93 protein-coding genes are annotated in these 102,184 nt (G+C 70.9%); 54 read left to right on the top strand and 39 right to left on the bottom strand.

Annotated features, from left to right (window positions below; genetic code table 11):
* Positions 1-528: 528 nt before the first annotated feature.
* The 3 genes from ABFJ78_RS48470 to ABFJ78_RS48460 all read left to right on the top strand — a co-directional run bounded on the left by ABFJ78_RS48470 (position 529) and on the right by ABFJ78_RS48460 (position 4,215).
* Positions 529-1,293 carry a hypothetical protein gene (locus ABFJ78_RS48470; protein ID WP_436394390.1) on the top strand — a complete coding sequence of 255 codons (765 nt, stop codon included), beginning with the start codon at positions 529-531 and terminating at the stop codon, positions 1,291-1,293.
* Positions 1,290-2,546: a DUF6923 family protein gene (locus ABFJ78_RS48465; RefSeq protein WP_436394388.1), complete on the top strand. Its 1,257-nt coding sequence runs from the start codon at positions 1,290-1,292 to the stop codon at positions 2,544-2,546. Before ABFJ78_RS48470 ends, ABFJ78_RS48465 begins: the two co-directional genes overlap by 4 nt.
* A gap of 106 nt (positions 2,547-2,652) precedes the next feature.
* Positions 2,653-4,215: an esterase-like activity of phytase family protein gene (locus tag ABFJ78_RS48460; RefSeq protein WP_436394386.1), complete on the top strand. Its 1,563-nt coding sequence runs from the start codon at positions 2,653-2,655 to the stop codon at positions 4,213-4,215.
* Here ABFJ78_RS48460 and ABFJ78_RS48455 read toward each other — a convergent pair.
* Complete coding sequence (locus ABFJ78_RS48455) at positions 4,212-5,234, bottom strand: autoinducer 2 ABC transporter substrate-binding protein (protein WP_436394396.1); 1,023 nt, start codon at positions 5,232-5,234, stop codon at positions 4,212-4,214. The two genes, ABFJ78_RS48460 and ABFJ78_RS48455, sit on opposite strands and share 4 nt — an antisense overlap.
* Positions 5,235-5,842: 608 nt before the next feature.
* Between ABFJ78_RS48455 and ABFJ78_RS48450 the strand changes: the two genes are divergently transcribed.
* A complete protein-coding gene (locus ABFJ78_RS48450; RefSeq protein ID WP_436394385.1) occupies positions 5,843-6,295 on the top strand; it encodes a DUF4396 domain-containing protein in 453 nt (150 codons plus the stop codon).
* Between the two features lie 26 nt (positions 6,296-6,321).
* Here the strand turns inward: ABFJ78_RS48450 and ABFJ78_RS48445 are convergent, their stop codons facing one another.
* Both ABFJ78_RS48445 and ABFJ78_RS48440 read right to left on the bottom strand, forming a co-directional pair.
* Positions 6,322-7,557 carry a glycoside hydrolase family 88 protein gene (locus ABFJ78_RS48445; protein WP_436394383.1) on the bottom strand — a complete coding sequence of 412 codons (1,236 nt, stop codon included), beginning with the start codon at positions 7,555-7,557 and terminating at the stop codon, positions 6,322-6,324.
* Positions 7,558-7,661: 104 nt separating this feature from the next.
* Entirely contained in the window at positions 7,662-7,784 is a 123-nt protein-coding gene (locus tag ABFJ78_RS48440; RefSeq protein WP_436394381.1) for a BBE domain-containing protein, read from the bottom strand.
* A gap of 107 nt (positions 7,785-7,891) precedes the next feature.
* Here ABFJ78_RS48440 and ABFJ78_RS48435 point away from each other — a divergent pair, with 107 nt between their 5' ends.
* Positions 7,892-8,344: a hypothetical protein gene (locus ABFJ78_RS48435; protein WP_436394379.1), complete on the top strand. Its 453-nt coding sequence runs from the start codon at positions 7,892-7,894 to the stop codon at positions 8,342-8,344.
* Between the two features lie 45 nt (positions 8,345-8,389).
* Here ABFJ78_RS48435 and ABFJ78_RS48430 read toward each other — a convergent pair whose 3' ends face one another.
* Complete coding sequence (locus ABFJ78_RS48430; RefSeq protein WP_436394377.1) at positions 8,390-9,604, bottom strand: hypothetical protein; 1,215 nt, start codon at positions 9,602-9,604, stop codon at positions 8,390-8,392.
* An 87-nt stretch (positions 9,605-9,691) separates the two neighbouring features.
* Positions 9,692-12,625 carry a BTAD domain-containing putative transcriptional regulator gene (locus ABFJ78_RS48425; RefSeq protein WP_436394375.1) on the bottom strand — a complete coding sequence of 978 codons (2,934 nt, stop codon included), beginning with the start codon at positions 12,623-12,625 and terminating at the stop codon, positions 9,692-9,694.
* Positions 12,626-12,737: 112 nt separating this feature from the next.
* Here ABFJ78_RS48425 and ABFJ78_RS48420 point away from each other — a divergent pair, with 112 nt between their 5' ends.
* From ABFJ78_RS48420 to ABFJ78_RS48405, 4 genes are all read left to right on the top strand, one after another.
* Entirely contained in the window at positions 12,738-13,394 is a 657-nt protein-coding gene (locus ABFJ78_RS48420) for an SH3 domain-containing protein (protein ID WP_436394373.1), read from the top strand.
* A gap of 32 nt (positions 13,395-13,426) precedes the next feature.
* Positions 13,427-14,998: an alkaline phosphatase D family protein gene (locus ABFJ78_RS48415; protein WP_436394371.1), complete on the top strand. Its 1,572-nt coding sequence runs from the start codon at positions 13,427-13,429 to the stop codon at positions 14,996-14,998.
* 24 nt (positions 14,999-15,022) lie between these two features.
* Entirely contained in the window at positions 15,023-15,892 is an 870-nt protein-coding gene (locus tag ABFJ78_RS48410; protein WP_436394369.1) for a TetR family transcriptional regulator, read from the top strand.
* A gap of 225 nt (positions 15,893-16,117) precedes the next feature.
* A complete protein-coding gene (locus ABFJ78_RS48405; RefSeq protein ID WP_436394367.1) occupies positions 16,118-17,599 on the top strand; it encodes a glycoside hydrolase family 28 protein in 1,482 nt (493 codons plus the stop codon).
* Positions 17,600-17,654: 55 nt separating this feature from the next.
* Here ABFJ78_RS48405 and ABFJ78_RS48400 read toward each other — a convergent pair whose 3' ends face one another.
* Positions 17,655-18,842: a glycoside hydrolase family 88/105 protein gene (locus tag ABFJ78_RS48400; protein WP_436394365.1), complete on the bottom strand. Its 1,188-nt coding sequence runs from the start codon at positions 18,840-18,842 to the stop codon at positions 17,655-17,657.
* Positions 18,843-19,239: 397 nt separating this feature from the next.
* Here ABFJ78_RS48400 and ABFJ78_RS48395 point away from each other — a divergent pair, with 397 nt between their 5' ends.
* Complete coding sequence (locus ABFJ78_RS48395; RefSeq protein WP_436394363.1) at positions 19,240-21,012, top strand: discoidin domain-containing protein; 1,773 nt, start codon at positions 19,240-19,242, stop codon at positions 21,010-21,012.
* Here the strand turns inward: ABFJ78_RS48395 and ABFJ78_RS48390 are convergent.
* Positions 20,991-22,223: an MGH1-like glycoside hydrolase domain-containing protein gene (locus ABFJ78_RS48390; protein WP_436394361.1), complete on the bottom strand. Its 1,233-nt coding sequence runs from the start codon at positions 22,221-22,223 to the stop codon at positions 20,991-20,993. The two genes, ABFJ78_RS48395 and ABFJ78_RS48390, sit on opposite strands and share 22 nt — an antisense overlap.
* Positions 22,224-22,282: 59 nt before the next feature.
* Here ABFJ78_RS48390 and ABFJ78_RS48385 point away from each other — a divergent pair, with 59 nt between their 5' ends.
* Together ABFJ78_RS48385 and ABFJ78_RS48380 are read left to right on the top strand one after the other, a co-directional pair.
* Positions 22,283-23,704: an ROK family protein gene (locus tag ABFJ78_RS48385; RefSeq protein WP_436394359.1), complete on the top strand. Its 1,422-nt coding sequence runs from the start codon at positions 22,283-22,285 to the stop codon at positions 23,702-23,704.
* A 302-nt stretch (positions 23,705-24,006) separates the two neighbouring features.
* Positions 24,007-25,938, top strand: coding sequence for a S53 family peptidase (locus tag ABFJ78_RS48380; RefSeq protein WP_436394357.1), 1,932 nt, complete (start codon positions 24,007-24,009; stop codon positions 25,936-25,938).
* 53 nt (positions 25,939-25,991) lie between these two features.
* On the opposite strand, the gene ABFJ78_RS48375 is transcribed toward ABFJ78_RS48380, so the two are convergent.
* Positions 25,992-27,542, bottom strand: a complete 1,551-nt coding sequence (locus tag ABFJ78_RS48375; RefSeq protein ID WP_436394395.1) for a sensor histidine kinase — start codon at positions 27,540-27,542, stop codon at positions 25,992-25,994.
* A gap of 148 nt (positions 27,543-27,690) precedes the next feature.
* Here ABFJ78_RS48375 and ABFJ78_RS48370 point away from each other — a divergent pair, with 148 nt between their 5' ends.
* The 3 genes from ABFJ78_RS48370 to ABFJ78_RS48360 are packed head-to-tail and all read left to right on the top strand — an operon-like array spanning position 27,691 to position 30,763.
* Entirely contained in the window at positions 27,691-29,052 is a 1,362-nt protein-coding gene (locus ABFJ78_RS48370; RefSeq protein ID WP_436394355.1) for a purine-cytosine permease family protein, read from the top strand.
* Positions 29,053-29,096: 44 nt separating this feature from the next.
* On the top strand, positions 29,097-29,768 hold the full coding sequence (locus ABFJ78_RS48365) for an SDR family NAD(P)-dependent oxidoreductase (RefSeq protein WP_436394353.1): 672 nt from the start codon (positions 29,097-29,099) through the stop codon (positions 29,766-29,768).
* Entirely contained in the window at positions 29,765-30,763 is a 999-nt protein-coding gene (locus ABFJ78_RS48360) for an S-adenosylmethionine:tRNA ribosyltransferase-isomerase (RefSeq protein ID WP_436394351.1), read from the top strand. The genes ABFJ78_RS48365 and ABFJ78_RS48360 overlap by 4 nt, the downstream gene beginning before the upstream one ends.
* Positions 30,764-30,943: 180 nt before the next feature.
* Here ABFJ78_RS48360 and ABFJ78_RS48355 read toward each other — a convergent pair whose 3' ends face one another.
* Complete coding sequence (locus tag ABFJ78_RS48355; RefSeq protein ID WP_436394349.1) at positions 30,944-31,327, bottom strand: hypothetical protein; 384 nt, start codon at positions 31,325-31,327, stop codon at positions 30,944-30,946.
* Positions 31,328-31,356: 29 nt separating this feature from the next.
* Positions 31,357-31,764 carry a hypothetical protein gene (locus ABFJ78_RS48350; RefSeq protein ID WP_436394347.1) on the bottom strand — a complete coding sequence of 136 codons (408 nt, stop codon included), beginning with the start codon at positions 31,762-31,764 and terminating at the stop codon, positions 31,357-31,359.
* 183 nt (positions 31,765-31,947) lie between these two features.
* Between ABFJ78_RS48350 and ABFJ78_RS48345 the strand changes: the two genes are divergently transcribed.
* The 5 genes from ABFJ78_RS48345 to ABFJ78_RS48325 all read left to right on the top strand — a co-directional run bounded on the left by ABFJ78_RS48345 (position 31,948) and on the right by ABFJ78_RS48325 (position 36,814).
* A complete protein-coding gene (locus tag ABFJ78_RS48345; protein ID WP_436394345.1) occupies positions 31,948-33,009 on the top strand; it encodes an ABC transporter substrate-binding protein in 1,062 nt (353 codons plus the stop codon).
* A gap of 19 nt (positions 33,010-33,028) precedes the next feature.
* On the top strand, positions 33,029-33,820 hold the full coding sequence (locus tag ABFJ78_RS48340) for an ABC transporter ATP-binding protein (RefSeq protein ID WP_436394343.1): 792 nt from the start codon (positions 33,029-33,031) through the stop codon (positions 33,818-33,820).
* Complete coding sequence (locus ABFJ78_RS48335) at positions 33,807-34,691, top strand: ABC transporter permease (protein ID WP_436394341.1); 885 nt, start codon at positions 33,807-33,809, stop codon at positions 34,689-34,691. Before ABFJ78_RS48340 ends, ABFJ78_RS48335 begins: the two co-directional genes overlap by 14 nt.
* Positions 34,692-34,806: 115 nt before the next feature.
* Positions 34,807-35,667, top strand: a complete 861-nt coding sequence (locus ABFJ78_RS48330) for an SDR family NAD(P)-dependent oxidoreductase (protein WP_436394339.1) — start codon at positions 34,807-34,809, stop codon at positions 35,665-35,667.
* 205 nt (positions 35,668-35,872) lie between these two features.
* The gene (locus ABFJ78_RS48325) at positions 35,873-36,814 is read left to right on the top strand and encodes an acyl-ACP desaturase (protein WP_436394337.1); all 942 of its coding nucleotides are present in this window, start codon (positions 35,873-35,875) and stop codon (positions 36,812-36,814) included.
* Between the two features lie 88 nt (positions 36,815-36,902).
* Here the strand turns inward: ABFJ78_RS48325 and ABFJ78_RS48320 are convergent, their stop codons facing one another.
* On the bottom strand, positions 36,903-38,465 hold the full coding sequence (locus tag ABFJ78_RS48320) for a DEAD/DEAH box helicase (protein ID WP_436394335.1): 1,563 nt from the start codon (positions 38,463-38,465) through the stop codon (positions 36,903-36,905).
* A gap of 234 nt (positions 38,466-38,699) precedes the next feature.
* Here ABFJ78_RS48320 and ABFJ78_RS48315 point away from each other — a divergent pair, with 234 nt between their 5' ends.
* The 5 genes from ABFJ78_RS48315 (at position 38,700) to ABFJ78_RS48295 (ending at position 43,022) form a co-directional block, all read left to right on the top strand.
* Positions 38,700-40,406 (top strand): acyl-CoA dehydrogenase, encoded by a 1,707-nt coding sequence (locus ABFJ78_RS48315; protein WP_436394333.1) that lies wholly within the window; start codon positions 38,700-38,702, stop codon positions 40,404-40,406.
* A gap of 41 nt (positions 40,407-40,447) precedes the next feature.
* Positions 40,448-41,218: a 2-keto-4-pentenoate hydratase gene (locus ABFJ78_RS48310; protein WP_436394331.1), complete on the top strand. Its 771-nt coding sequence runs from the start codon at positions 40,448-40,450 to the stop codon at positions 41,216-41,218.
* A 124-nt stretch (positions 41,219-41,342) separates the two neighbouring features.
* Positions 41,343-41,705 carry a VOC family protein gene (locus ABFJ78_RS48305; RefSeq protein ID WP_436394329.1) on the top strand — a complete coding sequence of 121 codons (363 nt, stop codon included), beginning with the start codon at positions 41,343-41,345 and terminating at the stop codon, positions 41,703-41,705.
* Between the two features lie 4 nt (positions 41,706-41,709).
* Entirely contained in the window at positions 41,710-42,123 is a 414-nt protein-coding gene (locus ABFJ78_RS48300) for a hypothetical protein (RefSeq protein WP_436394327.1), read from the top strand.
* 32 nt (positions 42,124-42,155) lie between these two features.
* Positions 42,156-43,022, top strand: coding sequence for a YwqG family protein (locus ABFJ78_RS48295; protein ID WP_436394325.1), 867 nt, complete (start codon positions 42,156-42,158; stop codon positions 43,020-43,022).
* Between the two features lie 103 nt (positions 43,023-43,125).
* Here the strand turns inward: ABFJ78_RS48295 and ABFJ78_RS48290 are convergent, their stop codons facing one another.
* On the bottom strand, positions 43,126-45,507 hold the full coding sequence (locus tag ABFJ78_RS48290; RefSeq protein WP_436394323.1) for a Tex family protein: 2,382 nt from the start codon (positions 45,505-45,507) through the stop codon (positions 43,126-43,128).
* Between the two features lie 145 nt (positions 45,508-45,652).
* Between ABFJ78_RS48290 and ABFJ78_RS48285 the strand changes: the two genes are divergently transcribed.
* Positions 45,653-47,119: a chitinase gene (locus tag ABFJ78_RS48285; protein WP_436394321.1), complete on the top strand. Its 1,467-nt coding sequence runs from the start codon at positions 45,653-45,655 to the stop codon at positions 47,117-47,119.
* Between the two features lie 325 nt (positions 47,120-47,444).
* Here the strand turns inward: ABFJ78_RS48285 and ABFJ78_RS48280 are convergent, their stop codons facing one another.
* The 3 genes from ABFJ78_RS48280 to ABFJ78_RS48270 all read right to left on the bottom strand — a co-directional run bounded on the left by ABFJ78_RS48280 (position 47,445) and on the right by ABFJ78_RS48270 (position 51,733).
* Entirely contained in the window at positions 47,445-49,103 is a 1,659-nt protein-coding gene (locus ABFJ78_RS48280; protein ID WP_436394319.1) for a GMC oxidoreductase, read from the bottom strand.
* Entirely contained in the window at positions 49,103-50,563 is a 1,461-nt protein-coding gene (locus ABFJ78_RS48275; RefSeq protein ID WP_436394317.1) for a flavin-containing monooxygenase, read from the bottom strand. The genes ABFJ78_RS48280 and ABFJ78_RS48275 overlap by 1 nt, the downstream gene beginning before the upstream one ends.
* Before the next feature lie 75 nt (positions 50,564-50,638).
* Complete coding sequence (locus ABFJ78_RS48270) at positions 50,639-51,733, bottom strand: winged helix DNA-binding domain-containing protein (protein WP_436394315.1); 1,095 nt, start codon at positions 51,731-51,733, stop codon at positions 50,639-50,641.
* Between the two features lie 79 nt (positions 51,734-51,812).
* On the opposite strand from ABFJ78_RS48270, the gene ABFJ78_RS48265 reads away from it, so the two are divergent.
* Positions 51,813-52,868 (top strand): AraC family transcriptional regulator, encoded by a 1,056-nt coding sequence (locus tag ABFJ78_RS48265; RefSeq protein WP_436394313.1) that lies wholly within the window; start codon positions 51,813-51,815, stop codon positions 52,866-52,868.
* Here the strand turns inward: ABFJ78_RS48265 and ABFJ78_RS48260 are convergent.
* Positions 52,789-53,460: a TetR/AcrR family transcriptional regulator gene (locus tag ABFJ78_RS48260; RefSeq protein WP_436394311.1), complete on the bottom strand. Its 672-nt coding sequence runs from the start codon at positions 53,458-53,460 to the stop codon at positions 52,789-52,791. The genes ABFJ78_RS48265 and ABFJ78_RS48260 overlap by 80 nt on opposite strands.
* 170 nt (positions 53,461-53,630) lie before the next feature.
* Between ABFJ78_RS48260 and ABFJ78_RS48255 the strand changes: the two genes are divergently transcribed.
* Complete coding sequence (locus tag ABFJ78_RS48255; protein ID WP_436394309.1) at positions 53,631-53,942, top strand: hypothetical protein; 312 nt, start codon at positions 53,631-53,633, stop codon at positions 53,940-53,942.
* A gap of 31 nt (positions 53,943-53,973) precedes the next feature.
* Here the strand turns inward: ABFJ78_RS48255 and ABFJ78_RS48250 are convergent, their stop codons facing one another.
* From ABFJ78_RS48250 to paaI, 3 genes are read right to left on the bottom strand one after another with little or no spacing between them, the layout of a single operon-like run.
* Positions 53,974-54,567, bottom strand: coding sequence for a TetR/AcrR family transcriptional regulator (locus ABFJ78_RS48250; protein ID WP_436394307.1), 594 nt, complete (start codon positions 54,565-54,567; stop codon positions 53,974-53,976).
* On the bottom strand, positions 54,564-55,841 hold the full coding sequence (gene paaK / locus ABFJ78_RS48245) for a phenylacetate--CoA ligase PaaK (protein ID WP_436394306.1): 1,278 nt from the start codon (positions 55,839-55,841) through the stop codon (positions 54,564-54,566). The genes ABFJ78_RS48250 and paaK overlap by 4 nt, the downstream gene beginning before the upstream one ends.
* Positions 55,842-55,843: 2 nt before the next feature.
* Entirely contained in the window at positions 55,844-56,254 is a 411-nt protein-coding gene (gene paaI, locus ABFJ78_RS48240) for a hydroxyphenylacetyl-CoA thioesterase PaaI (protein WP_436394304.1), read from the bottom strand.
* 219 nt (positions 56,255-56,473) lie between these two features.
* Here paaI and paaZ point away from each other — a divergent pair, with 219 nt between their 5' ends.
* The 6 genes from paaZ to paaE are packed head-to-tail and all read left to right on the top strand — an operon-like array spanning position 56,474 to position 62,176.
* Positions 56,474-58,504 carry a phenylacetic acid degradation bifunctional protein PaaZ gene (paaZ, locus tag ABFJ78_RS48235; RefSeq protein ID WP_436394302.1) on the top strand — a complete coding sequence of 677 codons (2,031 nt, stop codon included), beginning with the start codon at positions 56,474-56,476 and terminating at the stop codon, positions 58,502-58,504.
* A complete protein-coding gene (gene paaA, locus ABFJ78_RS48230; protein ID WP_436394300.1) occupies positions 58,501-59,436 on the top strand; it encodes a 1,2-phenylacetyl-CoA epoxidase subunit PaaA in 936 nt (311 codons plus the stop codon). The genes paaZ and paaA overlap by 4 nt, the downstream gene beginning before the upstream one ends.
* Positions 59,437-59,474: 38 nt before the next feature.
* On the top strand, positions 59,475-59,789 hold the full coding sequence (gene paaB / locus ABFJ78_RS48225) for a 1,2-phenylacetyl-CoA epoxidase subunit PaaB (RefSeq protein WP_286003483.1): 315 nt from the start codon (positions 59,475-59,477) through the stop codon (positions 59,787-59,789).
* Positions 59,786-60,643: a 1,2-phenylacetyl-CoA epoxidase subunit PaaC gene (paaC, locus tag ABFJ78_RS48220; protein WP_436394298.1), complete on the top strand. Its 858-nt coding sequence runs from the start codon at positions 59,786-59,788 to the stop codon at positions 60,641-60,643. Before paaB ends, paaC begins: the two co-directional genes overlap by 4 nt.
* Positions 60,637-61,125 (top strand): 1,2-phenylacetyl-CoA epoxidase subunit PaaD, encoded by a 489-nt coding sequence (gene paaD, locus ABFJ78_RS48215; protein ID WP_436394296.1) that lies wholly within the window; start codon positions 60,637-60,639, stop codon positions 61,123-61,125. Before paaC ends, paaD begins: the two co-directional genes overlap by 7 nt.
* Before the next feature lies 1 nt (position 61,126).
* Positions 61,127-62,176 (top strand): 1,2-phenylacetyl-CoA epoxidase subunit PaaE, encoded by a 1,050-nt coding sequence (gene paaE, locus ABFJ78_RS48210; protein WP_436394295.1) that lies wholly within the window; start codon positions 61,127-61,129, stop codon positions 62,174-62,176.
* Here the strand turns inward: paaE and ABFJ78_RS48205 are convergent, their stop codons facing one another.
* From ABFJ78_RS48205 to ccrA, 5 genes are all read right to left on the bottom strand, one after another.
* On the bottom strand, positions 62,177-62,353 hold the full coding sequence (locus tag ABFJ78_RS48205; RefSeq protein ID WP_436394294.1) for a hypothetical protein: 177 nt from the start codon (positions 62,351-62,353) through the stop codon (positions 62,177-62,179).
* A 485-nt stretch (positions 62,354-62,838) separates the two neighbouring features.
* The gene (locus ABFJ78_RS48200; RefSeq protein ID WP_436394292.1) at positions 62,839-63,975 is read right to left on the bottom strand and encodes an adenylate/guanylate cyclase domain-containing protein; all 1,137 of its coding nucleotides are present in this window, start codon (positions 63,973-63,975) and stop codon (positions 62,839-62,841) included.
* 4 nt (positions 63,976-63,979) lie between these two features.
* Positions 63,980-64,432 carry a universal stress protein gene (locus ABFJ78_RS48195; protein WP_034284441.1) on the bottom strand — a complete coding sequence of 151 codons (453 nt, stop codon included), beginning with the start codon at positions 64,430-64,432 and terminating at the stop codon, positions 63,980-63,982.
* Positions 64,433-64,525: 93 nt separating this feature from the next.
* Positions 64,526-65,701: a chromosome segregation protein gene (locus ABFJ78_RS48190; protein ID WP_436394393.1), complete on the bottom strand. Its 1,176-nt coding sequence runs from the start codon at positions 65,699-65,701 to the stop codon at positions 64,526-64,528.
* Between the two features lie 175 nt (positions 65,702-65,876).
* A complete protein-coding gene (gene ccrA, locus ABFJ78_RS48185) occupies positions 65,877-67,217 on the bottom strand; it encodes a crotonyl-CoA carboxylase/reductase (protein ID WP_436394290.1) in 1,341 nt (446 codons plus the stop codon).
* Positions 67,218-67,422: 205 nt separating this feature from the next.
* Here ccrA and ABFJ78_RS48180 point away from each other — a divergent pair, with 205 nt between their 5' ends.
* Positions 67,423-67,791 (top strand): SPW repeat domain-containing protein, encoded by a 369-nt coding sequence (locus tag ABFJ78_RS48180; protein ID WP_285454977.1) that lies wholly within the window; start codon positions 67,423-67,425, stop codon positions 67,789-67,791.
* A gap of 17 nt (positions 67,792-67,808) precedes the next feature.
* Complete coding sequence (locus ABFJ78_RS48175) at positions 67,809-68,381, top strand: TetR/AcrR family transcriptional regulator (RefSeq protein ID WP_436394287.1); 573 nt, start codon at positions 67,809-67,811, stop codon at positions 68,379-68,381.
* Between the two features lie 72 nt (positions 68,382-68,453).
* Here the strand turns inward: ABFJ78_RS48175 and mce are convergent, their stop codons facing one another.
* Positions 68,454-68,909: a methylmalonyl-CoA epimerase gene (mce, locus tag ABFJ78_RS48170; RefSeq protein WP_436394286.1), complete on the bottom strand. Its 456-nt coding sequence runs from the start codon at positions 68,907-68,909 to the stop codon at positions 68,454-68,456.
* 137 nt (positions 68,910-69,046) lie between these two features.
* Between mce and ABFJ78_RS48165 the strand changes: the two genes are divergently transcribed.
* The 3 genes from ABFJ78_RS48165 (at position 69,047) to ABFJ78_RS48155 (ending at position 72,502) form a co-directional block, all read left to right on the top strand.
* Complete coding sequence (locus ABFJ78_RS48165; protein ID WP_436394284.1) at positions 69,047-70,234, top strand: acetyl-CoA C-acetyltransferase; 1,188 nt, start codon at positions 69,047-69,049, stop codon at positions 70,232-70,234.
* Positions 70,235-71,200, top strand: a complete 966-nt coding sequence (meaB, locus tag ABFJ78_RS48160; RefSeq protein WP_436394282.1) for a methylmalonyl Co-A mutase-associated GTPase MeaB — start codon at positions 70,235-70,237, stop codon at positions 71,198-71,200.
* Between the two features lie 576 nt (positions 71,201-71,776).
* Positions 71,777-72,502, top strand: coding sequence for a peptidylprolyl isomerase (locus ABFJ78_RS48155; RefSeq protein WP_436394280.1), 726 nt, complete (start codon positions 71,777-71,779; stop codon positions 72,500-72,502).
* Between the two features lie 582 nt (positions 72,503-73,084).
* On the opposite strand, the gene ABFJ78_RS48150 is transcribed toward ABFJ78_RS48155, so the two are convergent.
* Positions 73,085-74,455, bottom strand: a complete 1,371-nt coding sequence (locus ABFJ78_RS48150; protein ID WP_436394278.1) for a PLP-dependent aminotransferase family protein — start codon at positions 74,453-74,455, stop codon at positions 73,085-73,087.
* Positions 74,456-74,501: 46 nt separating this feature from the next.
* On the opposite strand from ABFJ78_RS48150, the gene ABFJ78_RS48145 reads away from it, so the two are divergent.
* Positions 74,502-74,963 (top strand): carboxymuconolactone decarboxylase family protein, encoded by a 462-nt coding sequence (locus ABFJ78_RS48145; RefSeq protein ID WP_436394276.1) that lies wholly within the window; start codon positions 74,502-74,504, stop codon positions 74,961-74,963.
* The gene (locus tag ABFJ78_RS48140; protein WP_436394275.1) at positions 74,960-75,697 is read left to right on the top strand and encodes an isocitrate lyase/PEP mutase family protein; all 738 of its coding nucleotides are present in this window, start codon (positions 74,960-74,962) and stop codon (positions 75,695-75,697) included. Before ABFJ78_RS48145 ends, ABFJ78_RS48140 begins: the two co-directional genes overlap by 4 nt.
* A 63-nt stretch (positions 75,698-75,760) precedes the next feature.
* Here ABFJ78_RS48140 and ABFJ78_RS48135 read toward each other — a convergent pair whose 3' ends face one another.
* The 12 genes from ABFJ78_RS48135 to ABFJ78_RS48080 all read right to left on the bottom strand — a co-directional run bounded on the left by ABFJ78_RS48135 (position 75,761) and on the right by ABFJ78_RS48080 (position 87,767).
* Positions 75,761-77,539 (bottom strand): solute symporter family protein, encoded by a 1,779-nt coding sequence (locus ABFJ78_RS48135; RefSeq protein WP_436394273.1) that lies wholly within the window; start codon positions 77,537-77,539, stop codon positions 75,761-75,763.
* Positions 77,536-77,898, bottom strand: coding sequence for a DUF485 domain-containing protein (locus ABFJ78_RS48130; protein WP_436394272.1), 363 nt, complete (start codon positions 77,896-77,898; stop codon positions 77,536-77,538). The genes ABFJ78_RS48135 and ABFJ78_RS48130 overlap by 4 nt, the downstream gene beginning before the upstream one ends.
* Before the next feature lie 70 nt (positions 77,899-77,968).
* The gene (locus ABFJ78_RS48125; protein WP_436394270.1) at positions 77,969-79,693 is read right to left on the bottom strand and encodes a cation acetate symporter; all 1,725 of its coding nucleotides are present in this window, start codon (positions 79,691-79,693) and stop codon (positions 77,969-77,971) included.
* Between the two features lie 109 nt (positions 79,694-79,802).
* Complete coding sequence (locus tag ABFJ78_RS48120; RefSeq protein WP_436394268.1) at positions 79,803-80,153, bottom strand: hypothetical protein; 351 nt, start codon at positions 80,151-80,153, stop codon at positions 79,803-79,805.
* Entirely contained in the window at positions 80,150-80,905 is a 756-nt protein-coding gene (locus tag ABFJ78_RS48115; RefSeq protein ID WP_436394267.1) for a LytR/AlgR family response regulator transcription factor, read from the bottom strand. Before ABFJ78_RS48115 ends, ABFJ78_RS48120 begins: the two co-directional genes overlap by 4 nt.
* Entirely contained in the window at positions 80,902-81,948 is a 1,047-nt protein-coding gene (locus tag ABFJ78_RS48110) for a sensor histidine kinase (protein ID WP_436394392.1), read from the bottom strand. Before ABFJ78_RS48110 ends, ABFJ78_RS48115 begins: the two co-directional genes overlap by 4 nt.
* A 51-nt stretch (positions 81,949-81,999) precedes the next feature.
* Positions 82,000-82,695 (bottom strand): hypothetical protein, encoded by a 696-nt coding sequence (locus tag ABFJ78_RS48105; RefSeq protein WP_436394265.1) that lies wholly within the window; start codon positions 82,693-82,695, stop codon positions 82,000-82,002.
* Positions 82,696-82,894: 199 nt separating this feature from the next.
* Positions 82,895-83,890, bottom strand: a complete 996-nt coding sequence (locus tag ABFJ78_RS48100) for an ABC transporter substrate-binding protein (RefSeq protein ID WP_436394264.1) — start codon at positions 83,888-83,890, stop codon at positions 82,895-82,897.
* A 40-nt stretch (positions 83,891-83,930) separates the two neighbouring features.
* A complete protein-coding gene (locus ABFJ78_RS48095; protein WP_436394262.1) occupies positions 83,931-84,983 on the bottom strand; it encodes an ABC transporter permease in 1,053 nt (350 codons plus the stop codon).
* Entirely contained in the window at positions 84,980-85,744 is a 765-nt protein-coding gene (locus ABFJ78_RS48090) for an ATP-binding cassette domain-containing protein (RefSeq protein WP_436394260.1), read from the bottom strand. Before ABFJ78_RS48090 ends, ABFJ78_RS48095 begins: the two co-directional genes overlap by 4 nt.
* Positions 85,741-86,787, bottom strand: coding sequence for a class I mannose-6-phosphate isomerase (locus tag ABFJ78_RS48085; RefSeq protein WP_436394258.1), 1,047 nt, complete (start codon positions 86,785-86,787; stop codon positions 85,741-85,743). Before ABFJ78_RS48085 ends, ABFJ78_RS48090 begins: the two co-directional genes overlap by 4 nt.
* A complete protein-coding gene (locus ABFJ78_RS48080) occupies positions 86,784-87,767 on the bottom strand; it encodes a LacI family DNA-binding transcriptional regulator (protein ID WP_086673103.1) in 984 nt (327 codons plus the stop codon). Before ABFJ78_RS48080 ends, ABFJ78_RS48085 begins: the two co-directional genes overlap by 4 nt.
* Before the next feature lie 308 nt (positions 87,768-88,075).
* Between ABFJ78_RS48080 and ABFJ78_RS48075 the strand changes: the two genes are divergently transcribed.
* From ABFJ78_RS48075 to ABFJ78_RS48020, 12 genes are all read left to right on the top strand, one after another.
* Positions 88,076-91,306 (top strand): GH92 family glycosyl hydrolase, encoded by a 3,231-nt coding sequence (locus tag ABFJ78_RS48075; protein WP_436394256.1) that lies wholly within the window; start codon positions 88,076-88,078, stop codon positions 91,304-91,306.
* Between the two features lie 150 nt (positions 91,307-91,456).
* On the top strand, positions 91,457-91,879 hold the full coding sequence (locus ABFJ78_RS48070; protein ID WP_436394254.1) for a hypothetical protein: 423 nt from the start codon (positions 91,457-91,459) through the stop codon (positions 91,877-91,879).
* Positions 91,880-91,911: 32 nt separating this feature from the next.
* Entirely contained in the window at positions 91,912-92,484 is a 573-nt protein-coding gene (locus ABFJ78_RS48065) for a phage tail protein (protein ID WP_436394253.1), read from the top strand.
* 16 nt (positions 92,485-92,500) lie between these two features.
* Positions 92,501-92,809: a hypothetical protein gene (locus tag ABFJ78_RS48060; RefSeq protein ID WP_360468459.1), complete on the top strand. Its 309-nt coding sequence runs from the start codon at positions 92,501-92,503 to the stop codon at positions 92,807-92,809.
* A 98-nt stretch (positions 92,810-92,907) separates the two neighbouring features.
* Entirely contained in the window at positions 92,908-93,186 is a 279-nt protein-coding gene (locus ABFJ78_RS48055; RefSeq protein ID WP_436394252.1) for a hypothetical protein, read from the top strand.
* Positions 93,186-94,718, top strand: a complete 1,533-nt coding sequence (locus ABFJ78_RS48050) for a phage tail protein (protein ID WP_436394250.1) — start codon at positions 93,186-93,188, stop codon at positions 94,716-94,718. The genes ABFJ78_RS48055 and ABFJ78_RS48050 overlap by 1 nt, the downstream gene beginning before the upstream one ends.
* Positions 94,700-95,557 (top strand): phage distal tail protein, encoded by an 858-nt coding sequence (locus ABFJ78_RS48045; RefSeq protein ID WP_436394248.1) that lies wholly within the window; start codon positions 94,700-94,702, stop codon positions 95,555-95,557. The genes ABFJ78_RS48050 and ABFJ78_RS48045 overlap by 19 nt, the downstream gene beginning before the upstream one ends.
* A gap of 16 nt (positions 95,558-95,573) precedes the next feature.
* The gene (locus ABFJ78_RS48040; RefSeq protein ID WP_436394247.1) at positions 95,574-96,578 is read left to right on the top strand and encodes a hypothetical protein; all 1,005 of its coding nucleotides are present in this window, start codon (positions 95,574-95,576) and stop codon (positions 96,576-96,578) included.
* 9 nt (positions 96,579-96,587) lie between these two features.
* Positions 96,588-97,685: a hypothetical protein gene (locus ABFJ78_RS48035; protein ID WP_436394245.1), complete on the top strand. Its 1,098-nt coding sequence runs from the start codon at positions 96,588-96,590 to the stop codon at positions 97,683-97,685.
* Positions 97,682-98,104: a hypothetical protein gene (locus ABFJ78_RS48030; RefSeq protein WP_436394244.1), complete on the top strand. Its 423-nt coding sequence runs from the start codon at positions 97,682-97,684 to the stop codon at positions 98,102-98,104. The genes ABFJ78_RS48035 and ABFJ78_RS48030 overlap by 4 nt, the downstream gene beginning before the upstream one ends.
* Before the next feature lie 76 nt (positions 98,105-98,180).
* Positions 98,181-100,595: a GH92 family glycosyl hydrolase gene (locus ABFJ78_RS48025; protein ID WP_436394242.1), complete on the top strand. Its 2,415-nt coding sequence runs from the start codon at positions 98,181-98,183 to the stop codon at positions 100,593-100,595.
* Between the two features lie 211 nt (positions 100,596-100,806).
* On the top strand, positions 100,807-101,172 hold the full coding sequence (locus ABFJ78_RS48020) for a DUF3817 domain-containing protein (protein ID WP_436394240.1): 366 nt from the start codon (positions 100,807-100,809) through the stop codon (positions 101,170-101,172).
* Between the two features lie 49 nt (positions 101,173-101,221).
* Here ABFJ78_RS48020 and ABFJ78_RS48015 read toward each other — a convergent pair whose 3' ends face one another.
* The gene (locus ABFJ78_RS48015) at positions 101,222-101,722 is read right to left on the bottom strand and encodes a MarR family winged helix-turn-helix transcriptional regulator (protein WP_436394238.1); all 501 of its coding nucleotides are present in this window, start codon (positions 101,720-101,722) and stop codon (positions 101,222-101,224) included.
* A gap of 78 nt (positions 101,723-101,800) precedes the next feature.
* Here ABFJ78_RS48015 and ABFJ78_RS48010 point away from each other — a divergent pair, with 78 nt between their 5' ends.
* A complete protein-coding gene (locus ABFJ78_RS48010) occupies positions 101,801-102,103 on the top strand; it encodes a thiamine-binding protein (protein ID WP_436394237.1) in 303 nt (100 codons plus the stop codon).
* The last annotated feature ends 81 nt before the right edge of the window (positions 102,104-102,184 follow it).

The raw sequence follows: 102,184 nt of genomic DNA, 5'->3' as shown, positions 1-102,184 counted from the left end.
CAGGATTTTGAGCAGCCAGCGGGAGGAGATGCCCTGCATCTGGGGGACCGACTTGGTCGTGGTCGCCAGGGTGCGGGCGGCGGCCCGGCCGAGGCTCAGTGGTGCCTGGTCGGTGTCCACCGGGTCGGTGACGGTCACAGCGAAAACCACCCCATCATTCGGAAAACCGGGTTGCGACGAAGAATCAACATAGCAACGGCGCCCGCCCGCACAATGACACGATCGGGTCCCCCGGGAGAACCACCTGTTCGACCTTCGACGATTTCGGAGACCGCGTTCGCCTTGATCGTCACCCGCCGTCCGCGGGCGTCACCCGGTCGAGAAGATGCCCAGTTCATAAGGGGATCGACGGTCGCTGCGGGGAGCGAGCGGGCCGCCGGATCACCGGTGAACTGCGCCGAACCGGCGATAACCGCGGCCCGGGTGAGGCCACTCGGATGAATCGAACAATACCCGGTTGTCCGTCCGGAAATGGGTGCACTAACTTGACCATCCTGGCGTGAATGCGCCGGTGCGGAAAGGACGTGGATGAACATCTTCGTGGCCGGCGGGCTCTGGGTGGCCGGCGCGGCCCTCGTCGGGGGCGTGATCGCGTACCTGGTCCGCCGGTTCGGCTGGGACGAGGGGCGGCCCGACAACAACGACGCGGCGGGTCAGGTGTTCACCATCGTCGGCGGGCTGCACGCCGTGCTCGTCGCATTCGTGCTCATTTCGCTGTTCGACTCGGTCGGCTCGGCGAGCCAGGACGCGCAGACCGAAGCGGACAGCCTGGTCGCGGCGACCTGGGCGGCCGACGCGCTGCCGGCCGAGACGAAGGACCGCGTGCACCAGCTCGCCGTCGCCTACGCGCGGACGGTCGAGGAGCAGGAGTGGCCGCGGCTGGCCGACGGCGGCGAGGTCGCCGCCACGGGCTGGACGCAGCTGGACCAGATGCGCCAGGCCGTCGCGGCCGCCGACGTCGACGGCGACTGGGCGATCGACCGCAAGACCGAGGCGAGCAACCAGCTCTGGTCGGTCTACCAGGCCCGCACGCAGCGGCTGAACAACGCGGGCGGCGGCGGGGTCGGCGCGGTCGTCTGGTTCGCCCTGATCCTCGGCAGCCTGATCACCGCGATCCTGCTGCCCAACCTGTTCGGCGGTACGCGGCTGGCGGCGCACGTCATCATCGTCTCGACGCTGGCCGGCACGATCACGTTACTGCTGTTCGCGATCTACCAGCTGCAGAACCCGTTCAGCGGGGGCGCGAAGATCCCGGCGGAGGCGTTCACCGGCGCGCTGGACCGGCTGGCTTGACCGGCACGCGGGCCCGCTGGGCGGCGATGCTCGGCGTGGCGGCGGCGGTTTCGGCGGTGCTGGCCGCGACGGGCTGGCTCGCGCCGGCGTCGTCCTCGAAGCGCCCGGCGGCGCAGGACCCGGACACCTGCACGATCCTGCAGGCGGAGAACGAACGCGACGGCGCGCCGACGACGTTGCGGCTGCTGTCCCTGCCCGACGGGACCACGAAACGCCTGACCCAGGCCCCGTACTGGATCAACGCGATGGGGTACTCGGCCGCGCAGGACGTGGTGTACGGCGTCGCGGACGGAACGCGCCGAGGCCGCTACGACCACGGCGCGCACGCGGTGCGGATCGACGCGTCGGGGGCGGTGACGGACCTCGGGGTGGTCGGCCGGGCGGGCGCCCAGCGTCCGGTGTGGAGCCAGGTCACCGGCGCTACCGCGGGCGCGATCGCCGGAAACCGCTGGTACGTGAGGCAGGACAGCGACCTGTACACAGTGGACGTCGACCCGGCGTCGCCGGACTACGTGCGGGTGGTCCACCGGACCCCGCTGCGGCCGGTGTCGCTCGCGGTGGGTGTCGACGACTTCGCGTACGACTCGGCTTCCGGCTTGCTGTACGGGGTGTCGACGACTTCGCGCGGCGACAGCTCGGTGGTGACGTTGGACCCGGCGACGGGGAAGGTCGTGGTGGTGCCGGATCTGCGCTTCCCGCGCGGGGGAGCGTACGGGTCGGTGGTGCTGGCGCCGGACGCGATCTACGCGACGGCCAACCGGGCGGGCCGCCGGAGCGTGACCTACCGGCTGCCCCGGGACGGCTCGGGTGCGGCGGTCGAGGTGTCGACGGGGCCGGCGTTGGTGAGCGGGGACGCCGCGGGGTGCTTCGCCGAGGCGGCTCCTCCGCCACCTCCGCCTCCTCCTACCAGTTCGGAGTCGCCGACTCCTTCGTCTCCACCACCGACTTCCTCGACCCCGCCGGAGCCGCCACCGCCGTCGCAGCCGCCGCCGGTGGAGCAACCGGCGGCGGTGACCCCGACTCCGACGCCCGCCCCGACCCCGGTGGCCACTACGGCGCCGAAGGCCGTGGAGCCGCCGCCTCCGCCTCCGCCACCGCCGTCGAAGCGGCACGCGCAGCCGAAGGAGGAACCGGAGCCGGTGGTCCAGGACACGGGAGTGCGGACGCAGGAGAAGCGCCGCTGGGGTTTGACGGCCCTGATCCTGGTCCTGGGCGGCGGCGCGGCAGTGGCCCACGGCCGCCGGCACCGCTGAGCCAGACTCGTTAACGTCCTGGACTTCTCGAAGCCGGCCACCGTCCACTTCGGGCACGGAGACTCCTCCTCCGGCGCGGTCCACGCGCCGGAAGAGGAGAAACGGGATGAAGCGGGTAACGATCGCCCTGGTTGCCGGGGTACTGGCCCTGCCGTTGGCCGCCGGGCCGGCCGAAGCGCGGGACCACGGTCCCCGGGCGAAGGACGACCACCTCAGGACCCACGCCGGGCGGACCCTGACCGCGGACCTGCTCCGCAACGACCGCGGCACCGCTGTCGTCCGGCACGCCGGCGCCGCGCACGGGACCGTCGACCTCAACGCCGACGGCACCCTCCGCTACACCCCTGCCCCGGGGTTCACCGGCCGGGATTCCTTCACCTACACCGTTTCCGACGCCGTGAAGCTCTACCCGACCGACCTGAAGCCGCTCGCCACCATCGGCGGTGTGCCGATCAAGGGCGGCGCGTACGGCTCCGCGCTCACCCCGGTCCCCGGCGAGGAGGACGAGTTCTACGGCCTCACCGACCGCGGCCCCAACGTCGACGCGCCCGACGGCGGCAAAATCGAACCCCTGCCCGCCTTCACCCCGGCCATCGGGAAGTTCCGGTTCCGCGGCGGGAAAGCCGTGCTGGAAAAGACCATCCCGCTGCGCGCCGCGGACGGCACCCCCTACAACGGCCAGGTCAGCCCGCTCGCCGACACCGGTGAGAAGATCGTCGACCTGAACGGGAACGTCCTGCCGAAGTCCGCGAACGGCTACGACTCCGAAGGCCTGGTCGCGCAGAAAGACGGCAGCTTCTGGGTTTCCGACGAGTACGGCCCCTTCATCACCCACTTCGGCCGTGACGGCCGCGCGATCGAGCGGCTCTCGCCGTTCGACGGCTCGCTGCCGGCCGAGCTCAGGTACCGCGTGCCGAACAAGGGCATGGAAGGCCTCGCGCTGACCCCGGACGGCCGGACGCTCGTCGGCGTCCTGCAGTCCGCGCTGCAGCAGCCGGACCTGACGAAGAAGCCGGGGAACGTCACCACGCTGCGGATCGTCACCGTCGACCTGCGCACGCGCGCCACCCACGAGTACCTCTACCTGCTCGACGACCCGGACACCACGGGCACCGCGGTCAGCGAGATCACCGCGCTCTCGGCGACGCGCTTCCTCGTCGACGAACGCGACGGCAAGGTGGAACCGGGCGCGTACAAGAAGCTGTTCGAGATCGACCTGACCGGCGCCACCGACGTCGGCCCGCGGGCCGCGGGCTACGACGCCGTCAAGGGTGGCGTGCTGATCGGCGGCAAGAGCATCGACGCCTACGTCGGCAAGGACACCACCGCCGAGGCGACGAAGGACCTCGCCGCCGCCGGGATCACGCCGGTGCGCAAGAAGCTGTACCTGGACCTCGGCGCCCTGGTCACCGGCCTGGACCCGAGCGGCGGCTTCTTCGGCCACGACAAGGTCGAGGGCGTCGCGACGACCGACGGCGGCCGCACGCTCGTCATCGGCAACGACAACGACTTCGGCATCGACGGCGTCACGAACGCGGCCCCGCCGTACGCGCTGCACCCGAAGACGCTGCCGGACGGCCGCCAGGACGACGGCGAATACCTGGCCGTCGACACGACCAGGCTCCCGGCGGCGACGAGCACCGCGACGGTGACGATCGACGTGCGCTAGTACTTGAACTGGTCGACGTTGTCGGCGGTGATGAGCAGCGGATCGCCCAGCAGGACGGTCTTCGACGTGGCGTCGTACTTCACCGCCGGCAACTCCAGGCTCACCTTGTTGACCGGCTGGAGCGGCTTGCCGTCGGCGACCTGCTTCGCCGTCCACGCGGTCAGGTAGCCCAGCGACTCGACGTTCCACAGCACCGACTGCGAGCACGAGCCGTCGAGCAGGTACGGCTTGATCGCCTGCGGCGTCCCGACGCCGACGGTGAACACCTGCCCGATCTTCTGCTGCTCGCGCACGGCCTTCGCGACGCCGGGCGCGGACGTCGTGCACTCGCCGACCAGGCCGGTGAGGGCCGGGTGGCGGACCATCAGTTCCTTGGCGAGTTCCGTCGCGGTGTCCTGGTCCTCGCCCGCGTACAGCGTCTCGACGAGCTGCGCCTTCGGGTAGTGCTCGGCCGCGTACTCCTTCTGGACCGAGATCCAGGTGTTGAGGTTCGCCGCGGCCGGCCCGCACGAGACGATCGCGTACTCGCCGGTGCCGCCGGTCCGCTTCATCAGCGCGTCCGTGAGCGCGGTGCCGATGCCCTGGGCGCTGGCCTGGTTGACGAACACCTCACGCTGCGTGCCCGGCGCGTCGGTGTCCGAGGTGAGCACGTGGATGCCCTTCGTCCGGGCCTCGGCGATCACCGGCGCGAGCGCGGCCGGGTCGTTCGGCGCGACGACGATGACGTCGACCTTCTTGGCGATCAGGTCGCGCACGATGCTCACCTGGGCGTCGGGGTCGACGGTCTTCGGGCCGACCGAGGACCACTCCACGCCCAGTTGCTTCGCCGCTTCGAGGCCGCCGGTGTTCATGGCCTGGAAGTACGGGATGCCGTCGACCTTCGGCACGAACGCGATCCGCGTCGGCGCCGACCCGGGCGCGCTGCCCAGCTGTTCCGAGCAGCCCCCGAGCGCGAGCGCCGCACCCAGCAGCAGCGTCGCGACCAGCCGGAACGTCTTCGTCGGCCTCCGCATCCCCACCCATTCCTCAGGACTTTCGATCGGTCTGCGCACGGTGGAGACCAAGGGGGAAGGTAGGGCCCCGCGTAACGCTGGTCAACGGGATGTGCGCAAAGGGTTACGGAAGTGAGTTCTACCTTGTGGATTTCTGGCGGCGGTTCGCCGGTCCGGCGGTATCGGCTACCGTGGGCGACGATGGCGCCCGGACCGTGTGCGCGGCCGCGCTCCCCGGCGCGAATGCCTGGCCGTGCCGGCGGCGGTTGTAGTCCTCCTGCCGGTCCGGCAAGCCGTCGAAATGGCGGCGCTCGTCCCGCGACGCACCCGGATCGCGCAGGCCATCGCCCTCGCCGACGGCATCGCAAAGGGTCGGCGGCCGGCTCACGGCGTGGCTCGGGATCCGGGGTGTACCGGCGACGGCAGGCCGCTACTCGAAGTCCGGCACGGTCGACCCCGATGCCGGCGCCAAGGCGATGGCCGGCGGATCAGCGATACCCGGCAGGCCGAGGCCGACCGGATGACCGCCTCCTCGCCACCCGATCCCGGCGCGGCCCCTGGCAGCAATCGCCAGGGGCCGCGCTGTGGCGCGCGAGACACTGGCGCAGATACCCCCAAGGGGTATAATCACCGGTATGAACGAACAGCGCGGAGCTTCGTGGGCGACAGCGATCCAGGCGACCCTGCACTGCCTGACCGGCTGTGCGATCGGTGAAGTGCTCGGCATGGTGCTCGGCACGGCGTTCGGCCTGCACAACGCGGCGACCGTCGTCCTGTCGATCGTGCTCGCGTTCGTCTTCGGCTACGGCCTGACCATGCGGGGCGTGCTGAAGTCGGGGCTGTCCGCGGCGGCCGCGTTCAAGGTCGCGCTGGCCGCGGACACCGTGTCGATCGCCGTCATGGAACTGATCGACAACACGGTCGTCGTGGCGATCCCGGGGGCGATGGACGCCGGCCTCGCCAGTTTCCTCTTCTGGCTGGCGCTGGCGCTTTCCCTGGCGGTCGCGTTCGTCGTCACCGTGCCGGTGAACAAGTGGATGATCGGGCGCGGCCTCGGCCACGCGAAGGTGCACGCGCACCACCACTAGGGGAGGTGGCGGCCTCCCCCAGTGGGTCAGACGCTCGACAGGTCGACGGCCCGGTCGACCTTCGGCCGGTCGAGCACCCGCAGGACGCCTTCCAGCAGGTAGTAGTCGGCGTAGGGGAGCGACACCTCGATGCCGTCCTCGGCCGGCCGGTTGCGGGTGCAGCGCGCGACGCTCGCTTCGGCCCGCGCCGACTTGGTCGTCAGGCACGTCTGCGAGATCGCCGACAGGATCCGCAGCGCGGCGTCGCGGTACTGCGCGCGGTGCGTGATCTCCGCGAGGTCGAGCAGGCCGCACGCCATGATCACCCCGGCGGACGCGTCCTTGATGTCGTTCGGGGCCTGCGGCGCGAGGTAGTCCCACACCGGCACGTGGTCCGGCGTCAGGTGCGACAACGCGAAGTCCGCCAGGCGCCGGGCCGTGGTCAGGAAATCCTTGTCCCCGGTGCGGCGGTGGATGGTCGTGAAGCCGTAGATCCCCCACGCCTGCCCGCGCGACCAGCACGACGCGGGGCTGTAGCCCTGCACCGTGTTCGGCCCGATCGGCGCGCCGGTGACCGGGTCGAAGTCGAAGACGTGCGGGGTCGAGCCGTCCGGCCGCAGGAAGTTGCGCTGCGCGGTCTTCGCGTGTGCGACCGCGATCTCGAGGTACTGCGGATCCCCGGTCTGCTTGCTCGCGAACGCCAGCAGATCGAGGTTCATCATCGTGTCCATGATGACGCGGCCCGCGTTGTTCGGGTCGGTCAGCGCGCCCCAGGCGCGGATGAACTTCCCGGCCGGGTTGTACCGCTTGATCAGCGACGACGCGGCCTGCACCGCGCCCGCTCGCCACTTTTCGTCGCCGGTGAGCCGGTACGCGGTCACCCACGACGGGTAGAAGAGGAAACCGAGGTCGTGCGTGCTCGTGTCGTTCTGGCGCGGCGCGAGTTTCTCCGCGGACGCCAGCGCGAGGGTCTTGAATTGTTCGTCACCGCTGTGCAGCCAGGCCAGCCACAACTGGCCGGGCCAGAATCCGCCGACCCAGTCGCCATTCTGCGAATAGGTCCATTTCTCGAACTTCGTGCCGACCGGAAACGCGGTGACGCCGGGCGCCACCGCGCGGAGCTTGGCGACCGCGTAATCGGCCGCTTGGCGGAGCGTCCGGGCGACCGATGCCTGGTCGGAGGCATCGAGGGAGGCCGCCGCGGCGACCGTCGGGGTGCTGGCGCTCGCCGCCACCGCGGCACCGGCCGCGGTGGTCAGCAGGGTTCTCCGGGTAACGCTCACAGGTGACCGCCATTCCGTGTGGGGAAATGCTCCGGGTTCCCGGAAGTTTTCCACAACGGACTGGCGCTTGTACACCCGGCGGATAGTCGTTCAAGGTTGTGAATTCATGTCCCGATGGACGGGATATTCGCATTGTGGTGGAACACGTTTCCGGGGTCGTACGCGGTCTTGATCCGCCGCAGCCGCGCGTACTTCCCCGCGCCGTACGACGTCCGGACGCGGTCCACGCCCGGTCCGCGGCGTGCAGCTCCGCGGTCGGCGCGACCGCCGCGGAGAACGCGCCTCGGACCGGGAACACCGGCACCAGCGACAGCGGCGACGACTTCCCGGGCAGGTGCGCGGCGACGACGTCGAGCACGTCGTCGGAGAGTTCGGTGAGGTACAAGGACTTCTCGTAGGCGAAGAGCCCGCGTGGCGCACCGCCGTCGAGCATCTTCTGCAGCTCGGTGTACGGGATCGGCGTGACCAGCTCGAAGAGCGCGGGCAGCCCGTCCCGGATCCGCGCGACGAGCTCGGCGTGCCGCTCCGGGCCGTCGAACCCGGCGACGATCAGCGCCACCCCGGGCGCGCCGTGGTGCGCCATCGGCACGAAGGGCACCGGCGGAGCGTTCAGGCCGGCGAGCATCGCCCCGGTGCCGTCGGGCAGCGAGGCCAGGACGTCGCGCGCGAACCGCAGAGTGTCACCGAGTGCGGCGGCCGCCGGCGCGGCCTTCGGGGCGGCACCGGCCGCGCGAAAAGGGCGAAGGCCCGGCGGGGGACACCGGGCCTTCGCGTCATCGCGGGTTGAGGGCAGTCAGCCACGCGACGTTCGGGGGCTCGCTCGAGCCGCGGTTCAGCAGTGCGGCGCGACCGGTGCGTCGGAGCCGGTCAGCAGGTAGGTGTCCGACACGTAGTGGCCGGGGCCGATCCGGTCCCAGATGGTGCTGGTGCCGAACGTGCCGGTGACACTGTCACCCTCGACGTAGCACTCGATGGTCACCTTGGCGTAGTTCGCCGCGAGCCCCTTGATGGTGGCCGAAGTGCTCGCGCTCGCCCGGACGTTCATCGGGTCGCCGGCGGTCTTCACCGTGCCGGTCGGGCCGGTGCCGGTCCACAGGTAGGTGACGTTCACGTAGCCGTTGTCGGACATGCCGAGGCCGTCCCAGAACACGCCGTCGGCGAGGTCGATGCCCGCCGGGTTCTGCACCGTGCGGCCGGAGTCGTCCTTCTTGTTGTTGTAGCCCTGCAGGTACGCGGCCTGCGCTTCGGGCGTGCCCTGCGGCAGGTCCTTGAACTCCGAGCGGACCGACGCCGGGTTCCAGTAGTCGTCCCGCTCGTTCCACGGGCCGATTTCCCAGACCGGCGCGTACTCGCAGCGGCTGCCGTCGGTGCGGCAGACGCGGGCGGTGTAGTTGCCGGTTCCCTTGGGGGACACCGACTTCCCGGAGGGGAAGGAGACGAAGTGGTCGTGGCTGGTGATGACGTGGCCGTTGGCCGTGGTGCCGCCGACGAGGCCTTCGCGGGTCCCGTAGACCTTGTAGGTCAACGCGGCGGTGGCGGCGAGCGCGTTCACCTGCGGGGTGCTGGCAGCGCTCAGCGAGACACCGCTGACGGACGGGCGGACGCCGTCGGTGTCGCTGTGCAGGCCGACGCGCACCTGCACGGAGCTGACGCTGGTCTTGAACGCCGTCCCGGCGGGTGTCCACTCGGTCCAGTCGTCGGCGCCGGTGCGGCCGCGGACGTCGACCTCGACCGAGGTGCCCTTCGGCGTGTCGGCGGTCAGCTGCGCGTCGACGCGGTTGGCGGGCGTGCCGAGCGCGTGCTCGGCGGTGATGAGGCTGCCTTCGCTGCCCGCGAAGACCCGCGCGGTTCTGTGCCACGCGGCGTCGGCCAGGGTCAGCGTCCCGCCCGCGCCGGTGACGTTGACATCGTCGCTGTCCACAGTGGACAGGTTGGCGGTCCAGCTGGTGCTGGTCGCGGCCTGGGCGGGGGCTCCGGCCAGCGCCGTCACCGCCCCGGCGGCCAGAACCGCCGCGGTCACGCGGCCGGCCTTCTTGATCCGGATCATCCCCGGTTCTCCTCTCGCACTCGTTCACTCGAACGTGGCGAAAGGTTGCCGGGGCGGCGTACATGATCCGTACAAGCAGGTTGTGCGTCAGGCCGAAACTATGTGCGGCGGCTCCTCGGCCGAGCCCACGGCCTCCGGCGGCCGCGACGAAAGTTCCCGCCAAATGGCCAACGCCCGCTCCGAGTAGTCCCGAGACCGCTCCGGCTGCGAAAGCGCCCGGTGCAGCTCACCGAGCAACTGGGAAACCTCGGCCTCCGACCGCCGGTCGCCGTTGCGCCGGTGCACCGACAGCGAGTTCACCAGCAACAGCTGCGCGTGCGCGAAGTCGCCGCTGTGCAGGCACAGCTCGCCGAGGTTTTGGTTGGCGTACCCCACGCAGTGGTCGTCGCCCAGTTCGGTGAAGATCGCGATCGCCTGGTCGACGTGCTCGCGGGCCGCCGCCAGGTTGCCCTGGTGCTGGAACAGCAACCCCAGCCGCTTGTACGCGTGGGCCTCGCGGTGGCGGTCGCCGATCGCCGCCGACAGCTCCAGCGCGTCGGTGAACCAGCGCTTCGCCGCCGCGTAGCAGCCTCGCGACATCCAGACCGCGCCCGCGCCCAGCCGCGCCACCGCTTCGCCGTTCGGGTCGCCTTCCTCCGCGAACAGCTTCAACGCCTCGTGGCAGTGATCGAGCGCCAGGCCGTCCTCGCCGTCGATGCGCAGGATCGTGGCCAGCCCGGTCAGCGCGATCGCCACGCCCTGCGCGTCGCCGACCCGCTCGAACAGCGCCTTCGACTCCTCGAACGCCACTCGCGATTCGGCGTATTCGTCCTGGTAGAGCAGGTACTGCCCGAGGTTGCGCTGCACGATCGCCTCCGCGCGCGACGACCCCGTCCGGCGGGCCGCCGCCAAAGCGATCGTGTGCGTGCTGTGCCAGTCGTCCTGGTGACCACGGAGATCGAAGTACGGCGTCAACGCCGACGCCAGCTGCCACGCCAGGTCGTCGAAGCCGTGCGAAGCGGCCAGCGAAACCGCCTGGACGCTCGTGTGCCGCTCGGCCGCGAACCACGCCGCCGGGTCGTCCGGCAGCACGTCCGCGGGCACCTCCGGCCGCGGGAGTTCCTCGTCGCGGTACATGCCGAAGAAGTGCAACGGCATTCGCCGAGCGGCTTCCAAAGCCAGTGCGAGGTACCCCTCCAGAACCCGCCGAAGCCCGGCACGCGTCTTCGCCGCGTCACTCTGCTCCGCCAGCTCCACCGCGTACACGCGCAACAAGTCGTGAAGGCGATAGCGCGGCTGCCCGGCCGAATCCGAGCCGACGAGCTCGACGAGGTGGCCGTCGACCAAGACGTCCAGGACGTCTTCCGCGTCCCGGCGGCCCAGCACCGCCGCGACCGCCCACGCCGGGAACTGGACCGGCCCGAGCAAACCGAGCCCGCGGAACGCCGTCGCCGCCGACATCGGCAGCAGGTCGTACGAAAGCGTCACGCTCGCGCGGACGGCGAGGTCGCCGACGCGGAGCTCGTCGAGCCGCCGGTGCTCGTCGCGCAGGCGGTCGGCCAGCAGCCGCAGCGTCCAGCCCGGCCGGTGCGTCAGCTTCGCGCCCGCCACCCGGATCGCCAGCGGCAGGTGCCCGCACTGGCGCAGGATCGCCGCCGCGCTCTCCGGTTCGGCGGCCACCCGCTCGGCGCCGACGATGCCCTGCAGCAGGCGCGCGCCTTCCGCCTCGGGCAGCAGGTCGACGTCGACCGGCTTCGCCCCGGCCAGCCCGGGCAGCCGGATCCGGCTCGTCACCAGCACCGCGCACGCTCCGGCGCCCGGCAGCAGCGGACGCACCTGGGCGGCGCTGCCCGCGTCGTCGAGCACGACGCACATCCGCCGCCCGGCCAGCCGCGACCGCAGCAGCGCCGAGCGTTCCGCCGGTTCGCGCGGCAGGCCGGCGTCCGGGATGCCCAGCGCGCGCAGCAGCTCGCCGAGCACGCCCATCGGCGCGCGCGGCGACGACGACGTGCCGGCCAGGTCGACGTGCAGCTGCCCGTCGGGGAAGTCGTCGCGGACCGCGTGCGCGACCCGCACGGCGAGCGCCGACTTGCCGACGCCGGGCGCGCCGGAGAGCACGACGACGGCCGGCGTGCCCGAGTCCGCGCGTTCGCGCAGCAGGCCGACGACCTCGCGGAGCACGTCGTCGCGGCCGGTGAAGTCGGGCAGGTCCAGCGGCAGCTGGCAGACCGGGACGAACTCCGCCGCGCGCACGGCGGGAGCGGTTTCGGAGACGAGCGTCGCGCGCAGTTCGCGCAGCCGCGCGCCGGGTTCGGCGGCGAGCTCTTCGCGCAGGACGCGCTCGGCGGATTCGTACGCTTCGATGGCGTCCGAGGTCCGCCCGGCCGCGCGCAACGCGACGATCAGCTGAGCCCACAGCTCTTCGCGCAGCGGGTGCTCGGTGACCAGCCCGCGCAGCTCGGCGACGGCCTCGCCGCAGCGGCCGAGGTCGATCCGCGCGCGCAGGCGCTGTTCCTGGACGGACAGGCGGAGTTCGGCGAGCCGGGCGACGGTCGCGCCCCAGCTGTGGTCGTGCGGCAGTCCTTCGAGGACTTCGCCGCGCCACAGCGCGTCGGCCCGGTCGAGGAGCTTGAGAGCGCTTTCGGCGTCGGCGCGGTCGAGCGCTTCCTGCGCTTCGCCCGCCAAGGTCGTGAAGGCGAGGTGGTCCAGTTCTTCCGGGGACGCGGTCAGCAGGTAGCCGGAGGCGCGGCTGCTGATCCGTTCGCCCAGGTCGGGGTCGATTTCGGCGAACCGTCTTCGGAGCGAATGGACGTACGTCCGGATGTTCGCCGCGGCCGACCGCGGGGCCGATTCCGGCCACAGCACCTCGACCAGCACGTCGGCGGACACGACGACGTTCGGCTGCAGCGCCAGCGCGGCGAGCAGCAGCCGGGGCTTCGGCCCGCCGAGCGGGATCACCCGCCCGGAAGCGGTGACCTCCAGCGGTCCGAGGACGCGGATGGTAAGCGAGGTGGCCTCAACCTGCCCGATGAGTTCCCCCATAACCGGATGCTATGGCCCGTTCGACCCCACGGGCTAGATCCATTCGGAGTGTCTGCGCAGGCCCGTGGGCGCTTTGTACGAGTCGTGTACGAGCCCCGGTCACGCTCCCGCCATGAAGCGTTCGAACCTCCGGCGTACGGCCGGCTTAGGGGTTGTGCTCGCGACGGTCGGCGCGCTCGCGGTGGGCGGCGCGCTCGAGGCGTCGGCGGCCGCGACCGGCACCGTCAAGACCGCGGGCGACCCCCTCAACGTCCGCCGGGCGCCCACCGCGAGCGCGACGGCCGTCAAGACCGTCGCGAACGGCGCGTCCGTGACCATCGACTGCCAGATCACCGGTACTTCGGTGACCGGGACCTACGGCACGAGCGCCTTGTGGGACTACGTGCCCGCGCTCGGCGGGTACATCTCGGACACCTACGTCTACACCGGCTCCGACCTGCGGATCGCGCCCGACTGCGGGGTCGGCTCGGGCAGCGGCCAGTGCGCCGACGCCTGCGCGGGGGAGGCGACGTACCGCTCGTCCGACTCGCACTTCGTCGTCTACGACAAGAACGCCGACGGCTACTCGGCCGTCGTCGCGTATTGGCTCAAGGGCGGCGCCGGGCCGTTCTACGTCTGGAACTCCGGCGGCGAGGGCTCCTCGGTGGACAAGGCCGTGAGCGTCCCGCACGGCGGCTGGGTCTTCTACAAGGTCTGCGTCGCCAACTACACGACCGCCAAACCCGCGCTGCTGTCCTGCAGCGACGGCATCACCGACTTCGCGGCCTGACCGCGGCTCCCCTCCCCGAAAGGCTTTCCGACATGGTTGACCTCAACCGGCGCAAGGTGCTGCTCGGCGGGCTCGCCGCGGTCACCGCCACCGCGGCGTCGGCCGCGCTGCCGTCCTGGGCGAACGCCCGCACCACCGCGGCCGCCCCCACCATCCACGACCCCTTCCAGCTCGGCGTCGCCTCGGGCGATCCGCTGCCCGACAGCGTGGTGCTGTGGACGAGACTCGCGCCGGCGCCGCTCAACCCGGACGGCTTCGGCGGCATGCCGGACGCGACCTACGCGGTCGACTGGGAGATCGCGAACGACGAGGCGTTCACCTCGATCGTGCAGAGCGGTTCGGCGGACGCGGTCCGCGCGGCCGGGCACAGCGTCCACATCGAACCCGTCGGCCTGCAGCCGGCGCGCGAGTACTTCTACCGCTTCAAGAGCGCGGGCTACATCTCGCCGGTCGGCCGGACGCGCACCGCGCCCGCCGCCGGGGCCGCGGTCAACCAGCTCAAGTACTGCTTCAGTTCCTGCCAGCACTGGGAGGAGGGCTACTACCACGCGTACAAGGGCATCGTCGCCGACGACCCGGACCTGGTGCTGTTCCTCGGCGACTACATCTACGAGAAGAAGTCGGGCCGCACCGCGCAGGAGCGCAACCCGCGCAGCCTGGCCTTCACCGAGGACGTGACGACGCTCGCGCAGTACCGCGCCCGGCACGCCCAGCACAAGACCGACGCCGACCTGCAGGCCGCGCACGCGATCGCGCCGTGGATCGTGGTGTTCGACGACCACGAAGTGATGAACAACTGGAACGGCACCACTTCACCGGCTTCGGCCGCGCGCAAGGCCGCCGGGTTCCAGGCCTTCTACGAGAACACCCCGATCCGCTCCACGGCCAAGCCGAACGGCTCGTCGATCCAGCTGTACCGCCAGTTCGTCTGGGGCAATCTGGCCCGCTTCCACATGCTCGACACTCGCCAGTACCGCAGCGCGCAAGTGACCGATCCGTCGGGTGACGCGGGCCCGGCCTGCACGGACATGCGCAGCACCTCGCGCAGCATCCTCGGCGGCACCGAGGAAGCCTGGCTGCTCAAGCAGTTCGAGTCGCACCCGACCACGTGGGACTTCCTCGGCCAGCAGGTCTTCTTCGCCACGCGGGACGGCGACGGCAACAAGGCCACCTGCGAAAGCCCGGATTCCTGGCAGGGCTACGAGGCCTCCCGGAACCGGATCCAGCAGGGCTGGGTCGACCGCAAGGTCGCCAACCCGGTCGTGCTCACCGGCGACGTCCACCGGCACTGGGCGGCCGACCTGCGGCTGGACTACTTCGACCACAGCGACCCGGTCATCGGCTCCGAGCTGGTCACGACGTCGGTCACTAGCAACAGCGACACCGCGTCCGCACCGAGCTCGACCTGGTACGCGAACAACCCGCACGTCAAGTACTGCAAGGGCGAGCGCGGGTACGTCCGCGTCACGACCACGCCGTCGCAGACGCGGGCGGACTTCATGACGACGTCCGACACCAGCGTGTACGACCCGGCGTCGGTCGTGATCAAAAACGACCGCAGCTACGTAGTGCAAGCGGGGAAGCCCGGACTCCAGCAGGTCTGAGCCCTGGGCGCTACGCTGCGTGACGTGACTGAAGAACTGGGCCTGCGGGAGCGCAAGAAGCTCCGCACGCGGGCGGCGATCTCGGCGGCGGCGATCGGGCTCTTCCTCGAGCGCGGGTTCGACGCCGTCGGGGTCGCCGAGGTGGCGCGGGTGGCCGAGGTGTCCAAGCGGACCCTATTCGCCTATTTCCCGTCGAAGGAGGACCTGGTGCTGCACCGGTTCGCCGACCACGAGACGGACGCGGCGGACGTCGTCCGCGCGCGCCGGCCCGGGCAGGGCGCGCTCTCGGCCCTGCGGGAGGCGTTCCTGCGCGGGCTCGAAGAGCGTTCGCCGGTCACCGGCCTGTGCGACGAGCCCGCGGTGCTCGCGGTGTTCCGGCTGGTCACCGGCACGCCGGCGCTGGTGGCCCGGCTGGCGGAGTTCGCGTCCGCCGGGGAGGCGGCGCTGGCCGCCGCGCTCGCCGAGGCCGGCGTCCCGCCGCTCGATTCCGCACTGGCCGCGGCGCAGATCGCGGCGGTCCGCCGGACCCTCGCCACGGCGAACATGGACGCGGTCGCGGCCGGCGTCCCGGCGGCGCGGCGGCACCCGGAGGCCGTCGCGGCGGCCGAACGGGCGTTCCACCTGCTGACGTCCGGGCNGCGTCCCGCCGCTCGATTCCGCACTGGCCGCGGCGCAGATCGCGGCGGTCCGCCGGACCCTCGCCACGGCGAACATGGACGCGGTCGCGGCCGGCGTCCCGGCGGCGCGGCGGCACCCGGAGGCCGTCGCGGCGGCCGAACGGGCGTTCCACCTGCTGACGTCCGGGCTAGGGTTCGCCTGAGCCACCCGGATCATGCCGAATTCATGGTCCGGACCATGACGAACGCACGGTTTCGCCGGGCCCGGCGAAGGTAGACTGCGAAAATCCTGAAAGGACACCGGAGCCGGCCCGGTGTCCCCACCGCTTTCCGGCCTCACGAACACCGGGGGGACCCGCGTCCGACTGGGGGTGGCGCGGGTCCCCCGGGCCTCACGTGATCGGTTTTCGGGTGATCTTGACACCCCGCTCGCGGCGCTCGTAGGCTGAGTGCTCCGCCGTCATGCCGAGTTTTTCCCGAATCCATGACAAGGCGGTTCCCCGTGAAAAGATTCCTGCTGATTTCGTGCGCGGTGGCGGGACTGGTGGTGGCCGGAGCCGGCGTCACCACCGCCGCGCCCGGCGGCGTTTACGACGTCAAGGACTACGGCGCCAAGGGAAACGGGTCGACGAACGATTCCGGTGCCATCGACAAGGCGATCACGGCCGCGAACGCGGCGGGCGGCGGCACGGTCCGGTTCACCTCCGGCACCTACAAGTCCGCCAACACCGTCCACCTGAAGAGCAACGTGACGATCCAGCTCGACGCCGGCGCGACGATCTCCGGGTCGAGCGCGGACAGTTACGACAAGCCCGAGTCCAACCCGAACGACGACTACCAGGACTACGGCCACAGCCACTTCCACAACGCGATGTTCTACGGCGACAAGCTGACGAACATCGGGTTCACCGGCGCCGGCACGATCGACGGCGGCGGCAACCTCATCACCGGCAACCCGAAGTCCGGCGAGGCCGACAAGATCATTTCGCTCACCCGCTGTGACGGGCTCACGCTGTCCGGGATCAAGCTGCGCCGCGGCGGGCACTTCGCGGCGCTGATCAACGGCTGCACGAACGTCGTCTCCGACCACCTGACGATCGACACGGCGAGCGACCGCGACGGCTGGAACATCATCAGCACGACGAACGTCACGATCACCAACGCGACCATCGCGGCGAACGACGACGCACTCGTGTTCAAGAGCGACTACGCGCTCGGCGCGAAACTGCCGAACGGGAACGTGACGGTGAACAACGCGAAACTGTCGGCCGTTTGCTGCAACGCGCTGATGTTCGGGTCCGAGACGTGCGGCGACTTCACCGGTTACCAGTTCTCGGACATCACGATCACCGGCGCGCACAAATCGGGCCTCGGCATCGTTTCGATGGACGGCGCGAAGATTTTCGACGTGCACTACCGCAACATCACGATGTCCGGCACGTACTCGCCGATCATGATGAAGATCGGCACGCGCAAGCGGTGCGGGAACAAGCCCGGCGTCGGCTCGATCAGCGGCATCACCTTCGACAACGTCACCGGCACGCACACGGGCACGAACTTCAGCCCGACGATCTGGGGCGCGGACGGTTCCCACCGCGTCTCCGACGTGACGTTCACCGGCGTCCACCTGAACGTCCCGGGTGGCAACGGCACCATGGGCACGGGCGTGCCGAGCAACGAGGCGACCGACTACAACCCGAAGAGCATCGGGACGCGGCCCTCGTACGGCTGGTACGTGCACTACGCGTCGGGCATCAGGTTCGTGGACAGCTCGGTCGAGTTCGCCAAGGACGACGGCCGCCCGGCGAGCATCGTGAACAACAGCTCCGACGTGATGTTCGACCACTTCACGGCGGAGAAGGGCAGCAAGAGCCCGTTCGACGTCGGCTTCCAGACAGTGACGGGGTACTGCCTCAAGGACTCGGCGACGACGTCGGGTTCGGCCCTGCGGGTGAACACCTCGGGCTCCAGCTCGAACTGCTGACACGAAGGGGCCCCGGCTCGAGAGCCGGGGCCCCTCCTGCGGCGCGCCTGCGTGGTCAGTGCGAGTACTGCTCGTTCATGATCAGGAACGCGCCCAGGCCGTGGAAGTCGTTCGTCTTGCGGGCCCGGGCGTAGTAGTAGGACAGGTCGCCGACGTTCGTGCCCTCGCAGATGTCGGTGATGTTCGTCAGCCCGTCCGAGCCGACGGACACCTTCTTCAGCACGCCGGCGTAGCCGCGGTCCGCCACCGCCTGGTACGACGACGGCAGGTAGCCGCGCTGGACGCCGCGAGCCATCGTGAACGTGTACATCGACGACGCCGACGTCTCCAGCCAGTTCTTCGAGTCGCCGCCGCGGTCGACGACCTGGTACCAGCGGCCGGTCGAGGCGTCCTGGTAGCGCTGGTAGCCCGCCGCCAGGAACTGGACGATCTCGATCAGCGCGGGCCGCCGCGGGTGGTTCGCCGGGAGCACTTCGAGGATGTCGATCGCCGCCATCCCGAACCAGCCGATCGCGCGGGCCCAGTGGTACTTCGAGTGGTGGCCGGCGCCGGACGCCCACGACTCGGAGCCGTCCTCGTCGTAGGCGTGGTACAGCAGGCCCTTCGCCGGTTCGCGCAGGTGGCTGAAGTAGGCGACGAGGTTCTTCGCCGCCTCCTCGAAGCAGTAGCCGCCGTCGCCGAACGCCGCGCCGTAGAGCGCGAGGAACGGCTGGGCCATGTAGACGCCGTCGCCCCACAGCTGGCCGACCTTGCTGGTGGCGTGGAACATGCCGCCGTCGGACGTGCGGGGGTAGGAGGGGAACCGCTTGCGCAGCTGGTCGGCCGCCGTCTTGTACTTCTTGCGGCCCGTTTCGGCGAACAGCAGCGGCAGCATCTGGCACGAGCGCATCGAGTCCAGGTTGCTGAAGCTGTTCGAGATCCCGCTGTCGGTGATGAAGCGGTCGTACCACACGACGATGTAGTCGAGGTACTTCTTCTCGCCGGTGCGCTTGTAGAAGAGGTACTGGCCGTAGAGGTACAGCCCGAGGGTGTAGCCCCAGCCGCCGATCTTGTCCGGCGTGTAGCGCTTCATCGTCGAGTCGATGACGGCGCGAGACCAGTCCGTCGGTGCATTCGCGCCGCCGATCGGGGGAAGCCGGTCCGCCGCGCGCGCGACGGGACCCGTCGCGGCCAGGGCGCCCAGCGCGCCCAGGGTGCCGGCCAGGACCGCGCGCCGGGTCGGGCGAAGGGGGTGCTCGGACATTCGACGTCCTTTCGTGCACGGGCCCCGGTGAGCGGGCAGTTCCCCGAGGGGGCACCTCCTCGAAGGTGCCCCCTCGTGAAGAAGGTGGCCGGGATGCCGATCCGCCGTCCGTCGGCATCCCGACCGGCTCTGGGGTGGGGGCGCGGCGTGCTGCCCTGGTCGCCGGAGCGGTGGGGGAGAGCGAAAGCGCTCTCTGGGGAAACATCTACTCGCCCCCGGGACGTCGAGTCAAGAGAGATCGGATCTCTCGTGTCATATATCAGATATTTAACCCGAACGGCCGTAGTCGCGATGTACCGGCCGCTGGGACTGCGTGAAAAGGTCGGATCTCAGTATTGACCGCGCCTTCGAACCAGGAGTACACCACCGAGTGGACCAGACCACTGGGAGGTCGTTCATGTCAGCCAAGTTCCTGCGCCGGGTCTTCGCCGCGTGCGCTTCGCTGCTGGTAGTGGCCGGGCTCGCCGCGGCGCCGGCGGCGGCCGACCTGCAGAAGCCGTCCCAGCAGTGGCTGCGCGACAGCCAGGCGGGCCTGTTCCTGCACTGGGGCATGCGCACGTCACCCGGCTACACCAGTTGCAGCGCCTGGGAAAAGGCGATCACCGACGGCGGGTGGAGTCCCGCCTACTGGGTCACCGAAGCCAAGAAGCTGCACGCGTCGTACCTCGTGCTGGCGTCGTTCCACAGCCGGCTCGGCTACTCGCGGGCCTGGCCGTCGAAGATCCCGGGCAGCTGCACCACCAAGCGGGACTTCCTCGGCGAGCTGATCGCGGCGGCGAAACCCCAGGGCCTGAAGGTCATCCTGTACATGACCAACGACGCCCAGTGGCACGACGAGGGCGGCCACGAGTGGCTCGACTCGGCCGGCTACTCGAAGTACAAGGGCAAGACCGTCAACCTCGACAGCCAGGACGGCTTCGGCCAGTTCAGCTACGACAACTTCTTCGAGGTGATGAAGAACTACCCCGACCTCGCCGGGTTCTGGATCGACAACGACAACGCGTACTGGGAGTCGCACGACCTCTACCGGCAGATCTACCAGCAGCGACCCGACTACCTGCTGAGCAACAACAACGAAGACACGCCGATCATGGACACGATCAGCAACGAGCAGAAGACCGGCATGTCGCCGGCGTACGACTACCCGCAGGCGACCTACACGGCGATGCCGCGGCTCACCGAGGCGTGCTTCAAGCTGCCCGACACCGGCTCGTGGTGGTACGGCGGTTCGAACTCGGCGGTGAACAAGGCGCTCAACATCGGCCGGCTGGTGACGAACTCGGGGTCGTCGATCAAGTCCCTGATGGCCGAGACGGCGATGGTGAACGGGAAGTTCCCGTCGAACCAGGAGGCGTTCAACAACTTCGCCGCCGGATTCCTCGACGGGATCTGGGAATCGCTCGGTGGCACCGAAGGTGCCGGGTACATGTACGGCGGCATGCAGCCGGGCTTCTGGAACGACGGCGCCCACGGCGTCATCACCATCAAGGGCGCGACGCAGTACGTGCACGTCCTGACCAAGCCGTCGGGCAGCACCCTGAAGATCCGCGACAACGGCTACCGCGTCTCGAAGGTGACGAACCTCCGCACCGGCGCGGCGATCTCCTTCGGCCAGGGCGGCGGCAGCCTGACCCTGACGGGACTGTCCGGATGGGACACCTACGACACGGTGTTCAAGGTCGAGACGGCCGGCCGCACGGGCACGTACGACCCGAAGACCGTGACGCTCAAGGCGAGCGCGTCCGCGAGCGGACACAGTGGACAGTCGGCGAGCGACGGCGACTACCTGACGTACTTCGACAACAACAAGACCCTGCCGGTGAACCTCGACTACGACCTCGGGTCGGCGAAGAAGGTCCAGTACCTCGGCGTCAACCAGCGCGAGGATTCGGTCAGCTACGCGCGGTCGGACAGCGAGCAGTCGGCGCGGATCAAGGCGTACAAGGTGTACGTGTCGGACGACGGCAAGAACTGGGGGAGCGCGGTGAAGTCCGGAACGCTCCCGAGCCACCGCGGCGTCCAGTTCGTCGACCTGACCGCGGTGACGGCGAGGTACGTCCGCCTGCAGGTGACGAGCACGTACGCGGCGTCGAGCGACAGCACGCGGTACAAGCGCCTGCGGATCGACGAGACCTGGCTGGGTTCGGACTACGCGACCGCGGCGGGCTGAGCCACCAGGTCCAGGGTCAGCGCGGCGGTCCAGCCGAACGACCGGGCCCCGTGCCCGGCGCCGGTCAACGGGTCCACGTACTCGGCGAAGTCCGTCCGCAGCGCGGTTTCGACGAGGTCGGCTCCCAGCCGCGAGGCCAAGGCGTGCTCGCCGTGGTGCAGCAGTCCCTGCCGGACCAGCCAGCCGACGTTCGCCCACGACGGGCCGCGCCAGTAGCGGCCCGGGTCGAACGTCGGCGCGGTCAGGTCGTGGCTCGGGACGCCGTGCACGCGCCCGAGCCGGAACCGCGGCCCGGTGGCCGTCGCCAGCAGTGCCGGGGCGACGGCCAGGTCGGGCAGCAGCAGCGGCAGCAGGCCCGCGCACGTGTATTCGGGCAGCCGCAGGCCGGTGCGGACGTCACGGGCGAAGAAGAAGTCGTTGTCCCACAGCGTTTCCTGCATGGCCTTCGCGACGCGCGCGGCGGACTCGCGGTGCGTGGCGGCGGCCGCGGGCAGGCCCAGCTCGCCGGCGATCTCGGCCAGCGCCAGCTCGGCGTCGGCCAGCAGCGCGTTGAAGCCCGGGTCTTCGACGACGAACTCGCCGAACCCTTCGTAGCCGTGGTCCCGGTAGTCCGCCGCGAGCCGGACGTACCGGCCGTAGTCCTCGTCGCTCGGGCGGTCGGCGGCGGCGCCGTGCTCCAGGTCGCGGCGGACGAACCCGGTCGACGGCGTGACGCGCGAGAGCGGGCCGTCCCAGGCCGGGCTGTTGTCCATCCCGGACTCCCACGGGTGCACGATCGCCGCCAGCCCGCGCCCGCCGGCGTCCCGGTGGGTTCGGAGGTACTCGTGCCAGGCCCGCAGCTTCGGGTACAGCGTGGCGAGGAACGTGCGGTCGGGCTCGGCCTGGTGCACCGCGAGCACGGCCCGCGCGTGCACCGGCGGCTGGACCAGCCCCGACGTCCGCCCGGCGCGCCAGAACGCCGGGCCGGGGAAGTACGCCTCGGCCGGGGTGTCCGGGTTGAAGAGGATGTGCGGGACGCGGCCGTCGCGCCACTGCGCGGAGAACAGCGTCAGCAGCTCGCGGCGGGCCCGCGCGGGTGCGGAGTGGCGCAGGCCGATGGCGATGAAGGCCGAGTCCCAGCTCCACTGGTGCGGGTAGAGCGAGCGCGAGGGCACGGTCGACGAGCCGAGCCAGTTGCCGTCCAGGACCGCCGCGGCTCGTGTTACATCCATATGTCCAATCTATCTCCGACTTGTGTATTGTCAATGGACAAAAGTTCGGGAGGGGCGTGATGTCGGCGAGTGCCGGGGAGCTGCTGCAACTGGTCCGGAGTGAGCGGGCGACGACCCGGAAAGCGCTCCTGACCAGCACAGGGCTGTCGCGCACGACGCTCACGGCCCGGCTGGACCAGCTCCTCGGCGCGGGCTTGCTGGCCGAGGGGGGCCACGAGGACTCGACCGGCGGCCGCCCGGCGCGGCAGCTGCGGTTCGACGACGAGCACGCGGTGGTCCTCGCGGCGAGCATCGACACGATGCACGCCGAAGCAGCGGTGACCGACCTGGCGGGACGGCGGCTGGCTCACCGTGAGGGCGAGTTGCGTGTCGCCGACGGGCCGGAGGCCGTGCTCGACCGGATCGCGGAGTGGTTCGAGTCGATGCTGGCGGAACTGGGATCGCTTCAGGGCGACCATCGCGGGCACCCGCCCGCCGGACCGCGGCCGCCGGGGCAGTCGCCCGGCCGGCCGGGTGGCGCGGCGGAGGCCGTACCGGGCTCAGTCGGCCAACCGCGCGACACTGCGGCAGCCAACCCCGGCCCGGCCGGCCGGCCGCGCGACACCGCGGCAGCCAACCCCGGCCCGGCGGCCCGGCCGGGCGGCGCAGCCGCGGCCGAACCCGGCTCAACCGGCAGGCTGCGCGGCACTGCGGCAGCCAAGCCCGGCCAGGCCGGCGGCCCTCCGGTGTGCGGCATCGGCATCTCCGTACCCGGCCCGGTCGAGCCAGGCCGCACCAGCGTCACCCAGCCGCCGATCATGCCCGGCTGGGACGGCTACCCCATCGACACCCACCTGGGCCCGCGGTTCGGCGCCCCGGTGCTGGTCGACAACGACGCCAACCTGATGGCCCTGGGCGAGCACCGCGCCCGCTACCCGGACTCCGAAGCCCTCGTGGTCGTCAAGGTGTCCACCGGCATCGGCGCGGGGCTGGTGATCGGCGGCGAGGTCTACCGCGGCATCGACGGCGGCGCCGGCGACATCGGGCACGTCCGCCTGCCGGGCCACCCGGACGCGCGCTGCCTGTGCGGCTCGACGGGCTGCCTCGCGGCGGTCGCCGGCGGCGGCGCGCTCGCCGCGCGGCTGACCGGACTCGGCCTGCCGACGACGTCGGGCTCGGGCGTCCGCGAGCGGATCCTGGCCGGCGAACCGGCCGCCGTGCGCCTGGCCGAAGAGGCCGGCCGACAGGTGGGCGAGGTCCTGGCGACGCTGGTCTGCGTGGTCAACCCGGGCGTCCTGGTGGTGGCGGGCGACCTCGCCGAGCCGCATTTCGTCGCCGGCGTCCGGGAAGTGCTCTACCGGCGGGCGCTGCCGCGCTCGACGCGGAACCTGCGCGTCGAAATCGGCGGGCGCGGCGAGGCGCTCGGCGGCGCGGTGGCGATGGTCGTCGAGTCGGTGTTTTCCCCGGCCGCGGTGGACCAACGGCTGGCAGCGCGCGCCTGACGGCCGAACTACCGCCGTCCCCGGACTGTCCGGTGTGGACGGAGCACCCTACTTTGGTAGGTGGCAGAGGGCGAACCCGCGTGTTCCGCGGTACGGCCACGAACCGGACGTACCTCGCATACAAACTCATTCCTCGCGTTTTCCGGCCGACAAATCGGATTTCCGTACCACGCGCCGAGGCGAGTGAATTCGCGACCAGATAACGGTTCCGCAAGCACTTCCCCGCGAGCGGAACACCGATCTAGTCTCGTCCGGTGTTCCAGGCCCATTTCTGGGGGCCGCTTTCGAAGAGGGAGATTTCTGTGCGAAGAAGCTCCACCCTGCTCCTTTCGCTCGCGGTGGTGGGTGGCCTGACCGGCGCCCTGCCGGCCACGGCGTCCGCGCAGGGGCGTCAGGACATTCCGCAGTCGCACCCGTTGTGGGCGAACGCGCAGGCGAAGGTCGCCGACACGGCGCCCGCGTCGAAGCTGAGCTTCCGGGTTTACCTGAACCAGCGCGACAACGCCGGTGCCGAAGCGCTGGCCCAGGCCGTGTCCGATCCGGACAGCAGGACCTACCGCCAGTACCTCAGCCCGGACCAGGTGCGCGACCGCTTCGCCGCCAGCGACGCGACGGTGAACGCCGTCAAGGCGTGGCTGACCGGCAGCGGGTTCAGCATCGGCGACATCCCGTCGAACCGCGCCTACGTCGAGGCCACCGGCACCGCCGACCAGACGCAGAAGGCGTTCGACGTCAAGCTGGCCAAGTACAAGGTCAAGGGCCAGACCCTCCGGGCCGCCGACAAGAACCTGTCGGTGCCGGCCAACCTGGCGAACGACGTCCTCGGCGTCGTCGGTGTCGACCAGGCGACCAACCTGTTCAAGCCGGACCACGCGACCGGTGCCGCGACGCCGGCCGACGTCCCGCCCGGCCCCGGCTTCCGCAACGCGCGGCCCTGCAGCGCCTACTACGGCGAGAAGATCGACACCACCGATCCCGCCTACAACGGCCAGCACCTGCCGTACGCGCCCTGCGGCTACACCCCCGCGCAGCTGCGGTCGGCCTACGGCGTCGACAAGGTCGGCGCGGACGGCAAGGGCACCACGATCGCCATTGTGGACGCGTTCGCCTCGCCGACCATCTATTCCGACGCCAGCACGTACGCCAAGAAGAACGACCCGGCGCACCCGCTGAAGGCGAGCCAGTTCAAGCAGCACGTCTTCCCGGCGAACCCGGTCCTCGAGCCGCCGGACCAGTGCGACGCGGCGGGCTGGTACGGCGAGGAGACCCTCGACGTCGAGGCCGCCCACGGTCTCGCGCCGGGCGCCGACATCCTGTACGTCGGCGGCGAGTCTTGTGAGGACAACGCCCTCGACGTGGCGCTGAACTACGTGATCGCCGGCCACAAGGCCGACATCGTGTCGAACTCCTACGGCGACACCGGCGAGGACATCCCGGCCGACGAGGTCAAGGTGTTCAACCAGATCTCGCTGCAGGCGGTGCTCGAGGGCATCGGCGTCTACTTCTCCTCGGGCGACAACGGTGACGAGGTCGCGCGTCTCGGCACGCCGTCGCCGGACTTCTCCGCCTCGGCGCCGTGGATCACCGCGGTCGGCGGTACGTCCATCGCGATCGGCAAGGACGGCAAGCGGATCTTCGAGACCGGCTGGGAGACCAGCAAGTCGACGCTGACCAACGGCGTCTACGGCCCCGCCGCCTACACCAGCGGTTCCGGCGGCGGCACCAGCCGCCTGTTCGAGCAGCCCTTCTACCAGAAGGGCGTCGTGCCGGACGCGCTGTCGACGAAGAACCAGGTCGGCCACAAGAAGGGCCGGGTCGTCCCGGACATCTCCGCGGTCGGCGACCCGAACACCGGCTTCCTGGTCGGCCAGACGCAGACCTTCCCGGACGGCGCCTACTACGACCAGTACCGGATCGGCGGCACGAGCCTCGCGTCGCCGGTGTTCGCCGGCATCATGGCCGTGGCCGACAGCTTCGACCACTTCCACCACGGCTTCATCAACCCCGTGATCTACAAGCTGACCTCCCGCACCGCGGCGATCAGCGACGTGAAGCACGTGGACGCCGCGGTGGAGCGCGTCGACTACGCGAACTCGGTCGACGCTTCGGACGGTCTGCTCACCTCGGTGCGCACGCTCGACTACCAGGGCCTGACCATCCACACCACCCCCGGCTACGACGACGTGACGGGTCTCGGCACGCCCAACGGGCTGCTGTTCCTGCTGCTCGTCTAGTTCGAAGTCCGTGAAGGCCTCCTTACCGGCGTTTTCGTCCGGTAAGGAGGCCTTCACGGCTTTTCGCCGACCAGGGGGATGACCGCGCTCACCGCGGTGCCGCCGTCGTCGCTGACCACGGAGAGTTCGCCGCCGAGCGCCTGGACGCGGTCCCGCAGGCCCGCCAGGCCCGTGCCGCCCTCGATGTCCGCGCCGCCGACGCCGATGTCGGTGACGGCCACCCGCAGTTCGTCGCCCTCGACCGCGATCCGCACGTTCACGTGGTCGGTCTGCGCGTGCTTCATCGCGTTCGTCAACGCCTCCGACGTCACGAAGTACGCCGTCGCCTCGACCGCCGAGTCCAGCCGGGGCACCGTGCCGACCGTCAGGGCCACCTCCATCGGGATGCGGTCGGCCAGCGACCGGACCGCCGCGACCAGCCCCGCCTCCGTCAGGATCGCCGGGCGGATGCCGCGGGCGAGCTCGCGCAGCTCGGTGATCGCCGTCTGCAGTTCGTCGACCGTGCCGGACAGCAGTGCCCGGACCTCGGCCGGCAGCGACGCGCCGTACCGGCGGCCGGCCATCCGCAGCAGCAGCACGACGCTCACGAGCCGCTGCTGGGCGCCGTCGTGCAGGTCGCGCTCCAGGCGGCGGCGCTCCTCGTCGCCGGCCGCGACGAGCCGCGCGCGCGACGCCCGCACCTCGGCCAGCCGCTGCTCCAGCTCGGCGGTGAGCCGCTGGTTGTCGAGCACGAGCCCGGCGGCCGCGTTGAGCGCGTCGATCGAGCGGCTGTCCTTCCACACCTCGTCGTCCTGCACCAGCGCCGCCAGCCCGGTGCCGTCGCGCTCCAGCAGCAGCCGGATCATCTCGGCGTTCCCGACGCGGGCGCGCAGCACACCGGCCAGGAAAGCCAGCGGCCACAGGCAGAACAGGACCCGGTAGACCTGCAACAGCGGGTCGGACAGCGGATGGCCGTCGCCGAGCGCGGTCCCGGCGCCGGACGCGAGCGCGCCGAACAACGCGATCGCGATCACCGGGGAGAGCAGCCGCCGCTGCGGCAGCTGCCCGGTCAGCCACCGGTAGAGGAGCACGACGATCACGCCGGCGCTGATGGCCGTGGCCGCGAGCTCCAGCACGCGGTCGGCGAACACGCCGCTCGCCGGGTCGGCCGAGACCGCCAGCAGGTCGCGCGGGTCGTCGCTGACCAGGAGCCCGAGCACGCCCAGCGCGAACACCACGAGGTAGGCCGACGCGACGAGCAGCCGTTCCCACCGCGACCGGAGCCTGCCGTGCGGGAACGCGAGCACGAGGTGCGCGATCACCGGGCTGGACGCGGCGCGCAGCGGCACGGCGATCGTGTACAGCACCGGACTGCGCGTGAACTGCAGGTCTTCGAGGAAGACCGCGACCCCGGCGAGCGCGATGAGCACGCCGATCGGGTTGGCCGGGCGCCGCACGTGCGCGACGGCGCCGGCGAGCAGGAACAGGAACCCGGTCGCGGTGCTGAGCGCCGTGTCGAGCGCGGAGTGGCTGCCTTCGCCCGCCTTCAGGGTCAACGCCGTGACGCCGAGCGCGAAACCGGCGGCCAGCAGGCCGGTCATCGCCAGTGTCCGCGGATGCTGCACCACGCAACCCTCCCGGTGTGCCTCGCCGGGCAATCCTGGCGGCTATGAGGAGCGGTCCGGCAGCGGCTAACCGTGATTCGCCCGTTCGGGCCGTCGCGTTACACCACGCGGGCGCGCTTTAGGGTGATCCGCGGACAGGAGGCAGCACATGAGCGGACTGGGTGCCGAGGTCTTCGGCGGGCGGATGCCCACCGGCGGCCGTGACCTGGCGATCGAAACCCACGGCATCAAACCGGTGCCGGAGGGCAACCGGTTCGGGCGGCCGTGGCGGCTGTTCAGCGTGTGGTTCGCGCCGAACCTGACGATGACGGCGGTGTTCACCGGCACGCTCGCCGCGTCGCTCGGCCTCGGGTTCTGGACCGGCCTGGCCGCGATGCTCGCCGGCACCGTGCTGGGGTCGCTGCCGGTGGCGTACCTGTCGACGTGGGGGCCGCGCACCGGCACCGGCCAGCTGCCCCTGGCCCGGCTGCCCTTCGGCGGCGGAGTCGTGCTGCCGGGACTCGTCCAGTGGCTCGGCTCGATCGCCTGGGACGCGCTGGTCGGCCTGTTCGGCGGCGAGGCGCTTTCCGAGCTGACCGGGCTGCCGTTCTGGGCCGCGGTGCTGATCGTGCTGGTGCTGCAGTGCGCCCTCGGCGTGTTCGGCTACGCGCTGATCCACCGCGTGCAGGCGGTGATGAGCGTGCTGCTGGTGCTCGCGTTCGCCGCGCTGGCCGTGAAAGTCCTTTCCGGACACCCGATCGCGTTGGCTGACACGGCTTCGGGCGCCGACCTGGCCGGCGGGGTCGTCCTGTTCACGACGATCACCCTGTCGCTGGCGATCTCCTGGGCGCCGTACGCGTCGGACTTCAGCCGGTACCTGCCGGTTTCGACGTCGTCGCGCAGCGTCTTTTGGGCGACGCTGCTCGGCCTGGTCGCTTCGTACGCGATCGGCGAGAGCCTCGGGCTGGCGCTGGGGTCGTCGCTGGGCGACCAGACGGCGGCCGGCGTCGCGCACCTGCTCGGCGGCGGGTTCCTGGGCGCGCTGGCGCTGGCGGTGATCGCGCTCGCGGCGGTGTCGTCGAACGCGATGAACGACTACAGCGGCTCGCTCGCCCTCCAGACGGTCGGCGTCCGGCTGCGGCGCCCGGTGTCGGCGGTGGTCGTCACGGTGCTGGCGTTCGGGCTGATCCTTTGGATGCACAGCGGCGACCTGTCGGCGAAGTTCGAGAACGTCCTGCTGTTCGTGAGCTACTGGATCCCGCCGTTCCTCGGCGTCGTCGTCCCGGACTGGCTGGCGCGCACCCGCGGCGGGCATCGGGTGGACGTCCTGGCGTCGACGTCCGCGCGGCCGTGGGCGGCGCTGGTGGCGTTCGTGGTGGGCTTCGGCGCGGCGGTGCCGTTCATGAACACGTCCCTCTACACGGGACCGGTCGCGGCGGCGCTGCACGGCGCGGACCTCGCGTACTACGTCGGGCTGGTCGTTTCGCTGGCAGCGTATTTCCTGCTCCGCCGCCGCGTTGACCTCAAGTAATGTAGAGGGTTGACGATGGTGTGGTACCCCTCGAAGGAGGAACCATGCCAACCGCACTCGTCACCGGAGCATCCGCGGGCCTGGGCCGCGCCCTCGCCGCCGCCCTGGTGAGTCGCAAGTGGACGGTCATCGGCGACGGCCGGGACGCGGCCGCGCTTTCGGCTGCCGCCGGGGAGATCGGCTTCACGGCCGTTCCCGGCGACGTCGCCGACCCGGCCCACCGCGCGTCGCTCGCCGCCGCTTGTCCGTCACTCGACCTGCTCGTCAACAACGCCAGTTCCCTGGGTGTCAGCCCGCTGCCGCCGCTTTCGCGCTATCCCTTGGCGGAACTGGAAAACGTCTACCGCGTCAACGTGTTCGCGCCGTTGGCGTTGGCGCAGTTGCTGCTGCCCGCATTGACGGCGGCGCGCGGCACGGTCATCGACATCAGCTCGGACGCGGCGGTCGAAGCGTACGAGGGCTGGGGAGGTTACGGCTCGGCGAAGGCGGCGCTCGACCAGCTGACGGCGGTGCTGGGCGTGGAGAACCCGGAGCTGGCGGTGTACGCGGTCGACCCGGGCGACCTGCGCACGGAGATGCACCAGCGAGCGTTCCCGGGCGAGGACATCTCGGACCGGCCGCTGCCGTCGACGGCGGTCCCGGCGTTCCTGCGGCTGCTGGACGAGCGCCCGCCGAGCGGCCGCTACCGCGCGGCGGACCTGCTGGTGCCGGCATGAACATCCGGTTCGACCTGCCCTCGGAGCTGTCGGCATCGGCGCCACCGGAGTCCCGCGGCCTCGCGCGCGACGGGGTCCGCTTGCTGGTGGCCTCGCCGGCGGGCGTCCACCATTCGGTGTTCTCGTCGTTGGGCTCGTTCTTGCGGCCGGGCGACTTGCTGGTGGTGAACACCTCGGGAACCCTCCCGGCGGCGGTGGACGCCGTCCGCGACGGACGTCCGATAGCGGTCCACTTCTCGACGTCGCTCGACGACGGTTCCTGGATCGTCGAGCTGCGCGCTCCGCATGGCCCGTTGCTGGACGGTCGCGCGGGAGAGCGGGTGTCGTTGCCCGGCGGCGCGTCGCTGACTTTGGTGGCCCCGTTCGCCCCGGATTCCCGGCGGCTGTGGCAGGCGACAGTGTCGGTGCCGGTCCCGGGCCTCCTGGCGGAGCTGGGCCGGCCGATCCGCTACGGGTACGTGCCGGGCGAGTGGCCGCTGTCGGATTACCAGACGGTGTTCGCCCGCGAGCCGGGAAGCGCGGAGATGCCCTCGGCGGCGCGGCCGTTCACGTCGTCGTTGGTGACGCGGCTGGTCACGGACGGGGTGCTGTTCGCGCCGCTGGTGCTGCACACGGGGGTGTCGTCACCGGAAGCGGGCGAGCCACCACAGGCGGAGAGGTACCGGGTGCCGGCTCCGACGTCGGCTTTGGTGTCCTGGGTCCGATCACAAGGGGGCCGGGTGATCGCGGTGGGAACGACGGCGGCGCGGGCGTTGGAGTCTTCGGTCCAGCTCGGTGCGGCTTCGGGGTGGACGAATCTGGTGCTGGGCCCGGACCGTCCGGCCAGGGTGGTGGACGGCATCGTGACGGGCCTGCACGCGCCGGACGCGTCGCATTTGCTGCTGCTGGAGGCGGTGGCGGGCCGCGAGCTGGTCCAGCGCGCGTACGACGCGGCGGTGCAGCGCCGGTACCTGTGGCACGAGTTCGGCGACGTGTCGTTGCTCCTGCGCCGCTGACCCGCCGCCCCCACAAGACCCACACAAGACCCCGCCCTCCCTGGGGGCCTGCCCGCTTCCAGCGTATCGGGGTGGTCCGACAGAAACAGGGCTGAAACCACAGCCCGGGCGGGCTCATCCACATCACGCCCGGGCTGTGGACAACTCGACAGCCAGCCAGCCAGCCAGCCAGCCAGCCAGCTAGTTCCGGGCCTCAGTACGCCGCCGCGAGCGCAGCAACCCCGCGACCGCCACGACAGCGATCCCGAACCCGACCCCGGTAACCACCGAAGCCACCAAACTCGCGCTGGCGGTGGCCAACCCGAAAGCCCCACCCAGGTAAACCGGGATACTCACCGCCACCGGCAGCCAGTTCCGCAATGCGAAAGCGCGGTCCGACGCCACCCAAAGCACCAGCGTCACCGCCGCCCCGGTCAGCACCGGGATCGCCCACACCACCAGGCTCGTCACCGCGTCCATGCCGAGTGACCCGAACCACTCGAACGTCGCCTGGCCCATCCCGATGAACAGCACGACCAGCGCCACGCGGACGCCGGTGGCTCCCTGGCCCCGTCGGCTCGTCATGTCCCCTCCCGAATCCGTCGTCACTCCTATCACGTTCGGGTGACAGGGGAGGTTGCCTCCGTGCGCCGGACGGTACGCCACCGCACCGCGGCGACCAGCAGGAAGATCGCCAGCGGAACTGCCATGAAGACGAGCACGAAAGTGTGACCCCGGGACGCCGACCCGGTGACCAGGCCGGACAGCCCGAGGACGGCGGCCGGGGCCGTCGCGCCGAGCAGCGGAACCTCCCGGCCGGCCGGGCGCTTCCCCGTGCGCCACCAGTACAGGACGCCGCCGGCCAGGCCGAGCAGGCCCAGGCCGGCGACCAGCACCACGGCCGGCCACTCGCCCACGCCGAGCGTGGTCAGCCAGTCGGCGCCGATCGGCCCGAGGGCGCAGCCCGCCCACACCGCGAGCGACACCATGACCGTGAGCCGGATGTCCGCGACCGTCTTCATCCATTCCCCCTGAGAGTCGTCGAGGGCATCACGCGCGAGCGGGCCGGATGGTTGCCCATAGGCGCACTCCGAGACCGATGTCAAGGAATCTCAGCCGATTTCCCGGGATGCGGATGGCTATGCGCCTTAGTGGGTGACCGTGCGAACCTCGCCCCGACACCGACCCCGAAAGGCGACGCCGACGTGCGCACCCACCGCAGAACCCCCCGCTTCCTGGCCTCGGCGCTGGCCGTCCTGACCGTCGTGGGCGTGCTCGCGGGCTGTTCCCGTGCCGACAGCACCACCGGCCCGGCCGCGAACCAGGGGACCGCCGCCGAAGTGCGGCTCGGCTTCTTCCCGAACGTCACGCACGCGCCCGCACTGATCGGCGTCAAGAAGGACTTCTTCAAGCAGGAGCTGGGCTCGACCAAGCTCACCACCCAGACCTTCAACGCCGGCCCCGAAGAGGTCAACGCGCTGCTCGGCGGCTCGCTCGACATCGCCTTCATCGGCTCCGGACCGGCGATCAACGCCTTCACCAAGTCCAAGGGCACCATCCAGCTGGTCTCGGGCGCCGTCTCGGGCGGCGCGCAGCTCGTCGTCAAGCCGGACATCACCAGCGTCGAGGGGCTCAAGGGCAAGACCATCGCGACGCCGCAGCTGGCCAACACCCAGGACGTCGCGCTCAAGAAGTTCCTCGCCGGCAAGCAGCTGACCGACCAGGTGAAGATCACCAACCTGGACAACTCGAAGACGCTCGACGCCTTCAAGAAGGGCGAGCTCGACGGCGGCTGGCTGCCGGAGCCGTGGTCGTCGCGGCTGGTGCTCGACGCCGGCGCGAAGGTCCTCGTCGACGAGAAGACCCTGTGGCCGGACGGCCGCTTCCCGACCACCGTCGTCATCGTGCGCAGCGAGTTCCTGCAGCAGCACCCGGACACCGTCAAGGCGGTCCTGCAGGGCCAGCTGGCCGCGATCGACTGGGCGAAGGCCAACCCCGCGGACGCGAAAACCGTGGTCAACGGCGCCCTCAAGGAGCTCGCCGGCAGTACGCTCAGCCCGGCGGTCCTGGACCGCGCGTTCTCCGGCATCGAGCTGACCACGGACCCCGTCGCGAACGAGTTCCCGCAGCTCGCGCAGGACTCGGTGACCGCCGGCGTGGTGAAGTCGGCCGTGGCGCTGAAGGGCTTCGCCGACTTCGGCCCGCTGAACGAGGTGCTCAAGGCCAAGAACCTGCCGGCCGTCGAAGCCCCCGAACTGACCAAGTGATCCGGAGAGGCAGCCAGCGATGACCACGACCCTCCCGACCGGCCGGAGCAGCTTCACCGGCGCGACCGCGGTCCGGCTCGACGGCGTCCGCAAGACGTTCGGCCCGGCCGGCCGGGCGGTCGTCGCGCTCGACGGCGTCGACCTCACCGTCGCGCCCGGCGAGTTCGTCTGCCTCCTCGGCGCGTCCGGCTGCGGCAAGAGCACGCTGCTGAACCTGGTCGCGGGGCTCGACGCGCCGTCGGCGGGGGAGATCACGCTGAACACGTCGCGGCCCGCGGTCATGTTCCAGGAGGCCGCGCTGATGCCGTGGCTGACGGCGGCCCGCAACGTCGAGCTGCCGCTGCGGCTGGCCGGTTTCGGGCGCGCCGAGCGCCGCGAAAAGGCCGCCGAGCTGCTGGACCTGGTCCGGTTGAACGGCGCGGGCGGCAAGCGGCCGCACGAGCTGTCCGGCGGGATGCGCCAGCGCGTCGCGCTGGCCCGCGCGCTGGCCGCGACCCTGCGCGTCGGCGGCGACCCGGAGCAGGCGCTGCTGCTGATGGACGAGCCGTTCGCCGCCCTCGACGCCATCACCCGCGACGTCCTGCAGGGCGAGCTGCTGCGCGTCTACCGCAGCACCGGCACGTCGGTGCTGTTCGTGACCCACGACGTGCGGGAGGCCGTGCGGCTCGGGCAGCGCGTCGTGCTCCTGTCGTCGCGGCCGGGCCGGGTCGTGCGCGAGTGGACGGACGTGCCGCTGGCCGACGCCGAGGAGCTCACCGAGGAAATCACCGGGCACCTGCGAGAGGTGATCAGCACCCATGCCGCAGCTTGACCAGTCCGCCGAAGACGACCTCGACGCGGTCGGCGCCGGACTGGACTCGCTCGACGCCCCGATCGGCGAGCGCCGTCCGAGCTTCTGGAAACGCTTCGCCTGGGGCTTCCTGCCGCCGCTCGCCGCCCTGGTCCTGTTGATCGTCGTCTGGCAGATCCTCTGGGCGGCGGCGTTCTGGTCGGAAGCACAGCTGCCCGCGCCGATCGCGGTGTGGAACGAGTTCTGGGGCATCGTCGTCGACGGCCAGGTGTTCGGGTTCGTCTGGACGTCGGTCCACCGCGCGGCGCTCGGCTTCGTCGCCGGGGTGCTGATCGGCACCCCGCTGGGCCTGATCGTGGCGAAGGTCCGCGTGGTGCGGGCGGCGATCGGGCCGCTGCTGACGGGGCTGCAGAGCCTGCCGTCGGTGGCGTGGGTGCCGGCGGCGATCCTGTGGTTCGGCATCAACGACGCGGCGATCTACTTCGTGGTGCTGCTGGGCTCGGTGCCGTCGATCGCGAACGGCCTGGTGTCCGGCATCGACCAGATCCCCCCGATCCTGCCGAGGGTGGGCCAGGTGATGGGCGCGAACCGCCTGTCCTCGGCCCGCCACATCCTGCTGCCGGCGGCGCTGCCGGGGTTCTTGGCGGGGTTGAAGCAGGGCTGGGCGTTCTCGTGGCGCTCGCTGATGGCGGCGGAGCTGATCGCGTTGTCGCCGCAGCTCGGGGTCGGGCTCGGCGCGTACCTGAACCAGGGGTCGTCGCTGAACAGCATCGAGACGGTGATCGCGGCGATCTTCTTGATTCTGCTGGTCGGGATCGGGATCGAGTTGCTGGTGTTCCGTCCGTTGGAGCGGGCGGTGCTGCGGGCTCGCGGGCTGACTTCGTCGCTCTAGCGGTCGCCCGGGACGTTGCGGCGGCGTGGCCGGCGTCACGTCCCGAGCTGTCACGGGTTCCCGGCCCCCGGTGTCTTGTGGTCGATCGGATGCCACGAGCAGAACGGGGAACAGCATGAGCAAGGTCTGGTTCGTCACGGGTTCGTCGCGCGGCTTGGGCCGCTGCTTCATCGAGGCCGCCCTCGGCCGCGGCGATCGGGTCGCCGCCACCGCTCGGTCCACCGAAAGCTTCGACGCGCTCGTCGCCACCTACGGCGACGCAATCCTGCCGCTGGTGCTGGACGTGACCGACAAGGCCGCCGTCTTCGAGACCGTGAAGCGGGCCGCCGAGCACTTCGGCCGCTTGGACGTCGTCGTGAACAACGCCGGCTACGCGCAGATCGGCGCCATCGAGGAGCTGACCGAGGCCGACCTGCGCGCCCAGCTGGAGACCAACGTGTTCGGCCCGGTGTGGGTCGTCCAGGCCGCCCTGCCTTTCCTGCGCGAGCAGCGCGCCGGCCACTTCATCCAGCTGTCTTCGGCCGCCGGGCTCATCGCGATGCCGCTCGGCGGGGCTTACCAGGCGTCCCGGTGGGCGATCGAAGCGCTGAGCGAAACCCTGGCCAAGGAGGTCGCCGGCTTCGGTGTCAAGGTCACGATCATCGAACCGGGCGGGTTCGCCACCCGAGACGGCAAGAACCCGGACCCGCTCGCCAACGGGCACGTCGCCGAGGCCAGCCCGGTCTACGACGGCCTGCGCCGCCGGCTCGCCGAAGTCGCGGGCAAGCAGCCCGCCGGCGACCCGGCCGCCGCGGCACAGGCGCTGCTCAAGATCGTCGACTCGGCCAACCCGCCCCTGCGAGTGCTCTTCGGGCAGGGCTTCCACTCGATGATCAAGCAGGCCTACGCGGACCGGCTCGCGACGTGGGACGAGTGGCAGGACCTGTCCGCCGAAGCCCAGGGCGCCTCCGCCGAAATCGTCGGTGCCTCTCGGTAGCGTGGAAGACGGGGGGGCGCCCCCGCGGCCGAGTGAGTTCAGGCCGCCGGGTCCGGGCGTGGCGCTGCCGGTCCGGGCCGGCCGGTTCCGTGCTGATGCGGCGGTGACGTCGCTCACGGAACGATGCCCGGGCGGTGTTCGTTGACGGTACCTACGGCACCGTAACTTACGGTCGCGTAACCCCGATCCCCGGAAGGACGTGCGCATGACCGTCTCCGAGAGCACCGCGCTGATGTACGAGCTCGAGGGGACGGTCGAGGAGAACCTCAACCGTCACCTCGCCGCCGCCCAGGAGTGGATGCCGCACGAGTACGTGCCGTGGAGCGAAGGCCGCAACTTCGCCGACCTGGGCGGTGAGGCCTGGGACCCGGAGCAGTCGCGGGTCTCGCCCATCGCGCGGACCGCGCTCGAGGTCAACCTGCTGACCGAGGACAACCTGCCGAGCTACCACCGGGAGATCGAGCGCGCCTTCGGCCGCGACGGCGCCTGGGGCACCTGGGTGCACCGCTGGACGGCGGAGGAGGGCCGGCACGGCATCTGCATCCGCGACTACCTGCTCGTGACGCGGGCGGTCGACCCGGTGGAGCTCGAGCGGATGCGCATGGAGACCATGCAGGCCGGCTACGAGACCGGTGACAAGCCGCTGCTGCGGGTCTGCGCGTACGTGTCGTTCCAGGAGCTCGCGACGCGGCTGTCGCACCGCAACACCGGCCGCTACACGCAGGACCCGCTGGCCGAGAAGCTGCTGACCCGCGTGTCCACGGACGAGAACCTGCACATGGTCTTCTACCGCAACCTGGTGAAGGCGGCGTTCGAGATCGCCCCGGACGCGACGATGCGCGCGATCACCGACGAGGTCCTCGACTTCGCGATGCCCGGCGCGGTCATCCCTAGCTTCGCCCGCAAGGCGGCGCTGATCGCCAAGGCCGGCATCTACGACCTGCGCATCCACCACGACGACGTCGTGCAGCCGCTGCTGCGGTACTGGAAGGTGTTCGACCGGACCGGCTTCGGCCAGGTCGGCGAGACGGCCCGCGAAGAGCTCGACGCGTTCCTCAAGACCCTGAACACCCAGGCCGCGCGCTTCGAGGAGCGCCGCGACGCCGCGGCCGCCCGCGCCGCCGCCCGGGGCCTCCCGGCGGTCTGAGGCCCGGCGCGACCGCCTGGCCGGACAGGCCCGGACACGGCGAAGGCCGCCCCGGAGAATCCGAGGCGGCCTTCGCGAACCCTCTGGCTCAGCGCCCGTTACGCCGCGACCCCGCCCGGGTGCCGGACGAGAACGCCGCCGCACCGCCGGAGCCGGAGCGCCGCGGCACCCCACCGGAAGCGGCCGGAGCACCCGAGCGGCGCGAGCCACCCGAAGCCTGACCACCGGAACGCCGTGCCCCGCCCGAAGCAGCCGGAGCACCGGAGCGACGCGCGCCACCCGAAGCGGCCGGAGCGCCGGAACGCTGCGAACCACCCGAAGCGCCGCCGGAACGGCCGGCACGCGGCTGGTCTTCGCGCCGCGTCCGGGCCTGCTGCCCGCCGCGGTTCTCCTTCGGCGCCGCGCCCCGGCGGCCGCGGCCCGCACCCGGCGCCGCGCCCGAAGCCGTCACCTTCTTCGGCCGGTTGTCCACCGCGGGCGCCTTGGAGAACGTCCGCTCGCCCGGCGCCAGCTCCGCCAGCAGCGGGTGCCCCGGGCCGAGCTGGGTGGTCGTCGGCTTGATGCCGGCCTTGCGCGTGAGGTCGCGCACGTCGCGGACCTGCGCGTCCGTCATCAGCGTCACCACCGTGCCCGACGCCCCCGCGCGCGCCGTGCGGCCCGAGCGGTGCAGGTACGCCTTGTGCTCCACCGGCGGGTCCGCGTGGATGACCAGCCGGACGTCGTCGACGTGGATGCCGCGTGCCGCGATGTCCGTCGCGACCAGCGTCTTCGCGGTGCCGGAAGAGAACGCCTCGAGGTTGCGCGTCCGCGCGTTCTGGCCCAGGTTGCCGTGCAGCTCGACCGCCGGCACGCCGGACGCCACGAGCTTGCGCGTCAGCGCCTTCGCGCGGCTCTTCGTCCGCGTGAACACGAGTGTGCGGCCCGGCGCCGCGGTCAGGTCGACCAGTACCGGCAACCGGTGGGTCTCCTCGAGGTGCAGGACGTGGTGCTCCATCGTCGACACCGGCGACTGCGCCGAGTCGACGCTGTGCGTGACCGGGTCGCTCATGAAGCGCTTGACCAGCACGTCGACGCCGTTGTCCAGCGTCGCCGAGAACAGCAGCCGCTGCCCGCGCGAGGGCGTCTGGTCCATGATCCGCCGCACCTCGGGCAGGAAGCCCAGGTCGGCCATGTGGTCGGCTTCGTCCAGCACGGTGATCTCGATCGCGTCGAGCTTCACGTGCCCGGAGCGCATGTGGTCGGCGAGCCGGCCGGGGCAGGCGACGACGATGTCGACGCCGTCACGCAGCTTCGTGATCTGCGGGTTCGCCGAGACGCCGCCGAAGATGGTCGTCGTGCGCAGGCCCAGCGGCTTGGCGAGCGGCAGGATCGACGCTTCGATCTGCGTCGCGAGTTCGCGGGTCGGCGCCAGGATCAGCGCGCGGGGGCGCCCGGGCTTGCGCCGCGTCGGGCCCGCGGCGAGGCGGGCCAGCACGGGCAGCACGAAACCGTACGTCTTGCCGGAGCCGGTGCGGCCGCGCCCCAGCACGTCGCGGCCGGCGAGGGTGTGCGGCAGGGTCGCCGCCTGGATCGGGAAGGGCTCGGTGACGCCCTGGGTGGCCAGCGCGGCCACGAGCGGGGTCGGCAGGCCGAGTTCAGCGAAAGTGCTCATAGGTGCTTGCGGGCACGCGGGTGCCCTGGTCTCCATAACCTGAGAAGGGTTGTCCTGCCCGGCGCAGACCGGTCAACGGCCGCGGCGCGTGGTAGTCGACAACAGCAGCGGGCCGAGGCAGAACTGAGCGGCCCGCAAGATCAGTGTACCGAACGGGGGTGACATGACCCCAGTGAGATTGCCCGCACCTAGGGGGCTTGCTAAGTTACCGGTCGGTAATCGAGGAGGACGACCATGCTGCTGAACCCGCGCGAATACGACCCGGCGCACTTCGACGCCGAGACTCGGCGCCTGCTGCGCGCCACCATCGACTGGTTCGAACAGCGCGGCAAGGCGAAGCTGACCGAGGACTACCACAACCGCGTCTTCTACGCGGACTTCCTCGAGTTCGCGGGCAAGGAAGGCCTGTTCTCGACGTTCCTGACCCCGGCCGCGAACGCGGGCGGCAACCCCGACAAGCGCTGGGACACCAGCCGCGTCGCCGCGCTGTCGGAAATCCTCGGGTTCTACGGCCTGAATTATTGGTACCCGTGGCAGGTCACGATCCTCGGCCTCGGCCCGGTGTGGCAGAGCGGCAACGACGTCGCCCGCAAGCGCGCGGCGGACGCCCTGGACGCCGGCGGCGTCGGCGCGTTCGGACTGTCCGAAAAGGACCACGGCGCCGACATCTACTCGTCCGACCTGGTGCTCACCAAGGACGGCGACGGCTACCGCGCCACCGGGTCGAAGTACTACATCGGCAACGGCAACTGCGCGCGCACGGTGTCCGTCTTCGGCCGGATCGACGGCGTCGAAGGCCCCGACCAGTACGTCTTCTTCTACGCCGACTCCGAGCACCCGAACTATCACGTCGTGAAGAACGTGGTGCCGTCGCAGATGTACGTCGCGGAGTTCCGGCTCGAGGACTACCCGGTGCGCGCCGAGGACATCCTGCACGTCGGCGCCGAAGCCTTCAGCGCCGCGCTGAACACCGTCAACATCGGCAAGTTCAACCTCTGCTTCGGCGGCATCGGCATGGCGACGCACTCGCTGTACGAAGCCGTCACGCACGCGCACAACCGCGTCCTGTACGGCAAGCCCGTCACGGATTTCCCGCACGTGCGCCGCGAGTTCGTCGAGGCCTACGCGCGGCTGACGGCGATGAAGCTGTTCTCCGACCGCGCCGTCGACTACTTCCGCAGCGCGAACCCGGACGACCGGCGCTACCTGCTGTTCAACCCGATCACCAAGATGAAGGTGACGACCGAGGCGCAGAAGGTGATCGGCCTGGTCGCCGACGTCGTGGCGGCGAAGGGCTTCGAGGCCGACACGTACCTCGCGATGTCCAAGAACGACATCGACGGCCTGCCGAAGCTCGAGGGCACCGTGGCGGTGAACCTCGCGCTGATCGCGAAGTTCATGCCCGCGTACCTGTTCGCGCCGCAGGAGTACCCGCCGGTCGGCACGCGCACCGACGCCGCGGACGACGAGTTCCTGTTCCGCCAGGGCCCGGCGCGCGGCCTGTCGAAGATCCGGTTCCACGACTGGAAGACCGCGTACGCGCAAGGACAGCACATCCCGAACGTCGCGCTGTTCACCGAGCAGGCAGGGTACCTGGTCAAGCTGCTCACCGAGGCGGCGCCGGACGAGACCCAGCAGGCCGACCTCGACTTCGGGCTGGCGCTGACCGAGCTGTTCACGCTCATCGTGTACGGCCAGCTGGTGCTGGAGCAGGCGCGGATCACCGGCCTGGACGACGAGGTCGTCGACCAGATCTTCGCGGTGCTGGTCCAGGACTTCAGCGCGGCGGCGGTGGACCTGAACGGCAAGGCGAGCTCGACCGACGCCCAGCAGGCGATCGCCCTGGCGGCGGTGCGCAAGCCGGTGGTGGACGCCGAGCGCTTCGAGAACGTCTGGGCGCGGGTCCGGGCGCTTTCCGGGGTCTACGCGATGAACCCGTAAGCCGATCGACACCCGGTCTTCCGGTTGGCAAGATCACGGGCGTGAACCGAGAGCGGGCGGCGGAGCTGATCTGGGACGCGTGGCAGACCGGGAAACGCCTCGACGGACTGCCCGAAGACGCCCGCCCGCGCGACGCCGCCGAGGGCATGGCCGCCCAGGCCGCGCTCGCCGAGCTGGCCGGGCCGGTGTCCGGCTGGAAGATCGCCGCGACCACCGCGTACGCGCGGCAGTACCTCGACGTCCCCGGTCCGCTGCCCGGCGTGATGTTCGAGCGGTTCCACCACGTCGAGGGCTCGCTCGTGCCGGCCGACACGATGACCATGGGCGTCGCCGAACCCGAGTTCGCCTTCCGGCTCAAGGCCGATCCGGGGTTGTCGCCGTCGCTGACCTCGGTGCTCGACGCCGTCGACACGATGTTCCTCGCGCTCGAAATGCCGGACAGCCGCTACACCGACCACCAGCACGCGGGCGGCCCGCAGCTGCTGGCCGACGTCGCGTGCGCGGGCCGGTTCGTCGAAGGGCGGCCGGTGCCGGGCTGGCGCGACCTCGACCTGCCGCGGCAGCCGGTCGTCCTGCACGCCGACGGCGAGGAGTTCTCGCGCGGCAGCGGCAGCCTGGTGCTCGGCGACCCGCGGCTGGCGCTGCACTGGCTGGCGATGGACCTGAGCCGCCACGGCCGGGCCCTGCGCCCGGGCGACGTCGTGACGACCGGGACGGCGACCCCGCCGTGCCCGATCCACGCCGGCGGCCACGTCGTCGCGGACTTCGGCGCCCTGGGCAGCGTCGAGGTGCGGTTCGCCGGGGGAGGGTAATCCGGCGGTCGCGGGGCTATCGTCGACGCGGTCCGCCACGGCCTGACCGGGCGCGCGGAGCTGCGCGCGTGGCGCGGCGCCCCGGCGGACAGCGCGCTCGGCCGGGCTTTTCGAGGAGGAATCGATGCTGGGACCGATCGGGCAGGTTTCGCGGACCGTCGCGGACCTGGACCGCGCGAAGGAGTTCTACGGCGAGGTCCTCGGCCTCCCGCACTTGTACACGTTCGGGGACTTGGCGTTCTTCGACTGCGACGGCGTCCGGTTGTTCCTGACGGCCGGCGAGCCGAAGGGCGCGGAGTCGGTGCTCTACTTCCGCGTCCCGGACATCGACGCGGCGTACGACGCGCTGCGCGCCCGGGGTGTCGAGTTCCTCGGCGCGCCGCACCTGATCTTCCGCCACGAGTCCGGGGTGGAGGAGTGGATGGCGTTCTTCACCGACCCCGACGGCCACGCCACCGCGATCATGAGCCAGGTCTCGCTAGGGTGATCGGGTGCTGACGTTCCGTGCCGGGTTCCTGGCGCTCGCCGTGATCGTCCTGCTGCTCGACGCGGGGTTCTGGTGGTTCGCCCACGCCCAGCACCGGACGACCGCGCGGATCGGCTTCCTGGTGGCGTTCGTGCTGCTGCTGGCCCTGCTCGCGGCGGCCGCGGGCGTGGTGCGGTGGGAGATAGCGGCCCCGCTCGCGGCAGCGTCGACGTCGGGCCTGTTCTTCGTCGGCGCGGCGGCGATCTTCAGCGTCGGCCTGGGGTTCCTGCTGACGGCGGTGGTGGAGGCGGCACTGGTGCGGCGGCTGGTGCTGGACGCGTCCCCGGTGGGCTGGCGCGGCGGAACGGGCGTGATCAGCTCGGCCGCGGCGGTTGTCCCGATGGCCTTGTTCGCCATCGGCCTCGTCGCGCTCCGCTGAATTTTGTCGGTGCTCCCTGCCACGATGTCGCCGTGACGTCTTGGAGAGATCGACTCAGCGCCCTCGCCCGCGAGCGGCTGCCCGCCGAGCTGGCTTCCGCGTGGGCGGCGTTGTTCCGGCCGGGCATCCGCCTGGTCTCCGCCGGCGAAGGGCCGCGCGTGGGCCGGCTCGGCGGGGCTCCGATGCTGCCCGCGGAAGCGGAGTGGCCCGAGTGGCCGGGGCGGGGTCCGCTCGACTTCCTGGCCGCGGTGGACTGCGCCGCGCTGCCGCGGGAGTTCTTGAGCATCCCGCTGCCGGAGGCGGGCACGCTGCTCTTCTTCTACTTCGACGGCGATCGCCGGGAGGCTGACGACACCCCGCTGCTCGAAGACGTCGAGGGCAGCCGGGTGGTCTTCGTGCCGGCGGGGGTCCCGGTCGCCGAACGGGCGGCCCCCGACGGCGTCGTCCCTTACCCCGGGCGGGATCTGTTCGGCGAGGTCGTGGCCACGGCTCCCGAGCGGGAGCACCTCCTGCTCGAGCAGACCGTGACCGCGAGCGGGGTTTCCTTGGCCGAAGCGGCGGAGGAGGCGGATCTCCCGCCCGACTACCCGGGCACCGACGTGTTCGGCGAACTCGTCTGGCAGCAGCACGGGAAGGGCCCGCACCACCAGGTCGGCGGGTTCGCCGCCCCCGTGCAGGGCGCGGTGGAGAAGGAGATCGCGGCGGCGGTGCTCGGGGGCTACCGGGACCCCCGGCTGGCCGAAGAAGCGGCCCGCTGGGTGTTGCTCGCCCAGATCGACAGCGACGACGAAGCCGGGATGATCTGGGGCGACGCCGGAATGCTGTACTGGGTCATCCGCACCGACGACCTCGATGCGGGCCGCTTCGACCGGGCGAGGTGCACGTTGCAGTGCGGGTGACTCGGCGCTGGTGGTGAAGCCTCGGCCCAGTTCGAATCCCGAACGCCGTGAAGGCCTCCTTACCGGCCGAAAGAGCCGGTAAGGAGGCCTCCACGGACACGTCCTACTTGCCGAACCCGGCCCGCCGCAAGGCCTCCGCCATGGACCCGCTCGCCGCGGAGTTGCCCCCACGGTCCCGGCCCCCACCGCCACGCCGGTCGCCGCCACCGGAGCCGCCGCGACGCTGACCGCCGCCGCCCTGACCGCCACCGCCCTGACCCCGGTCACGACCGCCACCGCCGCCGCGGTTGCCCGACGGGGCACCGGGCTCGTCGTCCAGGCGCAGAGTCAGCGAAATCCGCTTCCGCGGCACGTCGACATCGAGAACCTTCACCTTCACGATGTCCCCGGGCTTCACGACCTCCCGCGGATCCTTCACGAAGTTCTTCGACAGAGCCGAAACGTGCGCCAGCCCGTCCTGGTGCACGCCGACGTCGATGAACGCCCCGAACGCCGCCACGTTCGTCACGACACCCTCGAGCCGCATGCCCGGCTTCAGGTCGCCGATCTTGTCCACGCCCTCGGCGAACGTCGCCGTCTTGAAGGCCGGACGCGGGTCGCGGCCCGGCTTCTCCAGCTCGGCCAGGATGTCCGTGACAGTCGGGAGACCGAACGTCTCGTCGACGAACTCGGCCGGCTTCAAGGCCGACAACGTCCGCGTGTTGCCGATCAGCGAGCGGAGGTCCGTGCCCGTCTTCGAGAGGATCCGCCGGACCACCGGGTACGCCTCCGGGTGCACCGACGACGAGTCCAGCGGGTCGTCGCCGTCCGGGATGCGCAGGAAGCCCGCGCACTGCTCGAACGCCTTCGGGCCCAGGCGCGCGACCTCCTTGAGCGCCGTCCGGGATCGGAACGGCCCGTTCGTGTCGCGGTGCGCCACGATGTTCTCCGCCAGCCCCGTCGTGATGCCCGAAACCCGGGTCAGCAGGGGAGCGGACGCCGTGTTGACGTCCACGCCGACCGCGTTCACGCAGTCCTCGACCACCGCGTCCAGCGAGCGCGACAGCGACACCTCGGACAGGTCGTGCTGGTACTGCCCGACGCCGATCGACTTCGGGTCGATCTTCACCAGCTCGGCCAGCGGGTCCTGCAGCCGGCGCGCGATCGAGACCGCGCCGCGCAGGGAGACGTCCATGTTCGGCAGTTCCTGCGAAGCGAACGCTGACGCCGAGTACACCGAAGCGCCCGCCTCGGACACCACGGCCTTCGTCAGCTTCAGCTCGGGGTGCTTCTTGATCAGCTCCTGGGCGAGCTTGTCCGTCTCGCGCGACGCCGTCCCGTTGCCGATCGAGATCAGGTCCACCTTGTGCCGCGCGCACAGCGCCGCGAGCTCGGCGATCGACTGGTCCCACTTGTTCGCCGGCTGGTGCGGGTAGATGACGTGGGTGTCGACGACCTTGCCGGTCGCGTCCACGACGGCCACCTTCACGCCGGTGCGGAAGCCCGGGTCGAGGCCCATCGTCGCGCGGGTGCCGGCCGGCGCCGCGAGCAGCAGGTCGCGCAGGTTGGCCGCGAACACGCGCACGGCGTCGTCCTCGGCCGCCTGGCGCAGCCGCATCCGCAGGTCGATGCCCAGGTGCAGGAGGATCTTGGTGCGCCACGCCCAGCGCACGGTGTCGCCGAGCCACTTGTCGCCCGGGCGCCCCTGCTGGGCGATGCCGAACTTCGCGGCGATGCGCGCCTCGTAGTCGGTCGGGCCGACCTGCGGCTCGTCGGTGGGCTCGTCCGGCGACATCGTGAGGTCGAGGACCTCCTCCTTCTCACCGCGCAGCATCGCGAGGATCCGGTGCGAGGGGAGCTTGGTGTACGGCTCGGAGAAGTCGAAGTAGTCGGAGAACTTCGCGCCTTCCTCCTCCTTGCCCGCCCGGACCTTGGCGACCAGGTGGCCCTGGCCCCACATCTTCTCCCGCAGGTCACCGATGAGGTCGGCGTCCTCGGCGAAGCGCTCGACGAGGATCGCGCGGGCGCCGTCGAGCGCCGCCTGCGCGTCCGCGACGCCCTTGTCCGCGTCGACGAACACCGCCGCGGCGGCCTGCGGATCCGTGTTCGGGTCGTTCAGCAGGCCGTCGGCCAGCGGCTCGAGACCCGCTTCGCGCGCGATCATGGCCTTCGTGCGGCGCTTCGGCTTGTAGGGGAGGTAGATGTCCTCCAGCCGCGACTTCGTGTCCGCGGCGAGGATCGACGCCTCGAGGGCGTCGTCGAGCTTGCCCTGGCTCCGGATGGACTCGAGGACGGCGAGCCGCCGCTCGTCGAGTTCCCGCAGGTAGCGCAGCCGCTCCTCGAGCGTGCGCAGCTGCGCGTCGTCGAGCATGCCGGTGACTTCCTTGCGGTAGCGCGCGATGAACGGCACGGTCGACCCGCCGTCGAGCAGCTCGACGGCGGCCTTGACCTGTCCTTCGCGCACGCCCAGTTCTTCGGCGATCTTTTGCTCGACCGACACGCTCACTGCAACACGCTCCTGCTTCGCCTGGTTCCGATCGTCTCATTCTGCCGTTTCCGCCACCCCGACTTTCGGATGGGGCTCCTTGACAATCAGATTGGTCTAGTCCATTTTGTGGTGACCTGCCTCACCACCTTCGTGGAGGTCGCCCGTGGTCCCCAAGATCCGGCTAGCCCTGCTTTCGTTGCTTTCCGTGGTCGCGCTGAGTCTCGGCGTGACGTTCGTCCTCGCCGGCAACGCCGCGGCGGCGAACATCCTGGCCAATCCGGGCTTCGAGTCCGGCACCTCGGGCTGGACGTGCACCGCCACGCCGACGGCGGTGAGCACCCCGGTCCACAGCGGCAGCCGCGCGCTGAGCGCGTCGCCGACGTCGTCGGACAACGCGCAGTGCTCGCAGACGCTGACCGTCTCGGCGAACACGGCGTACAAGCTGTCGGCGTGGGTCCAGGGCAGCTACGTCTACCTGGGCGTTTCCGGCTCGGCGACGACCAGCACGTGGACGCCGGGCACGAGCGGCTACCAGCAGCTGTCGCTGAGCTTCACGACGGGCGCGAGCACGTCGCTGACGGTGTACCTGCACGGCTGGTACGGCCAGCCGACGTACTACGCCGACGACGTCAACCTCGACGGGCCGGGCACCCCGCCGCCGACGACGCCGACCACGCCCACCACCCCTCCGACCACGACCACCCCGCCGACGACGACCACGCCGCCGCCCACGCAGGGTGACCTGCCGAAGCACGTCCTGACCGGCTACTGGCAGAACTTCTACAACGGCGCCAAGGCGCTGAAGCTGGCGGACGTCCCGACGAAGTACAACATCATCGCGGTGTCGTTCGCGGACGCGACGGGCACGCCGGGCGCGGTGAGCTTCACGCTCGACTCGGGGCTGTCGTCGCAGCTCGGCGGCTACACGGACGCGCAGTTCAAGGCGGACGTCAAGACGGTCCAGGCGCGCGGCCAGAAGGTCATCATCTCGGTCGGCGGCCAGAACGGCACGATCAGTGTCGGCGACTCGACGTCGGCGAACAACTTCGCGAACAGCGTGAAGTCGCTGATCGCGAACTACGGCTTCGACGGCGTCGACATCGACCTCGAGAACGGCATCAACGCGACGTACATGGGTCAGGCGCTGCGCAGCATCTACAACGGCGGCGGCAAGGTCATCACGATGGCGCCGCAGACGATCGACATGCAGTCCACGCAGGGTGGCTACTTCCAGCTGGCGCTGGGCATCAAGGACATCCTGACGGTCGTCAACATGCAGTACTACAACTCGGGCACGATGCTCGGCTGCAACGGCAGCGTGTACGCCCAGGGCACGGTCGACTTCCTGACGGCCCTGGCGTGCATCCAGCTCCAGGGCGGCTTGCGAGCGGACCAGGTGGGCCTGGGCCTCCCGGCGTCGTCCCAGGCGGCCGGCGGGGGTTACCAGGCGCCGTCGAACACGGTGTCGGCGCTGAACTGCTTGGCGCGCGGAACGTCGTGCGGATCGTTCAAGCCATCGACGACGTACCCGTCGATCCGCGGCGCGATGACGTGGTCGATCAACTGGGACGCGTCGAACGGCTACGCGTTCGCCAACACGGTCTCGGCGGGGCTCGCGGGCCTGCCGTGACCGTGCGCTGAGGAAGGCCCTCCCGGAAGCGCGGCCGGGAGGGCCTCTTCACGCGTTCAGCAACGCGAAACTCCGGCATAATGGCCGCATGACGGCTCGGCGATCGCGAGTCCTCGTCACCATTGGTATGGCGTGCTCGGCTGGCGCCCAGGTTGCGGCCGGCATGGTCGGCAACACGATGTGGCAGGCGGGGTTCCTTTTGGCCACCGTCTTGACCATGGCTGCCGGAACCTGGACGGGCACACCTGTCCTCGAAAAAAGTACGTAACTTGACTCCGGCCACTGGCCCGAGTCAAGTTTCGCGCTCAGGCCGACGCGAGCCCATTCACACCGGCGTGATCGGCAGCCTCAGCGCTCCCGGCGCCTCCGACGGGACCACCGGGTTCTTCGGCGCCACCGGCGCCACCCGCTGATACGGCGACCCCAACGCCGGCCGCGGGTCCGTCTCACCCCGATTGGGCCAAAACGCCATCGCCCGCTCGGCCTGCGCCGTGATCGTCAGCGACGGGTTCACCCCGAGGTTCGCCGTGATCGCCGATCCATCCACGACGTGCAGTCCCGGATACCCGTACACCCGCTGATAAGGATCGATCACTCCCGACGAAGCCGAATCCCCGATCGTGCAGCCGCCGATGAAGTGGCCCGTGATCGGGATGTTCGCCATGTCCGTCCACGCGCCCTGCGGGAGACCGCCGATCTTCGCCGCCACCCGGCGCGTCACCTCGTGGCCCACCGGGATCCACGATGGGGACGGTGCTCCCGCTCCCTGGCGCGTCGTCATCCGGCGGCCGAACAGACCCCGCTTCGTGTACGTCGTCACGGAATTGTCCAGCGTCTGCATCACCAGCAGCCCGATCATCCGTTCCGACCACCGGCGCGGGTTGTGGATCCGCAGCAAGTTGCGCCGGGCACGCCACAACTCACGCAACCCCAGCACCCACCGGCGGCGGCCCGGCGAACCGTCCACCAGCACCGTCGCCAGCAGCCCCATCACGTTGCTGCCGCGCCCGTACCGCACCGGCTCCACGTGCGTCACGGAGTCCGGGTGGATCGACGACGTGATCGCGACCCCGCGCGTGTAGTCCGTGTCCGACCGCAACGACCGCGCCGCCAGCACCGCTTCCGAGTTCGTCCGGGCCAGCAGTCCCAAGCGAGGGGACAACGCAGGCAGCGTCCCGTTGTCGCGCATCCGGTGCAGCAACCGCTGGGTGCCCAGAGCCGCCGCGGAAAACACCACCTGCGACGCGGTGAACGTCCGGCGGGAAACGCCGCCGGTCCGCCGCGTGTCCACCGCGTACCCGCCGGAGATCGGCCGGACGGACACCGCGGTGGTCAAGGGATGAACGACCGCGCCCGCCCGCTCGGCCAGGTACAGGTAGTTCTTCACGGTCGTGTTCTTCGCCCCGACCCGGCACCCGGTCATGCACTCGCCGCACAGCGTGCAGGAGGACCGCAGGGGACCGGCGCCGCCGAAGAACGGGTCCACTCCGGACTGTCCGAAATAGACGCCGACCGGCGTGCGGCGGTACGTGTGCCCGATACCCATGTCGTCGGCCACTTCGGACAGCACCCGGTCCGCGGCCGTCGTCGCCGGGTTCTCGACCACGCCCAGCATTCGCTTCGCCTGGTCGTAGTACGGCGCCAGCTCGTCCTTCCAGTCCGTGATGTGCGCCCACTGCGGGTCCGCGTAGAACTTGTCCGGGGGCTCGTACAGCGTGTTCGCGTACACCAGCGAACCGCCGCCGACGCCGGAGCCGCTCATCACGAACGTGTTCTTGAGCAGCGTCAGCCGCTGGATGCCGAAACAGCCCAGCGCGGGCGCCCACATGTACTTGCGCAGCCGCCACGACGTCTTCGCGAACTCGTCGTCGGCGAACCGGCGGCCGGACTCCAGCACGCCGACGCGGTAGCCCTTCTCGGTCAGCCGCAACGCCGTGACGCTGCCGCCGAACCCGGACCCGATCACCAAGACGTCGTAGTCCATCACGCCACCACCCGGTAGTCGCCCACGTCGAGCCGCCGGGTGCGGCGGTCGTACTCGGTGACCAGGCCCGGCCAGTTGGTCGTCACCCGGCCGTCGGCCTGGCGGTACCAGCTGGTGCACGCGCTCCAGACGCTCCGGCCCAGCCGCTGCTGGACTTCCCGGTCGTAGCGTTCTTCGACGTCCGGCCGGACGTCCACATAGGACACGCCGGGCCGGGTGAGCTGTTCCACCGCCTGGCGGATGTACCGCGCCTGGCGCTCGATCATGTAGATGATGGACCCGGCGCCGAGGTTGGTGTTGGGCCCGTAGACGCAGAACATGTTCGGGAACCCGGGCACGACCATGCCGAGGTAGGCCCGTGCGCCGCCGGCCCACTCGTCCTGCAGCGACCGGCCGCCGAGGCCGGTCACCTTCATCCGGCCGAGGAACTCCGTCGCGGCGAACCCGGTGCCGTAGACGATGACGTCCGCGTCGAGCTCGGTCCCGTCTTCGACGCGCACGCCGCGCGGGGTGATCGACGAGATCCGCCGCGTTTCGACGTCGACGTTCGGCTGCGCCAGCGCCGGCAGGTACTCGTTGGTGAACAGGATCCGCTTGCAGCCCAGGGGATAGGCCGGCTTCAGCTTCGCGCGCAGCTCCGGGTCCTTGATGTGCCGGCGCCGCAGCTGCGCGGTCCGCAGCTCGAACATCTTCGCCAGCACGGGGTGCTTCGTCATCGCGTAGGTCGCGTACTCGGCGAGCAGGAAGATCCGCAGCCGGCCGAGCAGCTGCGTGGGCGGCAGGTGCTCGAACAGCCAGTGCTGCCACCGCCGGTAGGACGGGTCGGACTTCGCCATGACGTACGGCGGCGTGCGCTGGAAGACCGTGACGTGCTTCGCGCGCTTGCGCAGCTCGGGAACGAACTGGACGGCGCTGGCCCCGGTGCCGATGACGGCGACGCGCTTGCCGGTCAGCTCGACGTCGTGGTCCCAGCGCGCGGAATGGAACGCGTCGCCGGCGAAGCTCTCGCGGCCGGGGAGGTCCGGCAGCACCGGCCGGGACAGCTGGCCGACGGCGGGCACGAAGACGGTGGCCTCGTAGGTCCGGTCCGGCGTTTCGACGCGCCAGACGCCGCGGGCTTCGTCGAACGTGGCCCCGGTGACCTCGGTGTTGTACCGGATGTGCGGCTCGAGGCCGTATTTGGCGATGACGCCGCGCAGGTAGGCCAGGATGTCCGGCTGGTGCGAGAACCGCTTCGGCCACCGCGGGTTCGGCTCGAAGGAGTACGAGTACAGCGGCGACGGGATGTCGCACGCGGCGCCGGGGTAGGTGTTGTCCCGCCAGACGCCGCCGGCCTCGGCCGCGCTCTCCAGGATCGTGAAGTCGGTGAACCCGGCGCGCTTCAGCTCGACCGCCGTCCCGATGCCGCCGAACCCGGTGCCCACGATCAGCGCCGATGGGCCCTTCGCCGAACTACTCATGAAGGAAAAGCTACGCAGCGGGGGCCTGTGACAACAGGCCACGAACGGTCACCCGATCGAGAATTCCGGCCAGCCTCACTCGGGAGCCAGGATCCGCACCTCCCGCGTCTCGGCGGCCGGCTCCGCCCACTCCACGAGCCGCCCGGCCGCGCTCTCCAGCATCCCGAGATCGCGCTTGGGCAGCTTCTCGAACGGCGACAGCTCGACCACCGCCGCCTTCCGCTCCTTCCGCAGCTCCCAGAGCCCCCGCACCTGGCCGCCGACCAGCAGCGTGCCCTTGACCAGGCCGTTCTGGGTGATCACGCGCTTGCGGTACTCGTCGGAGATCACCCGCGTCCGGTCCGCGAACGACAGGATCATCTGGTCGAACGGCCCGAGCAGCCGCGGCGGCGCCGGGACGTCCTCGTCCGGCACCGTCAGCTCCGGCAGGTCCAGCAGCTCGCGGCCGTCCGGGTCGCGGTAGCGCCGCAGGTCCATCGACGCGGCCACCTCGCCCAGCCGGGTGATGCCCGCCCACGCCTGCACGTCCGCCACCGACGCCGGCCCGAACGCGCGCAGGTACCGCGCGATGAGCGAAGCGGGCGAAGGCGCCGGAAGCGGCGCGCCCACCCACTCGTCGAGGCACGCGTACGTCGTCTGCCCGGCCTTGCCCCAGATCGCCCGGGGCGGAGTCTGGACCAGCGGCAGCCGGCCGCGTGCCAAGTGGGTCAAGGACGCCGCGGGGACGTCCCAGCGTTTCGCCAGTTCAGCGCCGAGTGCCGTGCCGGTCAGTGCCGAAGTGGCCAGCAGTTCACGCGCGGCCGAGGCGATCTCGTCGTGGTCGAGGCCGGCCAGCGCCGAGGCGTGCTGGGTGTTCGTCTTCAGGTCACGCTCGTAGAGCACCTGGACGACGGGCCGCCACGCCAGCGCGTCCGCCGCCGTCACCAGGTGGACCGTGCCGCGCATCAGCGCGATCCGCACCACCTGCCGGCTCTCCAGCAGCTCCGAGAGCTCCGCCGGCCGGAACCCGTGCAGCCGCGACCACAGCGCGAAGTACGGCGGGAACGGCGCCTGTGCCTGCAGCCCGGCCAGGTGCTCCACCGCGGCCAGCGCGGACATCTTCACGCGGCGCAGCAGCAGCTGGCGCTCCAGCGTCGCGCGGTTAAGGGCCCGCCTGCTCAAGGTCTCCACGCCGTCACCCTAACGATCACCCCGGACAGTTCCGGTCCTCGATTCGACGCGCGAGCGGCCGTCATCCATAATTCCGGCCATGGCCGAGCTCGCCGCGCCCGCCGTCGGGGACTGGGACTTCCCGCGCGGCACCGCGAGCATCGAGCTGATGACCCGGTTCGCCGCCGACCGCGGCCTGCCCGCCGGGCAGCTCCTGGCCGCGACGACGCTCTCGCCGGAGCTGCTCGCCGACCCGTCGGTGCAGGTCGACGCGCGGCAGGAGCTGGCCGTCGTCCGCGCGCTGGCCGAGCTGGACGGCTCCGACGCGACGGCCCTCGAGCTCGGGCGCCGCTACCGCGTCAGCACCTTCGGCATCTTCGGGTTCGCCTGCATCAGCAGCCCGACGCTGCGCGACGCGATGCTGTTCGCGCTGCGCTACTTCGACCTCAGCTTCGCCTTCTGCATCCCGCACGTCGAACTGGCGGGCGGGAAGCTCACGCTGGAGCTCGACGACAGCCGCGTGCCCGCCGACGTCGCCCGGTTCCTCGTGCTGCGCGACCTGGCCGCGATCTTCTCGGTCATGCACGACCTGCTGCCGGAGATCACCCTGGAGGACCTGAGCTTCCGGCACGAGCCGTCCACAGTGGACCCGTACCGGGCCGCGTTCGGGCTGGCCCCGCGGTTCGGCGCCGACGCCTGCCGCGCGACGCTCGACCCGGCGCTGCTCGCGCTTCCGTTGCCGCAGGCCAACGAGCAGACCGTCGCCCTGTGCGCCGCGCAGTGCGAGGCGCTCGTCGCGCGCAAACGCCGGCGTTCGGGCATTTCGCAACAGGTCCGCGAGCGCCTGGTGCGGCTCGGCGGCGTCGACGCGGGGATGGACGAGATCGCCCGCCAGCTGACGCTCAGCACGCGCACGCTGCGGCGTCGCCTGACCGAGGCCGGCACCAGCTACCGCGCGCTCGTCGACGAGGTCCGTCAGACGCTGGCCGAGGAGCTGCTCGACACCGGCGTGCTGTCCGTCGAGGACGTCGCGTACCGGCTCGGGTACGCCGAGGCGTCGAGCTTCATCTACGCGTTCAAGCGGTGGACCGGGATGACCCCGGCGGCGTTCGCCCGGCGCTTCCGGGCCGCTCGGCAAGCACCGCCGGGTAGGTGAGCTTCAGCAGGTTGAGGATCGAATCGGTGAGGAAGGTGCGCAGCGCAGCGCGGTCGAGCGTGCCGCGGATCAGCCATTCGCGCGACGCGGCCCGCAGCAACCCGCCGAACGACCGGATCATCGCGCGCAGCTCGTCGCGCCCTTCGGTGACGTCGGTCATCAGCGCGGCTTCCAGGACGCGGTCGGCGGCGACCTCGTCGGCCTCCAGCATGATCCGCTCGATCTCGGGGTCGCGGCCCGCCGACTCGGGGCCGATGACGGTCAGCCAGGCGTCGCGGTTGCGGTCCACGACGTCGATCCAGCGTTCGACGCCGATCGCCAGCCGTTCCTCCATCGTGGTGTCCGGCAGCGCTTCGGTGACCGGCGCCGGCACGATCATCAGCTGCCGCACCACTTCCAGGTAGAGCTCGCGCTTGCCGCCGAAGTAGTGGTTGATGAGCGGGCGCGCGACCCCGGCGGCCTCGGCGATGTCCGAAGTGGACACCGACGCGTAGCTGCCGGCGCCGAACAGGTGCCGCGCGGCGGCGAGGATCTCCGCCCGCCGTTCGGCCGGTTCGAGGCGGCGCCGCCGCGGCCGGGTCCCACTGGTCATCCGCTCAGCCTCGCCGGGGATCGGCATGCTGTCAACAAGTAGTTGACCCTACGTCAAAAGGTTCGTTTCGCGGGGGACGCCGTCGTTACGCAACCGGAACAACCGGCCGGTAACTCCGCGGCGCCCGGATGCGACGAGACGGCAGGGACCCGCGACCGGGGCAGGAGCAGATGACCGAAGAAGACGCGCCGATCCGGCCGGCCGGACGCTGGGTGAGCGTCCGCCTGCAGCATCGCCACGTCAGCTTCGACGAGGGTTTCGAACCGGACGAACCCCTCCCGGACGGCGACTGCGCGGACGAGGGATCGCTGTCGTACTCCGGAATCGTGATCACGGGCTACGACGATGGGGCGAAGGTTTCCGAGCGCTGGATCCCGCTGGGGGTGGACCCGTCCGAAGCGGACGACGAGCGGTTGATCGGCCAGCTGCGCGACGCCCTGCTTTGGCAAGCGGGGCGCCCGCCCCAGACAGACCCGTCGTGAGTGGTGACCAGGTTCTGCCCCGAAATACCACTCACGACGTGGTGCGCAGGCCCTCGAAAGCCACCTTGCACACCGCGTCCGCCACCTCGGTCGCCGCCGAGCCACGCCGCGGCTTGTACCACTCGATCAGCGAGTTCACCATGCCGAAGATCAGCCGCGCGGTCACCGACGGGTCGACGTCGGGCCGGATGTCGCCCTCCGCCTCCGCCTGCTTCACCAGGTCCGTCACCAGCCGGTCGAACTCGCGCCGCCGGGCCAGCGCCGCCCGCTCCACCTTCGTGTTGCCGCGCACGCGCAGCAGCAGCGTCACGAACGGCAGGCGGTCGGCGAGGACCAGCACGCTGCCGCGCACCAGGTGCTCCAGCCGGTCGATCGCGCGGCCGTCCAGCTGGTCGGTCGACGCGGCGACCTCGAACAACCCGTCCAGCGCCCGGTCGACCGACAGCCGCAGCAGTTCCTCCTTGCTCGGCACGTGGTGGTAGATCGCGGACTTCGTGATGCCGAGCTTGCGGGAGAGGTCCTCCATGCTCGTGCCGTCGTAGCCGCGCTCGTTGAACAGCTTCACCGCCACCTGCAGCAGCGATTCCAGGTCGTAGCCCGGGCGCCCGCGGCGCGGGGTCGTCACGGCTTCTCCCGCTGGTCGACGATCCGGCGCATCTTGCCCATGGACCGCTCCAGGGTGTCCGGTTCGACGACCTCCACCGACACGGTCACGCCAACGCCGTCCTTCACCTGCGAAACCAGCGAAGCGGCGGCGTCCTCGCGGGTAGCGGAAGAAGCGTCGTGGCGCGCCTCCACCCGGACGGTCAGGTGGTCGAGCCGCCCGCGCGTGGACCGGACGAGCTGAAAGTGCGGGCTCAGGCCGTCCGTCCGCAGCACGATCTCCTCGATCTGCGTCGGGAAGACGTTGACCCCGCGCAGGATGATCAGGTCGTCGGTGCGCCCGGTCACCTTCGCCATCCGCCGGAACGCCGGCCGCGCGGTTCCCGGCGAAAGCGCGGTGAGATCCCGGGTGCGGTAGCGGATGATCGGCAGCGCCTGCTTGGTCAGGGACGTGAACACCAGCTCGCCGGTCTCGCCGCTGCCGAGGACCTTCTCGGAGTACGGGTCGATCACCTCGGGGTAGAAGTGGTCCTCCCAGATGTGCAGGCCGTCCTTCGTCTCGACGCACTCCTGCGCGACGCCCGGGCCCATCACCTCGGACAGCCCGTAGATGTCGACGGCGTCGAGCGCGAACCGCTCCTCGATCTCGGCGCGCATCCGCTCGGTCCACGGCTCGGCGCCGAAGATGCCCACCTTCAGGGACGACGAACGCGGGTCGACGCCCTGGCGCTCGAACTCGTCGAGCAGCGTCAACATGTACGACGGCGTGACCATGATGATCTCGGGCTTGAAGTCGGTGATCAGCTGGACCTGCCGCGCGGTCATGCCGCCGGACGCCGGGATCACCGTGCAGCCCAGCTTCTCCGCGCCGTAGTGCGCGCCGAGCCCGCCGGTGAACAGCCCGTATCCGTAGGCGACGTGCACCTTGTGGCCCGGCCGCCCGCCGGCCGCGTGGATCGACCGGGCCATCACCGTCGCCCAGGTGTCGATGTCCTGCTCGGTGTACCCGACGACGGTGGCCTTGCCGGTCGTGCCGCTCGAGGCGTGGATGCGCCGCACCTGGTCCTGCGGGACGGCGAACATCCCGAACGGGTAGTTCTCCCGCAGGTCCTGCTTGGTGGTGAACGGGAACTTCGCCAGGTCGGCGAGCTCCTTGCAGTCGTCCGGGTGGACGCCGGCCTCGTCGAACTTCCGTGTGTAGGCGGGCACGTTCGCGTACGCGTGCCGGAGCGTCCACTGCAGACGTTCCAGCTGGAGCGCGGCCAGCTGGTCCGCGCCGATGTTCGCCTCGATCATGGTCAGTCCCGTTTCGCGGAGATGGCGCGGCTGCGGCCGCGGAATTCGGCGACGACCTCGGGCCCGCCGGGGGTCTCCCGGTGCACCGTGACGTCGTAGATGCCGTTGCGGCCGTAGCGGGTGCGCTCGGTGGCCGTGGCGACCAGGCGGTCGCCGAGCCGGCCGGCCGCGACGAAGGAGATCTCGGCGCCCGCGGCGACCGTCACCGGGCCGTGCGTGTTGCACGCGCAGGCGAACGCGGTGTCGGCGAGCAGGAAGACGTAGCCGCCGTGCGCGATGTCGTGGCCGTTGACCATCTCGCGCGTGATCGTCATGGTCGCCACGGCCCGGCCGTCGCTCGCCTCCGCCAGCTCGATGCCCAGCGCGCGCGACGCCTCGTCGGCGGCGAACATGGTGTGCGCGGCGTTGGTCATGCGCTGCCTCCTGATTCAGCTCTGCGGCGCGAAGCGCCTCCGTTGAGGGTGGTGGCGGGGGCATGGATGGACTGACCGAATGGACGGTCACCTCGCGGTGTCGCTCAGTAAAGGCAGTGGCCGGGGCGGTGTCAAGCGTCCGGCCTTCCGATCTTCGCCCGCAGCGGATACCATGCGATTAACTGAACGTCCGGTAGGTAATTCGGCGAGAGGGACCTGATGGCATTGCTGCGCAGCTACGTCTCGGGGGAGTGGCACACGGCGGCGGACGAGGGCGTCCCGCTGCACGACGCGGCCACGGGCGAGGAGGTCGCCCGGATCTCGTCGAAGGGCGTCGACTTCGCGGGCGCCCTGGAGTACGGCCGCCGGGTGGGTGGGCCGGCGCTGCGGGAGCTGACGTTCCACCAGCGCGCGGCCCTGCTGAAGGCGTTGGCCTCCCACCTGCGCGAACACCGCGAGGAGCTGTACGCGCTCTCCGCTCGCACCGGTGCCACGCTCGGTGACTCGAAGTTCGACATCGACGGCGGCATCGGCGTGCTGTTCAGCTACGCCTCGAAGGGCAAGCGCGAGCTGCCCAACGACACCGTCTACGTCGAGGGCAACGTCGAGCCGCTGTCGCGCGGGGGCACGTTCGTCGCCCAGCACATCGCGACCCCGCTGCGGGGCGTTGCCGTCCAGATCAACGCGTTCAACTTCCCGGTGTGGGGACCGCTGGAGAAGTTCGCGCCCGCGTTCCTCGCCGGGGTCCCGAGCCTGGTCAAGCCGGCCAGCTCGACGGCGTACCTGACCGCGCGGCTGGTCGAGCTGATCGTCGAGTCGGGGATCCTGCCCGAGGGCTCGCTGCAGTTCGTCGCCGGCAGCGTCGGCGACCTGCTGGACCACGTCACCGCCCAGGACCTGGTGTCCTTCACCGGCTCGGCGTCGACGGCGCAGAAGCTGCGCGCGCATCCGGCGATCATCCGCAACGCCGTCCGCTTCAACGCCGAGGCCGACTCGCTGAACTGCTCGATCCTCGGCCCGGACGCCGTGCCGGGGACGACCGAGTTCGACCTGTTCGTCAAGCAGCTGACCACCGAGATGACGGTCAAGGCGGGCCAGAAGTGCACCGCGATCCGCCGCGCGTTCGTCCCGGCCGCGCTGCTGGACGACGTCGCCGCGGCCGCGTCCGCGCGGCTCGCGAAGGTGACCGTCGGCAACCCGGCGTCCGAAGGCGTCCGGATGGGCGCGCTGGCCAGCCTGGAGCAGCGCGAGGAGGTCCGGCGGTCGCTGAAGGCGCTGCTGGACGCCGGCAGCGTCGTCTTCGGCGACCCGGAGCAGGTCGACGTGGTGGACGCCGACGCCGAGCGCGGCGCGTTCATCTCCCCGGTGCTGCTCAAGGCCGACCCCGAGCGCACCGAGCCGCACGAGGTCGAAGCGTTCGGCCCGGTCTCGACGCTGCTGCCGTACACGTCCACCGAGCAGGTCGTCGACTTCGCCGCGCGCGGCGGCGGCAGCCTGGCCGGGTCGATCGTGTCCGCGGACAAGGAGTTCGTCCGCGAGGTCGTCCTCGGCGCGGCGCCGTTCCACGGCCGCCTGCTCGTCTTGGACGCCGAGGACGCGAAGGAGTCCACCGGCCACGGCTCGCCGATGCCGCAGCTGGTCCACGGCGGCCCCGGCCGCGCGGGCGGCGGGGAGGAGATGGGCGGCGTCCGCGGCGTGCTGCACCACATGCAGCGCACCGCCGTGCAGGGCTCGCCCGCGGTGCTGTCCGCGGTGACCGGCCGCTGGGTCACCGGCGCGCCGCGCACCGAAAGTGACGTCCACCCGTTCCGGAAGTCCCTGGCCGAGCTGAAGATCGGTGACTCGGTGGTGGCGGGGCCGCGGGTTGTTTCGCAGGCCGATATCGACCACTTCGCCGAGTTCACCGGCGACACGTTCTACGCCCACACCGACCCCGAAGCGGCGGCCGCGAACCCGCTGTTCGGCGGCATCGTCGCGCACGGCTACCTGGTCGTCTCGTTCGCGGCGGGGCTGTTCGTCTCGCCGGAGCCCGGCCCGGTGCTGGCCAACTACGGCCTGGAGAACCTGCGCTTCCTGACCCCGGTCAAGGTCGGCGACTCGCTGACGGTGACGTTGACCGCCAAGCAGATCACCCCGCGGATCGACCAGGAGTACGGCGAGGTCCGCTGGGACGCCGACGTCACCAACGCCGAGGGGGAGTCGGTCGCGAAGTACGACGTCCTGACCCTGGTTTCGAAGGAGCAGCCGTGACGGCCACTGTGTCACTGGAAGAACACTTCGAGCACACCATCGAGCGCGACCAGCGCATCGAGCCGCGCGACTGGGTGCCCGAGGGCTACCGCAAGACGATGATCCGGCAGATCGCGCAGCACGCGCACTCGGAGATCATCGGCATGCAGCCCGAAGGCAACTGGATCACGCGGGCACCGTCGTTGCGGCGCAAGGCGATCCTGCTGGCCAAGGTCCAGGACGAGGCCGGCCACGGGCTCTACCTGTACTCCGCGGCGGCGACGCTGGGCGCGGACCGAGCGGACCTCACCGACAAGCTGATCACCGGCAAGCAGAAGTACTCGTCGATCTTCAACTACCCGACGCTGACCTTCGCCGACGTCGGCGTGATCGGCTGGCTGGTGGACGGCGCGGCGATCTGCAACCAGGTGCCGCTGTGCCGGTCGTCGTACGGGCCGTACGCGCGGGCGATGATCCGGATCTGCAAGGAGGAGTCCTTCCACCAGCGGCAGGGCTACGAGCTGCTGATGACGATGATGAAGGGCACCGACCAGCAGCGGGAGATGGTCCAGGAGGCCGTCAACCGCTGGTGGTGGCCGTCGCTGATGATGTTCGGGCCGCCGGACGCCGATTCGCCGAACACCGCGCAGTCGATGGCGTGGAAGGTCAAGCGGCACACCAACGACGAGCTGCGGCAGCGGTTCGTGGACATGTCGGTGCCGCAGGCCGAAGCGTTGGGTGTCACGTTCCCGGATCCCGACCTTCGCTGGAACTCCGAGCGGGGGCACTACGACTTCGGCGCGGTCGACTGGGACGAGTTCAAGAACGTGCTGAAGGGCAACGGCCCGTGCAACGCGTCGCGGATCGAGCACCGGCGTCGCGCGCACGAAGACGGCGCGTGGGTGCGTGAGGCCGCGGTGGCGCACGCGAGGAAGAACGAGGAGCGCAAGTGAGCGACCTGACTGCCGAAGGCGGCCACGGCGCCGTCCCGCTGGAGGGCGTCCCGGCCGCGCCCGGTCCGGTCAAGCACGACTGGCCGCTGTACGAGGTGTTCGTGCGCGGGAAGCGCGGGCTGAACCATGTCCACGTCGGATCGCTGCACGCGGCCGACGACCAGATGGCGCTGCACCACGCGCGTGACCTCTACACCCGCCGCAACGAGGGCGTGTCCATTTGGGTCGTTCGCGCCTCCGACATCACGGCGTCGTCGCCGGACGAGAAGGACCCGTTCTTCGCGCCGAGCGGCGACAAGGTCTACCGGCACCCGACGTTCTACGACATCCCCGAGGAGGTGCCGCACATATGAGTTTCGACAACGTCTACGAGTCGCTGACCGAGGAGAACGACGCCCGCTGGGCGTTCGGCACCGGCTTCGAGGACCCGCTGTCCGGAGTGGACACGTCGGTACCGTCCGGTGTGGACGGTGCCACGCTGGCCGCCTACTGCCTGATGCTGGGCGACGACGCGCTGATCTTCTCCCACCGGCTGCAGGAGTGGTGCACGAACGCGCCCGAGCTGGAGGACGAGGTCGCGATCGCCAACATCGCCCTGGACCTGCTCGGCCAGGCGCGGTTGCTGCTGGCGCGAGCCGGGAAGGCCGACGGCTCCGAGCGTACCGAGGACTCGTTCGCCTTCCTGCGCGCGGAGAACGAGTTCCGCAACGTCCGGCTCGCGGAGCTGGGCGGCGGGCACTTCGGGCACCTGATCGCGCGGCTGTTCGTGTTCTCGACGTGGCGGCTGGCGCTGCTGCAGCGGCTGGTGTCGTCGGTGGACCCGGTGCTGGCGGCCATCGCGGACAAGGGCGTCAAGGAGGTGACCTACCACCGCGACTACGCGGCGCAGTGGCTGGTCCGCCTCGGTGACGGGACGCCGTTGTCGCACTCGCGGATGCAGGAGGGGCTGGACGCGGTCTGGCCGTACGTCGGGGAGCTGTTCCGCACGCACCCGCTCGAGCTGGTGGACGCGGCTTCGCTGCGGCCCGAATTCGACGCGGTGCTGGACCAGGCGTTGTCCGCGGCTACTTTGTCTCGTCCTGCTGCCGGCGAGCTGGCGGGGGTCTCGGGCCGCACGGGCCGCGACGGCGTGCACACCGAGTCTTTCGGGTACTTGCTGGCGGAGCTGCAGAGCGTCGCCCGCGCGATGCCGGACGCGAAATGGTGACGGCGGAGGCGGTCGCGGCGACGGTCACCGACCCCGAGCTGCCGATGCTGACCCTGGCCGACCTGGGCGTGCTGCGCTCGGTGTCCGAAGAGGACGGTCGGGTGGTCGTGGCGATCACCCCGACGTACACGGGGTGCCCGGCGATGGACACCATGCGCGACGACCTGGAGCACGCGCTGGTGTCGGCGGGCTACGCGGACGTCGAGATCCGGACGCAGCTGACACCGGCGTGGACGTCGGACTGGATTTCTTCCGCGGGCCGCGAAAAGCTGGCCGCGGCCGGCATCGCGCCCCCGGGTGCGGCGCCGCGGCGGTCGGGTCCGATCCCGCTGACGCTGTCGGCGCCGGTCTCGCGGGTTTCCTGTCCGCTGTGCGGCTCTTTCGACACGGAGGAGCAATCCCGCTTCGGCGCGACGGCGTGCAAGGCGCTGCGGCGCTGCCGTTCGTGTTCCGAGCCGTTCGAGCACGTCAAGGAGATCTGAGGTGGCGTTCCATCCCCTGAAGGTCGCGGGCGTCACGCGGTTGTGCGACGACGCGGTCGCGGTGACGTTCGACGTGCCTTCGTCGCTGGCGGCGGAGTACGACTTCAAGCCGGGCCAGTCGCTGACGTTGCGGCGGTCGATCGAGGGCCGCGACGAGCGCCGGTCGTACTCGATCTGCGCCCCGGCGGGAGCGGCGCCGCGGGTGGGCGTCCGCCTGGTCCCGGACGGCTTGTTCTCGTCGTGGCTGGTCAACGAGGTCCGCCCGGGCGACACGATCGAGGTGGCGACACCGACGGGATCGTTCACCCCGGACTTGTCCGCGGGTGGTCACCACGTGCTGATCGCGGCGGGCTCGGGCATCACACCGGTGCTGTCGATCGTGTCGTCGCTGCTGCGCTTTTCCGAGGCCACAGTTACTGTGCTGTATGGAAACCGCCGCACGGACACGGTGATGTTCGCGGACGAGCTGGCGGACCTGAAGGACCGCGCGCCCTCGCGCCTGGAGCTGATCCACGTGCTGTCGCGCGAGCCCCGCGAGGCGGAGCTGTTCACGGGGCGCTTGGACGTGCCGAAGCTGCGTTCGTTGTTCTCGTCCCTGGTGCCGGTGTCCTCAGTGGACCATTGGTGGCTGTGCGGCCCGTTCGAGATGGTCTCGGGCGCACAGGAGCTGCTGACTTCGCTTTCGGTGCCCCGGGCACGAATCCACCAGGAGCTGTTCTACGTCGACACGCCCCCTTCACCGGTTGCGCATCTCGACCCGGCGGTGGCGGGAGAGTCGTCCGAGGTGAAGGTGGTCTTGGATGGCCGCTCGTCGACGATGACGTTGCCGCGGACGTCTTCGGTGCTGGACGGGGCGCAGAAGTTCCGGCCGGATCTGCCGTTCGCGTGCAAGGGCGGAGTGTGCGGGACGTGCCGGGCGCGGGTGACGGAGGGGAAGGTGGACCTGCGGCGGAACTTCGCGCTGGAGGAGTCGGAGGTGGCGGCGGGGTTCGTGCTGACGTGCCAGTCGTACCCGGTCTCGGAGGAGATCACGGTCGACTTCGACGCCTGATCAACGGACGCTCTTCCGTCGCGGCCTTGCCGCATGGGTGAAGTCCGCCAGGGCACGGATGATCGCCGGACGCTCGCTGGGTTTCGTGCCGCGCAGAGCTATGGCGAGGATCAGTACTTGCCGCACGATCATTCCTGCTGTCGCGAGCGCACCGACAACGCCGACGCTCTCGAGCATGATCGCCTCCGGGTGTCGTTGGCCAAACGTTGTACACCGGATGAACTGTCACCCGCTCACCTGAACCGATGTATGGCCGGAAATGAACGGAAGGTGAACTTAGCCGAGCCTGTGCTCCACAGCACACCCGCCTTTACCGTCCTCAGGCCAGCCAGTGCCCAGGTGCGCGCCTCAGTGCCGACAATGTCGTGAGGCATCGGCCCCGGCGACCTGGCTTCACTCGGAGCGCCGGACAGCCGGCGAGCCGAGATTCAGCGAATGCGTCCTCGCCGCCCACGGCGAGGACGTGCCTCGCCCCGGGTCGACGGCTCGGCCGCTGGGTCCGTCAACCCCAGCATCTCCGCCGCCAGTTGCTGCGAACTCGCGAACATCCCCGTCGGTGCCTCACTCGCCCGCCGCAGCGCTGTCGGCGGAGGTGGTTGTAGGCCCTGGACTTGGCAGCAACCAGCTGCGCAGCGGTGCATGCCCAGGCAAGTGGCGAGGAATCAGAGGATGCGCCGCCGGCGTCGGCGGCGGGGAGAGGGTGGCTCGGTTACCTCGTCCTCGGGCGCGGTCTCCCGTTCCGCCGGCACCCGAGCCGCCGGGTCCGTGAGACCCAGCATCTCCGCCGCCAGCTGTTGCGAACTCGCGAACATCCCCGTCGGTGCCTCACTCGCCCGCCGCAGCGCTGCCGGGCGGAGGCGGTTGTACCCGCGGACCGTCACCGGCCGGCGCATCCGGAGCTCGTACGCCTTCTCCTCCGAAAGCTCCGAAGCCAGCTCACGATCCACCAAGATCGTCCCCGGGCGGGCCACCGACGTCAGGCGGGCCGCCAAGTTGACCACCGAGCCGTACACGTCCCCGAAGCGCGACAAGATCCGGCCCGATGCCATCCCCGCGCGGACCGCCGGCAGGCTCTCGTCCGCTGAGGTGCGTTCGGTCAAGGCCAAGGCGATCTCCGCCGCGTCGACCGCCGCGTCCGCGACGAACAGGACCTCGTCGCCGATCATCTTCACCACTCGGCCGTGGTGCTCGGCGATCACCTCCGTTGCCAGCGTCTCGAACGCGTCCAAGACCCGGCTCAGCTCTTCTTCGTCGATCTGGCGCGTCAGGCGCGTGTAGCCCACCATGTCGACGAAGCCGACCACCTCGGTGCGCGTCTCCACGTTGTCGCCCGCGGCCGCGAACGCCCGGCCCGCGTACGCCGCCAGGTGGCGGCGCCAGACGAAGTTCTGGACCCGCTCCAGCTCCGGGAGCAGCCGGTCGACCAACCGCGCCACCTGACGCTCGTTGCGGCCCAGCTCCGGCTGGTCGCGGATCAGCTCCCACAGCATGTCGACCTGCCACTCGGCCAGCCGCGACAGGTGCTGGCCGAGCGCGCGCGTCACCGACACCTCGATGCTCGGGTCGATCAGTCCCGACTGGACCAGCTGGTCCGCCGTGCGCATCGCCTCGACGTCGGCGTCGGTGAAGACGACCTCGTCGTCGCGGACCGTCGCGAACCCCAGCGCACGCCAGAGCCGGCGTGACCGCTCGTCGGGCACGCCGGCCTTTTCGGCCACTTCGAGCCGGGTGTACTTCCGCCTGCCGCCGAGCAGGACGCGCTCGAGCCGCTGCTGGAGCTCCTCGCTCGGGTCGGTCACCGGCTCAGGTCGTGTGGACGATCAGCACGTCCACGCCGGACTTTCGCGCCACCTCCGACGGCACCGAGCCCAGGATGCGGCCGGCGATCGTGTTCAGCCCTCGGTTGCCGACCACCAGCAGGTCGGCCTCGCGCTCGTGCACGACCTTGCGCAGCGAGTCGACCGGGTCGCCCTTCACCGCGACCGTGTCGATCTTCTCCGCACCCGCGCGCGTCGCGCGGTCACGCGCCGACTGCAGCGTGTCCTCGGCCGGCGCCGAGCCGACGACCTGGTACGCCTCGTCGCCGAGGACGTCCTGGGCCTTGTCGACGTCGGACTTGCTGGCCGGGTAGTACGCGCACGCGATGACGAGCGTGGCGCCCGCGTCGCCGGCCACCGCCGCCGCGCGGTCCACCGCCGCGAACGAGGACTCCGAGCCGTCCGTGCCCACCACCACGGTCCGATATGCCGCACCCATGCGCAAAACCTCCAGGTGATCCCGCGTGAGCAGGGACGATAGCCGGTCGGTACCGACCGCGCAGGCTCGTCCGCGCCCGTGTCGGGTGGAAGGTTACTCGCCAGTCGCTTTCTGCGCTCCGCTCGCCCGCGGAGCGGGCTTCGGCGCGGGCTTGGGAGCCGGTTTGGGGGTCTGCTTCGGCTTCGGGACGTCGGACGCCTTGATGCGGATCGTCTCCTCGACGTCGCCCACCGGCGCCGTCTTCCCGGTGTCGGCCTTCAGGTCCTCCGCCTTCAGGTCGGCCGTGACGTCCGCGGGGACCTTGACCTCGTCGCCGAGGACGGTGTGCGCCTCGGCCAGCACCGCCCGCGCCGCGCGGACCTGCTCGGCGAGCCCGCCGCGCACCTTCCGCAGCGCGTCGACGCGCTCGTTGGCCTGGGTGATCCGCCGGTTCGACTCCTCGGTCGCCGTCGTCACGCGGCGCCGCGCCTCGTCGGCGGCCTCCGCGAGCCGGGCGTTCGCCTCGGTGATCGAGTCCTGACGGCGCTTGTTCGCCTCCGCGACGGACTCGCGCTGACGGCGTTCGATGTCCGCCTTCGCGGCCTTCTCCTCTTCGAGGACCTTCGCGCGGATGTCGGCGGCGTCCTGCGTCGCCTCCTGGACGCGGCGGGCGGCCTCGGCCTTGCTCGCGGCCTCCTGCTCGGCCAGTACCCGCATCGCCTCGGTGCGGCGCGAGGCCATCGCGATCTCGAAGTCCTCTTCGACCTTCGTGCGGCGGTCCGACGACTCGGTGTCGAGCCGGTTGCGCTCGGCTTCGGCCTCGTCGGTGATCTTCTTGGCCTCCGCGCGGGCGTCTTCGAGCACCTTGCGGTGCTCCGCCTCCATCTCCTTGCGGCGCAGGTCGAGCTCGGTGAGCAGCTGCTCGTAACGGGCGCGCATGGCGCTCGCGTCCGTCTCGGCCTTGGCCCGGATGTGCCCGGCCTCGGCCTCGGCGCGGGCCCGCGTGTCGGCGGACTCGTCCTGCGCGAGGCGCAGCATCCGCTGAAGCCGTTCGGAGAGACCTTCGACGCTCGTCGGCGGCTGGGCGAGGCGGTCGACCTGCCCGCGCAGGTCCGCGATCTCGCCGCGCGCGATCTCCAGCTGCCGGGCCAGGTCGCCGGCCTGCGCGATGGCCGCGTCCCGGTCGGCGGTGAGCATCTTGAGGTCGGCGTCCAGCCGTTCGAGGTGCTCGTCGACCTGCGCTCGGCTGTACCCGCGCTTCGCCACGTCGAAGCCGGCTCCCAGCGGCACAAGCTCCCGTTCATCGCCAAGGCTCATGGGCCTACCGTAGTCGCAGCCGGGTCACGGAAGGGTGAGCACCCGTGCGGTGCGCCGAACGTGCCGTGTGACGCGGCGGGAGGAACTGGCCCGATCGGGCCGGACCCCGGCGGTTTCCGCCACCGGGGCCCCGGCCCGCCGGCGCGGCTCAGGCGCCGCGGAACGCGTTGATCCCCTCGATGTGCTTCGCGCGCTTCTCCTCGTCGCGGACGCCGAGGCCCTCCTGCGGGGCGAGCGCGAGCACGCCGACCTTGCCCTGGTGGGCGTTGCGGTGGACGTCGAGCGCGGCCTGCCCGGTGTCTTCGAGCGCGTACGTCTTCGACAGCGTCGGGTGGATCAGGCCCTTCGCGATCAGCCGGTTGGCCTCCCAGGACTCGCGGTAGTTCGCGAAGTGGGAGCCGATGATCCGCTTGAGGTTCATCCACAGGTAGCGGTTGTCGTACTGGTGCATGTACCCCGAGGTCGACGCGCACGTGACGATCGTGCCGCCCTTGCGCGCGGCGTAGACCGACGCGCCGAACGTCTCCCGGCCCGGGTGCTCGAACACGATGTCCGGGTCGTCGCCGCCGGTCAGCTCGCGGATCTTCGCGCCGAAGCGCTGCCACTCCTTCGGGTCCTGCTCGGTGTCGCTCTTCCAGAACTTGTAGTCCTCGGCGCTGCGGTCGATGATCAGCTCGGCGCCGAGCTTGCGGCAGATCGCCGCCTTTTCCGGGCTGGAGACGACGCAGACGGGGATCGCGCCGCCGTTCAGCGCGTACTGCGTCGCGTAGGAGCCGAGGCCGCCGGACGCGCCCCAGATCAGGACGACGTCACCCTGCTTCATGTCCGCGCCGTTGCGCGAGACGAGCTGGCGGTAGGCGGTGGAGTTGACCAGGCCGGGGGAGGCGGCTTCCTCCCAGGTCAGGTGGTCCGGCTTCGGCATCAGCTGGTTGGCCTTGACCAGCGCGACCTCGGCGAGGCCGCCGAAGTTCGTCTCGAAGCCCCAGATCCGCTGCTCGGTGTCGAGCATCGTGTCGTTGTGCCCGTCCGGGCCTTCGAGCTCGACGTTCAGGCAGTGCGCGACGACCTCGTCGCCCGGCTTCCAGTTGTGCACGCCGACGCCGGTCCGCAGCACGACGCCGGACAGGTCCGAGCCGACGACGTGGTAGGGCAGGTCGTGCCGCTTGGCCAGCGGCGAGAGCTTCCCGTACTTCTTGAGGAACTTGAACGTGGGGATCGGTTCGAAGATCGACGTCCACACGGTGTTGTAGTTGATGGCGCTGGCCATCACGGCGACCAGCGCCTCGCCCGGGCCCAGCTCGGGGACGGGGACGTCGTCGACGTGCAGCGACTTGCGCGGGTCCTTGTCCCGGCTCTCGAGGCCCTCGAACATGTCGACCTCGTCGGCGTGCACGGTCACCCCGCGGTAGCTCTCGGGCACGGGCAAGGACCCGACCGCGGCGGACTCGCCGTTCAGGATGGCCTGCTGGATCTCGCCGAGCTGCGTCATCGGTTCCTCCGCGGAGATGGGGGTCAACGGCGTTGGCGGCAGAAATTACTCGCCGGTAACTCGCGGACACAACTGTACGAGACGGAGGGCACGATTACACGTCGAACTGTGACCGGTCAGTCTTGACCGGCTGGCCAGTCAAGCGGATGATCGGCTTTGGGTACACCCACCCGACCAGCAGTTTCACCGACGGAGGTGAGCACGAATGAGTGAAGTCTCTACGCGCGCCTGGGCCCGGCCGCACGATTGGGCCGAGGTCGTCATCGGGGTGGTCGCCGCTCTTTCACCCCTTTGGCTGAGCACGGACACGACCGCGATGTGGACGATGGTCATCTTGGGCGCCTTGATCGCACTCGACGGCCTGGTCTCACTGGCGATGCCGGGCATGGTCTACGGCGAAGGCATCCAGATCGCGCTCGGCGTGCTGCTGTTCATCGCGCCGTGGGTGATGGGGTACACCGAGTTCAACGGCGCTTCCTGGACGTCCTGGATCGCCGGGGTGCTGACGGTCATCGCCGGCGCGGCAGCCATGCCGGTCGCGAACGCCGCGCACCGCACCGCCGGCCAGCACTGACGCCGCAGGAGGCACGCATGACCGAGGATTCGGCGAAGGAGCGCATCCTCTGCGCCGCCGAGGCGCTCTTCGCCGAGTCCGGCTTCGACGCCACCCCGACTTCCCGCATCGCGGAGCAGGCCGGGGTGCCGAAGGGGCTGGTGCACTACTACTTCCGGCACAAGGCGGACCTGCTCACGGCGCTCGTCGAGCGGCTGCCCGACGAGCGCATCGAGCCGGCCGTGGTCGTCGTCCCCGGCGACCTGGCGGGCAGCCTGCGGCGGCTCGTCCGCGAACTCGACCACCGCTTCAGCCGGTCGCTCGGGCTCTCGCACCTGCTGTGGCGCGAAGCCGACACCCACCACGTCGTCCGCGACGCCCTCCACGAGCGCTTCCAGGTGCTCGTGCGGCAGGTCCGCGCGGTGATCGTGGCGGCGACGGGCGGCGTCCTGCCCACGGCGGACGTCGACCGCGCGTCGGGCCTGCTGGCCCGCGCGGTCAGCCACCGGCACGCGACGGCCCGCCATTCGGACGACGACCTGCCCGCCGAGTTCGACGGCGAGCTGACGTTCATCGCCGACGCCCTCGTTTCGAAGACGGCGCCGGCTTAGCGTGCCCGTCGCGCTTTGTCACCGGCGCGCGGTTCGCACGGGCCGGAGTTGTTGTGCCCGGACGGGTTCGCGTCAGTGCGCGGCGGCGTCCTTCGCCGGCTCCACCAGCTCCACCAGGACGCCGCCCGCGTCCTTCGGGTGGACGAAGTTCACGCGGCTGTTGGACGTGCCGCGCTTGGCCGCCTCGTACAGCAGGCGCAGGCCCTGCTCGCGCAGGGCGGCCGCCGCCGCGTCCACATCGGACACGCGGTACGCCAGCTGCTGCAGGCCCGGGCCGCTCTTGGCCAGGAACTTGCCGATCGCCGAGTCGTCGCGCAGTGGGGCCAGCAGCTGGATCTGCGTCTCCGTGCCCGCCGTGCCGGGCGCGCGCAGCATCGCCTCGCGCACCCCCTGCTCTTCGTTCACCTCCTCGTGCGCCACTTCCAGGCCGAAGTGCGCGCGGTGGAACTCGATGGCCGCGTCCAGGTCCGGGACCGCGATGCCGACGTGGTCGATGGCCGTCACGAACGGCCGCAGGGCGTCATTCATGGACGCAGGATAGGGCGCCCCCGACCGGCGTCGACCCCGATTCTTCGCGTGCCCCGCCTCACACTGGCTCCATCAAGAAGCCCACCCTCCGGGTATGGTCGGAAAAACTGCCCATGCGCCGATGCTTGGAGGACGCCGTGTCCGGTTCCGTGATCCTGGGTGCCGCCCGTACGCCGATCGGGCGCCTGCTCGGATCCCTCAAGGACTTCACGGGGGCACAGCTGGGCGGGGTCGCGATCAAGGCGGCCCTCGAACGCGCCGGGGTCGCCCCGGACGCGGTGCAGTACACGATCATGGGCCAGGTGCTGACCGCCGGCGCCGGCCAGATCCCGGCCCGCCAGGCCGCGGTCGCCGCGGGCATCCCGATGAGCGTGCCCGCGCTGACGATCAACAAGGTCTGCCTCTCCGGCCTCGACGCCATCGCGCTCGCCGACCAGCTCATCCGGGCCGGCGAGTTCGACCTCGTCGTCGCCGGCGGCCAGGAGTCGATGACCCAGGCGCCGCACCTGCTGCCGAAGTCCCGCTCCGGCTTCAAGTACGGCGACACCACGCTCGTCGACCACATGGCCTACGACGGCCTCTTCTGCGCCTTCGACCAGGTCGCCATGGGCGCCTCGACGGAGAAGTACAACTCCCGCTACGGCGTCACCCGCGAGCAGCAGGACGCGTTCTCCGCCCGCTCCCACCAGCGCGCCGCCGAGGCGATCAAGAACGGCTACTTCGCCGACGAGATCGCGCCGGTCTCCATCCCGCAGCGCAAGGGCGACCCGGTCGTCTTCGACACCGACGAGGGCGTCCGCGCCGACACCACCGCCGAAGGCCTCGCCAAGCTGCGCCCCGCCTTCGCCTCGGACGGCACCATCACCGCGGGCTCGGCGTCGCAGATCTCGGACGGCGCCGCCGCGATCGTCGTGGCCAGCAAGGCGAAGGCCGAGGAGCTCGGCCTGACGCCGATCGCCGAGATCGGCGCGCACGGCGTCGTTTCCGGGCCGGACGCGAGCCTGCACGAGCAGCCGTCGAACGCCATCCTCGCCGCGCTGGCGAAGGCGAAGCTCGGCGCCGACGCGCTCGACCTCGTCGAGATCAACGAGGCCTTCGCCGCCGTCGGCTTGGTTTCGACCGAGAAGCTCGGCCTCGACCCGGAGAAGGTCAACGTCAACGGCGGCGCCATCGCCCTCGGCCACCCGATCGGCGCCTCCGGTGCCCGCCTCGCCGTGCACCTGATCCACGAGCTGCGCCGCCGCGGTGGCGGGCTCGGCGCGGCCGCTCTCTGCGGTGGCGGCGGCCAGGGCGACGCCCTCCTGCTGCGGGTGCCGTCCGCGTAAGTGGCCGGTGCACTCGACCTCGACGACCTGGTCGGCCGCGCGCGGGACGGGCAGCACCGTGCCGTCGCGCGGCTGCTGTCGCTCGTCGAGGACGCCCACCCCCGCGTCGCCGAGATCGCGCGGGCACTGACCCCGCACACCGGGCGGGCCCGGGTCGTCGGGCTCACCGGCCCGCCCGGCGTCGGCAAGTCGACCTCGACGTCGGCACTGCTCACCGCGCTGCGAGCGGAGGGCAAGCGGGTCGGGGTGCTCGCGATCGACCCGTCTTCGCCGTTTTCGGGCGGTGCGCTGCTCGGGGACCGGATCCGGATGACCGAGCACGCCACCGACCCCGGCGTCTTCATCCGCTCGATGGCCACGCGCGGGCACCTCGGCGGGCTGTCGTGGGCGACCCCGCAGGCGGTGCGCGTGCTCGACGCCGCCGGCTTCGACGTGGTGCTGATCGAGACCGTCGGCGTCGGACAGTCCGAAGTGGACGTCGTGAAGCTGGCCGACACCACGGTGGTGCTGCTCGCGCCGGGGATGGGCGACGGCATCCAGGCGGCGAAGGCCGGGGTGCTGGAGATCGCCGACGTGTTCGTCGTGAACAAGGCCGACCGCGAGGGCGCCGACGCGACGGTGCACGACCTCAAGCAGATGATTTCGCTGGCGCGCCGCGAGCTCCGGGGCGCGAGCTGGCGCCAGCCGATCGTGCGGACCGTCGCGGCGAAGGGTGAAGGCGTCGACGAGGTGGTGGCGGCGCTGGCCGCGCACCACGACTGGCTGGTGGCGCACGACGAGCTGGGCCGGCGCCGGATCGCGCGGGCGCGTGACGAGGTCGAGGCCATCGCCGTGCGGCGGTTGCGGGCCGAGCTGGCGGACCTGCGGGGCGGGGGACGGCTGGCGGGGGTGGCTGAGCGGGTGGTGGCGCGGGAGATCGATCCGTTCGCTGCCGCGGATGAGCTGATCGCGGATCTGCGGGGCTGAGGCTTCGCCGCGCGGGGGCTGGTTGGTGAAGTGGTCGTGGGGCTGAGGTCGCGCCGCGCAGGGTTGATTGGTGGGACGGCCGCGGGTCTGTGGGGCTGAGGTTTCGCCGTGCGGGGGCTGGTTGGTGGAGCAGCGGTCGCGGGTCTGCGGCGTTGCCGCCCCGGCGTGCGGGAGCCGAACGGATGAGCGGTCGCGGATTCGCGGCGCTGATGCGTCGGTGCGCGGAGACAGCCGGCTGCGGATTCGCAGGGCCGATGCCGCGCCGCTGGGGAGTCTGAGACTGCGCTGCAAGGCAGGGTGGCCCTTCCTGATCGTCAGTGTGATCCCGATCAGCAGCGAAAACGCCGTCGCCGCAATGGTTCTTCGACGGTTTGCCATGACTTCCCCCTTCGCGGTGCGGCGGGTCTGCCGCGTGATCCACATCGTGCGCCGGGGGTCCGACAATTTCCGGGGTTCCGGCCCTGCGATTCACCCGATGGGCTGACAGGGGCGACTTTCGCCGGTTATTCCTGTCGGTGGCGGGCCCTAGACTGCGGGGCGCTCCGGAACCGGGCGATCACTGGGAGGGCGTGCAGGATGAAGAAGACACTCGTCACCGCGCTGGCGGCCGGCGCGTTGTTCGTGGCGGGCAACGGCGTCGCGACCGCGGCCGACGCGGCGCCGCCGAAGACGACGCACGGGCCGTGCCAGTACACCGAAACGCCGGATGAGCCGGCCGCGCGGCCGGTGCCGCTGCCGCCCGACCCGCGGCACACGCCGAGCCGCGGGAAGGTGGACGTCGCGGTCCCGACCAGCCAGGGCGCGCTGCCGCTGACGCTCGACCGCGCGAAGGCGCCGTGCACGGTGCAGAGCTTCCTGCACCTGGCGCGGCACCGGTTCTACGACCACACGGTGTGCCACCGGCTGACCGCGTACCCGACGTTGAAGGTCCTGCAGTGCGGCGACCCGAGCGCGACCGGCGAGGGCGGGCCGGGGTACAAGTACAAGGACGAGCTGCCGGTGGACCTGCCGCCGGCGCCGACCGATCCGACCGGTACGCGCCGGGTGTACGCGCGCGGGCTGCTGGCGATGGCCAACGCCGGCCCGGACACGAACGGTTCGCAGTTCTTCGTCGTGTACGGCGATTCCGCGCTGCGACCGAACTACACGGTGTTCGGCACGGTCGGAGCCGAGGGGTTGAGGACGCTGGACAAGGTGGCTGCCGGGGGAATCCAGCCGACCGCGGAGGATCCCGCGCCGGTCGATGGGACGCCGGTGCTGCGGACGGAACTGATCCGGGTTCGGCCCGGCTGCTGGTTCTGACGGTTGTCGCGGGCCGCCCCGGTGGGGTGGCCCGCGGACGGCCGGGCGGCGGGGGCGGCTTGGTGGGGGAGGTGGTCGGCGACGGCAGTGGCGAGCGCGGGTAGGGCAGCCGAGGAGGTGGTCGGCGCTGGAGTGGGATGTGTGGCGGCTTGGCGGTGGGAGCCTTGAGTGGCGGGGGAGGCGCGGGTGGCAAGTGCGGCCAGGACGGTAGGGAGGTGGCCGTGACGGAAGTGTCATGTGCGGCCGCTGGCCGCGGCGGCCTCGTGGTGGGGGAGCCTTGAGTGGCGGGCGAGGCGCGGGTGGCAAGTGCGGCCAGGACGGTAGGGAGGTGGCCGTGACGGAAGTGTCATGTGCGGCCGCTGGCCGCGGCGGCCTCGTGGTGGGGGAGCCTTGAGTGGCGGGCGAGGCGCGGGTGGCAAGTGCGGCCAGGACGGTAGGGAGGTGGCCGTGACGGAAGTGTCATGTGCGGCCGCTGGCCGCGGCGGCCTCGTGGTGGCGGCAGCTTGAGTGGTGGGCGAGGCGAGTGTCGGCGAAAGCGGGCCGGGCAGTGGCGGAAGTGGCGCGCGGTAAGTAAGTGCGCGGTCAGGCGGTGATCTCCCACAGCGCTTCCACCAGCGTCTGGGTCGCGCCCGCGAACGCGTGCTTCGGTGCTGCCGCGTAGCCGACTATCAAGCCTCCCGGGCGCTCGTCGCCCATCCAATACCCGTCCAGCCCCTCGATGCCGATCGCTCGCCGACGGCAGGCTGCCAATGCCGTTGCCTCCGATGGGCCGTCCGGGGGAAGCATCAACAGCAAGTGCAACCCCGCCGCGATGCCCTGGGGGCGGACCGTTTCCGGCAACGCCGCCAGCAGCCGGACCCGCCGCGAGCGGTACTCCGCCCGGCTGCGGCGCACATGCTGGTCGTACGCGCCCGAGTCGATCAGCTCCGCCAGGGCCAGCTGGTTCAGCAGTGCCGGTCGGGAACCACTGTCGGCCATCGCCGCGCGGACCGGCTCCACCAGCTTCCGAGGCAGCACCAGCCACGCGAGGCGCAAGGCGGGCGCGAGGGTCTTGCTCGCCGTGCCCGCGTACACCACCCGCTCCGGGGCCAGCGCCTGCAGCGCACCGACCTGCTGGTGGTCGAAGCGGAATTCGCCGTCGTAGTCGTCCTCCAGGACGATCGCGCCGGAGCGGGTCAGGGCCGCGCGGCGGTGCGGGGCCAGCGTCACGCCCGTCGGGTACTGGTGCGCCGCCGTCACCACCACCGCTGGACTGTCCAAAGCGGACACATCCAAGCCGTCCTCGTCCACCGGGACGCCGACCACCCGCGGGCCTTGCGCCGCCGCGATCGAGCGGTACATGCCCAACGACGGGTTCTCGAACGCCATTTCGCCGACACCCAAAGAGAACAACGCCCGGGACAGCACCGCGATCGCGTGCGAATACCCGTGGCACACCACGATCCGCGCCGGGTCGGCGACCACCCCGCGGGCCCGGGCGAGATATCCCGCCAAGGTGTCCCGCAGCTCGGGCGCGCCCAGCTCCGACTCGTAGCCGAACGCCGACGCCGGGGTCCGCAGCAGGGCCCGCCGGGTCGCGGTGATCCACGCCTGGCGCGGGAACGCCGTCAGATCCGGCCGCCCCGGTCGCAGGTCCCAGCGCGGTGCCGGATCTCGGGGCGCCTGCCTCGGCGCGGACTGCGGAAGCGAGCCCGCCGTCGCCACGCGGGTCGGCGCGCCCTGGGCCGTGCGCAGGTAGCCCTCGGCGGCCAGGTCGGCGTACACCCGCGTCACCGTGCCGCGCGCGATGCCCAGGTCGGAAGCCAGCGCGCGGGTCGACGGCACCGCCGCGTCCGGCTGCCACCGGCCCTCCCGGATCGCCGTCCGGATCGCGTCGGCGAGACCGCTCCGGCCGGTCGACGGCTCCCAGCCGAGGTGGACGTCGAGGCCGGAACTGGACCACGAATCTGCCATGTCACTGGACCATACTCGTGGACCAGTTCGGGCTAGCGTGGACGTCATGACGAAGCGAATCGGTCTCGGGCACGCGCCCGAGCTCTACCAGGCGATGGCGAACCTGCAGGCCGCGGTCAACAAGGCCGGGGCGAACGCCGGCCTCGACCCCAAGCTGCTCGAACTGGTGAAGACCCGCGCGTCCCAGATCAACGGCTGCGCGTACTGCCTCGACATGCATTCCCGCGACGCCCTGGAGCTGGGCGAGTCGCCGCGGCGGCTGTTCGTGCTCGACGGCTGGCGCGAGACGGACCTCTTCACCGAGCAGGAGCAGGCCGCCCTCGCCCTCACCGAGGCGATGACCAAGCTGTCCGCGACCCAGAGCGTCCCCGACGACGTCTGCGAAGAGGCCGCGCGGGTGTTCACCGAGGAGCAGTACCAGGCGGTCGCGTGGGAGGTCATCGCGATCAACAGCTGGAACCGGATGACGATCACCAGCCACACGCCGCTCCCGAAGCGCGACTCGTGACGGCCGCCGCGCTCAAGGCGCTGCACGTTCCCGGCAAGCCCCTGGTCCTGCCGAACGCGTGGGACGCCGACACGGCCAAGCTCGTCGAGGCCGCCGGGTTCGCGGCCGTCGCGACCAGCTCGGTCGCCGTGGCCGCCGCGCTCGGGTTCGCCGACGGCGAGCAGGCGCCCGCGGACGAAATGTTCGCCGCGGCGAGACGTATCGCGAACGCCGTGAGCGTGCCGGTGACCGTCGACGCCGAGTCGGGCTACGGCCTCTCCGGCGCCGAGCTGGCCGGACGGCTGGCCGACGCCGGCGCGGTCGGCTGCAACTTCGAGGACACCGACCACGCCACCGGCGGGGTGCGGCCGGTCGCCGAGCAGGCGGAGCGGATCGCCGCCCTGCGCGACGCGGCGGGTGACGGCCTGGTGATCAACGCCCGCGTCGACTCGTTCCGCGGTGTCGACCCGAAGGACCACCTCGCCGACGGCATCGCCCGGGCGCGGGCGTACCTCGAGGCGGGCGCGGACTGCGTCTACCCGATCCACCTGCGCACCCCCGAGGTGCTCGCGGCGTTCGTGCAGGGCGTCGGCGGCGCCGTCAACGCGCCCGCGTGGCCGGGCAGCCCGGGGCTCGGCGGCCTCGCCGAACTGGGGGTGGCGAGGATCTCGCTGGGTGGCGGGCTCTGGCAGTACGTCCGGAAGCAGCTCGAAGCGACGCTCGCGGGGGTCGCCGAAGGAAAACTGCCGTACTGATGGCCGAAGGCCGCCGCGAGGGGATCGGGAACACCCTCGCGACGGCCTTCGGGGTCGGTGGAATCAGTGAACGACCGCTTTTTCGGCGCCCGCGCCGGTCAGGGAGCGGACCTCCATCTCGGCGTACTTCTTCTCGTCGTGCTCCTTGGACAGGACCGTGCCCAGCCAGCCCAGGATGAACGCGGCCGGGATCGAGACGATGCCGGGGTTGCTCAGCGGGAACCAGGCGAAGTCCACGGTCTTGATCATCGACGTGCTCTTGCCGGACACCGCCGGCGAGAACACGATCAGCACGATCGTGATGGCCAGGCCGCCGTAGATCGACCACAGCGCGCCCTGGGTGTTGAACCGCTTCCAGAACAGCGAGTAGAGGATCGTCGGCAGGTTGGCCGACGCCGCGACCGCGAAGGCCAGCGCCACCAGGAACGCGACGTTCTGCCCGTTGGCCAGGATGCCGCCGCCGATGGCGAGGGCGCCGATCACCACCGCGGTGATCCGGGCGACCTTGACCTCGGAGTCCGGCGACGTCTTGCCGCGCTTGACGACGTTCGCGTAGACGTCGTGGGCGAAGGACGCCGACGCCGTGATCGTCAGGCCCGCCACCACCGCGAGGATCGTCGCGAAGGCGACCGCGGAGATCAGGCCCAGCAGCACCGGCCCGCCGAGCTCCAAAGCCAGCAGCGGGGCCGCGGAGTTGACCCCGCCCGGTGCCTTCTTGATCGTGTCCGGTCCGACCAGCGCACCGGCGCCGTAGCCCAGCACCAGCGTGAACAGGTAGAACACGCCGATCAGCACGATCGCCCAGACCACCGAGCGCCGCGCGTCGCGGGCCGTCGGCACCGTGTAGAAGCGCATCAGGACGTGCGGGAGTCCGGCGGTGCCCAGCACCAGCGCGATGCCGAGGGAGAAGAAGTCCAGTTTGGACGTTCCGGTCGCGCCGTACTGCTTGCCCGGGCCGAGCAGCGTCTCGCCGGCCTTGCCCGCCTTGTCGACGGCGGCCTGCAGCAGGGTGGAGAAGTTGAAGTTGTACTTGCCCAGCACCCACAGGGTGATCACGAGCGCGCCGACGATCAGCAGCGCGGCCTTGATGATCTGCACCCAGGTGGTGCCCTTCATGCCGCCGATCAGGACGTAGGCGATCATGATGATGCCGACCACGGCGATCACGATGGCCTGCGCGCCACCGCCTTCGACGCCGAGCAGCAGCGCGACGAGACCGCCCGCGCCGGCCATCTGGGCCAGCAGGTAGAAGAACGACACGGCCAGCGTCGACGTCGCGGCCGCGGCCCGCACCGGGCGCTGCTTCATCCGGAACGCCAGCACGTCGCCCATCGTGAACTTGCCGGTGTTGCGCAGCAGTTCCGCGACCAGCAGCAGCGCGACGAGACCGCCCGCGCCGGCCATCTGGGCCAGCAGGTAGAAGAACGACACGGCCAGCGTCGACGTCGCGGCCGCGGCCCGCACCGGGCGCTGCTTCATCCGGAACGCCAGCACGTCGCCCATCGTGAACTTGCCGGTGTTGCGCAGCAGTTCCGCGACCAGCAGCAGCGCGACGAGCCACGCCACGAGGAAGCCGATGGAGTAGAGGAAGCCGTCGTAGCCGTTGATCGCGATGGCGCCCGCGATGCCGAGGAACGACGCGGCCGACAGGTAGTCGCCCGAGATCGCGATGCCGTTCTGCGGGCCGGTGAAGGCGCGGCCGGCGGCGTAGTAGTCCGACGCCGTCTTCGTGTTGCGGCTGGCCCGGAACACGATCACCAGCGTGACGACCACGAAGGCGGCGAAGATGAGGATGTTGAGGAGCGGGTTGCTGCCTTCCACACCCGCGGCGATGTTCGTCATGCCTGCTCCTTCGGAGAGTCACCCTCGATGTCCTCGCGGATCTTCTCCGCGACCGGGTCGAGCTTCCGGTTGGCGTACCGGACGTAGAGGCCGGTGATGACGAACGTCGAGACGAACTGCAGCAGGCCGAAGATCAAGCCGACGTTGATGTTGCCGAAGACCTTCGTGCTCATGAAGCCGTGCGCGTAGTCCGCGAGCAGCACGTACAGCAGGTACCAGAGGAGGAAGACCGCCGTCATCGGGAAGACGAACCGGCGCAGGCGGCTGCGCAGCTCCCGGAACTCGGTGCTTTCGTGGGCGCGTTCCCAGACGGTCTCTGACGTGTCCGGGGGCCCGCCGCCGGTGTCCGTCGTGCTCATCGCTGCTCCCTGCGACGTTGCGGAAAGTGACGTGCGACACCGTAGGGACGCGTGAGTCTCGCGTGAAGATTCAGCGGCTCAACAGCCGGGCCAGACGACGAACGGTTGACGAACGGTCGCGTGGTCCCGTCGAACGGGGTTCGTCCAGGTGCAGGCGCAGCATCGCCGCCGTCGACCAGGCGGGTGGCCGGCCCCGCAGCGAGACCAACGCCATTACGCCGAATGCCAGCGGTACCGACCAGGGTGCCGGTTGCTGCACCAAGATCGCCACCCAGCCGTGCAGGTCCGGGCCGGCGAGGGCGAACAGGATCGAGCCGGACGACGCGACGAGCCCGGTCAGCACCCCGGCGATCCCGCCGGCCGCCGTCAGCCGCGGCCACCAGATGCCGAGCACGAGCAGCGGGCAGAACGTCGACGCGGCGACGGTGAAGCCCCACGTGACGAGCACCCCGGCGTCGAGCTCGGCCGAGCGCAGCGCGAGCAGCACCATGATCGCGGCGACGCCGAACACCGCGATCCGCAGCCGGCGCAGCCCGCCGGGCACGAGGTCGTGCGCGATCGCGCCGGACATCACCAGCAGCAGCCCGAGCGACGTCGCCAGGAACGCGGCGAACGCGCCCGCCGTCAGCAGCGCCGTGAAGAGGCCGCCGGCCCAGCCACTGTCCACTTGGTACGGAAGCGCGACGACGACGGTGTCCGTCGCACCGGACAGGTAGAGGCCGGGCACGAGGACGCGGCCGAGGACGCCGTAGACGCCGGGGAAGAGGTAGAAGACGCCGAGCAGCGCGACGGTGATCGCGGCGGTGCGGCGCGCGGCGCGGCCGTCGGGGCTGGTGTGGAAGCGCATGAGCACGTGCGGCAGGCCCATCGTGCCGAGCATGGTCGCGATGAGCACGGCCCACGTCCCGAGCAGCGGGTAGCCCTCGTCGCCGAGGTCGAGCAGCGGCCGCTGCCAGTCGTGCCCGCCGAGCGGGGCGCCGCCGCGGACGGCCGGGACCGCGGTGCCTTCGCCGAACACGACGTCGTCCTGGCTGTGCGCGGTGAACTCGCCCGGGGGCAGGGTCCGCGGGACGCCGTTGACGCGCACGGCGGTCGGCTCGCGGATCTCCATGGTGACGTCGACTTCGAAGCGCACCGGCGTCTCGCGGGTGAAGTGGGTGAACTCGACGGGGTGCAGGGCGTCGGCCCGGTTGACCGCGCCGGCCTGCAGCACCAGCCAGATCGCCGGGATGAGGAACAGCAGCAGCTTCAGCACGAACTGGAACGCCTGCACGTACGTCGCCGCGCGCATCCCGCCGAGCGCGAGGGTGACGCTGACCGCGGCGCCCGCCAGCACCACGCCGACCCAGTACGGCGTGCCACCGACCGCAGTGAGCACCAGGCCCGCGGTGCGGAACTGCGGGACGACGTAGATGGTGCCGATGACCAGGACGACCACCGCGGCCAGGCGGCGCAGGGCGGGGGAGTTGAGGCGCGCTTCGGCGAAGTCGGGAACGGTCAGCGCGCCCGACCGGCGCATGGGCGCGGCCACCAGGACGAGCATCGCGATGTAGCCGGCGGTGAAGCCGACCGGGTACCAGAGGGCGCCGATGCCGTCCTTGACGACGAGCCCGGCGACGCCGAGAAACGACGCGGCGGACAGGTATTCGCCCGAGACGGCGGCCGAGTTGACCAGCGGCGAGATCCGGCGGGAGGCGACGAGGAAGTCCGATGTCGTGCGCATGGCGGCGACCCCGCGGACGCCGATGAGCAGCGTCACCAGCACGACGGGGGCGACGGCGAGCGCGACACCCACTACCCGGCCCCGCTCTCGAGCGCCCCAATGCGGCCTTGGTTGCGTCTGACGCACCGAAGGCCGCCTTGGGTGCGTGTGACGCACCGAAGGCCACATTGGGGCGCTGGGGTCACTGGTCGTCCTCGAGGCGCTCGGCGCGGCGCAGCTGCCAGCGGGCCAGGACGGCCATCACGGGGTAGGGGAGGACCGCGATCATCAGCCAGGACACCGGGATTCCCAGCAGCCGCACGGTGTCCAGGCCCGGGAAGATCGCGAAGAGGCCGGGCAGGCCGAGCAACAACGCGAACATCAGGACAAGAGCGGGGATGCCGCGACGGCGTTGCGCGCGGTACAACGCGGTGGCGCGCTGGGTGTCGCTCGCCGGGAGCCGGGGCTGGCGCCAGCGGTGGCGCGACCGGCGGCGCGCGTGGGCGAGGCGGGTCTGCGGGCTCGTGACGGCGACCCGGCGGATCCTGCTCATCGCGCGCCCGGCCCGAGCTGACCGCGTTGCGCCGCTTCCAGCAGCCGGTCGCGCAGGTCGCGCGCGTGCCGGCGGCTGACCGGGACGTCGCCCGCCTCCGTGTGCGCCAAGAGCCCGCCCGCGCTGTCGCTGCGCAGCTCCAGCACCGCGCCCACCGACAGCAGGAACCCGCGGTGGACCCGGCTGAACCCCGTGCCCTCCCAGTACTCCTCGAGCCGCGAGATCGGCATCCGCACCAAGTGGACGCCACCCCGCGTGTGCAGCCGGACGTAGTCGCCGTGGGCTTCCACGAACAGCACGTCGTCGCGGCGGACGTACCGCGTCCGGCCGCCCGACTCCACCGGCAGCGCGGCCATCGCGTCCGGGGTCGGCCGCGACGCCGGGGTCGCCATCCGCAGCACCTTCGCCAGCGCCGCCGACAGCCGTTCCGCGCGGACCGGCTTGAGCAGGTAGTCGACCGCGCCGATGCCGTACGCCGTCACGGCGTGGCCGTCGTGCGCGGTGACGAACACGATCACCGGCGGCTCGCTCAGCTTCGCCAGAAGCGACGCGAGCTCGAGCCCGTCGAGGCCGGGCATCGAAATGTCCAGGAACACCGCGTCGAAGCGATCCGCCTGAAGCAGCTTCAACGCCTTCAGCGCGTCACCCGCGCCGACGACTTCGCCGACTTCGGGCGCTTCGCGCAGCATGCGGCACAGCTCGTCGAGCGCGGGCGCCAGGTCGTCGACGGCCAGTACCCGAAGCGAAGTCACGGCAGCACCCCCGGCTGGAACCGCGGCACCCGCACGATCACCCGGGTCCCGGCGCCGACCTCGGTTTCGACGGTCAGGCCGTACCAGGCGCCGTAGACGTCCCGCAGGCGTCTGTCCACATTGGCCAGCCCAAGACCCGCGGGGTCGTCCTCGCCGGTGCGCCCGGCCAGGATGTCCGCCGCGCGTTTCGGGTCCATGCCGACCCCGTCGTCTTCGACGAAGATCACGCAGTCGTTCCCTTCCGCCTGGCCGTGCACCTGGACCAGGCCGGTGCCCGAGCGCGGCTCGATGCCGTGCCGGATCGCGTTCTCCACCAACGGCTCCAGCACGAGGTACGGCACCGCGACGGCGAGGATCTCCGGCGCGACCCGCACCTGGACCCGCAGCCGTTCGCCGAGCACCGCCCGCTGCAGCGCCAGGTACGTCTCGATCGCGCGGAACTCTTCGGCGACCACTGTGTACTCGCCGTGGCGAGCGAGGCTGTAGCGCGTGTAGTCGGCGAAGTCGAGCATCAGGTCGCGAGCGCGGTCGGGGTCCGAACGCACCAGCGACGCGATGACGGTCAGCGCGTTGTAGACGAAGTGCGGCGACATCTCGGCCCGCAGTGCCCGCAGCTCGGCCTGCGCCGCCTGGTCCGCCGACGCCTCGAGCCGCCCGCGCTCGAGGGCCTGCACGACCAGATCCGCGGCCTGGGCCGCGACCGCCTCCCGGACGTCGCCGACGACCAGCAGCGCCCCGGCCAGCTCGTCGCGGACGTGCAGCGGCAGCACCAGAACGTCCGGCGCGGAGCCGGGTTCCTCGGTGTGGAGCACGCCGTCGAGCACCGTCGCGACGACCGCGTCCGGCCCGGGCCGTCCCGACCACAGCAGCGACCCGGACAGGTCGGTGAGCCCGAGCCCGGGGAAGCCGAACAGGCGCCGCAGACCGTGCGCGGCGCGGCGCGCGCGGGTGCCCGAGAGGCCGTCGCGCAGGTCGTCGGTGATCCGGCGGGCGGCGGCGAGCACCGGCAGCGGGTCGGCGCGGGACGCCGCGCGCAGGTGCACGGTCAACGGGCCTCCCCTCGGCGACGGTGTCCAGGGCAGTAGATCCTACGGCTACGCGGGGCCCTCCCGGTCGGCCAGCACCTGGGCGTGGCGGCGGAAGCGGCGCCAGGTCCGGTAGTCGTCCAGCGCCGTGACGTCGCCGAGCAGGCTCGTGTTCGCCGGGTACGGCCGGTCGGGCAGCGCGATCCAGCCGGTCGTCCGGGTCTCCTTGACCGCGACCGGCACCGGCCGGAACGTCGTCGGGTCGAGGCCGTCGCTGTGCCGGACGACCTCCTCGAAGAACCACGACGACGTGATCAGCCCCAGCACGCCGGGCGACGCCTTGAGCGCCTTCTTCAGCGGCGCCGCGTCCAGGAGCCGGAACGCGTGGTTGATCGCCGGGGCGGTCACGCCGTGGTCGTCGAAGGCGACTTCACCCGCGTGCAGCGCCATCCGGAGCCGGATCCGGGCGCCGGCGTGGTGGGTCAGGTTGTGCCGGTGCAGCGCCACGGCGAGCGCGTTGGGCAAGAACTCGACGAAGAGCCCCTTCGGGATCTGCGGCGGGGCGAGGACGAAGACGCCGTCCCCGCAGTCGTCGCTCCGGCAGGCCGCCCAGGGGACGCCCGCGTCGTCGAACGCCCGGCCGAGCGCGCGGTAAAGCCCTTCGCGCATCGCCAGGCGGTCCGGTGTGGTCCTGCGCTGATCGCCGTAGCCCTCGACGTCCACGGCGAAGATCGTCCGGTGGATGGCCGGCCGCTCGTAGTTCATCGCACCCTCCCTGCGATCATGCATGTGTAAATGCATGTGCAGATGAGTGTGACGGGGGACACCCGGGCGGGGGAACGGCTCGTGCGGTGAGCGGTGCTCCCGCCGCGGTGACCGGCGGTGACCGATCACCGGCGGTGAAACACCTGGTCAGAACCCTGCGGGCGGTGCGCACACCACCCGCAGGGATCTGACGGACAGGTCAGCAGGACTGCTTGTAGAAGTACTGCGAGTTGGCGTCCATGTCCGCCTTGGTGATCGAGTGCAGTTCCGCGGTGAGGTTCCGCGTCACCGGCTTGCCCTCGATGGCCGCGACGGCCTGCTGGACGCCCTGGGTGCCGATCGAGGCCGGGTCCTGGGCGATGAGCGCCTGGTACTGGCCGTTCTTCAGGCCCTCGACCTCCGACGGGCTGGCGTCGAAGCCGATCAGGTTGACCGCGCCGACCTTGCCCGCGTTGCGCAGGCCGGTCGCCGCGCCCTCACCGGTGTTGAGGTTGGTCGCGAAGACGCCGATGAGGTCCGGCGTGGACGACAGGGCCGCCGTCACCTTGGCCGCGGCCTGCTCCGGCTCGTTCTGGGTGAACTGGATGCCGATCGACTTCAGGTTCGGGGTGTTCTTCAGCTCGTCCTCGAAGCCCTTCGCGCGCGCGGCGGTCGTGGACGTGCCGGCGATCGTGTCGAGGACCAGCACCGAGCCGCTCTTGCCGGCGGCCAGCTTCGCCATCGTCTGGGCGGCGAGCTTGCCGCCGGCGGCGTTGTCCGACGAGATCGACGACACGGCCACGCCGGTGTCCTTCAGCGCGGTGTCGACCTCGACGATCTTCGAGCCGCGGGCCTTCACCTGCTGGATCGGAGCCAGCATCGCGGTGTCGTCGGTGGGGGCGATGAGCAGCGCCGCCGGCGGGTTCGAGCCGAGGGCGTTGACCAGCTGGGTCTGCAGGGGCGCGTCGAACTTCTGCGGCGCCTGCGTGGTCAGCTCGTAGCCGAGCTTCTTCGCCTCGGCCTCCGCGCCACACTGCAGCGAGATGTAGAACGGCTCGGCCTGCACACCCGGGATCAGCGCCAGCTTCTTGCCGCCGACCGGCTGGGCCGAGTCACCGGACCCGGTTTGCCCGACCGTGCCGGAGCCACAGGCGGTGAGCAGGGCGGCGGCGGAGACCACGGCACCCATGGCGGTGAGGGTCTTGGTCAGTTTCATAAGCACCTCGTTGTACTTGGGGGACTGTACTTGTGGGGGTTCAGCGGGAGTTGCGGCGACGGCGGCGGCGCTGGTCGAACCAGACCGCGGCGACCAGGACCCAGCTGACGATGAACATCTGCCAGAAGTCCTGGACGTGGATGATGTTGAAGCCCTTGCGCAGCACCGCCGGGATGAAGACCCCGATCACCGTGCCCAGGATCGTGCCGACCCCGCCGAACAGGCTGGTCCCGCCCATCACGACCGCGGCGATGGCGTTGAGGTTGTCGGTGGTGTGCCCGGAGATGGTGGTCGAGTTGTAGTAGGCCAGCGACAGGAACCCGGCGATCCCGGCCAGGAAACCGGTGAGCGTGTAGACCTTCAGCAGGTGCGCGGTGACGCCGATGCCGACCCGCCGCGCGCCCTCGGCGTTGGAGCCCACCGCGAACGTGTACCGGCCGAACTTCGTCGTCCGCAGCAGCCAGGCCCCGATCACGGTGATCACGATCGCGACGATCACCAGGTTGGGCACCACGCCGAAGGAGGTGCCGTAGCCGAGGGTCTGGGTGAGCGCGGCCGGCACGGTACGCAGGTCCGAACCGCCGTTGAGCAGGTACGCCGTGGCCAGCGCCGCCCCCATCGTGCCGAGGGTGACGATCAACGGCGGGAGCTTCGCCAGTGCGACGAGAGCGCCGTTGATCAGGCCCCAGATCGTGCCGGTGACCACGGCGACGACGAGCCCGACGACGATCACGCCCCAGCCCGCCTTCGACGCGTCGCCGCCGGACAGCGCCTCCATCGTCTTGCCCCCGACCATGCCGGAGAGGATCAGCACCGAGCCGACCGAGAGGTCGATGCCCGAGGTGATGATCACGAACGTCATGCCGACCGACAGGATCAGCAGGACCGAGGACTCGATGAACAGCGTCTGGAAGGTGAACAGCGTCGGGAAGGTGTCCGGGGCGATCACGCTGAACATCACGATCAGGAGCAGCAGGACCAGGCCGATCCAGAACGTGTTGGCCTCCACCAGGCGCTTGCCCAGCGGGCGCTTGCCGAAGCCTGCTTCCGGCGACTCCTGGATGTCCTTCTGAGCCGGGGTCGACACGGTCACGCGGCCTCCTCCTGCACGAGTGCGCCGGTCATCGCGGCGACGAGGTCTTCGAGTTTCGTGTCCGGCCCGGTGAACCGGGCGACGCGCTTGCCGAGCCGCAGCACCTCGACGCGGTCGGCGACCGACAGCACCTCGGGCATGTTGTGGCTGATCAGCACGACGGCGATGCCCTTGTCGCGCACCTTCTTGATGACGTCGAGCACGCGCTCGCGCTGCACGACGCCCAGCGCCGCGGTCGGCTCGTCCATGAACACGACCTTCGACGCCCACACGACCGACCGCGCGACCGCGACGCTCTGCCGCTGCCCGCCGGACAGCGAGCCGATCGGGACGTCGGTGCTCTGCAGCGTCACGCCGAGGCGTTGGAACTCCTCGACGGCCTGGCGCCGCATCTCGGCCTTGTCGAGCATGCCGAGCTTGCCGAGGATGCCCTTGCGGTGGATCTCGCGGCCGAGGAAGAGGTTGGCCGCCGGGTCCAGCTCGGGGGCGACGGCCAGGTCCTGGTACACGGTCTCGATGCCCAGCCGCCGCGCCGTCGTCGGCGAGTCGAAGTGCACCGGCTTGCCGTCGAGGAGGATCTTCCCCGACGTCGGCTGCTCCGCGCCGGAGAGGCACTTGACCAGGGTGGACTTGCCGGCGCCGTTGTCGCCGATCAGCGCCGTCACCTCGCCCGCGCGCGCCTGGAACGACGCGCCGCGCAGGGCTTCGACGGATCCGTAGTGCTTGGTCAGCTCGACCGCGTCCAGGAGGATTTCGCTCATCCGTGCCTCTCTTCCGGCGCCGGCGGCCGGCAGCGGATCACCGTCGCCGTGCCGGACAGCTCGGTCTGGCCGGCGTCGAACGGGACGACGTAGGTGTCGCCCTTCGCCAGCGCGTGCTCGCCGCCGTGCTCGGTGCGAAGGGTGCCTTCCCCCTCGAGGACGACGAGCACCGCGAACGACGGGTCGAGTGACAACGTTGTCACCTTGTCCGTGCGAAGCTGCTCGGCTCGGAAGAACCGCTCCGATCCGCCGGCCAGCAGGTCCACAGTGGACGCGTGATCGCCCGCCGTGCGCTTGATGATCGTCTCGAGGCGCTCGGGGTCCCAGCCGGACGTGTCCAGCGCCTGGATCGCGGTGTCGAAGCCGATCCCGAGGTGACCCTTCTCCGGGGACGCGAGGAAGTCCCGCCACTCGATCGTCAGGGAGAAGTCCGTCGGCTGCTGCAGTTCGACGACGAAGACGCCTTCGCCGATCGCGTGCGGCAGGCCGGCCGGGATGTAGACGGTGTCGCCGGCGGTCACCGGGACGCTGTTCAGCGCGCCCAGCATCGACGGCACGTCCTGCTCCCGCGTCCACTCGGAGACGGTGTCCTTCGCCAGCGTCTCCTTGAAGCCCGGGTACACGCGCGGGTCGTCGCCGTACGTGCCGACCACGATCCACGCCTCGGTCTTGCCGAAGTGCGAGTCGAAGTGCTGCTTCGCGAACGCGTCGTCCGGGTGGAAGTGCACGGGCAGCCGCTGGCCCGCGTCGAGCAGCTTGACCAGCAGCCCGGTCGACGTCCCGAGCGCCTCGACGTGCTTCGCGCCGAGCCAGCCGTTCGGGTTCGCCACGACGGCGTCGCGCAGCCAGGCGCCGTCCGGGAGCCGGGTCAGGCCGTTGGTGTCCTGGCCGAACATGGTGGTCGCCGAGGCGACCCAGTCCTCGGGGCCGAACTTCTTGCCTGGAGTGTTGCTCGACGCGCCGCGCAGCGCCGCGATGGCGTCGCCCCCGCGGTAGAACTGCGGCGGCTGGTTGGCCGGGAGCCGGATGGGTTCGAGGGTCACGGGGCGACCTCACCGGAACCGCGGGCGACGAGATGCACGGGCAGGACTACCTTTCTGGGCGGGGACTGATCTCCTTGGACGCGCGCGAAGAGCAGCTCGGCCGCGGCGTGGCCGAGCGCGCTCACGTCGTGCGCGACGACGGTGACCGGCGGGTCGAGCAGGTCCGCCAGCTCGAAGTCGTCGAAGCCGACCATCGCCGGGCGGTACTCGGCGTGGGCCAGCGCGCGCAGCAGGTGCACGGCGACCCGGTTGTTGCCCGCGATCACGGCGGTGGCCGCGTCCGGGCCGTGCAGCAGCCGCTTCACGGCGTCGCCGATGCCCTCCTGCGTCGGCGTCCGCATGGAGACCAGCGACTCGTCGTAGGAGATGCCGTTGCGGACGCACCCCTCGCGGAACCCGCGCAGGCGCTCGGCCGCGGTGAAGATGTCGGGGCTGTCGCCGAGGAACGCGATCCGCCGGTGGCCGTGCTTCGCCAGGTGGGTGACCGCCTCGATGGTGCCGCCGAGGTTGTCGACCAGCACGGTGTCGGCCACGATGTCGCCGGCCGGCCGGTCGATGAACACCACCGGCGTGCCCGCGCGCATCTCCGGCACCAGGTAGCCGTGCTGCAGGCCGGCCGGGACGACGAGGATGCCGTCCACCCGCCGCGCGCAGAACTCCAGCACGAGCTCGCGCTCGCGGTCGGAGTTCTCCTCGGACGAGCCGGTGAGCACCTGGCGGCCGAACGACGTCGCGATGCGTTCCACCGCGCGGTTCAGCTCGGAATAGAAGGGGTTGCCGACGTCCTCGACGATCAGCCCGATGGTGCCGGTCGTCGACCCGCGGCGCAGGTTGCGCGCGCCCAGGTTGCGCCGGAACCCCAGCTGCTCGATGGCCGCCATCACCCGCTCGGCGGTGTCCGGGTGCACCGCCGGTTCGTCGTTGACCACGCGCGAGACGGTCTTGATGCTCACGCCCGCGAGCCGCGCCACGTCGCTCATGGTGGCGCGTCTGCTCGCGGTGCGCGGGGCACCGTCCCGGTCCCGGCCGGGAGGAGACAACGTTGTCATAGTGCACGGGATTGAACGCCACAGGCCAGTGGGTTGTCAACGGTCTGTGCGTGGATTGTGCCGATTCGGCTACCGACGTCGTAGGGCAGACGGCTGATCATGGTGTCCTGAAGTGGACAGGTCTTGACGAGACCTCTTGACGATCCGGTGAGCCGCTGCCCAAGGTGACCCGGTTCGACCGACTGCGCGACAAGGTTGTCATCCCACCGTTTCTGGTCGCGCTGACGAGGTGAAAGGCGATGGCCATGGCGCGATTGCGCTTAAGAGCCGGTTTGACCTTTTTGACACTGGCGGTGACGGCAGCGGTGGCTCCCGCTGTCCCCGCCGCGGCGGCCACGACCACGGATTTCGCGAAGTGGGTCAACCCCTTCGTCGGCACCCGTCCGGGTGGCGCCGACCACGGCACCGGGGGCGGTGCCGGCAACACGTTCCCGGGTGCGGTCGCGCCGTTCGGCATGGTCCAGTGGAGCCCGGACACGGTGAAATCCCAGCCGGGCGGGTACTTCTACGACGACAACGCCCTCACCGGCTTCAGCCTGACGCACCTTTCGGGCGCGGGCTGTTCGACCTATGAGGACATCCCGTTCATCCCTTATGTCGGTGAAGTGACGACTTCCCCGGCCACCGACCCCGCGCACTACACGTCGAAGTTCTCGCACGCCAACGAACACGCGACCGCGGGCGCCTACGACGTCACCCTCGACAGTGGAGCGAAGGTCGAGCTGAGCGCCACCCAGCGCACCGGTTCCGCGCGGCTGACCTACCCGGCCGGCGCGTCCTCGACGCTGCTGGTCAACACCTCCGGCTCGGTCAACGGCACCGACGACGCGTCGATCACCATCGGCAAGGACACCATCAGCGGCTGGGCCACGAGCGGCCGCTTCTGCGGGGCGCAGAACAGCTACCGCGTCTACTTCTCGGCCAAGTTCGACACGCCGTTCGCGTCCATCGGCACCTGGAAGAACGGGGCCGTCACGCCGAACAAGGCCGCGGAAACCGGTGGCGCCAAGGCGAAGGTGGCGCAGCCCAACGGCGTGAACGCGTCGATCGCGCGCACCACCACGGCCAAGCAGCAGAACACCACCGTGTCCGGCCCGGGCAGCGGCGGGTACGTCACCTTCGCCAACCTCAACGGCGCCCAGGTGAACGTCCAGGTCGGACTGTCCTTTGTGTCCGTCGACGGCGCGAAGGCCAACTTGAAGGCCGAGAACACCGGCAAGTCCTTCGACACCGTCGCGGCGGGCGCGCGCAAGGCGTGGAACGCGCAGCTGGGCAAGATCGCCGTCACCGGCGGCTCGGACGCCGACCTGACGACGTTCTACACCTCGCTGTACCACTCGCTGATCCAGCCGAACGTCTTCTCCGACGTCAACGGGCAGTACATCGGCTTCGACGGCCGGATCCACACGGCCGACAAGGGCCACGCGATGTACACCAACTTCTCCGGCTGGGACATCTACCGCTCGGAAATCCCGTTGCTGGCGACGATCGCGCCGCACGAGACGTCCGACATCGTCCGGTCGATGATGGCCTACGCCGAGCAGGGTGGGTCGTGGGACCGCTGGACGGTCGCCAACGACTACACCGGCGTCATGAACGGCGACCCTTACCACATCATCGTCTCCAGCGCGTACGCGTTCGGGGCCCGTGACTTCGACGCCCAGAAGGCGTTGCTGCTCATGATCAAGGGCGCCACCCAGCCGACCCAGGGCTACACCGAGCGGCCGGGCCTGGACGACTACCAGAAGCTCGGGTACGTGCCGGGCGCCGGCGCGGACACCCTCGAATACACCAGCGCCGACTTCTCCATCGCCCAGTTCGCGAAGCGGCTCGGCGACAGCGCGACGTACACGACGTTCATGAAGCGCGCGCAGAACTGGCAGAACCTCTACAACCCGGGTACCGGGCACCTGCAGCCGCGCAACGCCGACGGCTCGTTCGCCGGCACCTACGACCCCGCCAGCTCGCAGGGCTGGGTCGAGGGCAACGGCGCGCAGTACGAGTGGATGGTGCCCTACGACCTCGGCGGCGTCGTGACGGCGTTCGGCGGGAACACCGCGACGCAGTCCCGGTTGGACACCTTCTTCACCCAGCTGAACGCGGGCACGCAGGAGCCGTACGCCTTCATGGGCAACGAGCCGAACTCCAACGCGCCGTACGTGTATTCGTACGCGGGCGCGCCGGCCAAGACCCAGGGGATCGTGCACCGCTCGATGGACGAGCTGTACAACCCGCGTCCCGAAGGCCTGATCGGCAACGACGACCTCGGCCAGATGTCGGCCTGGTACGTCTGGTCGGCGCTCGGCATCTACCCGGAGATCCCGGGCCGCGCCGAGACGCTGCTCGTCACCCCGCGCTTCGAGCACGCCGTGCTCACCACCGGCGCGGGCAAGAAGATCACGATCAACGCGCCGGGCACCGGCGACTACGTGGGCAGCCTCAAGGTCAACGGCGGCGCGGCGGCGAAGGCGTGGCTGCCGGAGGCGCTGATCTCCAGCGGTGGCACGCTCGACTACACCCGGTCCGCCACGGCGACCTCGTGGGGCAGCGCGACGGCCGACGCGCCGCCGTCGTTCCGCGAGCAGGAGAAGCCGAGCCTGTCCTTTGTGGACCCGGCCCGCGCGGTGACGCCCGCGGGGTCGACGTCCCAGGCGTCCGTGGGTGTCCAGGACCTCTCCGGCGTCGCCCGGACCTGGACCTACAACGCGGGCAGCGTCGACGGGATCACGCTGACCCCGGCGACGGGCAGCATCGCGGTGCCCGCCGCGGGCAAGGCCCAGGCCGAGCTCACGGTCAGCGTCCCGGCCGGCCTGGCCGACGGCGCGCGGCGCATCCCGGTGACGTTCACCGCGCCCGGAGTCGCGTCCTCGCAAGCCGTCCTGACGGTGCTCGTGGCGCAGCCGAACAGCTGGCTGGCCACAGTGAACAACGCCGGCATCTCCCCGGATTCGAACTCGGGCGCGGCCAACTTCGACGGCGGCGGCTGGAGCTACTCGGCCGACGCGCTGGCCGCGGCCGGCGCCACCCCGGGCGGGACGGTCACCAGTGACGGCATCAAGTTCACCTGGCCGTCGTTCCCGGCGGGCGACCCGGACAACGTGGTCGCCGGTGGTCAGACGGTCAACGTGAGTGGCTCGGGCCGGCTCGCGCTGCTCGGCTCGGCGTCCAACGGCAACGCGTCCGGCACGCTGACGATCACCTACACCGACGGCACGACGTCCACGGCCACCATCGGGTTCTCCGACTGGACCCTCGGTGGCGGCGGCGCCCAGCCGGCGTTCGGCAACCGGATCGTGCTGTCCACGCCGTACCGCAACGCTTCGGGCGGCGACCCGCAGCAGATCCGCACGATGGTGTTCGGCACCAACCCGATCACGTTGGCCGCGGGCAAGACCGTTGCCAGCGTGACGCTGCCGGGCAACGTCAGCGGCGGCGCACTCCACGTGTTCGCCATCGGCATCGGCGCCTGACCCACGAAGACGACGGCCCCCTCCCGCACGGGAGGGGGCCGTTCCCATGTCCGGATCCGGCCACTGCCGTCGCCCGTTCGGCCCCTTACTCGCGATGATCTCTGCGTTACGTTGGTCCGGCCCAAGGGGAGTGGGGAGGTGGGGTCGCGCGTGCCGGTTTCACCGGAACCGTTGGTGTTCCCGGACGTCGAGCAGGCTGTCGCGGAGTTCCTCCGCGCCCGGCCCGAGCTGTCCGGCGTCCCGGTGGGATCGTCGGTCCCGCCGGGCTTCGACGGCACCCAGCGCGCCGTCGTGCTCACCCGGCTCGGCGGCGTCTACCTCGACGACGACCGGCTCGACAACGCGGAAGTGCGGCTGGACTCCTACGGACCCGGCAAGACCGACGCGCAGGCCGTCGCGCTCGCCGTGCGGGGCGTCCTGTGGCTGCTCGCCGAACCCGGCGGCGGCACGGTGTTCTCCGACGTGACCGAGCTCCAAGGGCCGTGCTTCGTGCTCGACCGAAGGCATTCCGACGCGAACCGGTACGTCATGCGGTACCGGTTCGTCGCGCGGGTCCAATCCAGACCGGCCTGAGCGGGCCGGGTGCTGCAGTGGGAGGGCTGTCCATGCCAGGACTGAACGCCAGCGAGATCCGGGTCGCGGGAACCGGGGCCGTCTACGTGGCGCCGGCGCACACGTCGCCCCCGGCGGACTTCACCAAGAAGTGGGAGTCGCCGTGGACCGACCTCGGCTACACGACCGCGGACGGGGTCAAGTTCGTCAAGAAGGACAAGCTCGACCCGGTGGACACGTGGCAGTCGGTCGCCGCGATCCGGTACGTCTTCAGCGATCGCGACTTCTCGGTGAAGTTCTCGCTGCTGCAGATCAACAGCGACACCCTGCAGTTCTTCTTCAGCTCGCCCGCGCCGACGGCGGCCGGCGTGTACGACATCGCCGCCGCGCCGAAGGTCGAAGAGCGCGCGCTCGGCATCGAATTCTCCGACGGGGACGTCAAGAACCGCTTCTACATCCCGCGCGGCGTGGTCACCGAGACCGACGAAACCGCGATCACGCGGACGTCGGCGATCAAGCTGGGCGTGACGTTCACGGCGATGACGCCGATCAACAGCGCGTCGGAGCCGCTGGCGCGGTGGTCCATCAGCGAGGCGGCCGCCGCGGCCGCCGGGACGTCCGAGTAACGGGGGAACGCACCACATGGCGAAGTACGACGTCAACGCCGCGCGGGCGCAGCGCCTGGAAGCGCTGGGGGAGCGTTGGGAGTTCGAGCTCGACGGCGATACCTTCAGCCTGCCGACCGAGCTGCCGAGGGACGCGGTGAGCAAGCTGGCGGCGCTCGATCCGTCCGATCTGGACGGTCTGCTGCAGGTCCTGCTCGGCGACGAGCAGTTCAAGCGGCTGGACGACCACTCGCTCAGCGTCCAGGACGTCCAGGCGCTGCTGGAGGCCTACGGTCGCGACACCGGTATGGCGCTGGGGGAATCCTCGGCCTCGACGCGCTCCTGAACGAGCACGGCGAGGCCGTCGAAGCCGACCTGCTCCGGTTCTACCGGGTCGACCTGCTCGACTACTACCGCGGCCGGCTCTCGCCGCGGCGGCTGCGGGTGCTCATCCGCCACCTGCCCCGGGAGTCCGCGCTGGTGCGCGCGCTGCACGGGGACGCGGCCGAGTGGGGCCTGACCGAGCACCTGCTCGCCGGCGCCGTCGACGAGCTGGCCGTCGGCAACTGGCTGTTCGTCACGGCGAACTCCGGCGAGCAGGCCGATCCGCCACCGCGCCCGCGGCCGGTGCCCCGGCCCGGCGCCGAACCGGAGCCGGACCCCGCGGCCACCCCGGCCGAGATCGCCGCGTTCTTCGGCGCGCCCGCACGAGGAGGTGACTGATGCCCGAAGCAACTTCCGCCGTCGCGGGCGCGCAGGCGCAGACGAACGCCTTGGTGGCCGCCATCCAGAAGTCGATCACCGACGCCGTCGCCGGCGCCGCGAACAAGATATCCACGAAGTTCGCCGAGCGTGTCGACAAAGAGCTCGCCGAGATGACGACGAGCTTCAAGGCAACGCACCCGGCGGTCACCCAGGCCGTCACCGACGTCGTCGGCTACACGGACGCGGTCAAGACCACGTCGGTCGCGATCCGGGACAGCGCCAAGCAGCTCAAGGAGACGAGCGCCGCGGTCAAGCAGCTGCCGGCGTCCATCCGGGACGTCCGGACCGGCCTGCGCGACAGCGCGACGGAGGCGGCGAAGCTCGGCCGCGACCTGAAGCAGATGATCGCCGGCGTGCCCGGCATGGTGCGGGACCTCGCGACCGCCATGAAGACGAACCTGATCCAGGGCTTCAACGCCGTGCGCCAAGGGGCGGTGCAGGGCGCGAAGGCCGTGCTCGACTTCGCCAAGTCGACGTTCACCTTCTCGAACATCCAGAAGGCCGCGACGGCCATCACCGTGATCTTCAAGACCGCCGTGAAAGGGCTCGGCGACGCGTTCCGGGCCAACCCGATCGGGTTCGTCGTCACGATCATCACCTTGCTCGTCGGGGCGCTGATCCTCGCCTACCAGCGGAGTACGACGTTCCGGAACATCGTCAACGCGGCCTTCGCCGCGGTGCGGTCGGTCGTGACCGCCGCGATGGGCAAGGTCCGCGAGATCATCAACGCGGTCTGGCCGGCGGTGTCCAAAGTGGTCCAGGTCGCGGCCAAACTGGTCCGCGACTACGTGAGCACCTACTTCGGCGCGGCCCGCAAGGTGGCCGAAACGGTGTGGAGCGCGGTGAAGAAGGTCGTCACCGGCGCGGTGAACACCGTGGTCGCCACGGTCAAGGGCGTCGACAAGGTGGCCGGCATCGTCAAGGGCGCGTTCGACCAGGCGAAGACGGCGGTGAGCGGCGCGCTGTCCGGCATCGTCGGATTCGTGAAGGGGCTGCCGGGCCAGATCGTCAAGGCGCTCGGCAACCTGGGCCGGACGCTCTACGACACCGGCCGGTCGCTGATCGACGGTTTCCTCAACGGCATCCGCGACATGGCGGGCAGCATCGTCTCGACGCTGCAGAACTCCGTGATCGACAAGATCCCCGGCCCGATCCGGAAGGCGCTCGGGATCAGCTCGCCGTCGCGGGTGATGGCGCGGATCGGCACCGACATCGGCGCCGGGCTCACCACCGGCATCGACTCCACTCGCGACCGGGTGGCCGAGGCGATGACGAAGCTGGTGCCGCTGCCCAAGTCGGCGACCATCGCCCCCGCGCTCGCCACCCTGCGCACCAGCCTGGCCGCCCACGTGACCGGCCCGCTGGCCCGCGCGGCTCCGGCGGCCGCCGCCGGCGCGGTCACGGTGAACGTGCACCCCCGCGCCGGGCAGTCGGAGTACGAGATCGGGCGCATCGCGGCCAGGGAGGTGGCATGGGCGGCGAAGCGGTGACCCTGGTGCTGCCGGTGTACGAAGTGGACGGCTGGGCGGGCAACACGATCGACCCGGACGGCGTCGAATGGTGGGTGACCAAGGAGGACGGCTGGTCCGGCGGCCCGGGGGTGCGGCTGGAGCTGTCCGACCGACCGCAGCGCGACGGCGGCTTCGACGCGCCTTCGTTCCGGTCGGCGCGGGTGATCACCCTGGAGGGGACGGCGATCGCGCCGGACGGGCCGGCCCGTGAGCGGGCCAAGGACCGCCTGGCCGCCCTGCTCGCGGACGGCTCCCGGTTGACGCCGCTCGTGGTCGCCGAGCGCACGGTACGCCGGAGTGCCCAGGTGCGGCTGTCGTCGGCGATCAAGATCGTGGACACGACGCCGGTGAGCTTCGACTGGTCGGTGCAGGTCACCGCCCCCGACCCGCTCCGCTACGGAGATCGGCACCAGCTGACCTGCGGGCTCCCGCGGCCGGGGCCCGGCGTCGTGTTCCCCGTGCGGTTCCCGGTCCGGTTCGGCGATCCCTCGGACGGCCGGCTCGTGCTGGTCAACCAGGGTACGGCGACGGCGTGGCCACTGTGGACGATCACCGGCCCCTGCGTGCGGCCGGTGCTCCGGAACACCGCCACGGGGGACCGGCTCGAGTTTTCGCTTTCCCTGGTCGAAGGGGACGAGCTGACCGTCGACACCGCGGCCCGGACGGTGACCTACAACCAGGCGTCCCGCCGGGCCGCCCTGGTCCCCGGATCACGCTGGTTCGGGCTGAAACCGGGGGCCACCACGGTCACCTTCGGCGCGTTCGACGAAACCGCGTCCGCCACGCTCACCGCGAGCTGGCACGACGCCTGGATCTAGAGGGGGACGGAGAACCATGGTGGAACGGAAACCGGTCTGGGTGGACGGCGTCCAGGCGAGCGAAGCGCGGCTCGCCAACGCCGTATTCCTCCAGGGTGAAGGCGCGGGCGACGCCCTGGACGCGGTGCGCGTGCGGCCGGGGGTGCGCCCGGCGGGGGCGAACCCGGGACAGGTGACGGCGAGCTCGAACACCGTGACCGTGCAGCCGTTCCAGGCGGTGGTCGCCGATTCCGCGAACCCGGCGAGCGGGCCGTACGTGGTCACCCTCGAAGCCGTGCAGACGTTGCCGCTCCCGGCCGCGCACGCGTCGCTGGCGAGGATCGACCTGGTGGCGGCCGAGGTCGCCGACGACGGTTTCTCGGTGAATCTCCACGTGGGTGAGCCGGCGAGCAGCCCGGTGCCGCCGGCGCTTTCGACCACTTACCTGCCCCTGGCCCAGATCTCGGTCAAACCGGGGCAGCAGCCGGCGATCACCGATCTCCGCCGGTTCACCGCCGCCGCGGGCGGCATCCTGCCGGTCCGGGCGGCCGCCGAACTGCCGACGGTGGCCCAGGCGAGCCCGGGCCAGTTCGCCTACCGGCTGGACTCCGGGGAGTTGCAGGTCTTCCGCGCGGGCGGCTGGCAACGGTTCAAGCAGCCCCGCAACCGGTGGCAGTCGCTGCAGCTGAGCTCCGGCTGGTCGCCGTACACCGCCGGCGGGGTGTCCTACCACCCACCGGGCTGCCTGGTCGGTGAGGACGGCTGGGTGCACTTGCGGGGCATGCTCAAGCGGCCGGATGGCACCATCACGGCCACATCGATCCAGATCGCCGCGCTGCCCGCGGCCGGGCCCGCGACTCCGGTCAGCGTGCCCGCGGCGCAGGCGGTGCTCATCGCCATGGGGGGCGGTGCGGCTTTTCGAGTGGAGGTGTCCACCGAAGGAAAGGTGGTCCTGTACTCGTCCACCGCGTCGCCGGTCACGTATCCCAGCTGGCTTTCCCTGGACGGACTGTCCTTCCCGAACTCGACGATCTTCGACTAGGCGAACCGGATGGGCGCGACCTACACCTACCTCATCGCCGATCTGCGGACCGGCACGATCCTCGACGAGCTGCCGTTGTCCGGGGTCTCCTTCGACAAGAAGCTCAACGACGCCGGCTCGTTCCGCGGCCGCCTGCGGGTCGACGACCCCGAAATCCGCCTCCGCGAACCCCGGGTGCTCGCCGAACCCGGGCGCTGCGCCCTCTACGTCGACCGGGACGGCGACCTCCTCTGGGGCGGCATCGTCTGGACCAGCCGCTACAGCGCGGCCGGCGGGGTGCTGGAGCTCGGCGCCGCCGACTTCCTTTCCTACTTCGACCACCGGCTCGTGCTCGATCCGGCGGACCTCACGGCGACCGTTCCGCTCGGCGGCGACCAGCTCGGCGTCGCCCGCCGGCTGGCCGGTCTCGTGCAGTCCCATGTGGACGGTGACCTGGCCGTGCGCGTGACCGGGCCGGCCACCTCGGGGGTGACCCGCGCGCTGAGCTACGCGCCCGCCGACCTCAAGGTGGCCGGTGAGGTCCTGCGCGACCTGGCCAACACCGACGACGGTCTCGACTTCGCCTTCGACGTCCGCTACGACGCCGGCGGAATTCCCGAACGCCTGCTGAACCTCGGCTACCCCCGGCTGGGGTCCGCGGCCGGGGCGGACGCCTACGTCTGGGAGTACGGCGCGAACCTGGTCGACTTCGTCTGGCCGAGCGACGCGGCGAACATGGCCACGCGCGTGCTGGGGACCGGTACCGGCGGCGTGGTCGTGCGGGCCGATCCGGCCGCGCACGACGCCGGCTGGCCGTTGCTGGAAGCGGCGGCCGCTCCGGTGGACACGGCGGACGCGGCGATGCTGACCGCGCACGTCGCCGGGGAGCTCGCCGCCCGGCGGCGGCCGGTCGTGCTGCCCGAGCTGACCGTGCGCGCCGACCTCGATCCCGTCGTGGGCTCGTACTCGGTCGGCGACGACGTGCGGGTGGTCGTCGACGACCCGTTCTTCGCCGGCGACCAGCTCGACGTGACCGTCCGGCTGCTCGGCTTGGCGGTGACCCCCGGCGACGACGCCGGGCAGGAAGAGGTCGTGCTGACCGTCGCGCCCCTGCTGGCGCCTTCGTGAGCCGCGTCAACCAGCCCGACACGCTGGTTTCGGTGCTGCGGGAGATCCAGCGGCGGCTTCGCGTGCTCGAAAGCACGCGCCGCACCACGACGTTCGCCGCCGCCCGCGCCCCGGCGCCGGTGACGGCGTTCCAGCCCGCGCGGCCGCAGGAGTGGCCCGGTACGGAAGCCACCGAGTGGGCGCCGCTGGTCCGGCTGCTCACCCGGCCCGGCGAGGTCCTGGTCGTCCTGGACGTCGTGGCGGACACCGCGGGCGAGGCCCGGGTGCTGGTGGACGGGGAAGTGGCGGCCACCGTCGAGGTGGGCCGGCACGAGGTCACCGTCACCGCGGGTGCCGCGCTGACCGAGCTGGTGGTCGAAGCGCGGCGGACCGGGGCCGCGGGGACGGTGCGGGTGACGGCCTTCGCGCTCGCGGGCTGACGGCTGTCCGGAACGAGACAGGTATTCACCGCCCTCTTGACCGGTTCGTCGGGCGTTGCCGAAGGTGTCCTCGGGGATGACATCGTTGGCAGGAGGAAGATCGGTGAAGAGCAAGGTCCTGGCGGGCGCGCTGGCGCTCGCCGTGGTGGCGACGGGGGTGAGTCCCGTCGTCGCGGAAGCTTCGGGTGGCGACGCCCTCGACGCCGTCAACACGTTCATCGGCACGCAGGACGAGGGCAACACCTTCCCGGGCGCCTCGGCGCCGTTCGGGATGACGCAGGTCAGCCCGATCACCTCGCACTACGCCGGCTACCGCTACACCGACACCGCGATCCGCGGCTTCGGGCACTTCTTCCTGTCCGGCGCGGGCTGCTGGGAACAGGGCGGTCTCGTCTCGACGCTGCCGACGACCGGGGAAGTCGGCCCCGGCAAGGCGTTCGACACGACGAAAGCGTCCACTTTCGACCAGAAGCTCTACGCGGCGCCGTTCACCCACGACGGCGAGATCGGCAAGCCCGGCTACTACAAGGTCCACCTGACCGGCTACGGCGGCGTCGACGTCGAGACGACCGCGGCGACCCGCGCCGGCGTCGAGCGGTACACCTTCACGAAACCCGGTGACGCCAACGTCTTCGTCAACGTCGGGCAGGCCAACGACAAGGAACCGGTGACGGGCAGCAGCATCCGGGTCGTCGACGACCGGACCGTCGAAGGAACCGTGGAGTCGCAGGCGTTCTGCGGCGGCAAGGCCTACACGACGTACTTCACGACGAAGTTCGACAAGCCGTTCAAGTCCTCGGGCACGTGGTCGCCGGACGGCGGCACCCCGGGCAGCCGCGAGTCGAAGGGCGGCGCGGGCCTGCGCGGCGCGTGGCTGACGTTCGCGGGTGGCGGGCAGGTCACCGCGACCACCGCGATCTCCCAGGTGGACGCGCAGGGCGCGCGGGTCAACCTGGCGGCGGAGAAGATCCGGTCGTTCGACGCGGCCAAGGACGCGGTCCAGCGCACCTGGCGCCACGAGTTGTCCACTGTGGACATCAAGGGCGGCTCGACCGACGACCGCACGGTGTTCTACACCTCGCTCTACCACGCGTTGCTGCAGCCGCTGACGGCGAACGACGCCGACGGCCGCTACTACGGCTTCGACAAGAAGATCCACCGCGCGGTCGGCTGGACCTACTACGACTTCTTCTCGCTGTGGGACACCTACCGCTCCCAGAACCAGCTCCTGGCGCTGCTGCGGCCCAGCCGCGCCAAGGACATCGCCAAGAGCATCCTCGCCATCCACGACCAGGGCGGCTGGCTGCCGCGGTGGGCGTACGCGAGCCAGGAGACGAACACGATGACCGGCGACCCGGTCACGCCGTTCCTGGTGGACCTCTGGCGGTTCGGCGCGCTGTCGGGCGAGGAAGCGCACGCCTACCAGGCGCTCCTGCAGAACTCGCGGGAGATCCCGCCCGCGTCGTCGCCGTTCCAGGGCCGCTCCGGCAACGCCAGCTACCAGGCGGACGGGTTCGTCCAGTACGACCCGAACTTCCCCAAGAAGGGGCAGGACACCGACCCGAACCACGGCGCGTCGGCCACCTTGGAGTACGCGCTCGGTGACTGTTCGCTGTCGGTCATGGCGGCCGCGCTCGGCAAGAAGGACGACGCCGCCGCGCTCGAGGAGAAGGGCCGGACCTACCGGACGCTGTGGGACGAAACGCAGACCGACCGCGGCTTCACCGGCTTCTTCCGGCCGAAGGTCCTCGGCGGCGACTGGTTCTCGCCCGCCGACAAGCCCTACAGCCCGCAGAGCCAGGACGGCTTCCACGAGGGCACGGCCTGGCAGTACCAGTGGCTCGTCCAGCAGGACGTCCCCGGGCTCGTCGACCGCATGGGCGGCCCGGCGGCCACCGGCAAGCGCCTCGACGACTTCTTCGCCTACGACGAGCTGCTGAAGAACCCGGCGACGGCGGTGCGCGAGAACTGGGTCGTCGGCCCGTACGACTACTACGACCAGTTCCGCTACAACCCGAACAACGAGCCCGACCTGCACTCGCCGTGGATGTACGCGCTCACCGGGCAGCCGGCGAAGACGTCGGCGGTCGTGCGGGCCGCGCACACGCTGTTCACCAACGCGCCCAACGGCGTCACCGGGAACGACGACCTCGGCACCATGTCGGCCTGGTACGTCTTCAGCGCCCTTGGTCTTTATCCCGCTGTCCCGGGTACCGGGAACTTCGTGCTGAACGCGCCGCGGTTCGCCAAGTCCGTGCTGCACCTGGAGAACGGGCGCGACGTCACGATCAAGGCGCCCGGCGCGGACGGCTCGGAGCTGCAGTACGTCTCGGGCCTCAAGGTCGAGTCGCGCGCCAGTGACCGCGTGTACGTCAACGTGGACCAGCTGAAGCGGGGCGCGACGCTCGACTTCCGCCTGACCGCCGACGCCGCCACGGCGACGTGGGGGACGTCACCCGCGTCCGCCCCGGTTTCGCCCTGCGCGGAGTAGACAAAGGACGCTCACGGCCGTGGTCCAGACCACAATGGACCACGGTCGTGAGCAGGGTCACGGGCCCCGGTGTTCCCGTGAGGGCCGTCACGCCTCACACTGGTACCAACACGTCCGACAGCGCCGTTGACGTACAAGGCAAGTCCGCCTTGGACGGTGTGTCGGGCGTTTTCGTGTGTTCGAACGTGGTGAGACCCCACAGGAGGAAGAAGTGTCCAGCAAGGCCGCTCTAGTTTTCCGCGTGGCCGCAGTCGCCGAAGCCCTTTCCTGGGCGGCACTGCTTGTCGGGATGTTCCTCAAGTACGTCGTCCACTCCTCCGGCGAGGGCGGCGTGCCCGTCATCGGCATGGTGCACGGCGTGATCTTCGTCCTCTACGTGGTCGTCTCCCTGTCCGTGGCGAAGCCGCTCGGCTGGCGCCCGAAGACGCTGGTCCTCGCGCTGCTCGCCGGCATCCCGCCGCTGTTCACGTGGCTGTTCGAGAAGTGGGCGCTGCGCAACGGCAAGCTCGACGGCCCGCAGCGGCTGTCCCACGGCGGTGTCGGCCTGTTCCAGGCGCAGGAACCCGTCGCCGCCTGATCCCGGTGCATGAGAAAGGCCCGCGCTCGACGAGCGCGGGCCTTTCCGCTTATTCGGTGAAGTCGCCGGCGGCGCGGCGGACCTTCGTCAGCAGGTCGGTGAGCTGTTCGGTCTGCCGGTCGGTCAGCCCGTTGAGGCCGAAGTCGATCTCCGTCACCGCGGCCGTCGCGGTCTCGCGGCGCTTGCGGCCTTCGTCGGTGATCTCGACGAGCGTCGTGCGCCGGTCCGTCGGGTGCGGGACGCGCTTGACGAGCCCGTCGCGCTCCAGCCGGTCGACTATGTTGGTGACACTGGTGGGGTGCAGCTGGAGCCGTTCGCCCATCACCCGCATCGGCAGGCTGGCGCTGCGGGCGAAGGTGAGCAGCACCAGTGCTTCGTACCGGGCGAAGGTCAGGCCGTGCGGCTTGAGCGCGCCGTCCACCGCGGACTGGATGATCTGCTGGACGCGCATCACGCCGGTGACCGCGGCCATGGTGCCGGCGGGCCCGATCCGGGCCTCCCAGAGCTGTGCCGCACGGGCGATCGGGTCGAACGGCAGCGGACGGTTCATGACACGCGAAGTTACCAGCGGGTACCGGCGGGTGTCGCACGACCGGCGGAAAGAACACCGAAGAAGGGACTTCCGAGCATGATCGTCGCGTTCAGCGTGAGCCCGTCCGGGGGAGAGCCCGACGGCGGGGTGAGCGAGGCCGTCGCCCGCGCCGTCAAGGTGGTCCGGGAATCGGGCCTGCCCAACTCGACCAACGCGATGTTCACGAACATCGAAGGCGAGTGGGACGAGGTGATGGACGTCGTGAAGCGCGCGGTCGAGGCGGCGGGCGAAGGCTCGGCGCGGGTCGGCCTGGTGCTGAAAGCGGACATCCGCCCCGGCTTCACCGACCAGCTCGAGGCCAAGGTGGACCGCATCGAAGCCCACCTGCGCGAGTCCTGAGCCCCAAGCGCCCCAATGGGGTTGTTTCATCCTGGTTGTGGCTGGTCAGGGTGCTGGGGTCCTGGTGGTTGCCTGTGGTGG

This window comes from Amycolatopsis sp. MEPSY49, from assembly GCF_051337345.1.
Taxonomy (GTDB): domain Bacteria; phylum Actinomycetota; class Actinomycetes; order Mycobacteriales; family Pseudonocardiaceae; genus Amycolatopsis.
This window is presented reverse-complemented; position numbering and strand designations above follow the sequence as displayed.

Bases quoted from the DNA above. Each gene is read 5' to 3' on its own strand.
- ABFJ78_RS48470 (WP_436394390.1), top strand. From the start codon at position 529: ATGAACATCTTCGTGGCCGGCGGGCTCTGGGTGGCCGGCGCGGCCCTC.
- ABFJ78_RS48460 (WP_436394386.1), top strand. From the start codon at position 2,653: ATGAAGCGGGTAACGATCGCCCTGGTTGCCGGGGTACTGGCCCTGCCG.
- ABFJ78_RS48450 (WP_436394385.1), top strand. From the start codon at position 5,843: ATGAACGAACAGCGCGGAGCTTCGTGGGCGACAGCGATCCAGGCGACC.
- ABFJ78_RS48430 (WP_436394377.1), bottom strand. From the start codon at position 9,604: ATGATCCGGATCAAGAAGGCCGGCCGCGTGACCGCGGCGGTTCTGGCC.
- ABFJ78_RS48425 (WP_436394375.1), bottom strand. From the start codon at position 12,625: ATGGGGGAACTCATCGGGCAGGTTGAGGCCACCTCGCTTACCATCCGC.
- ABFJ78_RS48420 (WP_436394373.1), top strand. From the start codon at position 12,738: ATGAAGCGTTCGAACCTCCGGCGTACGGCCGGCTTAGGGGTTGTGCTC.
- ABFJ78_RS48415 (WP_436394371.1), top strand. From the start codon at position 13,427: ATGGTTGACCTCAACCGGCGCAAGGTGCTGCTCGGCGGGCTCGCCGCG.
- ABFJ78_RS48400 (WP_436394365.1), bottom strand. From the start codon at position 18,842: ATGTCCGAGCACCCCCTTCGCCCGACCCGGCGCGCGGTCCTGGCCGGC.
- ABFJ78_RS48395 (WP_436394363.1), top strand. From the start codon at position 19,240: ATGTCAGCCAAGTTCCTGCGCCGGGTCTTCGCCGCGTGCGCTTCGCTG.
- ABFJ78_RS48390 (WP_436394361.1), bottom strand. From the start codon at position 22,223: ATGGATGTAACACGAGCCGCGGCGGTCCTGGACGGCAACTGGCTCGGC.
- ABFJ78_RS48385 (WP_436394359.1), top strand. From the start codon at position 22,283: ATGTCGGCGAGTGCCGGGGAGCTGCTGCAACTGGTCCGGAGTGAGCGG.
- ABFJ78_RS48370 (WP_436394355.1), top strand. From the start codon at position 27,691: ATGAGCGGACTGGGTGCCGAGGTCTTCGGCGGGCGGATGCCCACCGGC.
- ABFJ78_RS48365 (WP_436394353.1), top strand. From the start codon at position 29,097: ATGCCAACCGCACTCGTCACCGGAGCATCCGCGGGCCTGGGCCGCGCC.
- ABFJ78_RS48360 (WP_436394351.1), top strand. From the start codon at position 29,765: ATGAACATCCGGTTCGACCTGCCCTCGGAGCTGTCGGCATCGGCGCCA.
- ABFJ78_RS48355 (WP_436394349.1), bottom strand. From the start codon at position 31,327: ATGACGAGCCGACGGGGCCAGGGAGCCACCGGCGTCCGCGTGGCGCTG.
- ABFJ78_RS48350 (WP_436394347.1), bottom strand. From the start codon at position 31,764: ATGAAGACGGTCGCGGACATCCGGCTCACGGTCATGGTGTCGCTCGCG.
- ABFJ78_RS48340 (WP_436394343.1), top strand. From the start codon at position 33,029: ATGACCACGACCCTCCCGACCGGCCGGAGCAGCTTCACCGGCGCGACC.
- ABFJ78_RS48335 (WP_436394341.1), top strand. From the start codon at position 33,807: ATGCCGCAGCTTGACCAGTCCGCCGAAGACGACCTCGACGCGGTCGGC.
- ABFJ78_RS48330 (WP_436394339.1), top strand. From the start codon at position 34,807: ATGAGCAAGGTCTGGTTCGTCACGGGTTCGTCGCGCGGCTTGGGCCGC.
- ABFJ78_RS48325 (WP_436394337.1), top strand. From the start codon at position 35,873: ATGACCGTCTCCGAGAGCACCGCGCTGATGTACGAGCTCGAGGGGACG.
- ABFJ78_RS48320 (WP_436394335.1), bottom strand. From the start codon at position 38,465: ATGAGCACTTTCGCTGAACTCGGCCTGCCGACCCCGCTCGTGGCCGCG.
- ABFJ78_RS48315 (WP_436394333.1), top strand. From the start codon at position 38,700: ATGCTGCTGAACCCGCGCGAATACGACCCGGCGCACTTCGACGCCGAG.
- ABFJ78_RS48305 (WP_436394329.1), top strand. From the start codon at position 41,343: ATGCTGGGACCGATCGGGCAGGTTTCGCGGACCGTCGCGGACCTGGAC.
- ABFJ78_RS48280 (WP_436394319.1), bottom strand. From the start codon at position 49,103: ATGGACTACGACGTCTTGGTGATCGGGTCCGGGTTCGGCGGCAGCGTC.
- ABFJ78_RS48275 (WP_436394317.1), bottom strand. From the start codon at position 50,563: ATGAGTAGTTCGGCGAAGGGCCCATCGGCGCTGATCGTGGGCACCGGG.
- ABFJ78_RS48265 (WP_436394313.1), top strand. From the start codon at position 51,813: ATGGCCGAGCTCGCCGCGCCCGCCGTCGGGGACTGGGACTTCCCGCGC.
- ABFJ78_RS48260 (WP_436394311.1), bottom strand. From the start codon at position 53,460: ATGACCAGTGGGACCCGGCCGCGGCGGCGCCGCCTCGAACCGGCCGAA.
- ABFJ78_RS48255 (WP_436394309.1), top strand. From the start codon at position 53,631: ATGACCGAAGAAGACGCGCCGATCCGGCCGGCCGGACGCTGGGTGAGC.
- paaK (WP_436394306.1), bottom strand. From the start codon at position 55,841: ATGATCGAGGCGAACATCGGCGCGGACCAGCTGGCCGCGCTCCAGCTG.
- paaI (WP_436394304.1), bottom strand. From the start codon at position 56,254: ATGACCAACGCCGCGCACACCATGTTCGCCGCCGACGAGGCGTCGCGC.
- paaZ (WP_436394302.1), top strand. From the start codon at position 56,474: ATGGCATTGCTGCGCAGCTACGTCTCGGGGGAGTGGCACACGGCGGCG.
- paaC (WP_436394298.1), top strand. From the start codon at position 59,786: ATGAGTTTCGACAACGTCTACGAGTCGCTGACCGAGGAGAACGACGCC.
- paaD (WP_436394296.1), top strand. From the start codon at position 60,637: ATGGTGACGGCGGAGGCGGTCGCGGCGACGGTCACCGACCCCGAGCTG.
- ABFJ78_RS48205 (WP_436394294.1), bottom strand. From the start codon at position 62,353: ATGCTCGAGAGCGTCGGCGTTGTCGGTGCGCTCGCGACAGCAGGAATG.
- ABFJ78_RS48195 (WP_034284441.1), bottom strand. From the start codon at position 64,432: ATGGGTGCGGCATATCGGACCGTGGTGGTGGGCACGGACGGCTCGGAG.
- ccrA (WP_436394290.1), bottom strand. From the start codon at position 67,217: ATGACGCAGCTCGGCGAGATCCAGCAGGCCATCCTGAACGGCGAGTCC.
- ABFJ78_RS48180 (WP_285454977.1), top strand. From the start codon at position 67,423: ATGAGTGAAGTCTCTACGCGCGCCTGGGCCCGGCCGCACGATTGGGCC.
- ABFJ78_RS48175 (WP_436394287.1), top strand. From the start codon at position 67,809: ATGACCGAGGATTCGGCGAAGGAGCGCATCCTCTGCGCCGCCGAGGCG.
- mce (WP_436394286.1), bottom strand. From the start codon at position 68,909: ATGAATGACGCCCTGCGGCCGTTCGTGACGGCCATCGACCACGTCGGC.
- ABFJ78_RS48155 (WP_436394280.1), top strand. From the start codon at position 71,777: ATGAAGAAGACACTCGTCACCGCGCTGGCGGCCGGCGCGTTGTTCGTG.
- ABFJ78_RS48150 (WP_436394278.1), bottom strand. From the start codon at position 74,455: ATGGCAGATTCGTGGTCCAGTTCCGGCCTCGACGTCCACCTCGGCTGG.
- ABFJ78_RS48145 (WP_436394276.1), top strand. From the start codon at position 74,502: ATGACGAAGCGAATCGGTCTCGGGCACGCGCCCGAGCTCTACCAGGCG.
- ABFJ78_RS48135 (WP_436394273.1), bottom strand. From the start codon at position 77,539: ATGACGAACATCGCCGCGGGTGTGGAAGGCAGCAACCCGCTCCTCAAC.
- ABFJ78_RS48130 (WP_436394272.1), bottom strand. From the start codon at position 77,898: ATGAGCACGACGGACACCGGCGGCGGGCCCCCGGACACGTCAGAGACC.
- ABFJ78_RS48120 (WP_436394268.1), bottom strand. From the start codon at position 80,153: ATGAGCAGGATCCGCCGGGTCGCCGTCACGAGCCCGCAGACCCGCCTC.
- ABFJ78_RS48105 (WP_436394265.1), bottom strand. From the start codon at position 82,695: ATGAACTACGAGCGGCCGGCCATCCACCGGACGATCTTCGCCGTGGAC.
- ABFJ78_RS48100 (WP_436394264.1), bottom strand. From the start codon at position 83,890: ATGAAACTGACCAAGACCCTCACCGCCATGGGTGCCGTGGTCTCCGCC.
- ABFJ78_RS48090 (WP_436394260.1), bottom strand. From the start codon at position 85,744: ATGAGCGAAATCCTCCTGGACGCGGTCGAGCTGACCAAGCACTACGGA.
- ABFJ78_RS48080 (WP_086673103.1), bottom strand. From the start codon at position 87,767: ATGAGCGACGTGGCGCGGCTCGCGGGCGTGAGCATCAAGACCGTCTCG.
- ABFJ78_RS48075 (WP_436394256.1), top strand. From the start codon at position 88,076: ATGGCCATGGCGCGATTGCGCTTAAGAGCCGGTTTGACCTTTTTGACA.
- ABFJ78_RS48065 (WP_436394253.1), top strand. From the start codon at position 91,912: ATGCCAGGACTGAACGCCAGCGAGATCCGGGTCGCGGGAACCGGGGCC.
- ABFJ78_RS48060 (WP_360468459.1), top strand. From the start codon at position 92,501: ATGGCGAAGTACGACGTCAACGCCGCGCGGGCGCAGCGCCTGGAAGCG.
- ABFJ78_RS48050 (WP_436394250.1), top strand. From the start codon at position 93,186: ATGCCCGAAGCAACTTCCGCCGTCGCGGGCGCGCAGGCGCAGACGAAC.
- ABFJ78_RS48045 (WP_436394248.1), top strand. From the start codon at position 94,700: ATGGGCGGCGAAGCGGTGACCCTGGTGCTGCCGGTGTACGAAGTGGAC.
- ABFJ78_RS48040 (WP_436394247.1), top strand. From the start codon at position 95,574: ATGGTGGAACGGAAACCGGTCTGGGTGGACGGCGTCCAGGCGAGCGAA.
- ABFJ78_RS48035 (WP_436394245.1), top strand. From the start codon at position 96,588: ATGGGCGCGACCTACACCTACCTCATCGCCGATCTGCGGACCGGCACG.
- ABFJ78_RS48025 (WP_436394242.1), top strand. From the start codon at position 98,181: ATGACATCGTTGGCAGGAGGAAGATCGGTGAAGAGCAAGGTCCTGGCG.
- ABFJ78_RS48015 (WP_436394238.1), bottom strand. From the start codon at position 101,722: ATGAACCGTCCGCTGCCGTTCGACCCGATCGCCCGTGCGGCACAGCTC.
- ABFJ78_RS48010 (WP_436394237.1), top strand. From the start codon at position 101,801: ATGATCGTCGCGTTCAGCGTGAGCCCGTCCGGGGGAGAGCCCGACGGC.